The following is a 111,997-nucleotide window of genomic DNA, read 5'->3' on the forward strand; positions in this document are numbered from 1 at the left end:
ATTATAAATTTAAGTATGACTATTAGTTGTATAGATGAAATTGATAAACTAAAACAACTAGAAGTAATTTGTAATAAATTAGTAGAAAAGAATATTATTATTATATCTGCATTTGATAATAGTGGCGCTATGTCGTATCCGGCGGTATTTGATAGCGTAGTAGGTGTTACAACTGGAGAAAGCTGTAAAACAATAAATGATATCGAATATGTAGAGGATAGTGATGTAAATATTTGTGGTTTTGGTAGTCAACAGAGGGTAATTAGTAATGGAGGTAATTATGTTATTCAAGAAGGAAATAGTTTAGCATGTGCACATATATCGGGGATATTATCTAATTTTATAATAACAAATCACTCGCTTAAACAAATAAAAAATATTATGTGCGAATTATCAATAAAAAATCATAATCATAGAAAAAGTAAAAGTGTACAGAAAGAAAATCCAGTAAAAGAGTATAAAAAATGTATATTATTTCCTTTTAATAAAGAAATCCATAGCTTGATTCGTTATTCAAAACTATTAGAATTTGATGTGGAACATGTATTTGATTTGAAGTATTCAGGGTTAGTAGGAACTAAAGTAAGTAAGTTCTTAAATGAAGTATTACCAAAAGATTATATTATAGAAGATATTAATGAGCTAAATATTGACACATTTGATACGCTTATATTAGGTCATGTTACTGATCTGTGTACAAATAAAAAAATAAAGAAAATTATTGAAACACTTATAATGAAATGTGATAAAAATGGAAAAAACATATTTACATTTGATGAATTCCAAGAAATTACAACATATAGTTTAGAAAAAGCAAAATCATATTGCCCTAATTTAGATAGTAATAATAGAATATATGCACCATTTGGTAAATTATATGAAATTAGTAAACCAGTAGTAGGTATATGGGGGACGGATTCAAAGCAAGGTAAATTTACATTACAACTAGCATTAAGAGAGTCTTTATTAGAAAGAGGATATAACGTTGGACAAATTGGTTCAGAGCCTTCAGCATTGCTTTTTGGTATAGATGCTTGTTTTCCATTCGGATATAATACAAAAAATATTATTAATAGATATGATACAATTACATATTTGAATATGAAGTTGCATGAAATTTCAAACAGGGATAAGGATTTAATTATTGTTGGATGTCAATCTAGAAGTGTAACTGAAAATACAGGGAATTTAGATCATTATTCTATTCCACAGATAGAATTTTTACTGGGGACGCAACCTGACATTGTCATTTTAACTGTATTTGCAGATGATGAAATAGAGTATGTACAAAGAACGATTTTGTTTTTAGAAAACTGTGTTAATTGTAAAGTGATTTCAGTCGTCATATTTCCTATTAAGAGAATAAGAGATGAGAATAATATTGTAGAGAAAATGTATCTAGATAAAGTAGAAAGTATTAATAGCAAAAATGAGATGGAAAATATATTAGGTATAAAGGTTTATTGTTTGGGTATACAGTCAGATATAGAAGTTCTTACAGATGAAATTGTAGAATATTTTTCCTAGTAGAGTAGGTGGTTATAAAGTTGCTAGCAAACAAAAGTTAACACTTTTGTAACGGTACCATGTATATGACAATTCAGACACAATTCAAGAGCCCCCACGGATAGCAGTAAATTATCTGTGGGGGGTTATTTTATTTAAGGAAGTACTTCTATCTATCAATCAACTGGGTTATACTTAAAATATAAGATAACGTATAGAAGAGTAGGAGGATGATAGAGTGAGAAAAGGATTATTGGATCCGAAGGTGGATTTTGTTTTTAAGAATATTTTTGGGTCGGAAAAACACCCAGAAATATTAATTTCATTTCTAAATGCCATACTGCAACCAGCAGAACCGATAGTAGAGGTAGAAATTAAGGGGACAGATATTGCGAAACATTTTATAGAGGATAAGTATTCAAGATTAGATATTAAGGCAGTGACGAGTCATCAAGAGATTATCAATATAGAAATACAGCTTAAAAATGAACATAATATGGTGAAAAGAAGTCTCTATTATTTAAGTAAGATGTATGAAGAACAATTGGGAGAAGGAGACGATTATGCTAGCTTAAAAAGAACTATATGCATCAATATCCTTAATTTTAAGTACCTGAAGACAGAAGTATTTCACACAGGGTATCGACTGAAGGAAATACAGAGTAATGAAGAATTAACAGATGTGATAGAAATGCATTTTATAGAAATACCAAAGCTACCGAAAGATAGTGATGAAACAGATATGCTTGTGGCATGGACAGAGTTTCTAAAAGACCCAGAGAGTGAGAAAGTAAGGAATCTAGAACTTACTATTCAAGAAGTAAGAGAAGCTAAGAGTGAACTCATAAGGATGAGTAATAATGAAGAACAAAGAGCAATGTATGAGATGCGTGCAAAGATATTAAAAGATAAAGTAAGTGCTCTAAATAAGGCGAGGGAAGAAGGAGAAGTGATTGGAATAGAGAAAGGAATAGAGAAGGTAGCTAGAGCATTGCTAGATGTGTTGGATGATAAAATGATTGCTACAAAAACAGGTTTATCAGAACAAGAGATAGCTAAGTTAAGACAAGAACAATTAGCAAACAAAAGTTAACACTTTTGTAATTATACCAGGTACATGACAATTTATACAAGGGGCTGTTGCACTAAGGAATTTACATACAATATATGTTGTAGTATTTCTTCTTAATGCGGTAGCCCCCTATTTTATATAATAGGGGAGAAGTAATATAAAATATCTAAACACCTTAATAGGTGTTTTTTTACTAAAAAAATTAAGTAAAATTAACTTTTTAGCTTTTTAAACAATAATAAAAATAGTATAATTTAAGATAGAAGTTTTAGAATATGAAAAGTAATCAAGTGAGAAATGGAGAATAACTTAATGGCAATTCAACAAATGACACGTAGTATCAACTTGAACCACGATTGGAAGTTCTGCTGGGCTGGGGATATCAATCATCCTACAGAGGATAGGAGTAATGCTTATAAAGTGAATTATAATGATTCTAATTGGAGAAAATTAGATTTACCACATGATTGGAGTATAGAGTTTGATTTTAATATTGAACACTCTTTAGTAGGTTCAGAAGCGGGTTACTTAGATGGTGGAATAGGCTGGTATCGTAAAGCATTAATCTTACCAAAGGAAATGGAAGGTAAAAAAGTAGCAATCCACTTTGGTGGAGTCTATATGGATAGCACAGTGTATGTGAATGGCAAACAAGTTGGAAAGTATCCTAATGGTTATATGCCATTTACTTATGACATTGCAGAGTATCTAATAATAGATGGTGTAACGGAAAATAACATTACTGTCAAAGTGGTCAACCAGCAACCTAGTAGTAGATGGTATTCTGGAAGTGGTATTTACCGTGATGTGGAGCTAGTGGTGACTCATCCTATTCATGTAGCAGAATACGGTACGTTTGTAACAACACCAAACATTGAAGCAGAGTATGGAAGTGGAAAAGCAACGGTTTGTGTACAAACAGAGGTTAAGAATGACTTCATGCATGCAAGTGACGTTCAAGTACGCCAAACGGTTTTAGACTATGCAGGTAATAGTGTAGAAACAGAAGGTATAGAATTAGCAAAGGTAAGCTTAGAAGCAGGAGAACTACAGACTGTAGTGCAACAATTACAAGTGGTAGGTCCAAAACTTTGGTCTATTCACACACCACACCTTTATAAAATGTGTACAGAAATCTTAGTAGACAATGAAGTTGTGGATACATATGAAACAAGATGGGGCTTTAGATGGGTAAAATTTGATGCTAATGAAGGATTTTCACTTAACGGTGAGTGGATGAAGCTAAAAGGTGTATGTATGCATCATGACCAAGGCGCACTTGGGGCAGTTGCCAACACACGTGCAATAGAGCGTCAAATGGAAATTATGCAAGAGATGGGTGCAAATGCAATCCGTGTTACCCACAATCCAGCAGCTGATGACTTACTTAGAATCTGTGATGAAAAAGGACTTATGGTCATTGATGAAGCTTTTGATACTTGGTATTATGGCAAGAAGCAATATGATTTAGGTCGTTTCTTTAGTCAAGGTTCTAGTAGTCACCCAAATGGATCTAATACAATAACTTGGGCGGAATTTGATTTAAAAGGTATGGTGAAACGTGGACGCAACTTCCCATGTATTATTAAATGGTCTGTAGGAAACGAAGTAGGTGAAGCATCAGGAGATGAACGTTCTCTTGAAACCATTAAGAATATGAAAAAGTGGGTAGCAGAAGTTGACCCAACAAGAGGCATTACGCAAGGTGCGGATAAATTTAGATTTGGTACAGGTGAAGGTGGGCATGAAGATATAGCTGCGGTACAAGATACAGTGGGCTTTAATTATGCGGAGGGTAACTATGATAGTATTCATGCCAAGCATCCAGAGTGGGCTATCTATGGTTCAGAAACATCTTCAGCAACTAAGTCAAGAGGCGTATATAGCCATCCAGATACTATGGGCGTACATGACTCAGGAGACCATGCAGATTATCAACAGTCTTCTTACGACAACGACCATGTAGGCTGGGGTGCAAGTGCAAGTCACGCATGGATTCAAGATAGAGATCGTAAATATATAGCTGGACAGTTTATTTGGACAGGCTTTGACTATATTGGAGAGCCTACGCCATGGCATAACACAGGTGGTCCAGGGCACAGCTTATCACCCAAGAGTTCTTACTTTGGTATTGTAGATACAGCAGGGTTCCCTAAGGATGATTATTACCTTTATCAAAGTGTGTGGAAAAATGTAGAGGATAGCCCAATGGTTCATATTCTTCCACATTGGAATTGGGAAGAGGAGACTTTAAGAAATAACGTGACAGGTGTAGATGGCAAGATTCCTTTAAGAGTATACTCTAATGCACCACATGTTGAACTCTTTATAGATGGTGTAAGCCAGGGGGTACAATCTTTTGCACAAAAAGAAACAAATTATGGAGTTAAATATCAACAACAATCTGAAATAAGTGAGAAGCTTTACTTAGAGTGGAGGTTGACATACACTTATGCACCTGGTACAACGATTCAGGCAGTAGCTAGAGACAATGCAGGTGAAGTAGTAGCTAAAGACACTATTGTAACATCAGGAAAGGCTTTTGGTGTTAAGTTGCAAGCAGACCGTGTAGTTATTGATGCAAATGGAGAAGACCTTTGTTATATTGCAGTGGATGTAACAGATAATGCAGGTCACTTTGTACCAACAGCAGACAATGAAGTGAAGTTTGAACTTATAGGAGAAGGAAAAATTGTAGGTGTAGATAATGGAAATCCTATTAGTCATGAACGCTATCAAAGTCAAGTAGATGGTACCTGGATAAGAAAAGCATTCAATGGTAAGGCACTTGTTATTGTACAATCTACAACAAGAAGTGGAAGTTTTACAGTGAAGGCAAGTTCTTGTGGCCTAGAAGGTGATGCTCTTACGATTTATACAAAAGACAGTGTGGCAGATAACGAGAAACAGGTGTTAGGCTATACCCCAGTAATAGTAAGAACTCAAGTAGGTGAACAACCAAACTTACCACAGACTGTAGAAATGATTCACACAGATGGTACGAAGTGTCTAGAAGCAGTGAAGTGGGAAAGTATAGATACAGTACAACTTCAACAAGTGGGTACATTCAACGTACTTGGAGAAATGCGCCATACATCGACTCAAGTAATAGCAGAAGTAGCAGTTGCACAGATGAGTGGTGTAGATGGAGTAGGAGCAAAGGTAAATAGTATTATTTTAAACGGTGTACCAGTAGCAGATTTTAATGAGGCAACAACCGTATATCAATTCAAAGTACCATATGGCAAAAAAGTTGTAGATATTCAGGTAGAGACCGATGACGAGGAGTCAGGTTCAGTACGTATTGTACCATCAACTACAGGTGGTCGCGTGATTCGTGTAGAGGCAGCAACAACTTATATGATTCATATAGAAGAAACTCGTCCACAACTTCAAGAAGTATGCCTACAAGTTGCAACAACAAAGTTAAAAGAAGATGAGCAAACAGCTTTTAACTTAGCAATCATTAAAGAAGATGGTACATATGTTCCAAGTAATGCAGCAGAGATTAGTTATGTTATGACCTCAGAGGATGGTGGGCATGTTGAGCTTGTTGAAGGTCATATTTATGCTTATACCAAAGGGACAGTAAGTCTTAGAGCTAAAGTAAGCTATGAAGGCATTACAAGCGTTTCAAATGAAGTAGTTCTACATATCTTAGCCAATGAAGTAGATAAGACAATTACAGCATTTGCACCGATTCAAGTAATAAGCGAAGTAGGTCAGGCACCAGTATTACCAAGTACTATTCAAGCTTACTTTAATGTAGGGTTCCCTCGTTTTGTACCAGTGAAATGGGCAGCGATTGTACCAGAACAGTATAGCCAGTATAATCAGTTTGAAGTAACAGGGACAGTAGAAGGACAAGAACTTGTAGCAAAAGCAATGGTGACAGTTAGAGGTGTTATTGCAACACAGGCAGTATCCTTAGCAACAGCCAAGAATTTCCCAGCTACTTTACCAGAAAAAGTAATGGTTTATTATAGTGATAACACAAAAGAAGAGAAACTAGTAAAATGGGATGAAGCAGGTGTAGATTATACACAAGTAGGATACGCCAAAGTAGTTGGACATGTTGAAGCACCATTTGCGAAGGTAGAAGCAAGTATAAGAATCACAACACAAGAAGAGCAAATCAAAGTAAGTAATAACTATGCTAAGCAATGGACAGGCTCTGAGTTCCCGGCTGCTTTAGCATCCTTTACCAATGATGTAGAAGAGTCAAGAGACCGCATTCATGCAGTGAATGATACTGTTATTGCGTTTGAGCCAGAAAGCCATAATAGATGGAGCAACTGGCAAGTGGTACCACGTGAGAATGAATGGGTAGGAATCCTCTTTGCTGAAGGTGGAAATATTACGAAACGCTATATAGATACAATTAAAGTTGGATTCTTCAGTGACCATGAGACAGGTGCACCAAAAGATTTCACGATTGAATACTATGTACCAAGCAATGAACCACAAGCACCAAGTAACTTTGGACATGTAACAGAAGGTGAACTCGCAAATATAGCCAATTGGCAAGTTGTTGAGGGGCTCACATTAAACACTGTAGGAGTAGAGGCTGGTAGTATGCAAACTTTCAGTTTTGATGCCGTTCATACTTATGCAATTCGTTTGAATATGACAAGACAAGAGCACTTAAAAGGCATTGCGATTACAGAAATTGAAGCATATGGTAAAGAAGCCATTAGTTATGAATCTTATCATGTTGAAGCCATTTTAGTAGATGGTCATAATATTATAGAAAGTTTTGATGAAAGCTTAAATTGTACTGTTAGTGTTGAGGGAGATGATTTGCCAGAAGTAGTAGTAGTAGCTACTCAAAATGCACGGGTAACAATTATTCCAGCAACAAATAATAGTAGAACGACTAAAATAGAAATACTTCCAGAAAATGGAGATGTAACAAAAACTAAGCTTTATCAAATGCACTTCTAATAGATAAAAATAGGCCGATTAGGAATCATATACCTAATCGGCTTATTTTAGTAGCTTAACTTACAAACTATATGAATCAGGAGGAGACAAGGAGGGGGAATAGTATTTTAAAGTTGAAAATACAATGAGTAGATAACAATAGGAAGAAATTAAAATTAATTAATAATTATTATTGATTAATAAACTTGTCTGTGGTATATTAAATGTACAGAAAGCATGTATACAGTATACAAAGTGTAAAACACTTTACATAGACAGGAGAAATGACTTATGAATCAATGGAGAAATTTTAAAACTGGAAAATGGAACGAATCAATCGATGTAAGAGACTTTATTGTTAATAACTATACAGAATATACAGGAGATGCGAGCTTCTTAGCAGGTCCAACAGAAAATACAACAAAGCTTTGGGAACAGCTTAGTGAACTCATGGTTAAAGAAAGAGAAAGAGGTTGTTTTGTAGATACAAAAACTATTTCGACTATCATTTCACACAATGCTGGTTACATCGATAAAGATTTAGAAAAAGTAGTAGGCCTTCAAACAGAAGAACCTCTTGTTCGTTCAGTACAACCTTTTGGTGGTATTAGAACAGTTGAAACGGCATTGAACTCATATGACTATGAAATTGAACCTGAAATGAAAGAGATTTTCACAAAATATAGAAAAACACATAATGAAGGTGTCTTCGATGTATACAATGCTGACATTCGTAAGGCAAGAAAAGTAGGGATTGTAACAGGTCTTCCAGATGCATACGGACGTGGACGTATCATTGGTGATTACAGAAGAGTTGCTTTATACGGTGTAGATCGTTTGATTGAAGAAAAACTTAAAGATAAAGCAGCAAAATCTACTGTCTTTACTTCAGAAACAATGAGAGATTGTGAAGAGATTGCAGAACAAGTCAAAGCATTTAAAGAACTTAAACAACTTGGTGAAATGTACGGATTTGATTTATCAAGACCAGCTGTTAACTTCCAAGAAGCAACACAATGGTTATACCTTGCATATCTTGCAGCTACAAAAGAACAAAATGGTGCAGCGATGTCAATCGGTAGAACAAGTACATTCCTTGATATCTACGCACAAAGAGATATTGAAGAAGGTATTATCACAGAAGAGGAAGCACAAGAAATTATTGACCAATTTATTATGAAACTTCGTATCATCAGATTCCTCAGAACACCAGAGTATAATGATTTATTCTCAGGTGATCCAACATGGGTAACAGAATCACTTGGTGGAATCGTAGAAGATGGCAGTGCATCACTTGTAACTAAAAATAGTTTCCGTTACTTACACACACTTTACAACATTGGACCATCTCCAGAACCAAACTTAACAGTACTTTGGAGTGAAAAGTTCCCACAAGGATACAAGGATTTCTGTGCAAAAGTATCAATTGATACATCAGCTATTCAATATGAGAGTGATGACTTAATGAGACCACAATTTGGCGATGACTATGGTATTGCATGCTGTGTATCACCTATGAGAATTGGTAAACAAATGCAGTTCTTCGGAGCACGTGCAAATCTTGCAAAAGCAGTACTTTATGCAGTCAATGGTGGAGTAGATGAAAAAGCTAGCGTACCAGTTATACCAGGCATTGATCCAATGACGGACGCAGTTTTGGATTATGATAAAGTGATGAAAAACTTTGAAATAGCTACTGATTGGCTTGCAAAAACTTATACAGATGCCTTAAATATCATTCACTATATGCACGACAAATATTGCTATGAAAGAATTGAAATGGCACTTCATGATACAGAAGTATTCCGTACTATGGCTTGTGGTATAGCAGGACTTGCAGTAGCAGCAGATTCACTTTCTGCAATCAAACATACAAAAGTTAGACCAATTAGAAATGAACAAGGTATTGCTATTGACTTTGAAATTGAAGGTGAATACCCAGCATACGGAAATAATGATGACCGTGTGGATGACATTGCTGTTCAACTTACAAAAGACTTCATGGAAAAAATCAGAAGACATACCCCATATAGAAATTCCACTTATACACAGTCTGTACTTACTATTACATCAAATGTTGTATATGGTAAAAAAACAGGTGCGACACCAGATGGACGTAAAGCAGGTGTACCATTCTCACCAGGTGCGAACCCAATGAATGGTAGAGAAACAAAAGGTGTGCTTGCAGCATGTAGCTCAGTCGCAAAAATTCCATTTGAGCATGCACAAGATGGTATTTCTTATACATTCTCATTAGTACCACAAACACTTGGAAAACTTGAACATGAACGTGTCCAAAATATGGTAGGTATTTTAGATGGATACTTTGGGCAAACAGGACAACACATTAATGTAAATGTTCTTCACAAAGACCTTCTATTAGATGCTATGGATCATCCAGAGAAATACCCACAACTTACAATTCGTGTTTCAGGATATGCAGTCAACTTCATTAAGTTAACAAGAGAACAACAATTAGACGTTATTAGTAGAACATTCCACGAAAGAATGTAATTTAAATATCCCTAAGGCTAGAAGAAACTAGCTTTAGGGATATTTGTTTTGTAAAAATAAAAGTAAACTATTTTTAAAATATAGGTTTACTAAAATAAAAAAATAGTTTATGATAAAATTATAAAAATACAGGGGGGATAAGAATGCAAACAAAATTAACAACAAAAGAAATGACGGTTGTAGGATTAGGAGTCGCATTGATGGGTGCATTTTCGCAGTTGGCTATTCCGTTACCAACTGTGCCACTAACACTGCAAATCTTTGGAGCTATTTTACTTGCTATTGTATTAGAATCTAAGTTAGCAACACTAGTCATGATTATATACACATTAGTAGGTGCTATAGGGGTACCGGTATTTGCAAATTTTAGTAGGGGGATAAGTGTTATTATAGGACCTACAGGTGGATATATAACGGGTTTTATTGTGTTGGCGTTTATAATAGGAAAGGCAGCAGAGCAAAAAAATCAGAAGGTACTTTTTGTAGGAGCTTATGTAGCGCTTTTCATGCAGTATGCAATAGGAACACTTCAATTAAAAGGTGTATTGGGTGTGTCTTTTTCAGAAGCAATGGTAGCAGGTGTCTATCCATTTATTGTTAAAGACCTTGTTTTAACAAGTATAGCTGTAGTTGTTGCGCTTCAAATCAAAAAGCAGATTAGAGGAATATTGAATGGAAATATTAAAGCTTAGGCCACATCATATTAACTGTATATTCTTTTATGAGGGAAGGGGCTATAGTCAGAAGTTTGTAGAGAATATGGATCAAGTTGTAGCCTATTTATTGGAGCATTTTGAGCAGAATATTATATTGGAAAAAAGTATTGATCATCTGTGTAAGGATTGTCCAAATCTGGTTGAAGCAGTGTGCAAAAATGACTCGAAAATAGAGTTGTTAGACAAAGAAACGCTTAAACAATATAACTTACAAGAACAGCAAGTATATACATTTAAAGAGATTGTTGAAAATATTTATAGTCATTATAATGAACATACATTTAGCAAGATTTGTAGTAGTTGTGAATGGTATAAGCAGGGTGTGTGCAGCAAAGAAAAAATAGCAAAGCAGAAACACCGATGGAAATGCTAACTCATTTGTTTGCCAAATGTATAGTATGAAATAGCACAGAAGGATTGTCTTGAATAGGAGAATTTAAAGAAAAGAAACACGCTAAAATGAGCGAAAGCTGGTTTTAGCGTGTTTCTTTTTTATACAACAGAAAATGGCTATGACTAGAGTGCCATTAGGTAGTGCTAATAGTTATGCAAAATACTGTAATGTACCTGTGGAATTAATAGGGAAGGTTTCTTCGTGGTTTTCTGTAGACAACATCCCCTTTGTGTGGATATCCTGACCAAGTACATCGCCAAGGAGTACATTATTTTCAATACGTACATCTTGGCAATATTCTAGATTGATCATATGTTTGTGGTCGCCAAATGGTTTATACATATAACTTCTGATGATCTTATTATGACTAAACTCAAGTCCTTTTGTACTAAGGGCGTAGAGTACAGAGTAGTCAAATGCCATAAATGTATTGTCTACGATGCGGATATTTCTATGGAAAGGTTTATTAAGTTCTGGTTTTGGCACTTCAGGACAAATACTGATTATGCCTTCACAGAATTGATACATAGAAGTTACACATTCGTTAAAATGATTGCCACAGATTAAAACATCTGTACAAGCTCCAGATTCATACCACGCGTTGGCATCACCGGCTACAAGGATTGCAGAACCAGCTGAATCGAATACATTGTTTTCAATCACTACCTTTCTTGGTGTAGACACAAGCACACCACGTGCGCGACAACTACCAAAGTAGTTGTGTCTGCAAAGAAGAGAAGGAGAGTTAGTTAAGTTTTCGAGTGCATCGCCAACTTGAATATCTTCAGGAAGTTCACCTTCAAAAGTGAGCACAAATTCAGTTGGGGAAAGAAGTATAAAACTTTTAGCCTGGCGTACGCCACAAGATGCCATGGAAAGACGTTCAATAAAGGAAATGTCATGCCCTTCTTTTGCCCAGCAATCAAAGCCAATAGCTTGGTGATGTGCGAAGATACCTTTTACTGTATGTGCATCTACAAGTTCAGTGATGCGTAAAGATGTGCCATGGACATTGATAGGGTCATCCATAAGACCGTAGAACCAACAGTTTGCTACAGTAATATGTCCTTTGTTGTTAGATAAATGGAGTCCATCATCATGGCCTGTTAAGACACGTCTACCCTTAGCTTGGTTTGGTTCAAAGCGCACGTTGCTAAAGGAAAGAGTATCACAGAACTGAGTTAAGATACCAAGACCACCTGTATTATGCAAAATTACATTGTGAATAGCTAAGTTAGTACTTTGATTTAAGAAGAGGCCAGGATGTAAGCGTTTGTTATGCCTAAGTACTCCGAAGTTGCCTGGTGTAGGAATGGGATCGAAAGAGCCATGGAAACGAATAAGGCCGTCTTCTAGTTGTTCGTGATTTTCACTGTAGAATAAATCCCCTGTGCGATACGCTAATTTTTTTGTTGTTTGATCAAATTGAACGAATGTATTATAAAGAACATTGCTATAAGATTCCCAGTTTTCCCCCTTGAACCAGAGCTGATTGTCTTTAACATAGTGAGGAAATTGCTTTGTATCAATACGCATATCTACCCATTCTTTGCAAGATGCTATAACTTTACCTTCTGCAGAAAGAGGAATATCCCAGTCAATAATAATATTTTGAATAGTGATATTACGTGAAGTATCCACAGCAATAGGACTTGTTTGACCAGCGTAGATAAAAGTACTACCGGCACCGTCTAAAATAATATTTTCCATATCCTTAATGAAGATAGAAAGGTGGCGAGGGTTATCTTGATCGGTATTTGAGAAGTAGTAGTGTGCCTGTGTAGCATAGTCAGAAGAGAATCTGTAAGTACCCTTTTCTAAAATAAAATGAGTATGAGTAGGATGTGCCTCTAACATGGATTTAAAAAGATGTGTCATATCCTTATTTGTATTTGGGAGGATACCAAGATCTTTGGCATAAATGATTTGTATAGGTGTCATGGTGTAAGCTCCTTTTTATAAAATGCATTTAAATAAGTGAAGGGCATAGGTTACTAACTAAAAATATAAGGTTGGTTTGCAACCAATTGAATTTCTTTTGATACATTATGTAGGTGCACTGTCAATGTTTGGGTAATAGGTGTGGTAAAAGTAACTTTTGTAGGCATCATGTTTTCCCAATGCATATCGAGTGTGATATTCCCTTTGAGTTTGAAACCAGTCATTACACCGGTATGCCATTTATCAGGTAGTGCAGGTAATAGATAAACTTGACCTAAGTGACTTTCGGCTAACATATGAGTAATACCAGAAGTTGCTGCAAAGTTTCCATCAATTTGGAAAGGTGGATGAGCATCAAAAAGGTTTGTGTAGGTGCCACCACCGTAATGCATTTCAGTTGCAGTGATATCCACTAGATGGAGTTGACGTTCAATGAGTTTAAGGGCATGGTTGCCATCACGTAATTTAGCCCAGAGATTGATCTTCCAGCCAAGACTCCAACCTGTACCATCATCTCCACGAACAAGAAGGCTTTGCTTACAAGCTTCCATTAGTTGTGGTGTAGAGTGGAAACTGAATTCTTTTCCTGGGAAGAGTGGATAAAGGTGAGATACATGACGATGTGTAATTTCTGTCTCTGTGAAGTCGTGGCACCATTCAAGGAGTGTACCTCGCTCGCTGACTTTATAAGGTAGAAAGTGAGCAAGTTGATGTGAGAGAGTTGCTTGAAGTTCGTCTTCTTCACCTAAGATAGATAAAGCATCTAGGCAGTTTTGGAAAGTTTCTTTAACAATGCCAGAAGTCATTGTGGTTGTTTCGCATACGCTAAGGTGTTGGCCTTCATAGTCAAAAGAGTTTTCAGGAGATGTAGACATTGGTAAGAAGTAATATCCGTTTTCATCTTGTATGAGTAAGTCGCTATAGAAGTGAGCGGCTTCTCTTAATATAGGATAAATTTCTTTTAAGAAAGCAGTATCCAAAGTGTATAGGTAGTGTTGGTAAAGGTGAGTGCTGAGCCAGCCACTGCTTAAGTTCCAAAAACCGTAAGAACTGCTATGTACTCCGTGATTACCAACAGGTGTTGTTTGACGCCACAAGTCAATGTTATGGTGGGCTACAAATCCAGAAGCATTATAGTATTTTTTTGCAGTTTCTTGACCCGATACACTAATATCTTTGATTAAGTCAAAGAGAGGTGTATGCATGTCAGAGAGATTACAAGACTCAGCAGGCCAGTAATTCATCTGGGTATTAATGTTTACAGTATAGTTTGAACTCCATGGTGCACGGAGGTCTTGATTCCAAATGCCTTGTAAGTTAGTAGCTTGTGTACCAGGCCTGGAGCTTGAAAGCATGAGGTAGCGTCCGTAGTGGAAAAGAAGTGATGCAAGACCTGTGTCAGACTTATCTACTAAGAAGGTTTTGAGGCGTAGGTCGGTAGGTAAAGCTTCATTTGTGTGTGTAGGAAGCGTAAGCGTCATACGATTAAAGTAATGTGTATAGTCTTGTACATGTACAGCTTTAGCAGCATCAAAATCTACAGATAGAGCATGTGCTAATGTAGAAGTAAGTAAAGCTTTATAGTCTGTTCCTTCTAAATAAGGGTGTTTGAAAGAACCGTTGAAGCTAGTTTTGGCACTTAGGACTAAGGTGAAACTTGTAGCACCTGTAATGTGTAGTGTATCTTCAGTAGTAGTGATGGTTCCATCTATAGAAGATAGTGTAGCGTAGCTTCCGAAGCGCATGCCACGTTTTTCGGCTTCTTCAAAGTAGAGTACACCTTCTTCAGGTGGGCAGTGAACATAGCTGGGTTCTATATGAGAAGGTGCAAGTCCATCTAAGTGAAGCGTGTTGCCAGTAGCAACAGTGTGAGACTTAAGAGGACTTGTGAGCTTGATATGAGCAGATAAGAAGCCTTTCGTACTACTTGAAACATGAATGTAGAGTGCATCGTGAGGGGCACTTATAAAAGATTCTTGATGAATAAGTGTATCGCCTATACGATAAGTTGTAAGATGTGTAGCTGTTTCTAGATTCAATGTACGTGTGTAATCAGTAGTACATTGGGCTTCAGGATAGTCAAAGCTAAGTGATAAGTCGCCTAGAGGTAAGTAAGCTTGAGTCCAATCACCAAGAAGATTTTCCTCTAGTATTTTTTCAGCTGTAGCATAATCTTGATTTAAAGTAGCCTTTTTAGCTTCTTCATAGATAGAAGCATCTTCAACAATATGAAGGTTACGTGGATAGCCAGACCAAAGGGTATCTTCGTTAAGTAAAAAGTGAGTTTCGGAAATACCGCCGTCTACCATGGCACCTAAGTGTCCATTTCCTAGAGGTAGAGAATGGGTCCAAGTTGGTGAAGGTTGTTTGTACCAAAGTTTAAGTGTATTCATTATAGAGATCCTCCTAAAATTGAAATGATATGATAAAAGTAGTTTCTTCTAAGTTTATTTATAAATAGAGACTACTAGCCAAGGATAGCATGATCTATAAACTCTATGTTTGGTTCTTTAGTATTATGTTGTTCAAAGATGGTAATTTCGTTGGCACCAACTTTAAGTAGACCACTTGGAACAAATAAGGTTTCTTGTGGTCCTATATTCCAATAACGACCAATGTTGAAACCATTAATAGTAATAAAACCTTTTGTTAGATTTTCAAATTTAATAAATGTATCAGCTACTTCATTTACCATAAGTGTAGCTTGATAGAAACAAGGTTTATCTGTGTTAGTAATTTCATTTTTAAAGTCTATTTTGGATAAATCTTTCATATCTAAGTTATAGATATCATAACCGAAAGTGAAGCAACCACCGAGTGTAATGCCTTCAGATACCCCTTTATAATCTTTAAGTCGTGGGCCGTAGTTGACACGTCCTAAGTTTTCTATAAGGACATCAAGCTGAACACCATCTTTTGGAATCGGGAAGGATAGCGCTTGCTTTTCACCACGCATATAAACACCGAGTTCTTTGTTGTCTACAAAGATTTGTGCACGATCACGTACTTCTAGAAGACCAAGATGTAGTTCTTGACGAGGACCTTCAACTTGTTTGCGGTAAAGAATATAACCATAGTCTTGACCAAAGTGTTCCATATTGCGTGCATTAGCAGAGAACTTCTTAGTAGATAGGTTATCTAAGTTGTCAAAGAGTAAGGCTTGTTTTTCAAAGTTTACTTTGCCATAAGCTTTTTTGACTGTATTAGCTGGAATGGCATAAGGGATTTCGCCAAAATGCTTTTCAAGACATTCGCGAACTTTAAGATAAGTTTCTGTGATATCACCTGCTTCAGTAAGAAGTGCGCAGTAGTCATAGCTTGTAGCAGTAGGAAGATATCCACCATCATGATCATAATAGTTAGCACCGTTGTAGAAGCCAAAGTTCGTACCACCGTGGAACATATAGAAGTTAATATGTGCTTGATGACGAATCATTTCTTCTAATACATTTACAACCTCATGACTTGGGCGTGTGTGATGTTCTTTGCCCCAATGGTCAAACCAACCATCCCAGAATTCCATACAAGTTACAGGAAGGTCAGGCTGACGATTTTTTAGTTGAGCAAAGTTCCAGTCAGGGTCTGAACCGAAGTTTACAGTTTTAAATACATCTGGAAGTGTACCACCTGTAAGCATATGGTCTGGACCACCATCAGAAGTGAAAAGAAGTACATCTACACCGCGTGAAATAAGGCCATCTTTAATGTGGTTAAGGTATTGTTTGTCATCACCGTAGCTGCCATATTCATTTTCTACTTGAACAGCAATAATTGGACCACCTTTGGTAGATTGGAATGGGACGATACGTGGAATGAGGGCATCAAACCAGTCATCTACATGTTTTAAATACATTTCATCATAGCAGCGAAGTACCATGTTTCTATCTTGAAGAAGCCATGCAGGAAGGCCACCAAAATCCCATTCAGAACAAATATATGGGCCTGGGCGAAGGATTACAGCAAGATCTAATTCATTAGCAATTTCTAAGAAATACTCTAAGTCAAAATGACCGTCGAATACATACTCATCTTTTTGAGGTTCGTGAAGATTCCAAGGTACATAAGTTTCAACCGTGTTAAAGCCACAGGCTTTAAGTTTAAGTAAACGGTCTTTATAGTCGGATTTAAGTAATCTGAAGTAGTGGATTGCACCACTTATAATAGGTTGTTCTTGGTTCGTTAATGATAACATTCTTGAAGTCCTTTCTAAAAGTCAATATTATAGTTAGTAAAAATATTTAATATTTTTACTAGACAAAAAACAACTTTAGGTATATATTTTTTATCTTGTTATAGTATAATATAAACGAAAGTATATTGTAAATTTTATTTTATAATTATTTTTAATAAGATTATTTAAGACAACATAGAAAAGACATAAAAAGGGCTTGGGTAAAAAAATACTAAAAATATTATAAGGAGAAGCAACATGCTAGAAGGTAGTCTAGAGATTTCACAAAAAGAACTTCAAGATGCTATGGATTGTTGTATTACACAAACAAGGACTGCAGTGGAAGGATTAGGAGAAAAGTTCAAAAAGTGTGTAAGTGAAAATGGAATTTATGTAGGAACAGGTAATTACGATTGGACTGAAGGATTTTATACAGGAGAGTTGTGGTTAGCTTATGAAATGACGGGAAATGAAAAGTTTAAAGACGTAGCCCTTAAACAGGTGGATAGCTTTCTTGCACGTATTCAAAATCGTGTAGTAGTGGACCATCATGATATGGGCTTTTTGTATTCTTTATCTTGTGTAGCGGCCTATAAATTAGTAGGTTCTGAAACGGGTAAAGAAGCTGCGTTACTTGCAGCAGATAATTTGATGAGCAGGTTCCATGAAAAGGGAGAATTTATTCAAGCTTGGGGAGAACTTGGGGCTAGCGATAACTATCGTTTGATTATAGATTGTCTACTCAATTTACCTCTTTTATACTGGGCAACAGAAGTTACAGGAGATGAGAAGTATCAAGAGATTGCAACGAAACATATTAAAACGTGTTTGAAATATGTTGTGAGAGAAGACCATTCTACTTACCATACCTATTATTTTGATAAAGAGACAGGAGAAGGTGTACGAGGTGTAACCGCTCAAGGTTATAAAAATGACTCAGCTTGGGCAAGAGGGCAGGCATGGGGTGTTTACGGTCTTGCCTTAAGCTACAAGTATGTAAAAGATGAATACTATAAAGTACTGTTTAGACAAGTGACAGACTTCTTTATTAAGCATCTTCCAGAAGACTTAGTACCGTACTGGGATTTTGATTTTACAGATGGAAGTACGGAGCCACGAGATTCTTCAGCAGCAGCCATTGCTGTGTGTGGAATGCTAGAGATGAGTAAATACTTAGAAACAGAAGAAGCTGCGTACTATACATCGGTAGCTAAGAAAATACTCAAATCCTTAGTAAACAATTATGCAGTAAAACCCCCAGCTAAGTCTAATGGACAGCTTTTACATAGCACTTATGCCAAACAATCTCCATATAATACTGTTCGAGATAATGGTGTAGATGAATGTAGCGTATGGGGTGACTACTATTATATTGAAGCCATTGTAAGGTTGCTTAAAGATTGGCAACTGTATTGGTAGAAATGGGGGAGAAAAGTTGAAATATTTTTATAAAATGCCTTGGTATGTGGAAGAAGCGTTTGTTCAAAGAGGCATTAAAATAGATAGATTACTCTATTGTGCCAAAGCGGATTTAGATGAGGAAGGCTGCTACATAGATGTCCATATGACTTTTGACGTAGAGCACCTTTATATCTTAAAAGGCTATGAAAAAATAGATGAAGAAAAGTTTGAAGTATGTTCTTATGAGTCTCTTCCAATGAGTGAAATAACGAATGTGAGCATTTATCGTTATAGTACAACAGCAGTACTACTCATGGAGACCAAGAATGAGGAACGCCCTCTTGTTCGATTTTCATTAGGGATGACAGATACCTTTGAGAAGTTCAAAGAGCGTTTGTTGAAGACTAAAAATCATGAAGCAATAGATGATACGCTTTTAGAGGGCTTACATACTCACTGTCCAGTGTGTCATACTAGATACCCTAATCAGGAAAGAAAAGTGTGTCCAAATTGCTTAGATAAGCAAACTACATTTAAACGTCTTCTTAAGAAGTACTTAGACTACAAAAAAGAGTTTGTTACAGTCATGCTGATGATTACGCTGAGTACAGTGTTTAACTTAATTGCACCGTATTTTAGCACGAGACTTCTCTATGATGAGGTACTTACCGATGGTGGAAGCTGGTATGGAAAGATTACACTCATTGTCATTTTGATTGCACTTGTAAAACTAATAGGGGTTATTCTCTCTATGGTTTATGGGTTGATTTTAGCACGTATTACACCGAAGATTACAAGAGATATTAAAGTAGAGATTTTCTCTAAGCTTCAGACACTACCAGTGAGCTTTTTCTCTAGTAAACAAACAGGCTCTTTAATGACCAGAGTAGAAAATGATGCGATGAATATCTATTGGTTCTTTGTAGATGTACTGCCTTATGGCATTGTAAGTTTTGTAACCATAGTAGGCTTACTTGGTATTATGCTATGGATTAGTGTAGAGATTACCCTTGTTATGTTTGGGTCGGTTATTCTTATCACAATTATTTTAAAAGAATTTAGAATGAAGCAAAGAAAACTTTGGCGTAGAAGACATCGTGCAGTAAAGGGTACACAGGCGGTAGTCAGTGAATCTCTAAATGGTCAAAGGGTTGTAAAGGCTTTTGCTAAGGAAGATGAAGAAATTAGAAGATATGATGAGAAGAACAAGGACTTCTATCATGTGAGTTACCAAATTGGTAATCGTACAGCTTATATGATGCCAAAGGTGCGTTTTATAGCTAGATTTTCCAATGTAGCAGTACTTGCTATTGGAGCTTTCTCTATTATTTTTGGAAGCTTAACACTAGGAAGTTTGTATATACTCTTTTCTTATACAGGGATGATAGAAAGCTCTGTTATGTTCTTTGCCAATATTGGAAACAGATGGGCAAACTGTATGGATGCAGCAGCCAGAATGTTTGAAATTATTGATACTGTACCAACCCTTACAGAAAGTGAAAACCCTGTAGCACTAGATGGAATAAGGGATTCCGTAGAGCTTAAAGAAGTAAGCTTTGAATACGAAGTGGGACGTCCTATTATTAAGGAAATTTCTCTTAAAGTAAAAGCAGGGCAAATGTTTGGTATTGTTGGCAAGACAGGTGCGGGGAAATCTACTATTATTCATTTGATTTCAAGACTATATGACCCAACGAATGGAGAAATCTTAATTGATGGAATCAATGTCAAAGAAATTAAAAATCACGATTTACGACGTCATGTAGGAATTGTATCTCAAGAGACTTATTTATTTGTAGGGACAATAGCAGATAATATTCGTTATGCAAACCCAGATGCAACTATGGACCAAATCATAGAGGCGGCTAAAGCAGCCTATGCCCATGAGTTTATTGTGAAACAACCAGATGCGTATGACACGATTATTGGAGCAGGTGGTGTAGGTTTATCTGGAGGAGAAAGACAGCGTCTTTCTATTGCTAGAGCTATTTTGCAAAAACCTTCGGTGCTTATCTTAGATGAGGCAACATCAGCGATGGATACACAGACTGAAAGAAAGATTCAAGAAGCGATTGATGAGCTTAAAGAAGGACGTACAATTATTGCTATTGCTCATAGATTGTCTACCCTTAGAGATGCAGACCAACTTGCAGTTATTGAAGATGGGAAGTTGCTAGAACAAGGAACCCATGAGGAGCTAATAGCCAAAGAAGGCAAGTATTATGATTTATATCAACTTCAAGCAGAAGCAATTAAGTTTATGGAAGAGGGGAGTATAGGCGTATGATTACAATAGAGAAGTTACCAAGTGGTTTTTTAAGAGTCACAAAAGATGGGGAAAGCTATGAAAAGGTCAATGTAGTAAGACTTTTTCCTTATCAATACGAAAGAAATTACATAGCTTTTTTAGATAAGGATAATCAAGAGATTACTATTTTGAAAGATTTAGATGAACTAAGAGAAAAAGAACGTACTTTAGTACTTGAGTACTTAAGTTACAAATACTATATGCCTGAAATCACTAAGGTCAATCAAGTGAAGGAAAAGATGGGCTTCTTATATGTAGATATTGAGACAACGGCAGGACAGAAAGAAGTATGTATTGCAGACTTTGTGAGCAACATTCGTATGATTAAAAATACAATTTTAAGTATTACAGATGTAGAAGGCAATAAATACCGAGTAAGTGACTTTAATACATTAGACCAATTAAGTAAGCAAAAGCTAGATGTATTTTTATAACGAGCGTTTAGAGGGAGAAAAAATATGAGATTGAAATTTGAACTTCCAGTAGAAGTTGAGCGCCAGCTAGAAGAAGAGGCACTCTATGCCTTGCCTTTTGATTTAAGCTTTCAAGGGGAAGGTGTAGAGGGGTATGTGGTTGTATCTGAAACTAAGTTTTATCTTTTTGAGGAGCAACAGTTAAAGACTAGCTTTGCGCTAAAGGATATGAAAGATTATCAAGCCAAACAGCTTGTGGGAAGCGGACTTTTTATAGCTACTGTAGATGAGGAAGAACGGATGATTTGTGGGTTTAAACCTAAGTGGTTTAAACGTTATGTGGAGCTTGCTAAACTTTTAGAATACTACAATAAATCAGGTAAGCATACCCCTTATGAAGAAGACCAAGAAGAATACATGTGTCCAAAGTGTGGCTTCCCACTTTTAAATGGAAGTAAAATGTGCTTTAAGTGTCAGAGTAAAGTGAAAGTACTGATGAAAATTTTTAAGATTGGTAAAGAGTATAAAAAAGTATTTTTATACTCTTTAATAGGAACTTTGATAACAGAAATGTTATGGATTGTGAATCCATATATTATGCGTGTTATTATAGATGATTACATTGTGCCTAAAAATGCTAATATACCCGATCTTGTGATTTTATTATTAGTATATCTTACAGTGTTTGTAACGATTACAATATGCGAGCGCTTCGTTATGAAGTTTACTAATGTGCTTTCTAATAGTATTTCCAGAGATTTGCGTAACCAAGTTTTTATGAAGATTCAAGAACTTTCCTTGAGTACGGTTTCCAAACGTACGCCAGGGGAGTTGATGAATCGTATTAATAGTGATACAGAGAAGATTCAAGAGTTTATTTCAAACTATGGAAGAGATGCGATTAATCGTATTTTCTCATTGATTGTACTTACTATCTTACTCTTTGTTATGGATTATCGATTAGCATTGCTTGTTCTAATACCTTTGCCACCCGTACTTTATGCGGTGACTAAGATGCAAGATAAAATGGGGCTTAGATACTGGAAACAATGGCGTAAGCATGAGAAGGCTAGTAGCGTACTCCATGATATTTTAAGTGGAATACGTGTTGTAAAAGCCTATGGAAATGAGCAGATTGAAATTGATAAGTATACCCAACATGTAGACCAAGTGAAAGAGTCTATGATTAGTGCAGAAACACTATGGTCTAAGTTTTATCCATATATTGGATACTTGATGGGAATGGGTGAATTCTTAGTCTTATGGTTAGGTGGTTATCTTGTATTAGGTGGCAAGATGCAGCTCGGGCAACTTATACAGTACACCACTTATATCACAATGATTTATGTACCACTTAGATGGGCAATTCAATTACCAAGGGTGTTTGCGGATGTCTTTGTCAGTGCAGGTAAGGTTTTTGAATTACTAGAAGAAAATTGTGAAATGGAAGAAATTGATGAGCCAATTAAGAAAGAAATTGTAGGCGATGTTGTTTTTGACAAAGTAAGTTTTGGATATAAAGTATATGAGCCTGTTCTAAAAAATGTATCATTTGAAGTCAAGGCAGGTGAAATGATAGGGATTGTAGGTCACTCTGGAGCGGGTAAATCTACACTTATTAACTTATTGATGAGGTTGTATGACGTAGCAGATGGTCAGATTAAGATAGATGGTATCGACATTAGAGAGTTTTCACAACAAGCCTTAAGGGGACAGATTGGCGTTGTACTCCAAGAGACCTTCCTCTTTGAAGGAACGGTGCTTGATAATATTCGCTATGCTAAGCCAGAAGCAACTTTAGAAGAGATTATAGAAGCGTCTAAAATTGCTAATGCTCATGAATTTATTGTAAAACTTCCTGATGCATATCATACGGTTGTTGGTGAGAAGGGACATACGCTTTCAGGGGGGGAACGTCAGCGTGTGGCCATTGCAAGAGCTGTTCTACATAATCCCAAAATTTTAATTCTAGATGAGGCGACTTCTGCACTTGATACAGAGACAGAGAAGAAAATTCAAGAAGCTTTAGAAAGATTAACAAAAGGAAAGACCACTTTTGCTATAGCCCATAGACTTTCTACATTGCAAAAAGCTAATAGACTTTTAGTGCTTGATAAAGGAACTTTTGCAGAGATGGGAACTCATGAGGAGCTTATTAAAAACCAAGGCATTTACTATAAGTTAGTTATGGCACAAAAGCAAACAACACACATGAAACAGTAATGGGGGTTAAGACATGAGAAGGGTTTTAGACCAAATTGAACAACTTAAATTGGTACCGGTAGTGAAGATTAACAATATAGAAGATGCGGTTCCTCTTGCACAAGCATTGTGCAAGGGAGGCCTACCTGTGGCAGAAGTGACTTTTAGAACAGCTTGTGCTAGAGAGGCTATTGCAAAAATGACAAAAGAAGTACCTGAACTATTAGTAGGTGCAGGTACAGTGCTTACAACAAAACAAGTGGATGACGCTATTGAAGCTGGTGCGGCTTTCGTGGTAGCACCAGGGTTTAATGAAAAAGTGGTGAGGTATTGTCTAGAAAAAGGTATTCCTATTTTACCGGGGTGCTCTCACGCTTCGGATATTGAAAGAGCGATTGAATGTGGATTAGAAGTCGTGAAGTTCTTCCCAGCAAAGGAACTTGGGGGTATTCATACCATTAAAGCGTTAGCTGCGCCTTACCAACAAGTAAGATTTATGCCAACAGGAGGTGTAACAGAAGATTCACTTGATGACTACTTAGAGTGTAAAAGTGTTATAGCTTGTGGTGGTAGTTGGATGGTAAAGGAATCACTAATTAGTGATAAACAGTTTGGTGAGATAGAAGCATTAACAAGGAAAGCAGTTGAACGTATACAAGCAAGCAAACCAACACGAGAAGTAGTGATGCAAGCAAATACTGTTGCTGAAGTAGCAGTGAGTGAGATAGATGTAGTGAATAAAACAGTGGAAAGCTGTGAGAAAGTGGCAAAGGGGGTTGCAAGCTTTGGTGAACTCCTTTTAAGGCTTTCTACACCAGGGTATTTAAGATTCCAACAAGCTAGAGATTTTGCGGCACATTTTGGTGGGGCAGAAGCTAATGTAGCAGTAGCACTTGCAAATTTTGGAATGGAATCTAAGTTTATCACAAAGTTACCAACTAATGAAGTGGCTCAAAGTGCAATAAATGAACTGAGAAAGTTTGGTGTGGATACAAGTTCTATTGCAAGAGGTGGAGAACGTATGGGAATTTACTTCTTGGAAAAAGGTGCTTCTCAAAGATCATCTAAAGTCATTTATGACCGTTCACATTCTTCAATAAGTGAAGCGTGTGAGGAGGACTTTGATTGGGAACAAAGTTTGAAAAATGTGCAGCATTTCTTTATTACAGGCATTACACCAGCACTAGGAGAACATATAGCACGTCTTTGTCTAGAAGTATGCAAAAAGTGTAAGGAAAAGGATATTACAGTGTGGTGTGACTTAAATTATAGAGAAAAGCTTTGGACTAAAACGGAGGCTAGAAAAACCCTTCAAGCACTTATGAAGTATGTAGATGTATGTATTACTAATGAACATCATGCAAGTGATATCTTAGAAGTAACTCCTATTAGTGAAGGGACTAAAGAAGAAAACTTATGTGCATTAGCTAGCCAAATGGCAAATAAATATGGGTTTAAGCAGATAGCACTTACGATTCGTGAGTCTCTTTCAGCTAGTGACAACAACCTTTCAGCCATGTTATATCAAGATGGGCAAAGTTACTTTGCAAAACGTTATCCAATGCATATTGTAGACCGTGTTGGAGGTGGAGATGCTTTTGCGGCAGGACTTATTTATGCAAGGGCTAATGAGTATGGACCACAGGAGGCTGTAGAGTTTGGAGCAGCAGCAGAATGTTTGAAGCATACAATAGAAGGTGATTTCAATTATGTATCAAAAGGAGAGGTAGAAGCACTTGCAACAGGTGATGGCCTAGGGCTTGTACAACGATGAGGTGATGAGATGAAAACATATATAGGAAAAGACATACAACATATTGTAGACTACTGCAAAACAAATATGCAGGAAGATATAGCATTAAATTTAAAAGTAGCAGAAGATGTTCTAAGACATACTTTCTTGTTTGAGAGTAAGTGGGAACTGGAAAGAACGTATGAACCTGTAACGTTTGAAGATGGGCATATTGTGTGGGATCATATTCCTGCTGGAGACCCAGAGTGGGTTTATGCTATGAATCGTCATCATTGCTTTATTACACTAGCACAAGCCTATGCGCTGACACAGGATGAAAAGTATACAGCACAGTTTATTCACTTATTGACTCATTGGATAGAGTATAGTCCACTTACAGAGGCTAGCAAACAGACAACATGGAGAACCATTGAGACAGGTCTAAGGTGTGAAAACTGGGTTAAGGCTTATGAGATTTTTAGCATGAGTCCACTATGGAATGAAAATCTTGAAAAATGTCTTAGAGAGAGCTTGGATCAACAAGCCCAACATATCCTAGCGCATAGTGATGACTTTAGACATTTGAGTAACTGGGGTGTTATTGAAAATCATGGTTTATTTGTAGCCGGTGTATTTTTAGGGAATGCAACATACATAAGTGCAGCTAAAGAGCGTTTGGAAAGTGCTATCAACCTACAAGTATTAGCAGATGGTGTGCATAGGGAGCAATCTCAACTTTATCATAACGAAGTTTTAAGAGCCTTTATAGATGTAGGTATTTGTGCTAAAAACAATAATATTGTATTCAGTGAGAATTTTCATAAGCGTGTGATGAAAATGGTAGAGGCACATATTTATATGACCAAACCCAATCACTATCAACTATCTAATGGAGATAGCGATGATATGGATTTAAGAGATATCTTAGTAAGAGCAGCTTATTTGTATAAAGATATGGCATTTAAAGCGCTTGGCTATAGCCAAGTGGATTTTGAAAGTATATGGGATATAGGCATGGAGGGAGTAGCAGTCTATGATGCTCTAAAAGGTGAATATCCAGCTGAGCGTAGCAAAGCTTTGTCAGCTAGCGGGAACTACTGTATGCGAGAAAGTTGGGATGAGGACAGTTTATACGTTCATTTTAAATGTGGTAACTTAGGTGGTGGACATGGACATGTGGACTTATTGCACGTAGACATTAGCTACTTAGGGGAAGATGTTATAACAGATCAAGGACGCTATACTTATACCAATACTAAGGAACGCTTCCAACTTAAAAATGCTAAAGCACATAATACGGTAGTAATAGATGACACAGAGTTTACACAGATTACAGACACTTGGGGATATAGCAAGGTAGCACCACATGTACAAAGGGATTTTGTAACCCATGCTGAATATGATTATGTGGAAGGTGCTCATCTTGGGTATATGGATTTAGATAGTTCAGTGTTTGTTAATCGTAAGGTGATTGTAATTAAACCTAATATTGTTGTGCTTGTGGATGAATTTATAACAAAAGGCACACATAAGTATCAACAGTATTTCCACTTTGGAGAAGGTAGCTTAGAAATAGGTGAACAAGTGATCTTTAAAGGTGAGAAGGTGCAAGCAACGTTCCATCAACTTCAACCAAACCTTAGAGAAAAATTGGAAATGCAAACTTCTAAAACGTATAATCATATACAAAAACAAGAAGTTTTACGGACTACAACTAAACAAGAAGGCAGTACAATGATTACAACGGTCATAGTCTTAGAGGATAAAGCAGGCATTAGCGCGCACAAAGTAGAGAGTGTGCCTATTTATACGGAAGGACAGCGCCTTCAAGGAGATGAACATGTAGAGGCATTCAAGATTACTTATGGAAACACAGCCTATACATTAGTAGTCAAGCATGATGAGGCGTATAGACACTTAATGGTAGTAGAAGGCCGAGATGTCTATGGACGTGTTGCATTAATTAAAGAACAAGATGGACAACAAAAAATTCATACCATGATATGGTAGCAATAGGAGAGATATAGTATGAAAGAGATAAAAAGCTTAATAAGTAGGGTATTAGATGTAGATACGGCCTCAAAATTTGCCATTCACTTAGAAGATAGAAAGACAGCTCATGACTATTTTGAACTGTCCACTATAGAAAATCAGATACAAGTTAAGGCATCTAATGTGTTAGCTGCGGCATCAGGGGTACATTGGTATATGAAGCACTATCTTAATATGAATATTACATGGTGTGGCAGTCAGAAACAGACAAAAGAGCCTTGGCCTGTTATTGATGGAACAGTGTATAAGGAGACGCCGTATACTTATAAATATTATTTGAATTATTGTACTTATGGGTATTCTATGGTTTTTTGGGACTGGGAAAGATGGGAGCAAGAATTAGATTGGATGGCACTAAATGGCATTAATCTAGTGTTGAGTTTAGTGGGACATGAGGAAGTATGGAGACAGACTTTGTTAGAGCTTGGCTACACTAATGAAGAAGCTAAAGCATTTATTTGTGGGCCAGCCTTTATGCCGTGGCAATGGATGCAAAATATTGAAGGTTGGGGAAGTGAACATACAGACCATTGGTTTAGTGAACGTGTTGCCCTCGCTAAAAAAATTCATGAACGTATGAAAGAACTAGGAATTACACCTGCTATGCAAGGGTACAGCGGTATGATTCCTAAAAACTTTAAAACAAAATATCAAGGTAGTCACACATTAGACCAAGGACTATGGTGTGATTTAGACCGACCAGATCTGCTCATTCCAGGAACAGCTATTTTTGAGCAAGTAGCAGAAATATTTTACCGTAAACAAAAAGAAATTTTTGAGGTGGAAAGTCACTTCTACTGTACAGATCCATTCCATGAAGGGGGCAATAGAGCAGGGCTAGATATAAAAGATTGCATACAGTCCATCCAACAAACTATGCTAGCCCATGATAAGCAGGCTATTTGGGTACTGCAAAGTTGGGGTGAAAATCCTGATGATGTAACTCTTAGTGCTTTAGATAAATCCCATTCCCTTATTTTAGATTTGTGGTGTGAGTCTGCGCCTACTTGGAAAGCTAGAAAAGGCTTCAATGGTATACCTTGGTTATGGTGTGTTTTGGGTAACTTTGGTGGAAAAAACGGAATTTATGGAAACTTACAGGCGACGGCTAATGCTCACTTAGAGGCATGTGGGCATCCAGAGTCTGGGCAAATGTTAGGGATTGGTATGACTATGGAAGGTATAGAAAACAATCCTGTAGTATGGGATTTGCTTTGTGATAGTAGTTGGGACAAAGAAGAAGTTCGACTAGATGAATGGTTAGAGGCATACATTATAAGAAGATATGGACAACCAACAGAAGCTGCGACTCAAGCTTGGCAACTTTTAAAAGAAAGTATTTATAACTGTACAAGAAGACAAGAAGGTGGAATGGAAAGTATCTTTTGTGCGCGACCTCGTTTAGATATAGATAGTGTTTCAACATGGGGACCTAAGAATTACTACTATCCTATTCAAGATGTGGTGCTTGCAAGTGAGTTACTCTTTAAAGGCTATGACATACTAAAGGGTTCAGAAGGTTATTTATATGATATGGTAGATGTCACAAGACAGGCATTATCTGACTTAGGACGTATACAATATGCCAAATGGGTAGAGGCCTTCAAAATGAGAGATCTAGAAGGTTTTAAAAGAGAAAGCAATAAATTTTTAGAAATGATTTTCAAAATGGATGAGCTTCTGAGTGCACACCCAGACTTTTTACTAGGAACTTATCTAGCAAATGCTAGAAGTTTAGGACAAACAGAAGCTGAACAAGACTACTTAGAGTGGAATGGAAGAACAATTATCACCCTTTGGGCTAATGAGGCGGGGTCTAAATCTCTTAGAGATTATGCGCATCGTCAGTGGGGTGGGTTGACACAAGACTTCTACTCTAGAAGGTGGAAGAAATACTTTGAAGTACTCCAAGAAGCTTTAATGACGAATATGCTAGAAGTAGAAATAGATTGGTATGCTATGGAAGAAGAATGGACAAATAGTCATAATGTTTATCCAATTAAACCAAGGGGTGATTTAAAAGGTATTATAGAGAGTATTCAACAAAACTATTTTTATTAAATGTTTTGTTTGAAAGCGGGGTGTTGGATTATATAATCCAATATATTTAGAGTTAGATGGAGGTTAGCTTGTAAGATGATTAACTTAAATGATAATGGTGTTCATATATTGCAAAAATGTATGCATAGCCTATGTAAATGAAGATAGAGGTTTAGTTAAGCGAAAATAGTGCATCAACTGTTTTTGTGAATAGGTAGGACTGCTATAAAAAGAAGATAAGGAAGAGGATGGAAATGAAAAAGCCAAATATTGTTGTTATTATTTCAGATGATCATGGACATTGGGCATTAGGTTGTGCGGGGAACAAAGAACTTCAAACACCTCATTTAGATCGTATTGCACAAGGTGGAATTCGCTTTGAGAACCTATTTTGTGCATCTCCGGTATGTTCTCCGGCAAGGGCATCCTTATTTACAGGTAAAATTCCTTCGCAACATGGAGTGCATGACTGGATTAGCAAAGGACATGCAAATGAATCGGATGCGAGTGAGGCTCTTTTGCAAGAAATGTATAAAGAGAAGGTTGAAACTAAGTTTTCGTGGATTACACAGCAATTAAAAGGGGATCATGCAATTAACTATTTAGAAGGCCACACATGTTTCACAGAGATTTTGACTAAGATAGGCTATACTTGTGGTTTAAGTGGGAAGTGGCACCTAGGTGATAGTGCAACACCACAATTAGGATTTAGTTACTGGCAAACTATTGCCTTAGGTGGGGACCATTATTACAATGCAGCAGTACTTAAAGATGGCAAGTTCGACATTTTGCCAGAAGGTAAATATCTGACAGATCATATTACAGATAAAGCTATGGATTTTTTAGAAACACAAAAGAACAAAGAAGAACCATTTTACTTAAGTGTACATTATACTGCGCCACATGCACCTTGGGATAAGTCTGAGCATCCAGAAGAATTTTATAGTCTCTATGAAAATTGTCCATTTGAATCCGTAGAAGATGAGGAAGGGCATCCATGGGGGCCATATCATTCACATACAAAAGAACAAATGAAACAAGCTAAGGAATATAGTTTAAGAGGGTATTATGCTGCTATTTCAGCTATGGATAAAGGGATTGGGGAAATTCTAGATTATTTAGATGAACAAGGTTTAGCAGAGGATACCATTATCTTCTTTACAGGGGATAATGGTATGAGTGTTGGTCAACACGGCATCATTGGAAAAGGTAATGGAACTTTTCCAATGAATATGTATGATACAGCTGTAAAAGTGCCAGGGCTTTTAAGATATCCAAGGGGTATTAAAGGAGGGCAAGTAAAGGATGAACTTGTCAGTCACTATGATATTATGCCAACCTTATTAGATTACCTTCAAGTGGATCACAACATTGACTTGGCCGAACTACCGGGCAGAAGTTTCTTACCTGTATTAAAAAGTGAAGAGCCCGTAGATCAAGGGGAAATTATCATTATGGATGAATATGGCCCAACACGAATGATTCGTACAAAAGAATGGAAGTATATTCATCGTTATCCCTATGGAGATCATGAACTCTACGACCTTAAAAATGACCCACAAGAAAAGATTAACCTAGTGAAGTCTCCAGAGCATCGAGCTAAGCGAGAAGAGTTGTTGGCAAGACTAGAAACTTGGTACTATAAATATGCAGATCCAAAAGTAGATGGCAAGGGCGAGCCTGTCAAAGGAAATGGACAACTTGAAAAATGTGGTATTTATAAAAAGGGTAAGACTGTGTTTACACAATAATAAAATGGCTAAAGAAGTAAGATAAAAGAGAAATCAAAATAAAAGGTACAAAACCATTTCGGGTTTTGTGCCTTTTGTTTTGATCTATAGGTACTAGGTGTTAATAAAGTTCATCACATACATAACTTAAGCAATATTTACTAGCAGGTTCTTCTTCCCGCACCATCCATCTTCCATTAGTAAAATCAGGGATTGCAATAGGTTGACTGCCAAGGGCAATGGATTGCTCAGATAGAGTGCTGATACACATCCAAGAAGCTATGTCGTATACATCGATAGGTACTTCAGTACCGGCTTTTGCACATTCGAAGAATGCTTTAAGAACAAGCCAGTCCATGCCACCATGTCCACCTTGTACACCTTCTTTAAGAAATTGTTTCCAAAGTGGGTGGTCGTATTGCTCTCTATATTTTTCTACATTGTTCCATTGTTCTTGCCACTTGAAGTCATAGGCATTATGTTCTCCATCTAAGAAGAGAGACATATTGTCTTCCATAAAGATAGCTTTTGTACCTTGTACTTGGAAGCCTCTAGAGTAAGCACGAGGAAGTGTTGTATCTAAAGTAATGACAATGGTTTCACCATGTACACATTTGATCATGGTTGTGATGACGTCACCTTGCTCAAAATGTGTATGCATAAGTTCAGTATCGTCAGATTTATGCTGTTGAATGAAAGCATTCATGCCTCTTGCCTTAGAAGACATAGAAGTAAGAGAAAGCATGCGGTTGCCTCTGTTAATGTCTAAAACTTTGGCAATAGGACCAATTTCGTGAGTTGGATAGTTTTCACAGTTGCGGTTTGCATAGTTGACTAAGCGGTAATGCCTATTTTCTTTTCCATAGCCTATTTCACTTCTAAGATCGTGACGGTAGCCGCCTTGACAGTGAACAACTTCTCCAAAGATACCTTTTTTCACCATGTTAAGTGCCATAAGTTCTTCACGGCCATAACAGCAGTTTTCAAGCATCATACAAGGTACACCTGTTTTTTCGTAAGCTTTAACAAGATCCCAACATTCTTCGATAGAGTAAGCGCCACCTACTTCTAAGCCAACATATTTACCCGCTTCCATGGCTTCGATGGCGATTTGAATATGGCCCATCCAAGCACTTGTAATAACAACGGCATCTACTTCAGGCATTGCTAAAATCTCTTTGTAGTTTGTTGTAGCGACAGGCGTATTACCATGCGTTTCTTGGATTCTATTTGCTGCACCTTCTGCACGGTCAGAATAGGTATCACATACTGCTATGACATTGATATCATTCATGTGTAAAATAACGCCATCGAGAAGGCCACATCCTCTAGCGCCTGCACCAATTAATCCGATATTAAGAGTAGTTTTCATGGTTAAATTCCTTTAATTTGTAAGGTGTTTTGAAATTTCTTTGTTAAGAGTACTTCTAAAGTCTAAAAGATAAGTAGCATCATGAGGGTAGCTTGAGAAAGTAATAGGAGTCTCAAGAGAAGCTTCCATAAGCCTTAACACATGATCTTTAGAAGTGAGTGAAGCAAGGAGCTGCATCGCACGTAAGTCGTAAAGAGCTTCTGTAAACACTTTAAGTCTAATAGACTCTACAGGTCCATTTGCTCCAGGGTAAACTAAGAAAGCATCACCAGAAGGAAAGGCTGAACCTGCATCAGTTACGCAGTAAGGATTAATAGCTTCTTTAGAGAATTGTGAGTTATAGAAGTTATAGCCCCATTGTAAGAAACCTGCGATATCATATTTAAATAGTTGTAAGCCGATGATTCGGTTGCGGAAGCTTGGAAGTGCCATAAAACGATTGCTTACTTGATCTGCTTGCGCACAACAGTAGTATGTCCAAAGAGTTGGTACGCCTGCATCAATAAAGGCATGAACATGGTCGTTGCTTGGAATTGGATGTTTAAGCGCACCTGTTTGGTAGAATTCTAAGTTAGAAAGCGCATCAATAATAGGATAATTTTCTAAATGTTTTTCTACTAGACTACAAGCAAATTTGTAGTTTTCTAATTGATCTAAACCAGGTTCGTCAGAAAGATGGAAGTAACATTTATCTTTGAGGTCATGAGCTTCAAGGTAGGTAGTAAGTTGTGGTAAAAATGTGTCTAAGAATACTTTGTAAGATGGATCTTTAGCTAATGTATCCCAACCAAAGATTTGAGTCATTTGACCCTCTACAGTAGCCATGATTTTAGGAATAGCAAAAGCACCCCATTGAGTGAAAAGATGTGACATTTCAAAGTACTCAATCCCTACACGTTGAGCAATTTCAATCCAGCGACCTAATTTGTCAAAGTTAAAGCTATACTCACCGTTGTTTACAGTTACATCAATAAGTTGAACAGTAAGACGTTCACCGCCTATTTCAGTATCTAAAGGAGGTGTAAATAGAGGAGTTAAGATCATGTTGATACCATGTTTGCTCGCTGTGTGCATAAAGGATTCAACAAGTTCCCAATATCTTTCAGAGAATACATCCACTTGATAGAAGTTAGCTATGCAGTCGGTATGGAACCATTCGGTATGTACAAGTGTTTGTTTTGGAAGTGCGGCATCTATAACTTCTAAGTTGAAAGTTTGGCGGCTTACTTCTGTACCGCTTGCATCTTTAAGTACAATAGTAATAGGATGGTTACCTGCAGGAAGTTCTGTAGAACCGTCTACTTCAAACCATAGACTACGCCATTGGTTAGGTAAAATTTTAATTTTGTTTTCTTTTAATGGTTCAAGTACATCAGGAAGTAGACCTGGCATACTTGTAAGGTAATCTTGGTCAGGGTTTGGTGGACTTGGATAGTTAGAAGGTACAAGACCAACAGATTTAATGGTAATAGCAGTTGCAAGAGGAGAGTCCACGTAAATAGTAACGGGACCTCTCCAGAGCCAAGCGTGTTCTGTGCTTTGATAAGCAATTTGGAAGTTGAAAGACTCATTTTTTAAAATAGATGGTTGTTCTACAAATGTAGAAACAGGTTGTTGGGTAGGTAAAACTTTTTCTAAAGATGAAAGCAAGATTGTAGATAACATATAAAAGTATCTCCTTAATATCTTTTTTAGTTGTACAAAATTTATAATAATAGCTTATCTTGATTATAATCGTATAAAAATTAAGCGTCAATAAAAAAATAGGCAAAAAAATATTAAAAACATAAAAATTTTTACTGTTTTTTTATTGGAATCATAGTAAAATAGAAATAACACACATTCTAGGAGGTAAGAAAATGTTACAAAATACACTATTAGAGCGCTTGGTAAGTACAGTACCTACTCAAAGACACCTTGATTGGCACGAACTAGAATTTTATGCATTTATTCATTTTGGAATTAATAACTTTTATGATCGTGAGTGGGGGAATGGTAAAGAAGATCCAGCTAAGTTTGATCCTTCTGAACTAGATACAGATCAATGGGTACAAACTATTAAAAGTGCTGGAATGAAAGCAGTTATTTTAACTTGTAAACATCATGATGGATTCTGCTTATGGCCAAGTGCATATACCGAGTTTAGTATCAAAAGCAGTCCTTATCAAAAGGGTAAAGGTGACATTGTTAAGGCCTTATCTGAGTCTTGTCAAAAATATGATATGAAATTTGGTGTATATCTTTCACCATGGGATCAAAATAATGAAGCCTATGGAGATTCAGAAAGATATGATGACTATTTCATCAAACAGATGACAGAGCTTTTAACTAATTATGGCCCTATTTTTAGCGTGTGGTTTGATGGAGCATGTGGAGAAGGTCCGAATGGTAAAAAACAAATTTATGATTGGAAAAGATACTATGCATGTATCCGTGAGCTTCAACCCAATGCAGTTATTAACATTTCAGGACCAGACATTAGATGGTGTGGTAATGAGGCAGGACATTGCAGAACATCTGAATGGAATGTTGTGCCAAGTCGTTTGGCAGATACGAGTTATGTGGCAGAAAACTCACAACAAGCAGATGATGAAGCCTTTAGAGAAAGACCTATTACGTCTTTAGACGAAGATCTAGGTAGTCAAGAAGTATTAAAAGATGAGAAAGACTTTATTTGGTATCCTGCTGAAGTGGACACATCTATTCGTCCGGGTTGGTTCTACCATAAACATGAAGATGACCAAGTAAAGAGTTTAGAAAAACTTTTAGAAATTTACTACAACTCTGTAGGTGGCAATGCTTCTTTACTTCTCAATATTCCAGTAGATAATAGAGGGCTTATTCATGAAAATGATGCAAAACGTTTAGCTGAGCTTGGTCAGTATATTCAAGCAGCATTTGCATCAAATGTAGCACCAACAAGTAAAGTAAGTTCAAATTGTGAGACACAAGAAGCTTATGCAGTGGAAAATGTCTTAACACAAGATACCACATATTTCAAGCCAGCAACGAATCAAGCACAAGTTACTTTAAGCTTTGAATTTGATAAAGCTTATGTGATTAATCACGTTGTTTTACAAGAACAACTTACAGAAAGTCAACGTATTGAAAGTTTTGAAGTTTGGGCAGAGCAAAAGGGTCAAATGGAGAAAGTCTATACAAGTACAGTAGTAGGTTCAAGACGTATTTGTAAATTTGATGCTGTTACAACAGAAAAAATTGAAGTGCGTATTACAGATTCAAGAATCTACCCTACACTTAAATTTGTAGGAATCTATGAAGCAAACTAATAATAAGAAGACAGTAAATTAACTAGAAGACAATGACGGGGGAATAATTACAGTGAGTTTAAACAAAGAAAAATTAATCGGATATGTCCACACACAAGATTTAAAGACGGTAACAAATGAGGATGCAAGAAATTTAGACATTATTAACATTGCTTTTGGACACATTCAAAATGACCTTATCGTATGGGGAACTTTTGATGTTGTAGAGCAAATGGAACGTTTAAAAGAACTTAATCCAACACTTAAATTTGTTCTATCTATAGGTGGATGGAGTGCTGGTGGATTTTCTGAAGCAGCAGAGACTGAAGGTAGTAGAAAATCTGTTGCAAACAGTGCATTAAAATGGATTACAGAGTATGGATTAGATGGGATTGACTTAGACTGGGAGTATCCATCTTATACAGTGGCAGGTATTAAAGGCTGTAGAGAAGACAAACAAAACTTTACACTTTTACTGAAAGAAATTAGAGAAACGCTTGATACAGTAGATACTTCCTATATGCTAACGATTGCAGCAGGAGGAGGAAAGTACTATTTAAAAGGTGTAGAAATGGCTGAGGCTATTAAATACTTAGACTATGTACAGTTAATGACTTACGATTTAAGAGGTGGTTTCCAAGTGCTTACTGGACACCATACTAACTTATATCCTTCAGAACTTGATTTGTTTGATTTTAGTACAGCTGAGGCAGTAGATGACTTTATGCAAGCAGGTGTGCCAGCAGATAAGATTGTAATAGGAGTAGCCTTCTATAGTAGAATGTGGAAAGGTGTGCCAGATGTGGATCATGGCTTCTTGCAAATGGCGCAAACAGTAGGGACATATGGACCAAGCTATTGCAAACTTGTAAACGAATATGTTAACAAAAATGGTTTTATAAGATATTGGGATGATGTAGCTAAAGCACCTTATTTATTTAATGGAGATACTTTTATTTCTTATGATGATGCAGAATCTATTCATCATAAAATAGCGTATATGAAAGAAAAGAAATTAGCAGGGATTATGTACTGGGAATACTGCACAGATACAACAAGAACCTTAACAGGTGTAATGAGACACGAAATTGAGCAATAGGTAATAAATGATTTTAATAAGGAGAATAAGACAATGCAACAATGGTTTACAGATGCTAAATTAGGAATTTTCATTCACTATGGAATTTACGCTGTAAAAGGCGTATCAGAATCTTGGTCTTTCTATCACAATAGATTAACACATGAAGAATACTTAGATCAATTAAATGGGTTTACAGCTAAGAACTTTGACGCAGATAAATGGGCAGATCTTATTGAAAAGTCAGGCGCACGTTATGCAGTACTCACTTCAAAACATCATGATGGTGTGGCGATGTTTGATACACAATATAGTGATTTAAGTGTAGTGAAACGTTCTCCAGCAAAACGAGATATTGTAAAAGAGTTTAATGCAGCGATTCAAAAAAGAGGCATTAGAACAGGTGTATACTTCTCACTTATTGACTGGTCACATCCAGACTATGCTAGTGTATACCCAGGTGGACAAGTACCAGAAGACTTAACAAGTATGAATAAGTACACCGGTCCAACAGATGGTATACAAGATGAAGCAAGGTGGGAAAACTTTATTCAATTTAACCGTAACCAACTTGGTGAACTGCTTACTAACTATGGTCAAGTAGATTTACTTTGGTTTGATGGAGACTGGGAAAGAAGTGCGCAGCAATGGGGCTTACCGGAGTTTAAGACCTATTTACAAAGCTTCAACGAAGATATTATCATCAACTCACGTTTTTGCGGACATGGGGACTACAAAACTCCAGAACAAGGTATTCCAATTACACGTCCAGAAGGTGCATGGGAATTCTGTACAACAATCAATAGATCATGGGGTTACCAACCAAGAGATACACACTACAAAACATTAAAACAAATTCTTAGAATGTTTACAGACTGTATTAGTATGGGCGGAAATATGCTTTTAGATATTGGACCAATGGAAGATGGTACGGTTCCACCACAACAAGAAGAAATTTTACTTGGGCTTGGTAAATGGATCCATGAGCATGAAGAAGCTGTATTTGATACAGAAGAAGGCATTATGCCACGTTACTGGGCGGGTGGGAGTACCCTTTCAAAAGATAAGAAAACACTTTATCTTTTCGTACATGATACACCACAAGAAAGCTTATGCTTAAAGGGGCTTTCAACACCTATTAAACGTATTAGTGTAGTACACTCTGGTAAAGAGTTAACCCATGTAATTCATGGTGGTGTGCCTTGGTTCAACATCCCAGGGACAACATGGATTAATATTACACCAGAAGATGCACATGAGCATATTACGGTTGTAAAGGTTGAGCTTGAGGATGAAATTGACATGTATGGTGGTTCGGGAGCAGTTGTGACACATAACTAAATTGTTTATAATAGAAGAGAAATGAACAACTAGAAATGTTGAACTAGAAAGTAGGCGTAGCACATGTTAGTAAATAACGAACACAAACAAATTATTGAAGAACGCTTTGAGGCAGTAAGAGAAGCAGCTAAACATAGAGAAGAGGAGCTCTTTGGTGTACTTAATCAATGTACAGAAGATGAAGCTATTTGTTTAAAATACCTTTATGCCTTCATGCCAGAGCAAGACCTTGCAAACCATGATGGTGAACTTTTCTTGAAATTTGTAAGACATGCTCTAAAAGTACGTCAAATCGTACCTTGGGGAGATAAGCTTACAGGTGGTTTATTCTTAAACTATGTACTACAATACCGTATGAGCAATGAAAATGTTGAGTTTTATAAAGATGACTTCTTTGAGGAGCTTTACCCACGTATAGAAGGGAAAAGTATGAAAGAAGCAGCGCTTATTATCAACTACTGGTGTTTTGAAAAAGCAACTTATCAAACAACAGACTCAAGAACGACTTGTCCACTTACAACACTTCGCAATGCATATGGAAGATGTGGAGAAGAATCTGTGCTTGGCGTAGCAGCTTTTAGAAGTGTAGGCATTCCTGCAAGACAAGCTTATACACCAAGATGGGCACACTGTGATGACAACCATGCATGGGTAGAAGTATGGACAGATGGAGAATGGCACTTCTTAGGTGCGTGTGAACCAGAAGCTACACTTGACTCAGGTTGGTTCCAACTTTCAGCTTCTCGTGGGATGCTTATTCAAAGTAAAGTATTTGCAACTACTGTAGAAAATGAATTAATTACACGTCAAACAGACAGTGCAACAGAAGTTAATACACTAGACCGTTATGCAGCAACAAAAGAGATTACAGTTACTGTACAAGATGCTGAAGGCAATTTAGTTGAAGGTGCACACGTAAGATTTGAAGTTGTAAACTACTCAGAGCTATTCCCACTTACAGAGATTGTAACAGATGCTAAAGGGGAAGCTAAGTTTGTAACAGGATTTGGTGACTTAGTAATCTATGTACATAAAGATGGCGTTGCAACATACGACCAAATTGATGTACGTTTAGATGATATGCTTACAGTGGTATTAGAAGATAAAGCACGTACACATGGTAGGGTAGAAACGATTACACTTGTGCCACCAAAAGGTGCATCTCCAGATGAAAATGCTATTGATGAAGCAACACGCAAAAATCATGAAGCATGTCACCAACATGCGCTTAAAACGAGAAAAGCTTTTGTTGAGACATTCTTTTTAGGTGAAAAAGCAACAGAGTGGGCAAAAGATTTTGCACCTTTTGAAGAAGGTGTAGAAAAACACTTAGAGTCTGCGCGTGGAAACTACGAAGAGATTCAAGCTTTCTTCAAAGATGAGGAAACTTACAATCTTCTTGAATACAAGGTAAAAATGCTTAATACTATGAAGACAAAAGATTTATCAGATACAAGCTGTGAAATCTTGAAAGCACACCTTCAACATGCACTACAATTTGCAGATGACTTTGAAGAAGAGACTTTTGTGAAAGGTATTTTAGCACCTCGTATTGCAACAGAAAAGATTACGCCATACCGTCAAGGATTAGAGGTATTCTTTGATGAAGAGGCAAAAGTTAACTTTAAACAAAATCCAAGAAGTATTTATGACTATGTAGATGAGTATATTGCAACTGCTACAAGTGCACAAAATGTTTACTTATGTGCACAACCAGTAGGTATGATGAAGGTAAGACTTGGACATGTGGCATCTAAAAAGCTTCTCTTTGTAGCTCTTTGTAGAACATTTGGTATTCCAGCTAAATTAAATAAAGAAAATGGGAATATGAGTTACTTCCAAAATGGAACTTGGATAGAGATTGAAGTGGGTGTAGCACAAGAAGAAGTTGTGAAAAATAGTACACTAACTTTAAAAGCAGAAGATGATACTGTGTATGAATATATGAAAAATTACACAGTAGGTCGTTATGTGGGAGATGTTTACCGTACACTTTACTTAGGGACAGGTGAATGGGTAGATGGATCTGTAAGTTATCCAGTAGAAGCTGGGGAGTATCGTATCGTTACGGTAAATAGAGAAGCAAGTGGTACGGTTCATGCAAATCTTTACTATGTTGATGTAAAAGAAAATGAAACAGTAGCGTTAGGCATCAAGCTTGCTGAAGTAAATAATGCACATCAAAAAGAGATTATTGTAAAAGAAGCGACTTTCATGAATGCAAATGGAGATGTATGCGAGCTTTCAGAAGTGACGCAGGATACAAGAAACATTGTAGCCTTCTTAGATGCAGGTGCAGAGCCTACAGAACATCTTCTTAATGAAATGATTGAAGCTAAAGAACAATATTTAGAGCTTGAACCAAGTGTTGTACTTGTTGTAGAAGAAGCTAAAGATTTAGACAATCCAACACTTCAAAAGACAATAGCAGCGTTACCATTTATCAAAGTGTATGTAGGTTACAATAAAGAGGATTTAACATATCTTTATGAGGACTTTGAAATCTTAGACAAAAAGTTACCATTGGCGTACGTTATGAACAAACCAATGATAGCAAGTATGGCTATTGCAGGATACAATGTAGGAATTGGAACAATGCTTCTTAAATATTTAGAAGCAAAATAGGCATTGATAAACAAAGGGCTAAGGGCACAAAATGCCTTTGGCCCTTTGTTTAATTCTAGCATAGATTAAAGGGGGCGTTGCAAATGATGGACTTACACTGTGGATTGGCAAATGAAATGTATAAGTATAGTTATGGGAATTACAACCCGTGGCAAGTACCTTTTGGGGAACAAGAGGATATTCAACTGGTGTGTGGAAAAAATGATAGAGTAGCCACTCAACTTTTGCTTTATAGCAAAGAAGAAATGATGGTAAGTTTAGAAGCTTCACCAGCTTTTTATAAGGTATATCCAGTGCCTACAGTAAGAGTGGAAGTAGAATCATGTATAAAGGGTTTACAAGTCACAACTCAACTGGTGGAGTTGGTAAGGGATGATGATGGAAACTATAAATCAGAAGTTCTTTTAAGCAAGGGAAAGAAGTTCCAAGAACGATTGAAGGTACAGCCGACTTGGATTGAACTTGCGACAGATGATGAAGTAGAGGCAGGAGAATATAGTGTGACAGTGAAGGTTTATGTGAGTCATTTGTTACAAGATGAAACGCTCTATAGGACACTTCGAATCAAGTTACGAGTAATGGATGTAAGGGTGCCAAGTTTGCATGAAGGCAAGTTTTACTTAGATTTATGGCAACACCACACCTCTTTAGCGAGGACTTATGAGGTAGGACTATGGAGTGAAGATCACTTTGCATTGTTGAAGGACCATTTAAAGGTGCTACAAGAACTTGGACAAAAAGCTATTACTATCATTGCTTCAGACATTCCGTGGTCAGGGCAATGGTCTACTTATTATAGAACCAATGCATCAGATACTTTTGAGTACAACATGATAAGTGTGAAGAAGAAAGCTGATGGTACCTTTGGTTATGACTTTAGTGCTATGAACCGTTATGTACAAATGTGTTTGGAGATGGGTATAGATGGAGAGATTGAAATCTTTGGGCTTCTAGGTATTTGGACAATGGAAGATGCAGGCTACACAAAAGTGATAGAAGATAGCCAAGATGCTATTCGTATTAGATATTTAGATGAAGTGACGGGGACATACTGCTATATTCGAAAAAGAAAAGAACTAGAAGCATATATTCGTGCAATAGATGAGAATATAGTAGCTAGTGGCTGGTCTCATTTGGCAAAAGTAGTGTGTGATGAACCTAATGACCCAGCACACTTTAAGCATGTGCTTAGTGATTTACTAGAACTTATGCCACATGTGCAGTTTAAAGTGACTATTTGTAGTATGCAAACAGTATTAGAAGACCTGCCAGGGGTGAATGATTATGTACTTAATTTGCCACTTATTTTGGATAGACCAGACCGTATACAAGTTATTCGTCAAGAAAAGAATGTTAATATGAGTTATTATGTAGCCATTGATCCCAAATGTCCCAATACGTTTTTAAGATGTTATTTGGCAGAGGCAAGATTCTTGCCTTGGCTTTCTATGTTGATGGACATGGATGGTTTTTTAAGATGGGCAATATGGCTTTGGCCAAATGAGCCTTTTGACTTTGAGAGTTATCATTATCAAAAGTTCAAAGCTGGGGGGACACACTTTGTTTACCCAAGTAAAAGAGGCAAGCCACTTTATAGTCTGAGATATAAAAATTTGCAAAAAGGTATTCGAGATTATCTTATTTTCCAGATGTATGCTGAAGCTTTTGAGGGGAAAGAAGAGGTACATCAGGCAATTAAAAGCATTATGAAAGTGAAGCAAATAGAAGAGATGGCAGGAAGGTATAGAAAGAATGCTGATGAAGTATTGTCTTTAAACTATTGGGAGTACGAGAAGGTTGTTAATCAGTTTATGAGTCGATTAGAGACATTAGTAAAATGAGAAAAGCCTATGAAACTTAATCAAAGTTTCATAGGCTTTTCTGTATAGAAATCTATAGTTGATGAGTTCTAAATCTTCAAATCCAATACGATGACCCTCTAAGCGTGTGCAAGAAATTGCACCACTGAAATGAGGATAGAAAATACCACAGTCTCCGGCAGGAAGTTGTGATTGGAAGTCATTGTTGTAGTTGGTATACGCCTCAGTATTCATACAAACACAAGATTGTTCATAAGGATTGAATTTGAAGAAGCTACTGCCCCAATGGAGGAAACCGTCCACTTCATAGAGGGAAGCTACCCAACCAAAGAGTACAGTGCGTAATCTTTCCATATCTAAAAGTCTGTTAAGGTAAGGACCGGTAGGTTCTAAACAAGTATAGACCAATACACGCTCACCTTCAGTGATGCGTGTATTGTAGAAGTCCAGGTCTTGTTCATAATCAGCAACGTTAGGGCACCAAACGGTATTTTGTCTGCCGTAATGGGCTAATTTGAAATAAGAAGTAATGTGTTCTAGCCACTTATCACTCCATGGTAAGCAGCAGTGTAAGTTAGCGACATTATTAAGGTTGATCCAGTTTACATATTTGTGAGAGTCTTTGCCACATTCAGGGACAGATACCGGATAAGCTCCAACTAGAAGTGTGACTTTTCAGGTAGTCTGACCTATTGTAATAAGGATATCCCATTTTTGCTCAGTATAAGTCTTCACATTAACAAGTGTTCTAAAGGCTACAGCTAGTGATGTTCCTTTAGCTTGCAATATATTACGCATAGGTTTTAGTGCTTCGTAAATCATAAAAGGTGCCCTTCAGATAGTGTAAGGGTTGTAACGTTTGTCAAAACATTCTGTACGCGTATGGATGCCTGTGTTTGATTCTACAGGAACAGGTACTAATTCGAAGAATTTGAAATGGTCATAAGGTGTGTGCCAGCGAAGCTGTTTGAGGCGCTATGTACTTGATAAAACTGTTGGACAGATGAAGCATCTGTATCAGGATATAGAGCATCTAATTCATCAAAAATACCGACTTTAAAATATGAAGTTGTCACTGTAATAATCTCCATTAGGTAACGTGAAAGTTTATTTAACTATTAAGTTCTGCTAATGAATCTGTTACAAATTGGTCCACTGTGATTTTCCATTCTTCTACCTTGTGTAGATCACTTTTACGAGCAATTTGTGCAAAGTGTGCAATGCGCTCAAGTTGTTGCTTGGTAGAGCCATATTTGAGGACAATACCAGCATAGTCAATAGGAAGGGCTGCAACTTGTACACGTAAAAGTAAGTCTTCATTTGCTGAGACACTTGCTTTAGCACGTTCAAATAACTGAGTATACTGATTAAAAAGTTTTTTTGTTAAGAAAGTTTTTTTGGCATCTAATGGGCCACCAAAGATATCTAAGCGGTGATTATGTTTTTCTTGTGCATCATGGATAGTCTGAATGTATTCTAAGATATAAGGTGCAGCGTCTTGGTAGTACCCTTGACAGAAATCTTTCATATGTGATTCTATGTCACAATGTGGATCCCAAGCAAGTTTGGCTAAGAGATAGCTACGTAGGTCAGACCATTCACCACCTATTTCTCGGTTGCATTGACTAAAGAGGAGTTTAACCTTATTTTTAACGAAAAACTCCATATTTGGTGCCAGTGTACGTAAGTTAGGGAAGGGGCTGACGAGACTTCTAAATTGGATGTTGTAGTCCCAAAGTGAAACGTTGTCAGAAATACTTGCCCAAAACTCTAGTTCGTCCTTGCTTTCTTTGCAACTTGGGTCTGTAGAAATAGGAAGACCGCGGTTAGCTTCAATATTGCAGGTCATAATATGTACATTTTTTGCTGGGCGGGTATGTTTGGGTGGCTTCCTTGTGTACCAGTAGGCTAGGGTAGATATAACTTTGTCTGGAAATTCTGCTGCTACTTGGTTAACAAAGTTGAGGACAGAGCCCATTGGACTTTCATCATAGGCATCTATCTTTTGGCAATGTTCACAAGTACAGTAGTTGGCATCATCATTTTGACTTACAGACCAGTAGAGACATTCAGGTTTTTCATCCATAAATTTTCTGAGATTTTCTATCATTACTTTTCTAACTTCTGGACTGCTTAGACAAGGCTCGCCTTGGGGATGACGCTCTCCTTTAAGTAGAGCGAAGTATTCAGGATGTTCCTTGAAGTATGTGTCGCTTGGGAGTAAATTTTGGAACGAATGGCACCAAAATCCCCAACCCTCGTGAACTTTACTTTGGGCAGCTTTGTGTTTTTCGGCAAAAGCTTTGTTTTCAAAGTTTTTGTAATACACTTCACGGTATTCGATGGAAGGAATATAAGCATAAGCCTCTATCTCAAGCGTTAAGTTAGGTATATGAGGGATATAGTCTACATCGGGTGTGAAATAACGACAACCTATAACTCTTTCTAGGAAGTCATAGATGGCGTAGACAAAAGCTTGTTCATTTTCAGCAGTAAAGATAAGGGTTGAGTGTCCAAGGTCTTGTTGGACTTCATAAGCGAACCCGTTATGTCCGTATTCGGATGAAACTGCAAAAGCAATCGTGTAAGGTAAAGTGGATGAAGTTTCTAGTGTAAAAGGTGTATTGGTGACTTTTGTGAGGTAGTCTGCAAGGAGTGTGGCTGCACGATTGCTAAGTGCATCGCTTTGAATGGTGCAAAGTGGTTGCTGATCTTTCGTCATTTCAAAAAGCATGATAATGCCTCCATAAGGTTAATTTGTAGTAGGTAAAGTTTTTATACTTGTTTCAAGTGTTCCATCTTGGAAAGTAGTTGCGATGGTAAGGCGTGCACCATCAAAGTCAGAAAGCATACAGTTTTGAACAGATAAGCTTAAAGTGTCAGGTGTAGTTGCTTGGTAGTATACTTCATAGACAAAGTAGTCATCTTCTTTTAATGTAGGAACAAGAGTAAGTGGTAAATCGGAAGTGAGTTCTACTAAGTCTAAGTTGTGGTGTGCATCATCTTGTTGCTTAGCTCTTAAGGTAACAGCGTTATTATGTTCAAATCCAAGTATATGTAGGTTGAGCAAAGCAAAGCTATTAGGTTTAAGTTTCAAGGTTAATAATTTATACCACTCATCTTTGTGAGTTATATTGAGGTAATGTCCCATAGAATAAGTTGGGAAACGGTGAACCTTGCTAATAGCTTGATGGTCATATGATGCAGTATTTTGCATAATGGCTGGTAAATAGCAACTTAGGTTATGACAAACAATATCTCCTTTTTGCTCTGTGAGTAGATAAAGTGCTTGAGCCTGATTGTCGTAAGTAAAGCAAGAATAGCCATCATTACTTGTGTGAAGCACTTCTGCAATGGTATTCCAATGAATATAATCATCTGTCACCATTAAAGTAAGTTTGCTACGTTGCCAAGAAATACCTGTGTGTTGTGGTGTAGCATAGACGCAGTACTCTTTTTGGTTAGGAGCGGTGAATTTAAGTAAAGGTGATTGACAGCCGCCAAGTTCATAGAGTGTGTTATTAGAAGTGTGAGGAGTCCAAGTTGTTCCAAGGTCTGAAGTTGTGTAGAAGCCTCTAGCGTCAGTGAGTGGCGTACGACATGAAATGAGGATTTCGTTTGGCTTATATTCAACAATAGAACTTTCGGAAGAGTAGGTCTCAATACGTGTTTCGCTTTGGTGCCATGTTGCACCATGGTCTGTAGAGTAAATAATGCCTGCTGTAGAGCGAATGTTAGTATGAGGTGGTACCCAGCGTTGAATAGGTATAACAAGCGTTCCATTTTCTAATTGAATACCATTGCCTGGGCCTTGCAAGAACAAATTACACGCATCATCATAGAACTTTTTGAGACTGATTTCTTCAGACCAAGTTTTGCCATCATCGTCAGAATAAGCATAAACCAAATCTTGCATTTTGTTATTTTCAGAATCTAAATGCATATGTAGGTCAAGGGCTAGAGCAAAGAGAAAGATGCGGCCTGTTACATGGTCTACAACAATGCAACCATCCATTTTACGGGAGTGGTCTTTATGAATGCCACGTCTGTGATGAACGACTTGTTTATCTATCCAAGTCTTTCCTCCGTCTTCGCTTCTTGCAATGCCAATATCGATAAGATTGTAATCTGAAGAATCTACATAACGAATATCACTTCCTGCTATAAGAGTCCCCTTTTTTGTAATGGTCATAAAAGGAATACGGAAGTAGTGAGCGTTGAAGTCGTTATCATGTTCAAAAACAAGAGAACTAGGTAAAATATTTTGTGAAAACATTCTGATGCCCCTTTCAAAAATAGCTATAATAATCCTATAATAAAATAAAAACTAAAATTTTACTACAAAAAGTTAAAAAAATATATGAATTACACTAACTTTAATGTAATATAAATCTTATGTATACAAAACTGACAATAAAAAGGAGTTTTTGGCATGAAAAAGCAAGCGTTAGTGAACATTTATCATTTTATTAGAAAATCAACTTACAACGATGGTGTTTTTACGTGGGAAGATTTCGATACTTTAAAAAATGAGATGGATATTCTAAAACAACATCAGCTACCAGCTACTTATGCACTTAAGCATGATGCTGTTATGGATGCACAATATACACGACTTATTAAGTCTATGGTAGACGAGAAAGATGAAATAGGAGCATGGTGGGAAATTACACAGGAGATGGCAGATAAAGCAGGCGTAACATGGAAGGGCTGTGATGTGATCGACCTACATGTAAAAGCGGGATACTCTCTGGCTTATACACCAGAAGAAAGAAAAAAACTTATAGATGTTTATATGAAAGACTTTAAAGAAGTCTATGGATACTATCCAAAAACAATTGGTTCTTGGGTTATGGACATTGTATCCTTTGAGTATGCCAAAGAAAAGTATGGTGTAATTGGTGGGGCACTTTGTAGAGATCAAAAAGGAATTGATGGCTTTACTCTTTGGGGTGGATATGTCAATGGTGCCTACTATCCAAGTAAAGTTAATGAGAACATACCTGCTCAAAGTCATGAGATGCAAGTGGATATGCCAATCTTTAAGTTATTGGGACCGGACCCAATCTATAACTTTGAAGCGGAAGTTAGAGAAGGTGCAGGTGGCATTTATACATTAGAACCAGCTTGGACTTGTGGACAGTCTGAAACATGGGTGAAGTGGCTCTTTGACTGTATTACGAAAGAGGAGCAATTAGGTTATGGTTACACACAAGCAGGGCAAGAAAATAGCTTTATTTGGGGTAATGTAGGTGATGGATTTGAGATGCAAATGCGTCACATTGCCAACTTGAGAAAAGAAAATAAAATCCGAGTAGAAAGTCTTAGAGATTCATCTCTTTGGTTTAAAAAGAAGTACCAACTGACACCACCTGTCACCTATACAGCAACAAATGACTGGAATGAAACGTTTGATTTAAAAACCACTTGGTATAGCAGTCGCTTTTATCGCAGTAGCTTAATGCTAGATAAGGGGGTACTTAGTATAAGAGACTTATACATATTTGATGAGCAATATCCATCTCGTTATTTAAATAGTGCTATTGATAATAATGAAAGTATATTTGATGCATTACCAATTCTGAATGCATGCTACTGGAGTACAAAGGAACAAAGAGCAAGCATTGAGTTTGTAAATCTGACAACAGGAGAAGTGATTGCTGGACAAGAAGTGACATTTGAGGGGCAAGAAGATGATAAAACTTGGATTGCAACATGGACTATTCAAGAAGGTCAAAAACTTGTTATTACCCATACAGAAGCCAAAATACATTTTGAACTTCAACAAGAAGGACAAGCAGGATTAGCGTGGGGAATTAGAATCAATACGCTCCCTGTTCTAAGAGAAATTAGAGATAATCAACTCATTTGTGAGCATGAAAACTTTACTTATAAGATGGAAGTAGAGGGGGCTACATGTATGCAAATAGAGCAGCAAGTATTTATTACACCTGTAAATGATGAATGTAGCTTTATTATGAATGAAAGTGAAAGTGTAAGAAGTTTAGAAGTTTTCCAAACAAGGTACTTAGAAGATTCAATAAGCTTTGATGCAAAGGTGGAGGCAACTGTTGAAATTGATTTAGATAAAATAAGTAAGATTAAACTTATTAAACCAATTCTGTCTCACCGTGCAAAGGTGAAACAATATGATGAGATTGTATATTGCACAATGACAGATATTAATGAGGAAAGTGTTATACATTATACACTAAATGGAGAAGAACCAACTGGGGAGTCTTCTAGATATACAGAACCTATTGAAGTAAAAGATGACTGCGTTATTAAAGCGCGTGCTTTTAAAGAAGGACGTATCCCGAGTGACAGCGTAGAAGCTAAATACTTTAATACGTTACCAATATTAGGAATAACAAGTGAAACACAATTTGATCCACGAAAAGTTTTTAACCGAAATGGCGCAAATGATTTAATAGATGGAGAAAAGGGTAGCTTAAACTATGTAGATAATTGTTGGCTCATTACGACAGACGTATTAGATGTTGTACTAGATTTAGGTGAGGCGCGTAAAATAAAAGGCATTAATGTAGGGTTTATGCAAAGTAAGAGATCGGGTCCATGCTATCCAGAGTACGTGACCTATTACGTATCTAAAGACGGTGAACATTTTGAAGAAGTCTTTACACAAAATGTACATGAAGAAAGTGGAGATCCGGATATAGAAATTAAAGATATAGTGGCTGCGATTAATGTAGAGGCAAGATATGTAAAAGTAAAAGCAAAACCGTATAAGTTCTATTTCATTTTTACAGATGAAATCATTATTCAAGGAGTATAGAGAAGTAAGGTAACAAAAAGGTTAAAGTAAAGTTAAAATAGATAATTATAAATGAAAAGAATGAAGAAAGTAAAATTGAAATAAAATATTAAGTAAATAAGTTGGTAAAATACCAGAAATCAAAAAGGGAGTGATTTCTGGTATTTTTGTAAGTAAATCTAAAAAACAGCAATAAAAATACTAAAAATTTCAGATTTATATTGTAAGTTTCATCTAAATGTTGTAAAATATACTTAAATTACAAAACAAAAAAGTTATTTTTTGTGTAAAAGTGCAGTTTTTATTTTAGAAATATAAAGATTGGATTTACTTAACAATAATAATATTTTACTAAAAAGTTGCAAAGCCATTAGAGTGCATAGTGGTGAAAAGTATGATTTTCTTGATAGAGACAATGGATAAAAGCACTGTAGTTGTCTTATGGAGTATAAAAAGGATCTTAATTGAAATTCAATGAAGATAAATCGAAGCTTATTATGAAAATATACTTGAATAACAAAACATAACGAATCTGGGAAAAGTATATTTTTAGAGATGAGTAAAACATCATGAGGAGGTAGCAGAAGATGCTAAAGAAATTTTCTAAAGTACTTGCGCTAGGATTGGCAGGAACAATAGCTCTAACAGGTTGTTCAGGGGGGAAAGGTGCTGAAGCGGGTAATGATGCAGCAAAGGGAGATAAAAATGAACCAACTGTAATCCGTATTGGATCACATGCGGGGAATGGAATGAATCCAGACTATAAAGACCCTATAACGGGTGAGTATAGCATGAGTGAGATGAACAGAGAAATTACAATCCAAGCAATGCAAAAAGTAAAAGATGAACTTAATGTTCAAATCGAATGGGTGCAATTCCCTGGAGATACAACAGAAGTACTTTTACAAAGTGTAATGGCTGGGGACCCAGTTGCAGATATTGTTAACTTATATGCAAATTCACAAGGGATTATCTTAGGGCAAAATGTCCTTCAACCATTAGATGATTACATGGAATACTTTGCAGAAGGCAGTGAAATTCCAGCACCAATCTATGGCAAACAATATTTCATTGAAGTAGCAGGTGGGAAAACACATCCATTATCACCATTATTTTATAACATTGACTACATTGAACAAGTTGATGCTTTAAAAGAAAATGGCAAAACAATTTATCCAACAGACCTTTACAAAGATGGGAAATGGACATGGAGTGTATTTGAAGATTACTTAGCTAAAATCAATGCACACTATGCAAACAGCCAAGGTCCAGAAAGACCAGAAAAAAGAATTGATGCATACAGAACGGACTACACAGAAACACTTATTCAAGCAATGCATTCAGCAGGTGGAAGTATCTACGGTGATGAAGGTCTTGGTATAGAGTCAGAGGGGACAAAACAAGCTGTAGCATATGTTGAAGGTTTAATCAATAAAGGATTACTTCAATGTGATATTACAGAAGGCACAAGTAATAGAGCATACAATGCCCAAGGTGCACCATTTGACATGGGTGAATCAGTATTTGTAAATATTGAAGACTGGCGTTCATCAGGAGCAGCAGCAAAAGCAACTGAACGTGGACAATCTTTAGGATTTATTCCTTTCCCAAGACCAGATCATATGGCATTTGATGATCCAAATTACAGACAAGTTCGTACAGGTGGAGAATCATGGGCAGTACTTCGTGGTGTAGACGAAGCTAAAATTCCTTTAGCAATTCAAACATACCAAGTATATAATGCTGAAAGAAGTAGATTAGAAAAAGAAATGAATGGAGGTGCAGATGAAAAACCACCAATTAGAATAGGTATTGACTTATTCCATGAAGAAATTGGTGCAGATATGCAAGATATTTACTACTCAAGTATTGAAAGAACAGAAGTAAATGAATTATCCAACATGACAGGAGTTTACTGGGACTTCATGAAACTTGCAGGAGATTCAATCTACGGTGTAGATGGTTCACCAAGTTATGAAGTAGCGGTAGAAGCTAGAAAAGCAACAATCACTGACAAAATTGCTCAAGTAGAAGCAACATTAAATAGTACAGAAGTAAAAGATAATATTGCACCAGCTTTCACACAAGTAGAAGAAGGTAAAACATATGCATTTGCTAAAGGCACAGACCCAGCGTCAATTGATTGGGCAAGTGAATTTACAGTAGCAGACAACATTGATGGTAAACTTGATGCAGCAAATGTTAAATTTGATTCATCAGCAACAGATTTCAATACAGTTGGTCTTTACAGCAAAGGTGTTGTAGGTACAATCTCTGATTCAAATGCTAATGAAGGTAAACAAAATATCAACATTACAATTTTTGATGATAAAAATACAACAGCTCCAACACTTACAATGAAAGAAGAACTTAGAACAATTACTGTTGGTGAAGAATCAGCAAATATTAACTGGGCTAATGACTTCGTAGAAGTTGCTATAGATAAAGATGGCTTAGACCTTAAAGCAATGGTAGTAGCTGATTTATCAGAAATTGATACAACAACAGCAGGTACATACAATGTTACAATCAGTGTAACAGATTATGCAGGGAACGAAACAGCTCAAACAATAGAAGTACAAGTTGTAGCTGAGTAAAAAAGTAATTAGTCATATTAGGAGGCGAGGCAATGAATAAGAAGCTTATAGGAAGCTTAATATTATCATTGGTTGCCCTTGCTGCCATTGGTTATAGCTATAAGAGTGCTAATGACTCAAAGCAAGGTGTGTATACAATAGGCGTGCCAACAGATAGAGAAGTATTCTATGAAAGTACATATGCGTCTTACTTAAGTTCTAACGGGTATCAAGGGAATATGTCAAAAGGTGAAGTTGTAGTCGATGTGAATAACTATGCGGCTACAGATGGCACTCGTGTAACGACGGACCAAGAAGGTGTAACAACACCTGAACAAGGGAAAGTAACATGGCAGTTTGACGTTAAAACACCGGGGTTTTATAACTTAGAAGTAGGGTATTTACCTGTAGAAGGTAAAAACTCTACTATCGAAAGAAAAATGTATTTAGATGATCAAATCTACTTTAAAGGGATGGAGCAATTAAGCTTTAGCCGTGAATGGGTAAATGAGACATCTGAAATTGAAGTTAGAAACAATAATGAAATAAGACCCAATACCATAGAACTTAGAAATGAAAAAAATGTATTCGTAGAAGATGCACAAAGAAGAGGATCAGAACCTTATAAGTTTTACTTATCAGAGGGGACACACACACTTACTTTTGAATCTATCAAAGAGCCTGTAAAAATTACAGAACTTGTGTTTAAAGCAGACGAACCACTCCTTAGCTATGAAGAAACTATTAACCAACTACAAGGAACATACCCTCTTTATGAGGGTAGCCTTCTTGTAGGGCAAGCAGAGCGCAATGAGGGTATTACAAAAAATGTATTAAAATCTTCAAGAGCAATACTCATGAATACTAACTACTCAAGTTCAAGAATAGAACCAGCACATCCGTACAACCTAGTGTTCAACACAGTTGGAGGAGATAGCTGGAAGACACCGGGAGATGGTATTACATGGGAAGTTGAAGTTCCAGAAGCAGGACTCTACCAAGTTTCATTTACGGCAAGACAAAGTGCTAATAGAGGTGGAGTATCCTACAGAAAATTATTAGTAAATGGTGAAGTACCATTTAAAGAAGCAAATAGTATAGGTTTCCCATATAGTACAGGATTTAAGAACTATGTGATAGGAGATGAGAATGGAGCATATTTAATTCCACTTGAAAAAGGTGTTAATTCCATTACGTTAGAGACTGTACTTGGTCAATTTGATAGAGCGACTACAGAGGTTCAAGAAAGTTTATTTATCCTCAATGAAACTTATCGTAAGATCATTCAATTAACAGGTACGGTACCAGATAGTTATATTGATTATGAAATTGAGAAGAAACTTCCAGAAGTTAAAGAGATCTTTATAGAAGAATCAGAAAGACTTGCCAATATACTAGAAGAAGTTATTAGTATTACAGGAGAAAAAGGTGAAGATGCTGTTGTCATTGATAAGCTTGCTATACAACTTGAGCGACTTGCAAAAAAACCAGAACTTGTTGTTAAAGAACTGGGACAACTTAAAAATAACATATCTTCACTAGGTCTATGGAATATGGAAGTAGCAACTATGCCACTTGAAGTAGACTCTCTTACACTAGGGGTTGAAGGTGCAGAACTTAAACAGACAGAAGCAGGGTTTATAGAAAACTTTGGTTATGAAGCACAAAGATTCTTAGCAACATTTATAGTAGATGAAACACAAATGTCTGGAGAGGTAGACAAAAAGCAAGAATCAATTAAAGTGTGGATTGGTACAGGACGTGATCAAGCACAAGTTATGATGAACTTGATTGAGGAACGCTTTACACCACTTACGGGTATTAATGTTGAGTTAGAACTTATTCCTGAAAGTGTTATCATTCCTGCTACACTTGCAGGACGGGGACCAGATGTTGTGACAGGTATCACAGAGCAACAAGCAATGAACTTTGCGGTGCGTAATGCGCTTGTAGATTTAAGTGAGCTTGAAAGCTTTGAAGAGAAGTATGCAGACTATGAACCAAGTGCATTTGAAGGAATTACATTCCAAGAAGGAATATTTGGTTTACCAGAACAACAATCTTTCATGATGTTATTCTATAGACAAGATATCTTAGATGAACTTGGACTTGAAATTCCTCGTACATGGGATGACGTTAAAGCAATCATTCCAATTTTACAAATGAATAACTATGACTTCTATATGCCAGCAGGTACAGCGGATCCAAATGGAACAATGTATGCATCACTTGTATTCCAAGGCGGAGATGATATGTATCTTGGACAGGGGAATAACTATGGTATAGAAACAGGGTTATATGAAAATGGCCCAATGCAGACTTTCCAAGAGTATACTCAGTTCTTTACAAGCTACCATTTACCAGTAGCAGCAGACTTTGCTAACCGATTTAGAACAGGAGAAGTGCCAATGGGTATTTCACCTTATACGACATATAGTCAGCTTCAAGTATCAGCACCTGAAATTCGTGGTCTTTGGTCATTTGCACCGGTACCAGGAAAAGTGCAAGAAGATGGTACAATCAATAATACTTTTGTATCAAGCACAACCCAATGTATTATGCTTGATCAAGCAGATAATAAAGATGCTGCTTGGGAATTTATGAAATGGTGGACAAGCGAAGAAATACAGCTTCAATACGGAACAACTATTGAAGGGATTATGGGACCTGCTGCACGTTATCCAAGTGCAAACGTGGATGTAGTAGAACAACTTCCATGGTCAGTAAAAGATGCTGATTCATTAAAAGAACAATTTAGAGCGACAAAAGGATTGCCAGAAGTACCAGGGGGTTATATGACCGCTCGTATGGTAAGTTACGCATTTAAAAATGTTGTAACAGATGGACAAAATCCAAGAGAAGCACTGTACTTAAATGCTAAATCAATTAATGATGAGCTCACTAAAAAACGTAAAGAATTTAATTTATCAACTGTAGAATCAGAATAAATTTAATAAGGAGGGTAGCATGGAAACAACAACAAATAAAAAAGGGCGCCTACCCTTAAAGGAAACTTGGAAATTACATAAGGAAAAATATTTACTCATTATACCTTTTGCGATTATTTTCGTGATCTTTAACTTAGTGCCTGTACTTGTAGCTATGGGACTTAGTTTTACATCATTCAACATGTTAGAAGCCCCAGATTTTGTTGGACTTGCTAACTATATTGAGCTTTTGGCAAGAGATGAAGTTTTTCTTATAGCCGTTAAAAATACGTTATTACTTGCTTTTATTACAGGGCCTGTAAGTTATCTTATGTGTTTCATCTTTGCGTGGTTAATTAATGAATTACCACCTAAGCCTCGTGCAATCTTAACACTGATTTTTTATGCACCATCAATATCAGGGAACGTATATCTCATTTGGAAGTTAATCTTCTCATCTGATATGTATGGTTTTGCCAATGCATGGCTTATGAAGTTTGGAATTATTGATTCACCAATTTTATGGTTTGAAAATGCAGATTACATTTTACCAATCTTAATCGTTGTTCAACTTTGGTTAAGTCTTGGTGTGAGTTTCCTTGCCTTCATTGCTGGGTTACAAACAGTAGACAAATCACTTTATGAAGCCGGTTCTATGGATGGCATTAAAAACAGATGGCAAGAGTTATGGCATATTACATTACCATCTATGAAACCACAACTTATGTTTGGTGCGGTAATGCAGATTACTAACTCGTTATCCGTATCTGCTATATCCATGGAGCTTGCGGGATTCCCATCAGTAGATTATGCAGGTCATACCATTCTTACTCACTTACATGACTTTGGTAATGTAAGATTTGAAATGGGATATGCAAGTGCTATTGCAACAGTATTATTCTTCATCATGTTAATAGCCAATATCGTCGTTCAAAAAATGCTAAGAAGGGTTGGGGATTAGTATGCACGCACTACAAAAAATTAAACAATCAATTAAAAGCAGGCAATTTACACGTAGAAATAGAAGTGTCGGTGGCGACCTTGGGCTTATGCTTCTTCTTGGAGGATTTGCACTTTTTAGTGCCTATCCTCTCTTATACGCAATCAATAATGCGTTTAAGCCAATGAGTGAGCTCTTCCTATTCCCACCAAAGTTATTTGTTCAAAACCCGACTTTAAGTAACTTTTTCGACTTATCAACGATTATCGGTAACTCTTGGGTACCATTTTCAAGATATATGTTTAATACACTCTTGATTACAGTACTAGGAACTTTTGGCACAGTGCTTTTCGGAACAATGGCAGCTTATCCACTTGCAAAGTATAAGTTCCCAGGTTCACAGGTAATGTCAAATATTATCGTTTATGCCCTTATGTTTAATGGGTCTGTTACAGCTATTCCTAACTACATTATTATGAGTAAACTTGGAATGGTAAATACTTACTGGGCAGTTGTTTTACCAGTTATTGGTTCAACTCTTGGGCTTTACTTAATGAAAAACTTTATTGTACAAATTCCAATGGCACTTATTGAGTCAGCCAAAATAGATGGTGCAAGTGAGATGAAAGTCTTCTGGACTGTTATCATTCCACTTTGTAAGCCAGCTTGGATTACCCTTTGTATTTTATCTTTCCAAACACTTTGGGGAGCAACAGGTGGTAACTTTATTTATTCAGAAAACTTAAAACCAATTAGTTACTCATTATCTCAGATTATTGGAGGAGGTATTGCAAGAACAGGGGTAGCATCAGTTGTTTCATTAATTATGATGGTTGTACCAGTTACTGTCTTTGTAATTTCTCAATCTAATGTTATTGAGACTATGGCAACATCAGGTATGAAAGACTAATGGGGGTGAGTAGAATGCGTAAAAAGAAAAACTTGTTAATCTATCTTTTAATAGCAGTGCTCTGTATTCCGAGTCTAGTATTCGCTAAGAATACCAATGAGATGTCTTATGCATATGACTATTGGGCTAGAGTTATTGAAGATATTCCTTTCTTTGAATTCTATAAAACAATAGATCAAGGAAGTATGGGAGATGTAAAAGTTTCAAGTATGGATGATGTAACTGTTTCTGGGGACAGAATCTATATTGTAGATAGTGTTGAGTCTAGAGTCAATGTATTTAATTCAGATTTTGAGCTTATCACGTCTATTAAGGTAGTGCGTAATGAAGAAGGCAAAATTGCCATTGATCCAAAAACTAAGAATCAAATTGTATTAAATGCACCAGAAGGTGTATTCATCCACGAACAAGAAGAAGAAATTTACATTGCAGATACAGGGAATCAAAGAATTGTTGTATTAAATGAAAAAGACTTCTCTCTTAAAAAGATTATTGAATCACCTAAAAATATAGTTGGACAAACTGTATTCAAACCTTCAAAAATTGTAGTGGATAGAATCAATAGAATCTATGTAGTTGTGCAATCAGGGTTTGAAGGGATTGTTGAGCTTAACCAAGATGGTGAATTCGTAAGATACTTTGGGGTTAATAAACCAAAAGTAAACTTACTTGACCATTTCTGGAGACAACAAGCTTCGGAAGAACAAAAAGCTAAGATGCAAAAAGTTCTAGCACCATCTTTCAATAATATTGAAATAGATGAAGAAGGTTTCATCTATGCAACAACTCAAGATAGTAGTGCACGAGATGCAGTATTTAGATTTAACCCTAAAGGGGAGAATGTACTTCGTGAGAATGGGTTCTGGAAAGTAAGAGGAGATTTAAACCTAGATATGGACTCTTCTGCAACAAGAGTCAGTAAGTTTACAGATATTGCACTTACTGATTATGGTACATATGCAGTATTAGATAAAGAAAAAGGACGTATCTTCATTTATAACTTTGATGGAGAGCTTATGAATATCTTTGGCGGCAAAGGCTATATGAAAGGTGAACTTGCTGATCCTACTTCTATTGCTTGGATTGGAGAGAACTTAATTGTAACAGACAAACAAATGAAAGCAGCTTATATCTATAAACCAACTGAATTTGGGACCTTAGCACTTAGTGCAGCAGAGGCTTACTTTAATGGGGACTGGGATAAAGCAACAGAACTTTTATTAGAGGCAGTTGCAATTAACGGAAACTATGAGATGGCATACTCAACAATTGGTAAATCTTATCTTATGAAGGAAGACTATGAAACAGCAATGTACTACTTCAAACTAGGAGATAACCAAGAGTATTATTCAAAAGCATTTAATGGTTATAGAGGTATTTGGATTCAAGAGCATTTTGGTTGGATTTTTGCTGCAATTGTATTAGTGATATGCGGAGTAATTTTCTCTGAATGGCGCTATTATAAAAAGCAGAAAATGTAAGGAGGGTGTAAAAATGAATAAAGTTGTTGAAGATCTTAAATACCTAAAATATACGCTTTTTCACCCATTCGATGCGTTTTATGAAATTAAATGGCGTGGAAAAGGAAATATATGGATAGCTACATGCTTAATTTTAGCTTATGGAATTGCAATGATTCTAAGTAACCAATATATGGGATTTGTAGTTAATTCATTCCCGGCTTATAAGATTAATAGTATTGCTACATTTGTATTAACAGTAGCACCAATGCTTTTATTTATTGTAAGTAACTGGAGCGTATCGACTTTATGTAATGGTAAGGGTAAAATGAAAGACTTATATGTGGTTATCGGTTATGCAGTTTGTCCAATGCTTTTACTCCAAATTATTACAATTGGAGTAAGTAATATCATTATTATAGAAGAAGCAAGTTTACTCTATTCTTTCAATGCGATAGGGATGTTATGGTTCTACTATTTAGTATTCTGTGGGGTTACAACTGTTCATGAATACACAGCGAAAGAAAGTGTAATTACGTTAGTAGCAACAGCTGTAGCTGCTATCATTATTATCTTTATCAGCGTACTTTATTTCTCTTTAATGGAGCAAGTTGTCAATTTCGTGTTGACATTGGCACAAGAATTTATCAGAAGGTGGTGAGCGAATGAATAAGAAAATACGCAATATTATTCTAGGGTTAGTAGCAGCAGTAGTTTTAGTCACAGGAAGCATCAAGGTCATTCCTCACCTTGCACTCAAAGAATCAAAGATAGAGCATGTTGAAGGCGAGAGTATGGTAGAGGTAAAAGGAGCTATAGATATTCAACAAGGAGAGGTCTTAGTTGCAGAGTCTGCAACTAAGGAGCTTCACCTTGATACAGATACACTCGATATTCGAGTAGTCGATAAAGATACACAAAAAGAGTGGACAAGTAAAGTTGAATTACCAAGTAATAACAAAGAAAAATCTATTGTAAACATCTCTTACTTGAGTGGGGATAATAAAAAACATGAGTGGGATGCTTATGCAAATGTTATTGAACCAGGCAATTATAATATCGATCAGGTTGAAAATGGTGTAAAGCTTAGTTTGTACTTCCAAACTTCATCTAAAAAACCAGATCAGTTGTTACCAAGTTATCTCAGTGCTGAACATCTGGAAAACAGATTTTATGCGGAAATAGATAAACTAGGTAAAGATGGCATTATTAGTGAGAAACAAGTTACTAACTACAAAAATATCTTAAAGAAAGTCTACATTAAGGACTTAGTAAAAGGTGGATTTAAAATTATTGATTCAAATAGTTTGCCACCAAGTGCAGTAAAACAACTTAATGAAATGGTACAACTTATTGGTTATACTGAAGAGATGGTAAAAGCAGATAATGAAGCAGCTGGACTTGATATAGAAATTCCACAAGTTGCAAGCTTTAAAGTAGTAGTGGATGTCCTGCTAGATGGTGAAGATCTTGTTATCAATGTGCCAACAAGTGAGTGTACAAGTGGCAATGACTACTTTGCACTTCAAAACATAGAGGTATATTCAACATTTGGTTATGCATCTTCAGACAAAGTTGAAGAGGGTTATATTATGATTCCTGATGGGGCAGGTGCGCTATTTGAGCTTAATACTTATAATAGTAGCTATCCTCAGTATTCAAGACCTGTATATAACAATACATACTATGATCAAATGTATCAAATGCCAACTTTTAAAGAAAATTTACACATGCCAGTATTTGGTATGACATATGGTAAAGATGCAAATGCTACACATGGATTCATGGGAATTATTGAATCAGGTGCAGAACTTGCAAGTGTAAATGTACGTCTGGGGACTAACGATATTTCTACAGGTGGGAATGTAAATAACAAAGTTTATTCAAGTGTAGATTTATTGCAATATTCAAGGGTAAAACTTATGGGTCCATATAGCGATAATGATAGTAGGTATTTAGCAGCTACAGATAAAATTGATATGGATTACACAGTAAGATACAAACTCTTTGATGAGGCAGTAACTTATTTTAATATGGCAAATGCCTATAAAGAATATCTTGTAGAGAAACATGATCTTACAATGTCTTACACAACTGAACCTAAAATGTACTTAGATGTACTTGGGGCATTGACTATTCCAGCGCGTATTGTGGGGATACCATATGATAAGACGATTTCTATGACAGATTACAAACAAGCACAAGCTATAGTGGAAGAGCTTAGTGATATGAATCTTGTTCTTAACTATGAAGGGGCCTTCTTCGGTGGAGAAAAAACAGGTCTACCAACAAAGGCTAAGCTAGTAAAAGAAAATGGAAGTAATAAAGATCTTGAAGCATTAATGAATATGGTAGCAGAGAAAAATGATGAGATTTTCTTTGGAACAGACTTAATGACTGTTAAAGATACAAGCTATCCATTTGATGCTAAAGTACATGGGCTCTATAACTATGATAGTAAACCAGTAGAAATTTATGACTACGATTATACAACAGGTAAGTTCTCTCCTGAGTTTGACCCAACATATCGTATTCATCCAAAATTCTTTGGAAACATTGTAGATCGTTTCGTAGCAGGAACACAAGAACTTAGTAATATTGCTATTGGTGATGTACCAAATACATATTATGCAAGTTATAAAGAAGAAGAAGTGCTTAATCCTATTGAAGCAAATCAAATGATAGAATCAGGCCTCGCTAAGTTGGATGAAAATAAGGTATTAGCTTTTAATAATCCAAATATGAATACATTACCTTACTGCGATTATGCTGTAAACATTTCAAGAGAGAGCAGTAATTATGGTACAATGTATACAAGCATTCCGTTTAGACAGCTTGTTATGAATGGTCTTGTAGAATATACAACACTTAATGCAAATATGTCTAAAGAAAGTATGGATTACTTCTTATTACAAGCTCTAGAAGTAGGTAGTTATCCTAAATTTACAGTAAGTGCAACAAACCAAGATGTTCTTAAAGATTCACCATATAGAGAGTACTTAAGTGTAGATTACAACACACTTAAACCAGAGATGGAAGCACTTTATACTGAATATGTGGAAGCCTTTAATACAATTGGAACTACAGAAATTAAAAATCATAGACTACTTGATGCAGGTGCCTTTGAGACTGAGTATGCAAATGGAACAAAAGTACTTGTAAACTACAATCCATATCCAGTTCAAGTTGAAGGACGCACACTGGATGCGGTAGGGTATGAGATTATTAAATAATTGAGGGAGGATATAAAATGAGAGCATTAAAATATTCAACAAAGAGAAAAATACATGGCTTTATTTTTATCTTGCCTTGGATAATCGGATTTATTACATTCTTTGCAATACCTATTATAAATACAACGATTTATTCTTTTAACCAGGTATCAGTTGGTCAAGCTGGGGGAATGAATTTAGTATTCTCAGGTATGCAAAACTATGTAGATCTGTTTAAGACAGAGGTTACGACAACGAATGCCCAAGTATTACGATTACTTGTAGAAGAAAATCAAAAAATATTGGTTAATGTACCACTTACTTTAATTTTCTCCTTGTTCTTAGCATTAATTATCAATGCGAAGTTCCCAGGAAGAGCGATTGTACGTATTGTTTTCTTCTTACCAATTATACTTGGTTTAGACGTTGTTGTAGCTATGATGAATATTGATACAGGTATGATGACTCAAACAGCTACAACAGCAGTATTTGCAGAGACTTCCTTTGCAGAATCTATTCTACAGTTTACTGGATTGCCACCAGAGATAGTTATGTTTATCCAACAGACGATTACAGGTATTTTTGCACTGATTACAAAATCAGGGGTACAGACCTTAATCTTCTTAGCAGGACTTCAATCTATTAGTCCAGCTCTTTATGAAGTAGCAAAAATCGAAGGGGCAACTACATATGAAACATTCTGGAAAGTAACAATTCCATCAACAGCAAACATTATATTTTTCGTAGCAATCTACACACTTGTTGAGCTGTTCTTAAGTTCTCCAGTAACAAAAGAAATTCATAACTTTGCGTTTGTGAAGAGTAAGATTGGTGTAGGTTCTGCACTTTCTATTGTCTTTATTCTTAATGCAGTTGTATTACTTGTAGTTATTAGCTGGTTCTTGAAGAAGGTGGTGAAACTAGATTATGGAAAATAAAGGAACTTATAACAATAGATTTGTAAAAGCAAGGGAATTGAAAAGTGCAAAGATACCATGGGATGGCTACCGAATTAAGAAGGAAGCGATGGGTATTGGTTATAAGATTTGTTTCTATTCTCTAATAGCAGGATTATGTTTCGTAATCCTCTATCCTATGTTAAAACTTTTCCCACTAGTTGTTGGGGAGATGTCAGACTTAGGTAACCCAGATGTTATCTGGATTCCAAAAGAGTTTTCACTTCTAAGCTTTAAAGCAGCCTTTAAGATTGCAATGGGTGGAAGTATTATGGGACTTGGTATTTCACTTCTCTATGCTTTAAGTATAGCGCTTATTCAAGTATTTATGAGTGCTATGGCAGGATATTCTCTTGCGAGAATTGACTTTAAAGGAAGAAATATAATCTTTGCTTTAGTAGTACTTACATTCTTAGTACCACCACAAGCGTTATTAATTTCTCAATACCTCCATTTTAAACAATTTGACATATTTGGTCTTATTACATTATTAAATGGTTCTACGATAGATTTGATTAACCAACCATACGTTCTTTATATTTTAGCCTTCTTAGGTTTTGGCGTAAAACAAGGACTCTTTATTTTCATCTTTAGACAGTTCTTCATTACAATGCCAGCTGAGTTCGAAGAAGCAGCTGTAATTGATGGTTGTGGTTTCTACCGTACATACTTCAAAATCATGTTCCCCAATGCAATGCCTCCAATTATGACAGTTGGTGTCCTTTCATTCGTATGGAACTACGGAGATGTTTACTATACAAACTACTTCCATCCAGACGGACCATATTTAAGTGTTGTGCTACAACGTTTATTTGGGCCAGAACAAAGGGAAAAAATTAATAGTATACTGTTTGACCAATTCAATGTGTTCTTAACTAGTCAGCTCACATTTGATGCAACAAGACAAGCAGCACTTCTATTATTCTTAATTCCACTTATCATTGTATACTTTATCGTACAAAGACATTTGGTAGAAAGTCTCGAAAGATCTGGTATTGTTGGATAAAAGATATGCCACAGACTCATTTAGTCTGTGGCTTTTTTTAGTAAAATAAATCTTGTCAGATACTACACAAAAATGTTATGATTGCATATAGCATTGATTCAGGAAGAATAAAAAGGAGGATAAGATGGCCACTATAAAAGAAATTGCTGATAAAGCGGGTGTATCCATTACAACAGTGTCAAGAGTACTTAACTATGATGACACGCTCAATGTATCAGAAACGACTAAGCAAAAAGTATTTGAGACGGCAGAAGAACTTAACTATACTACTTTACGAGTGAGAAAAAGTAAAAATCATAAATATACAATAGGCATATTAAATTGGTATACTCAAGAACAAGAGCTTAATGATCCTTATTACTTAGCGATACGTTTAGCAGCTGAAAAGAAGTGCCAAGAAAAAGGCTGTGCATATAAGACGATTGATAGTATTCAACACATTAGAGAATACAAGGATATCGATGGAATTATTGGCATTGGAAAATTCGGAGAGAATGAAATTAACAAGTTAGAGGCATTGAGTAAAAATATTGTTATCGTTGACTATATTGATGCCTACAATAAATATGATTGTGTGACCACAGACTATGAACATGGAACGGTAGCAGCACTTGAACATTTGAGAGAACTTGGGCATACGCATATTGCTTACATTGGTGGCCAAGAGCGCATTAATAACGGAGAAAAAGTAATTGAAGATGCTAGGGAAAAAACTTATATACAATATATGTTTATCAACCTAGAGTATCATCCGGAGTGGGTAAGCAAAGGGAGTTTTACCCTGCAAGATGGGTATACCCTTATGAAAGAACTGCTTTCAAAAGATGATCGTCCAACCGCTTGTTTTGTTGCAAGTGATAGTATGGCAATAGGTGCGTATCGCGCTATCAATGAAAAGGGACTTAGTATACCTAATGATATGAGCATTGTAGGATTCAATGATATTCAAACAGCTCAATTCCTAAGTCCAGCGCTTACAACAGTAAAAATTTATCCAGAGGCTATGGGTGAAACAGGTATTCAGATGCTTGTAGATCAAATTGAAAAAGGAAGTAGTATTAGTAAAAAAATTATTGTTTCTAATAAGTTGGTTATAAGAGAGAGTACGAAGCGTATAAAATAATAGTAGGTTTTACTTTGTAAGTAATAAAATACAGTAAAATTTAAAAAGTAAGAAGTAAATAGAAGAAGGAAGGGGAGTATCCCCTTCCTTCTTCTATTTGATGCAGAATTTAAATTGAGTAGATGCTTTATAGGGTTCGCCTTTTTTGAGTAGGCTGCCTTCTTTGAAACATTCATTATAGCCAATAGGTAGGTTTTGTGTTTCAAAACAAATGGCTCTACGTGGAGAGGCTAAGGTATCATTTTCTAGTATGAGTGGATCTGCAAAGTTCATAGTATACAGGACTAAAGCAGGTTGATTCGTTGAGACAACCATTAAACGTCCAGTAGCTTCGTGATAGAGGCTAGCACAAGGCTTTATATCAGATGTCAATATCCAAGGGTGGTCATAACCACGTTGAGGTGCCATAAAGGCATCATCAATATGAGTACCAAGACTACGAGGGGTGTTAAAGTCAAAGATTGGATGTGCTTTAATATTTAACAATTGTCCTGTTGGGATATTGGTGTTATCTAGCGCTGCAACTTGGTCGCTACGCACTTGCAAAATATGATTGGCAATATTTTCCTTTTCATAACCAGATAAGTTAAAATAGGAATGGTTTGTTAAGTTAACTAAAGTATCTTGATCGCATTGTGCCTCATAATTGATTTCAAAAATGTTGTTTTCAGTAAGTGTATAGGTAACTTGAACTTTCAAATTACCAGGGTAACCTTCTTCTCCATCAGGACTGAAGGAAGAGAGATGAACACCAGCAGAGTCTGAAGTGTGAAAGGATTCAACATTCCAAAGTTTTTTATCAAAACCTTCAAGACCACCATGCAAAGTATGATCACCTTGAGAAGGGGTAAGTTGATAAGTGTGATTTCCAATAGTAGCGTGACCTTTATAAATGCGACCAGCTGTGCGACCTACTAAAGCACCAAAGAATGCAGGATTAACCAAATAATCTTCAAGATTCTTATAAGCTAATACTACATTTTCTAAGTTGCCACTTCGGTCAGGTACCATAATTTTTGTAATGATACCTCCGAGGTTTAAACATTCAATAACCATTCCAGACTGATTAGAAAAAGTTATTTTTTTGACTTGTTTTGCTCCTAATTGAATAGCTTCTATAGTAATAGACATATGTATACCAGACTTTCTCTTAGAATCCTTTAGAAGTGCGAACACTTGGAAGATAGTTTTTAGCTGTACGTTCTACGAAAATTCTAGTATTGAAGTCGCTAAGGGTAACATTTTCAAAAGTAACAAGTTGTTGCCCATCGGTTGCTTCTTCGGAAATCATATGTGCAGTAGAACCTTCTAAGCTTGTGTAAAGGTTGATGATATCGCCTTTATCTATATTACGGATGACAACTTTGTTATCTGCAGTGATTTCTATCTCAGAAGGTTGAACTTTTCTAGATTGCTCTGGATAACCTTCTTCAAATAGTTCAAATGCATAAATTCTAGTGTGACCACCACCATTAATACTGATTTGAGCTGGTTCAATAATTTGTAGACGAATGAATCTTGCATCTGTTGGTGAAAATAACATTCTATTGATGATATCAGCTGTATTATCTTGAACCTCATCAATAAGAGTGAAGGTTTCGCCATCTGTACTTGCTAAGATTTGTAATTCCTTTGTATTCCAAATTCTTGTTTCACCAGCTTCTGGATGCCCACAGTTAATGATACGGTATTGTTTAATGTTTTTTATCTCTTGTAAATCAAGAGTTAAGTGTGGTCTATAAGCTCTAGAACACCATTTTCCACTCTTAATTGTACCATCAATTGCTTTTGTTGGTTCTTGACCATCATTTGGCTCATCAGATGCAGTTGCAGTTACACCAGAAGAAACAAGAGCAATATTGTTCATAGAGTAGTCTAAGTAAAGTGGTGCTGTTTCAGTGCCAGCTAAGATTGCAGATTTTTTAAGAGTTTCTTGTAAGAATGGTTTCACAAGAAGTGTACCTACATCTACAGTAAAGTATCTTTCAGCACCATCTTTAAGACGAAGAACTTTGCATTCTTCCATGTCTTCAAGCTGTCTGAGTGCTACTTCATTTTTCAATTCCATAAGACGAATGTCATTTGATTTTAAGGCAAGAAGTGCTTCCATAATGTTTACACCAGCTGCACCCATTAAAAGTGTAGCATCTAAGAATGGGCTAAGTTCTGCTAAAAGCTGTGCATTTTTACAGTCAGTATTAATATTTTCTACAGCTTTAGCCATTTTATCAAATGCGTTGGCAAGATTTGTAGCAGGTATAGTAATGTCTGTTCCATTATCTAATGCTGTAGTAAGGGCAGTGATATCATCTCTTAAGTACCAAGATTCATCGAAGAGGAAAGCACCACTTTTTCCACCATCTTCTTTTACGTAACAACAGTTAGAAGCAAAGATTTGAAGATCTTCGGCAACTTCTGGTGCAATGGCTTTGAAAGAGTGAACAAAGCTAAGTTCAGCATTAAAGACATCTGTGTTCCAGTTATGATCTGCAATACAGAAAAGTGCTTGTTTAGAAGCTTGAGCTTGATTCATAGGATTTGAGAAGAATCCATTGATGTTGTCTACATCTGGGTTTAAAACATCGATTTTACCCATAAGAAGTTTTGCATCACAGTAGTCATTTACTGGGTAGTTCCACCAAACAGATAAGTTTTTGTCTGTACCAATTTCACGCTTAGGTGCATCAAACTGTTCTTTGGCAATATTAGACATAGTAGCAGAACCAGTCCACATGATTTCTACGTCATCATGAAGGAGCGCTACAAACGGTTTGAAATATTTCTCCATAGAAGGGCCCCATGCTTCACAGTATCTTGTGCCAACAGTGATAAGTGGGCGGATATCTCCATGGGCTTTAACGAATTCTGTATCCACACGGTTGATATAACGTGCTTGTTGAGCACCATCTGGGTAACCGCCGATATCATCAAAGAGTATACCAAATTGTCGTACACCAAGTGTGTAGAGTTGTTCAAGCTTAGCAATAGTAGATTGGAAGTCGGATTCAGAGTCTAAATCAATAGAGTCTCCGGGATGGATAGTCCATACAAAGTTTAAGTTGTTAGCATGTCCACATGCAGCAAGCTCAGCAATTTCAGCAGCTTTATCTGCTGGGTAAAACTCTCTCCAGTGACTTCTGTGGTAAGGATCATCTTTAGGTGCGTAAATATAAGTATTAAGTTTATGTTCACCACCAAATACCATTAAGTCTTTGCGGTCTTCGTGACTCCAAGGGAAACCGTAGAATCCTTCTATGTAACCTCTATAAAGAATCTCAGGATAGTCAGTAAGGGTTAAAGTTTGCAGGGTATTGCTTTCCATTTGAGTAAGAATTTTGCCAAGTGTCATAACACCATAGTGTAAGCCATCTGCATCACAACCAGCAATAGTAATGGTGCAAGTTGCATCACCAGCAATAGAAAGTGTGTACCCTTCTGTTTTGTTAAGTGCTGCTGCACAAGATGCAGTAGTTTGATCTTTAAAGGTAATAGTTGTTTGACCTAAAGTAGGTGCTGCTGCATAATCAACTTCAAATCCAGCATGAATAAGTATTTCTTCTAACTTGTTTAGCGTTGCAGTTTTTGGTGTCGCATCTTGCACGATGGAAATTGTTTTTGTAAGTGATAATAAGTTGGATCCGTATACCACATTTTGTGGAACTGGAAAAATAGTATAAGTATTACACATACTGTAACCTCGCTTTTATATAATATTTTTATTGAATTACTATTAATATTTTACTATATTTTTTACTTTTTTTCATGTACTTTTTATAATTTATTTATAATAACTATAAATAGAGTAAGTAATTTGTAAAAAGTGTATGAAATATAAGGAGTAAAGACAAATAATAGAACTTCGTACTCTTGATTTAAAAATATTTTTTACTAAATGAGAAATGAAAAAAGTATAAGATTTAGACATAGTTTTTTTAGTAAATATATGATATTATATTAGTAAAAAAATTACTAGGAGATAGAAAAGATGAATTTTGAAGAAATGCATTTAAAATTTAATCAAGTTTTTCAACAGGAGTATGAAACTAAATATTTTGCTCCAGGACGTATCAATATAATAGGCGAACATATTGATTATAATGGTGGTTTAGTATTTCCTTGCCCCATTACACTTGGAACATATGCATTAGTAAGTAAGCGCAATGACAAAATGGTGCAAGCGTATTCTATGAATTTTGAAAACCTTGGTGTAATAGGATTTAGTCTAGATGACTTAACTTATAACAAAGAACATAATTGGGTCAATTATGTTAAAGGGGTAGCAAAAGTTTTATTAGAAGAAGGATATGAACTTAATCACGGTTTCAATATAGTTGTTTATGGAAATATTCCAAATGGTTCAGGTCTATCTTCATCAGCTTCTTTAGAAATGCTCTGTACCACTATTTTTAAGGACTTATTTAGCTTAAGTATTACTCCAGTAGAAGCGGCTTTACTTGGGAAAAAGGTAGAAAATGAATATATTGGTGTAAATAGTGGAATTATGGATCAATTTGCTATTTCACTTGGTAAAAAAAATCAAGTTATTTTACTAGATTGCAACACCTTAGAATATTCATACCATCCTCTACAATTAGAAAAGCATAGTATTGTTATTATGAATACAAACAAACGTCGTGAGTTAGCAGATTCTAAGTACAACGAGCGTCGTAGTGAATGTGAAGCTGCTTTAGCTAAACTTCAAACAGTATGTGATGCAAGCAATTTATGTGAAGTGAGTTTAGAAATATTAGAGGCACATAAAGCCCTTTTAAGCGAAGTAGAGTATCGTCGTGTGCATCACGTTATTACAGAAAATATGAGAGTGAAACAAGCAACTGTAGCACTTCAAGCAGGGGACTTAGTTCAACTTGGAAAGCTTTTAAATGGTTCACATGAGTCTTTATGCAAAGATTATGAAGTAACAGGTACAGAGCTTGATGCTTTAGTAGAAGCAGCTTGGGGAGTAGAAGGTGTACTTGGTGCACGTATGACAGGTGCTGGATTTGGTGGCTGTAGTATTGCTCTTGTAGAAAATGGATGTGTAGACAACTTCATTGAAGTAGTAGGCAAAAAATATGAAGAAGAGATAGGATATGCAGCATCATTTTTTGTAGCAACAATCGGTGATGGTCCTATTCGTATTTAGTAAATAATAAAGGGGGATGTAAAGATGAAAATAAAAACACTTACTTTAAGTGAGCGACTATGTGGACTTATTGATAGGTTAATAGAACTCAACATTAAAAATCATTTGATTGAAGAAATGGACGCTATTTACATCCGTAATAGACTTTTAGCTTTATTTAAAGAAGATTATTATATACTTTCTTGTACATCAAAAAGTGATGCATACGAAGTTTTAGAACAACTTGTAGAAGTTGCACTAGAAAAAAACTTAATAGAGGGCAACGTGCCTGCACGTGACCGCTTTATTAGTGGAATAATGGACTTGTTTTTAGATAAACCATCTGGTGTGAATGCGAAATTCTTTAGTCTTTATAATGAAGACCCAAGAAATGCAACGAAATATTTTTATGAATTGAGTCAACTCTCTACTTACATAAAAGTTAAACAACTTGCTAAAAATAATCAGTTCAATATACAGTCACCTTATGGTGAAATTCAAATTACAATTAATCTCTCTAAGCCAGAAAAAGATCCTAAGCAAATAGCATTAGAAAGATTAGCACCAAGTAGTAACTACCCAATGTGTCTACTTTGTCAGGAAAATGAAGGATACGAAGGGACAATTAAGCATCCAGATCGTGCAAATCATCGTATGATTCGTGTAGAGCTTAATCAAAAGTCTTGGCTTATGCAATATTCTCCATATCTGTATTATAATGAACACTGTATCGTATTATCTGATACGCATACACCAATGCAGATTACAGCCAATACATTTTATAACTTATTAGACTTTACAACTCAGTTTCCACACTACTTTATTGGGTCCAATGCAGATTTACCTATTGTAGGTGGATCTATTCTATCTCATGAGCATTATCAAGGTGGGAATCATGTGTTCCCTATGGATCATGCAACAACATTGTTTGAGTTTACTTTACCAAAGTATGAGCAAATTCAAGGAAAAGTTGTAAACTGGCCACTTTCTACCATTGAATTAGTATCTGATTCAGTAGAAGCGTTAGCTGCATGTAGTCATGAGATATTGGAACTTTGGAGAGATTATAGTGATGAGAGCTGTGATATTTTAGCATACACACAAGACACACCACATAACACGATTACACCAATTTGTAAGCGTGAAGGTGACCACTATGTGATGCGATTAGTACTACGTAATAATCGTACAACTGAAGCACATCCTCTAGGAATATTCCATCCACATGAAGATGTACAACACATTAAAAAAGAAAACATAGGTCTTATTGAAGTAATGGGTCTGGCTATTTTGCCAGGTCGTCTTTTAACAGAACTTGAAGATGTGAAAAAGTATGTAGTAGGTGATGTGGCTGAAGTTGCCGAGAATCACCAAGCATGGGCAGCACAACTTAAAGATACTTACACTGGGCAAGATGTAGAAAGCTATATTAGGCAAGCTCTTGGAGATAAGTTTGTAAGAGTCTTAGAGGATGCAGGTGTCTATAAATTAGATACAGCAGGCCTTATAGGGTTTAAACGATTTATTGAAACCTGCGGGGGCGTACTAGAATCTTAAATAAATAGGTTAGCAAAAGAGGGTTATAGGCTAAAATCAGTTTAGTCTATAACCCTCTTTTACTATATAGTGCATTTGAATATGTTGTTTGGCAAATATGGTCACTCGCATAAACGGTGCTAGATTAAACTTTTGGAAAATACAAACGTAAAGTGCTTGCTGCAGGTGTTCTCAGGTGTAAGCGTTTACCCACAGGAATCTTTGGATGAAAGGGATGCGCAAGGGCATGTATCATGGACAGTACCTGAAGGTGGAATCTATAAGAGGGTATCACTTTGCAGGCTTAGGTGCTTATAAAGTCTCTATTTACATAGGACATTTATGCACCTGTAAGTTGTTGATTAATACGAAGTTGCTTAATACCAAAGAAAATGGCAAAAGTAATAAGTTCTGTAATAGGAAATACAAGCCAAATGCCAGATTCTCCTAAGAAGCGAGGAAGAATAAGGACTAGGATGAAGATGAGGGCAATACCTCGTATAAATGCCATTACAGTAGAATAAAATGAGCATTCTATAGATTGGAAATAGTACATAAGGACTGTATTAAATCCGGTAAAAGCAAAAGCGAAGAAGTATAGACGAATAGCGTGTGCACCTTGTGAGATAACAGCTGGGTCATTAGCAACTAAACTACTAATGATAGGATGAGAGAATACATCTAGGATAATAAAGGAAAGGAGTCCAGCACCTCCTGCAACCCACATGGCATAGGAATGGGCAAGCTTGACAACAGGAAAATTCTTAAGCCCAAAGTTGACACTAATAATAGGTTGACTAGCTTGAGCCATACCACCAAAGAGGCCTTTTGCAATGAATGCGATATTTGAGATGACACTAAAAATGGCAACAGCGGTTGCGCCGCTTACTTCTATCAATGCTAAATTGATTAGGAAAATGGTGACACCTGTGGAAATCTCGAGTAGGCTAGCACCAATTCCATTTTTAATCATACGGATATATAAAGACATGTTGATACAATCTTTGGTTAAATAGATTGAATTTTTTTTGTAAACAAAGTGTAGTAATAAGATACACATACTAATAGTAAAGCCAATAGCTGTAGCAAAAGCAGCGCCAAAGGTACCCCAACCTAAAGGAATAATGAAAATATAATCTAGGATAATGTTAATTACATTACCTACCATACCAGCTAGCATAACAAGTTTAGGATTACCATCTGCACGTACTAGGACAGTTAAAGCACCTGTAAACATATAGAATAAAACACCATAGCAGATAGGTTTTAAATAAGCAATAACACCTTCCATGATAGACGCATCTGCACCGAGGAGGAGGGCTAATTCTTTAGTAAAGAGCACACTAAAAATGGTGAGTAAAATACCTAAAATAAGAATAGTACCCATTGCCATTGTAAAGGCTTTATTGGCATCAGCTTGGTTTCCTTCTCCTTTTAAGACACCTATAGTGATAGAGGCACCTACACCAATTAAAATAGCTAGAGCAGAATAAATCGTAAAAATAGGTAGTGAAATATTAAGTGCTGCAAGTCCGTTACTTCCTTCACCTAGAGAGACAAATAAAACATCAGCCAGGCAATACAGGCTATAGGTGACCATACCAATGACGGTGGGAAGTAAGTAGCTGACATAACTTTTCCATACAGATTGTTTAAGTGAATGTGAAAGATTCATATGAAACTCCTTATGTATATAAATGAAATTGAACTGACCTATCTATTCTAATTCTTCACTATTAAGAATGCAATGACTTTATATACTAAATAATCAATAAAAAAAGATTGACAAAGGGAAACCTTTTAGATAGGATTCAGGTTAGAGATAGACAAGAGAAGGAGCGTATAAAATATGCGATTTGAAAGACTTACCAAAGCCCATTTAGACCAAGTGGCCGCCATATATATGAGGGCATTTAATGCACCACCATGGAATGATCAGTGGACAGTAGAGACAGCTACTAAAAGACTTTCTAGCATGATGAGTCATGAAGCTAGTTATGGCTTAGTAGCCTATGAAAAGGAACAGTTAGTAGGAATGATTTTAGGATATGAAGAGCAGTTTTATGATGGCCTTAAGTTTGAAATCAAAGAGTTCTGTACAGATCCTGCAGTTAGTGGAGGTGGATTAGGTACTCAACTTTTAAATGAATTTGAAGAACACTTAAAGCATAAGGGAATTGATGAAATTGTATTACTCACTTGCAGAGCAGAGGATACACAAGGTTATTATACAAGAAGACAATACAAAGAAATTCAAGAGATGGTTTTGATGGGAAAGAAAATACAAAAATAGGGACTGTTACAATAGTGTAGCAGTCCCTATTTTTATGTAATTTATTCTTTTTCTTCAGAGTGGTGACGGCTAAGTAGGTAAAGTCCACCTATTATAAAGCCAATGCTTAAAATAGCGGTAGGAATGTTGAAGAAGATACTGGTTAAACTTGTGTAATGGCTCCCCAAACGATGTAGGAAAGGTGCAACAAAGTTAGATAAGAGTGCGTAGATGCCTAAAATAAGTGCCACTGTACCACAAGGAATGCGGTATTTAATAAAAAAGTCTTTCCACTCATAATGAAGGACTTGTTTAGTTTTATCTATAAAGTCTTCTTCATCAAGGGCGCGCTCGCTAGGGCCAAAGTGAGAAAGTGTCAAGGTGTCAAAGAAACAGTAAAACCAGATGATTGGTGCAATAAAGCTAAGGAATCCTAAGTGTAGAAAGTCGGCTAGGCTCAGTGCAAGTCCAAAACTTGCCATAAGTAAGACGCCCTTTTTCATAAGCCCTAAATACATATGTCCAGCCCCAGGAATGAATCCAAATGCCAATGTTAGAAATCGATTTTTCTCCATAATTTAAAACCTCCCATAAATAATCAATATCTTATAATTCTATAGTATAGAATATTTCTTAAGTTCAAGCAGTCATTTTCTTAAGGTTTCTTTATAATTGATAAATTTATTCCTGAGAATTAACTCATACTAGAAAAAAGAAGATTAAACAAAATAGATAGGAATAAAGAATGAGAAAAAATTTATTAATGGCTATGGTTGTAATTTCGAGCCTAGTAGGTTGTGAAAGTATACATGAAAATAAAGCATAAGGGTAACAAGTGCTTTCGGAATCCCAAGGCCTTTATATGTATTATCTAGTGGAAGAGGATAATCAAGAGCTTTTTGAACAGGCGCTAAACTTTGTAAAAGAATATTTGATTACGCCAGAAGGGATGTTGGTGTGGAGAAGTCAAAAGAGCCAAGAAATAGTTGCATTACTGGGGCTAAGAAGTGGGACAATGACGAATATGCTATACTTGGCGTGCTGTATAATCAGATAACAAAGCGAAAAGAACAAGAGGAACAAGTAGAATCTAAGTCTATGGATTCTAGCTTGTGGGAGCAAACTTCAAATAGTAATTTCATGATAGGTATAATTGTTGTGATAGCAGGGTTTATTGTTGTGTATTTTGTATATAAAAAAAATAAATAGGTAGTTTTACACAAGGAAGGTCTAGGTATAATGCTTATCTAGACATTTGTTTTGACTATAATAACGAATTTAGATTAATCTGCATATTTACTTTGACAAACAATAAATTCGACAACTACAATTAAAGGAGATAGTCCATTTTTCACCATATAGAGTAGCTTATCTACAACTTAGTATTGAACATATAGGCATGAGGGGAGAACTATGAAAACAAATCAAGAAGTTATGGAAAGAATTGTAGGAAATATTGAGCAAGTGATGTTAGGTAAGCGTGAAGCAATAGAGATGGTTGTATTAACCTTAATGTGCAAAGGGCATATTCTGTTAGAAGATGTCCCAGGGGTAGGAAAGACAACGCTTGTAGGCGCACTGTCAAAAACGATAGAAGGGACATTTAACAGAATTCAATTTACACCAGATGTGTTACCATCTGACCTTGTAGGATTTTCTATGTACAATCCGAAACTCGGCATATTTGAGTATCAAAAAGGCGCGTTGATTAGTCAATTTATTTTGGCAGATGAAATTAACCGGACACCGCCTAAGACTCAATCTAGTTTGTTAGAGGTGATGGAAGAAGGGCAGATTACTGTAGACGGTAAAACATATGAGATGCCAAAACCTTTTATGGTCATGGCAACACAAAATCCAGTAGAACACTTAGGCACATTTCCATTACCAGAGGCCCAATTGGATAGATTTTTTATGAAGCTAAGCATTGGTTATCCAGGCTATGAAAGTGAGGTTGCTATGCTCACTCGCTTTAAAGAGACGAATCCTCTTTATACATTAAAAGCAGTGGCAACTGTAGAGGAAGTGCTTGCAGTTCAAGATGAGATACAAAAGGTTTATGTTCATGAAGGTATTAACCGTTTAATTGTAGATATAGTAAGTAGAACGCGTAAGCAAGACGAAGTGCTTCTAGGTGCAAGCCCCAGAGGGTCTTTAAATATATTAAGAGCAGCTCAAGGATGGGCTTTTTATGAGGGGCGAGATTATGTGATTCCAGATGATGTCATAAAGATGGCACCATATATATTAAAGCATCGACTTACTTTGCGCCATGAAGCCAAACTTAGACAAGTGACCTCAGAAGAAATCATTTTGTATATTTTGAAAAATATAAATTTACCAAGGATCAAAGATTATGATAAAAAGTAGAGTGATTTATGTGGGGGTTTTGGGGCTAAGTCTTGGGATTTGCTATGTTAAACCCAGTACAGCCGCTTCTTTAGTGGCCTATACACTTATTTTTCTAATGTTACTTTCAATTGTCCATGTTTGGTGGATTTACTCTAAGTTTACTTATACTCAGTCTCTTGATAAAAAGTTTTTGACCAAAGGTGATAAGGTAAGATTTGAGTTTAGTACATGGAATGAGACACCTTTTTTCTATCCCAATTTAGAAGTAGAGTTTTATGGCATGCATAGTGTTTTCATGAAGGACTTTAAGACAAAGAAAATATATGTACCTGCTAGAAGTCAAAAAACTTTTGCTTACGAAATAGAGTGTAAATACAGGGGGTATTATGAGATAGGAATCCATAAGGTAAATATTTTAGACTTTTTAGGATTAATACGACTATCTTATAAAGTTATGGAGCCTAAGGTTGTCACAGTGTATCCAAGAGTTGTAGTTCTTGAGAGGTTTCCTGTTTACCCCAATAGAATAGAGGAGTCAGAGGCTATTGCTAATGGTAGATGGGGAATGGGGAATTTGACATCGGATGTACGAGAGTATGTCTATGGGGATAGTATGCGAAAAGTACACTGGAAACTTAGTGCTAAACAGCAATCTATTATGGTTAAAAATGAAGATTCGACAATGCAAGCTAAAGTGTATGTGTTACTAGATTTGATGCAAAGAGGTTCACTTGATATAGAGAATCGCACCGTATTAGAAGATCAGATGATAGAGTGTGTCATAGCTGTATTATACTATTGTTTAGGGCATGATATTCATACTTCTTTTGGGTATTTTCAAGAGCAGATGAGGCTATATGCTGCACACAATAGGTCCCACTTTGAAGAGCTTTATGAGAAATTATTTAAGATAAAGTTTGAGAAATCTATACCGTTTAGTGAGGTAGTAGGCAGGCTGCCTACAATGGAAGAAGGTAAGGGCTATTGTGTAGGCATTACAAGTGAGCTAGATTTTTCATTGTATGATCAAATTAATAAGCTGGTAGAGGTAGGAAATCACGTGATTATCATACTAGTTAGCCTTGGGGAAGAGGAGACAAAAGTATTAGAAACGAGGGAGATTATTCGGAGGGCATTGATTAAACTGGGTGTTGTTTATTATGCAATCGGCGTTGGAGAGGAGCTTAGCCAAATTCTAAATAGCTAGGAGGATAAGGATGAAGCAGAGCTTTTTGAATAAATGTACATATATACTACTTACAACAGGGATGGGTGTAAGTTTGGGGATAGCCATATTTTACTTATTGGGATTACCTATAAAATATATGTTTATAATAGGTGTCGTAGGATGTGTTGAAGTAATTTGCAACCTCTTGTGGTGTCAGTACTATTCATTTTTTACAAGTGTAGGACTAGGGGGCATAGGCATAGGGGTACTCTTTTATTTAAGAGGAGAAGAGAAGTGGGCCTATAAAGTACAACCTATTTTTACATATTTAAAAATAAATCAAAAAGAGTTATTTATTTTAATCTGTATAGCTCTAGTTGTGTATCTATTAACAGCTAAGTTTTTTAAAAGAATGAGTTTGTTACTTATAGGTAGTGTGCTATATGGTTGGATTTTATTTAAGGAGCTTCATTCTATAGAGAGTGGACTTATTCTGTTTATTGTGATGTCACTTCTGTATTTTTTCTATGATTACTACTTACAACTCTCTAAAGAAGAAGAGAAAAGTTATAAGCTGAATCAGAGTTATATGAAAATTACTTTATATTTTTGTAGCATTACAATAGGCATTGCGTTATTGAGCGCAAGCTTAGTACCCCTTCAGTTTACAGCACTACATAGATTGTTAGATAATAAAGAAAATAATATAGGGTATGGATATAGTAAATACTACCCATATACTGGGGTACTTGGTGGAGATAGGGTATTAGGAGATGAAGAAATTTTAGAAGTAACTACGACAAGAGAAACCTACTTGAAGGCGGATACAAAATCTATTTATACAGGGAGTGCTTGGACTAATGTAAATGAGGGGTCTACACTTCAAGATATAGCTAATTATGAGTTTGTAGATACACTCGAAATGCTAAATGGAATAGAGCTTTTGGGAGGGTGGAGACAAGAGCAGTTCTACCTTAATCAACTTTACCGAGTTACATTTAGGAATGTACTTACCCAATCACTTTTTATGCCCACTAAAAGTATTAATTTAGCCTTATCTCAAAATACAGAAGAGCTTTATCAAAAGCATGAAGATACTTTGTTTTTAAGTAGTCCCTATGGAAGTGGATTTTCCTATAGTGTGCATGGCTATACACCTCAATATAATTCAAAAGCATTTAAGGATCTTATGAGAAAAAGTGAAAAAGGTCTGTATACTCAATATAAAGACTTAGGAGGTACTCACCAAGTAAGTTGGGAAATGCTAGAAAAGTTAGAAGATCGTGCAGAACAGATCAATGAAATGTATACAAAGCTTCCCGAAAGTTTGCCTGATAGAGTAAGTGCATTAGCTGATAAGATAACGGAAAACTATGAGTCAGACTATGATAAAGTGAGTGCTATAGAGGCTTATTTGGCACAAAATTATACGTATACATTAACGCCAGGAGACCATAGTAGACGAAAGGATTTTGTAGATACCTTTTTATTTGAAAAAAGAGAAGGTTATTGTACGTATTTTGCTACAGCTATGGCGGTGTTAACAAGGTGTATAGGATTGCCTAGTCGATATGTAGAAGGCTATGTAACACCTGAAGCTTATGAACCAGGCACAAGTACTTATAAGATTACAAGTAAACAGGCCCATGCATGGGTAGAAGTTTATTTTGAAGGGTTTGGGTGGTTGTTGTTTGAGCCTACTGCCACGTACCAAAGTGTACTGCAACAAAATAATATAGGGAATCAAGAGAATCTTTATGGAATGCAAGAAGTAATGACTACGCAAATAGAAGATATGGTTAAAGGAGGAAGTAATGGGGTAAGCTCCAATGGCTATGAAAAGCTTCAGCTTATAGGTATGAGAATAGGTCTACTTATTGGGGGGATTATCCTGAGCATCGTAGGTTATAGGAAATATCGATTGAAGCATATGGCACCTCGTACTTATATAATATATAGATATAAAGCCCATTGTGAAAAACTCAAGAAAAAGGGATTTAAGTTTGAACAAGGTGAGACAGAATTGATGTTTGCAAGAAGAGTGGATGCAACTTTGAAGTTAGAAACAGTAACTTTTGAAGAGATTACAAAGCTCTATTTAGCAGCTAGGTATAGTAACCATGATATAGCAGAATGGCAAAAAAAGAAGATGCATGAATTTCATGCATCCTTAAAAAAGTCTAAATAATATTTTGAGGTGAACCTTCTAAGTAGTGCTTAATATTATCTAACATAATAACAGCACGTTTTTCCAAAGCTTCTACTGTTGCAAAAGCAATATGTGGTGTGACAATCACGTTAGGTGCACCAAAGAGAGGATGGTCAGAAGGAACAGGAGGTTCAACGTCGAATACGTCGATGCCAGCACCAGCAATTTGATGGTTGGAAAGGGCATCTGCAAGTGCCTTTGTATCTACAACTGGACCACGGGCTGTATTAATAAGGACAGCATGAGGTTGTATAAGTGCAAGTTTTTCAGTATTAATTAAGTGAGTCGTGGCAGGTGTAAGGGGAACATGTAAAGAGACGATGTCACAGGTTTTTAGGAGTGTATCTAAATCGGTATAAGTGACATCAGGTGTTTCTTTGACAGTACGGCTATAAGCATAGACTTCACAGCCAAAGGCAGCTGCAACTTTTGCAACACGCATCCCGATAGCACCTGTTCCAACAATGCCAAATTTCTTGCCTTCTAGTTCAAATCCTACTAGGCCATCTTTGGTGCCATGGTTGCGTACTACTTCATTACAAGGAATAAGGTTACGATAAAGGCTGACAATCATACCAAAGACTAAGTCTGTAACAGCAGCATTAGAGTAGCCACAACAGTTGCAAACCGTAATAGCACGTTCTCTACAAGCATCTAGTGCGATATGATCAACCCCTGTAAAAGCAACGGCTAAAAGCTTTAGGTTAGGGCATCCTTCAATGACTACACGAGATAATGGTAAGTTAGAAACGGCAATAATATCAGCATTCTTACCACGAGCAATGAGTTCTTCAGAGTCAGTAGTACGGGTATCATAATACACAACTTCTAAATCTTGTCCTAAAGTAGCTTGTGCTAGCGTCAGGAGCTTATCTTCTTTTACGCCTAATGGTTCAATGATGACTAACTTCATTTTTAACACCCCTTTTATATAGATTAACTTTATATTAAAAAGGATTTGGAAGAAAGTCAAACAAATATGATTATTTTAAACATAATAAGGAATACTAAAGAATGGAAGTGTTTAGTTCTGGTACGACTAAATCTTTTAAGAGTGAAGCACTACAAAGGGGGCTGTTGTATAACAGTCCCCTTTGTACTTTTAGTATTAGTAGGGACAGTATTTATGACAGGTCCAGCAGGATTACTTGCTAGATTAACACCAGAAACTTTAGCGACTAATTTCTGGTTAGTTGTTGTATTAATATACTACTTCTTAGCAACTGTATTATTTTCTATGGTGCTATGGTTGCAGAAGGAATCATTGCCCCTTTTTTTATTGACTTTATTGGATTATCCTATATAGTATAAGAAGAAAATAAATGAGAAACTAAGCTATTTAGTTTTAGTTGGAGGACATATGGCTATTAATTTTAAGAATACACAAAAGCTTAATAAGAACTTTATGTATAATAATTTAAAAAGAAGTAACTGTTTCGACGTAGATTTTTCAGGTTCTAATTTTGACTTTGCAAGTCTTAGAGGGGCACACTTAAAAGGGTGTAACTTCTATAAATGTTCTTTTAAATCAACTGAATTTGTAGGAACAAACTGCAAAAAGGTAAGATTCAAAAATGCTAAATTTGAAGATGCTATCTTTGAAGGGGCTAACTTAAATGGTGCAGACTTTGCAGGAGCTACTTTTAAAAATACTGTATTTTTAAGTACAGATTTAAGCGTAGCTAACAACTTAGACCTTAAAAATTCAGGGATTACAGTTTATGAAACAATGCCAGAACTTGAGATGAGTGAAGAGTTAAAAACTGCTATCTTAGATACTATGGAAAATGAGTTTGTAAAAAATTCACGTGTCTTAGATACTAAAGAAGGAGAAATCAATAATTTAAGCATTATGCGTCTCCTTGAGCATTATGATGAAAAGGCTCTTATCCGTGGCTTTAAAATTATGAAACCACGTTTAGATAAAGAATTTTGTACATTGAGCTATTTGACTAAAGTGCTTCAAACTTATAAAGAAGCAGGATTCTTATAAAACCAAGCGTTTTATAAAGAAAAATTTCTATACGAATAAGAGCTCTAAAACTAAGATGTACATTAGTTTTAGAGCTCTTATTCGTATAGAATGATTTATGACAGAGACTTCCTTTTAGAATTGAGAGATAGCCTCTTAATCATAGGAAATTATAGGTATGAAGTATGTGAGGCCCTTTGCTTAGCGAATGATAAAATATGGAGAAACTATTTAACGTAAATTTAATAAAATTCTAATATTTGTCCAATGGGGATTTAACCTTTCTAATTTATTATTTGAATTGTAGATGAAAAAGATAATAATAAAAGGGGATTAAGTATGAAATTAACTAAAAAATTTGTTATAGCGTTAGTAGGAATGGCTATTATAGGTTCATCAATTGCAGGATTTACAACAATGCAAGCAAGTTCAACACCGCTTGTGAGCGCGGTTGCTGCCAACACCCAACAAGTTAAATACAATAAACCTAAATATATTTTCACTTTTATTGGAGATGGAATGTCTTATGTACAACTTAATGCAGCACAAGTGTACAAAGGTGTTACAGAACAAGGAGGCATTAACCTTGGTAAGCTTGCAGTAAGTAGCTTCCCCGTAGTTGGGTCAGCAACGACTCAAGATTCAACATCTTTTTGTCCAGACTCAGCATCAACAGCTACTGCTATTTCAAGTGGAGTTAAAACGCACAGTGGGGTAATCGGCTACAATGCTGATAAGCAAACAAAACCTGAGAGTATTACAGAAAAACTCAAAAAAGATGGTTATAAAATTGGTGTTGTAAGTAGTGTATCTATTGACCATGCTACACCAGCTGCTTTCTATGCACATGAAGTATCTAGAAGTAATATGTACAACATTGCATTACAACTTGCAGAAAGTGATTTTGACTACTTTGGTGGAGGTTCTTTAGCACAGCCAACAGGTAAAGACAATGACCAAGCAGATGCTTTTAAAATTATAGAAGAGAATGGCTATACAATTGCAGATACAGCAGAAGAAATTAAAGCGCTAAACAAAGATTCTGGGAAAGTCTATGCAATTAGTCCAGAGCTTCAAGACTCACAGTCAATGAATTATGCAGTAGATACTGAAAAAGGTGATTTACAGCTTAAAGATTTTGTGAAAAAAGGAATTGAAGTATTAGACAATGAAGATGGTTTCTTTATGATGGTTGAAGGTGGAAAAATTGACTGGGCAGGTCATGCCAACGATGCAAGAGCAAACATTGGGGATGTTATAGCTCTTGATGAAGCAGTTCAAGTGGCTATAGACTTTGCAAGCAAACATCCAGAAGAAACATTAATCCTTGTAACAGGTGACCATGAAACAGGTGGAATGACTATTGGATACTCTACAACAGGTTACAATACAGCTTTCAATATGTTAGAAAATCAAGAAATGAGTTATGTAGAGTTTGATAAGCTTATTGCAGATTACAAAGCATCAACAAATGCAAAAGATGCAAAAGTTGAAGACCTCCTTCCAACGATTAAAGAAAACTTTGGTCTTATAACTTCTAAGGATAAAGATGCAAGTAAAAATCCGGAGATGGTTATGACAGATTATGAATACAATAAGCTAGAAAAAGCTTTCAATGAAACAATGAAGGCAACAGCGGATCGTTCTAAGGACGAAGAAGCAGGTGTATTATACGGAGGGTATGAGCCACTTAGTGTTACACTTACACATATCTTAAATAACAAAGCAGGTATTGGCTGGACTTCATATTCACATACAGGTGTACCAGTTCCAGTCTATGCTATGGGTCAAGGTCAAGAACTCTTTAATGGAGCTTATGATAATACAGATATCTTCCATAAACTTGTAGAGATCTGTGGGCTTAAATAGTTAGGTTAATAAATACTAGAACAAGATAAAGTTATAGGTTAAGTAAGAGATGAGAGTACTAAGGCAGGAGGCTTAAGTGAAAGTCGTTCCTGCCTTTTATACGAAGTGAAGTATTGATATAGGAGTATAGGTGATCTAATGAAAGCATTATTAAATAATAAAAATGTAATATTTTCTTTAATATGTCTTATAGTAAGTGGCATTTTGCTCATTATGCCGACAGGATTTGAAAAACAAATTTATGTAAATGCAGAAAGTGTACAAGCGAAGGTTTTAGAAACCAACGAAAGTACAGTATACAATAATGGTTTACTTAAACAAGGCAGTCAAGTATGCCAAGTGGAGCTTCTAAGTGGAAGTTTCAAAGGGGAGAGGGTAGAAGCAGTCAATCTTTTAACGGGAAAACTAGAATTTGATAAGTTATTTAAAGTAGGAGATAAGGCACTTGTACTTGTAGAAAAGTCACAAGACGGGGAACTCATATTTGTGAACATGTTAGACCATTATAGAATTTCAGCAGAATGGTTCATTATTTTTGTATTTATGGGTGTACTTATTCTATTTTCAGGATCAACAGGTGTACGTACCATTATATCTTTTGTATTTAGTTTACTTTGCATTTGGAAAGTGCTTATCCCTATGCTATTAAAAGGTTATCCGCCTATGGCACTAGGCCTTATTATTGGACTTACCATGGCAACTACTACGCTAATTTTAGTTGGAGGGTTTACAAAAAAAGCTTATTGTGCTATTGCGGGAACAGGTGTGGCCTCTATTATAACCTGTTTAATGGCAGTAGGATTTGGTACTTTGTTTAAAATAGATGGGACGGTTATGGCATGGTCTGAATCTTTGCTTTATGCAGGATTTGAAGGACTTGATTTAACTCAAATCTATCAAGCAGCTATTTACTTATCTTGTTCGGGAGCATTGGTAGATTTGGCGATGGACTTATCTGCAGCACTTGAAGAAGTAGTAGAGAAGAAACCTGACCTTTCTAGAAGAGAAATTTGGTTATCAGGTATGAGAATTGGAAAATCTGTAGTAGGTTCTCAAACAACGACTTTACTTTTAGCTTATATGGGAAGTTTTATTACAGTTATGATGGTGTACATGGCACAAGGGACACCTATGATTAGTATTCTAAATTCTAAATCTATAGCAAGTGAAGTTTTACATACTTTTGTAGGATGTATAGGTCTTGTTATTGTCTGTCCTTTAACAGCGACTATTTGTAGTTACGCATACAAAAAGAAAAGTAATGTAATATAATTTGAAAACAAAAGCCAAATATAATTTACACCAAGTAAAAGCCCAATGAAACAAGTGTAATACTCGCTTCATTGGGCTTTGATAATACATAGTTATCTTTCTGTACCAAGGAACATGACACCTATTGCACCAGGCCCACCATGAGTACCAATTACAGCACCAATTGGATTAATAACAATATCACCAACTGAAGTTTGTTCTAAAATCATTTGCTTAACAAGTTCAGCATTAGCTAAACAATCCGCATGACAGATATAGATTGTTTGTGATGCTAAGTCTACACCTTTTTCAAGTACTTGATTCACTAAATATTTAAGTGCATTTTTATTTCCTTTTAACTTAGCACCAGGAAGTACTGCACCTTCGTTATCAAATTTGATACTAGGTTTAATGCCGAGCATGCCCCCAATAACAGCAGTAGCTGCAGAGATACGTCCACCTCTTTTGAGGAAGTTTAAGTCATCCACTGTAATAGCATGAATAACTTTTGTGCGATTTGTCTCTACCCAAGAAACAATATCATTTTTAGAGTAACCTTGTTGAATCATTTCACAAGCTTTAGCTACAAGTAAGCCTTCTCCAAGAGAAGCACTTTTTGAGTCGATCACAGAAATATCGGCATCAGGATATTTTTCTAAAAGGTTTATACGTGCTACAGTAGCACTATTTACGGTACCGCTTAAAATACCTGCAAGACCAATGTAGATAATGGTATAACCTTCTTGTATGTAACGCTCAAAGAGCTCTTCAAAAGTATGAATGTTAACTTGTGAAGTACTTGTTTGCTCACCTTGACGAAGGTGAGCATAAAATTTTTCGTAAGGAATAGTTTGCCCAAAGTCGTCTTGAAGAAATTCACCTTGAATGTTAACTTCTAGACAAGCAAAATCAATGCTGTTTTCTTGAATATATGATAAAGGTAAATCGGATGCTGAGTCAGTAATTAATTTGATTTTCATATAGAATATCCCTCCATGTGAATGTTTATGAAAGGAGTATAGCATAATGTAATTTGAAAATCAAACTATTTGAAAAACGAATTAATTTTCGGCTCAAAATAAAGAAAGTATGAGTACTCAATTAATCTTTTTATGTCTAAAGAAAATCAGAAGAAAAGAGAGAAAGTTTAAGTATAGAAAGGCTATAGATATGATATAATAGAAATATTCAAACAATAAATGGTGAGCTGAGCAGTCAGATAAGAACAATTGGAAAAATGATAGGAGTGAATACAATGGAAAAATGGGATTTATATAATGTAGATAGACAGCCTTTAAATCAGACACATAATAGGCTAGAGGCAATGGCGAAAGGAACTTATCATATCGTCGTCAGTATTTGGACAGTTAATAGCCAGAATCAGGTACTTGCTACACTCCGTCACCCGAAAAAAGATAAGTATCCCAACTTTTGGGAAAATACAGCAGGTTCAGTTCTAGCAGGTGAGACAAGTAGGCAAGGTGCAAGACGAGAACTTTTAGAAGAAACGGGTATTAATGTTGAGGAAGAAGCGTTACAATTTTTAGATACCATTAAGGAGCTAACAGCTTTTGTAGACTTGTATATTGTAAGAAAAGATGTAGCTATAGAGGAGCTGGTTATGCAAGAGGGGGAAACAGTGGATGCTAAATGGGTAAGTCTAGAACAGTTAGACGAAATGATTGACAAAGGGTTTATTGCAGAACCTGTAGCACAAAGGTTAGTGCCAGTTAGAAAGGCGATTGAACAATTGATGTATGGTGAATAAGTAGAAGAGTTAGGGGAGAGCATCATGAAAATTTATATTGTAGGGATTGTAGCAAGTGGTAAGACGACACTTGCTAGAAGGTGGTCTCAAGCGTTGAATATACCTTTTTATGAGTTGGATTGTATTGTATATGGGAAGAAAGAGGGAGAACGATATAAAAGAACACCCCAGAAACAGCAGGCTATTATACAGAAAATAGATCAAAAAGGTGAGTGGATTATAGAGGGGACTTATAGAAAAAATTGTCACTATCTTTTGGATTTGGCAGATAAAATAGTTTTTTTAGATACGCCACCTTGGAAACGAAATGTAAGGATTCTAAGCCGGCATATTAAGCAAGTTTGTGGCATGGAAAAATGTCATTATAGACCAAGTTTGTGTATGGTGAAGTCTATGTACAGTTGGTCTAGTGATTTTGAAAAAAAACGAGAAAAGTTTGAAGCCATGCTACTAAAATACGGACATAAATTAGTGTTAGTAAGAACTAATAAAGAAGTTTATACACCCAACAATGAAGCACTTTGTTTTAAGAAAGTAAAAAATTAAAAGTTTTATTTAAACAACTACATAATCACCGTCAAAAAGTAGCTTATTATTTTGATAAGCTACTTTTTGTGTTGACAAGAATACTTGTCAATGATAGAGTAAATGTATGACAAGAATACTTGTCAAGATGGAGGTGAAGCATATGCCCCTTTACAATAATGTAAAGCGATTTAGAGAAGAACTGGGTATAAGTCAGACAGAACTTGGGAAGCAATGTGGTGTTTCAAGACAAACCGTAAGTAGTATTGAAAGAGGAGATTATCATCCTTCAATTGTATTAGCGATTAGGATTGCTCAAATCTTTAATACATCAATTGAAAAATTATTTTGGCTGGAGGAAGAAAATAAATGAAAAGTTATAATTGGAAAAAAGGCATAGTATTTTTTGCAGGGTGTGGATTGATAGGAGCTGTATTAGGTGGCGTACTTAAAAGCCTAGAAGGCAGTGGTGCTATCCATGTATTTGCACAACAAGTGCAGTCTATGGCACCAAGTATGTTTGTCATTGCTTTTATTGTAGGACTTATAGGATTGGGTGGTTATTTTTACTTCAATGCACAACTTAAAAAGGAACAGTATAGTGATGAAGAAGGATCTTTTTATGAAAAGCATGAAAAGGCAATGAGTATTGTCATGATGTGTTCTACATTATGTGCTATCTTTAACTTTACAGCTTTAGGCGTGAATATTTTCAACACAACAGCTTTAGCAAATTTATTTTTCCCTTTATTTTTTGCTAATGTAGTAGTAGCCTTCTTTGGAGAAGTTGCCCATATATCATTAGTTAAAAAGGTAAGACCAGAGTTAGACGCAGATCCTCTTAAAACCAGTTTTACGAGAGATTATTTTGACCAGCTAGATGAGTATGAAAAGAACAAAACAGGAAAAGCATGCTTTAAGACGCTAACAGCCATGGTACCACTTTATGTAAGTTTATTTTTAGCCTGTTATGTATTAAGTATATTTTTTAATGTGAGTGCAGTCATTTGTTTGCCAATCGGTATTATGTGGGGGGCACAGACAATATTAATGACTTACTATGGAAATAAGAAAGATAAGTAATGTAATGAATATATCAGCAGAATCTAAAATAAAATAATAAAATAATTTTTAAAAGGGGAATAAATGATGTTTAAAAAAGTTTTAAGTTTAGGATTAATAGCAGTAATGATGGCAGGAGCTTGCCAAGTTTTTGCACAAGAGAGCGTACAACCAGCAGATTGGGCATTAAGCGAGCTCAACGATGCACAGGCATATGGGGTGGCACCTAACGGATTTGAAAAACAACTTAATGAAGTACTCACAATAGACCAATTAAACTTTATCGCAGAAGGCTTAAGAAAGAAGTGTGAAGAGGCAGGATTAGTCTTAGAACAAGCGAGTGAAATAAAAAGAGGAACAACCAGAGAAGCAGTACTTGACACCTACTATGAAGTGCTTAAAGGCTACCAAGGAAGATTAGATTTAAAATCAGATTATTTAGCTTATATGAGAGATAATCAAATTGTCAAAGGATATGGGCAACAAGAACTTGGATTAGAGCAAGACTGTACATTACAAGAAGCACTTGTATTAGCAACACGTGTTGTAGAAAATGTATATGAACAATTAGGTCTTGGAACTGAAGGGTTCTTGTGGGAAGTAAGTGATGAGGATAGTACTGTTTACTTGTTAGGGACAGTACATATTGGAAAATCCGAAGTTTATCCTCTTAGCAAGGGATTGAATGAAGTACTTGAGAATGCAGACAAAATTGCATTAGAGGTTGACTTTGGAAATCAAGAGGGGCTCAACTATTTAGCACAAAAGCAAATGTATACCGACGGGACAACGTTAGAAGATCACGTAGATGCTGAAACTTACAGACGTACGGTCGAAGCATTAGAGGCATTTGGTATACCAGAAGGTCAAACTAAATTATTCAAACCTTGGGCAATAGCTAACACATTGACTGTACTGACAGCACAAGCTACAGAAAATCTAGAAGAAGTAGGAGCGTACCAACCGATAGATGCTTATGTCTATATGAAAGGATTGTTTGAAGAAAAAGATATTTTAGAGATAGAAGGTTATGCCTTTCAAGCAGATTTGTTTGAAAATATTCCGATAGAGTATCAACTTGAGAGTTTAAATGCTGGATTAGATATGATTGAGACGATTACAACTGATAAAGCTGAAATAAGTGATGAAAAAGTGGCCGAAGAGGCAGCTCTAATGAATGAAATGTTACAGTATCTTAAAACAGGAGATATTGAAGGATTTACAGCAGTCTATCCGAAAGATGAAAGTATTGAAAGTGGTGATATCATGGCACAGGCACTTTTTGAAGGCAGAGATGCACATATGAGTGAAAAAGTAGTAGAGTACTTACAAGATGAGAATAAGGCTACTTATGTTGTAGTAGTAGGTGCAGGACACATGATTGGCAAAGGTGGTATTGTGAGTAGATTAGAAAAATTAGGATACACTGTGAATATAGTACCTAGATAGACTTATTTGGATAAGGTATAAAGTAACAAATAGTTATCCCCCTAAAGTTACAGCTTGTTGTATACAATCAACAACAATAGTCTGTTAATTTATAGGGATAACTATTTGACAAAAAAGTATAAAACAAGATGTATAGTTATTGTAGGAGTTTTAGGGTAAAATAACAAAATAAGATAAGTATCTATAAGTATATAGTAAATATAAAAAGGATGGATTAAATGAAGAATTGGAAAATAAGCGCACAAAATAAAAAATTTATTGCTTCATATAGTGGGGGCAAAGATAGTTCATTAGCACTTTATCAAGCCATGCAAGAAGGAGAAGCTGTAGGAATTATTGCCATGATGGAAGAAGAAGGCGTAAGATCTAGATCACATGGCTTATCAAAAGAATTGCTACAAGCACAAGCAGAAGCTATAGGTGTACCTTTATACATAGGCTGTGCAAGTTGGGAAGGCTATGAAGAAGTCTTTGTAAAGCTTTTGCAAGAAGCAAAAGAGGCAGGGGCACAAGTATTGGTAACAGGTGACATTGATGTGCCAGAACATGAGTGTTGGCATGAACGTGTGACACAGAAAGTGGGGCTGGGCCTTGGTATGCCTCTATGGGAGATGGACCACAAGCAAGTTGTGGAAACTTTTATTGAAGCAGGATTTGTGACAAAGGTGGTGACAGTTAACTTAAACAAGGGTATGCAGGCTGAAGATTTAGGGCGTATGCTTACAAAAGAATATATGCAGGAGCTAGAAGCAAGAGGTGTAGACCCTTGTGGAGAAGCCGGGGAGTTCCATACTACTGTAATAGATGGACCGCTGTTTAAGCATCCTATCCCTGTAGAAGATGGAGAGATTACTAGGAGAGGTGAGTACATGTATCTATCACTTGCCATGAAAAACAGATAGAAATAAATTGAAATAGAAGAGTAGTTTTAAGTTGAAGTCAAAAAGGCTTCAACTTTTTTTGTAATTAAAATTTTGAACTGTGTTGACAATTACGCACAACTGATTATACTGTATATATACACTATGATCAGTTGTGCGGAGGATGAAATATGAAATTGACATTATCAAATAGCTCTCAAACACCTATTTATGAGCAAATAAAGGAACAATTTAAAAATGCTATATTAGGTGGAGAAGTGAGTGAAGGGGAGATGCTTCCGTCTATAAGAACATTGGCGAAGGAACTAAAGATTAGTGTAATTACAACGACAAGAGCGTACCAAGACCTAGAACAAGAGGGGTTTGTTAAAAGTATTCAAGGAAAGGGTGTTTTTGTACTCCCGACTAATACAGAACTTATGCGTGAGCGGTTATTACAAGAAGTGGAAGATTGTATTGTAGAGAGTATACAAAAAGCAAATAGAGTAGGACTGAGTTTAGAAGAGTTTAGAGCACTTATAGACGTACTTATTAAGGAGGAATATCATGAATAATCTATTAGAAATTAAGGGTTTAGGGAAGAAGTTCTCTAATTTTACATTGCAAGATATTCACTTGGAGTTAGAGCCAGGCTATATTATGGGGCTTGTAGGAGGAAATGGTGCAGGAAAAACAACAACCATTAATCTTATTCTTAATAAGATAGGTAGAGACAGTGGAGAAATTAAAGTTTTTGGATTAGATTTACTTGTACATGAAAAGGAAGTTAAGCAAGATATTGGTGTCATTTTTGATGAGGCAGGGATTGCATCAGAATGGACATTGAAAGAAGTAGAAAATGCATATAAACCTTTTTATAAAAGATGGGATAGCCAGAAATATTATGCTTATCTAGAGGAGTTTGGCTTAAATGTCCATACAAAGGTGAAGGATTTATCTCGAGGGATGACGGTTAAATTGATGCTAGCAACCGCATTTGCCCATCATGCTAAGTTACTCATATTAGATGAGCCAACAAGTGGTCTAGACCCAGCCTCTAGGGATGCATTAATGGAAATGTTACAAGCCTATATTGAAGATGGTACAAAAAGTGTCTTGTTTTCTACTCATATTACAAGTGATTTAGAAAAAGTAGCTGATTATATTACTTGTATAGACCATGGTGAACTTTTTTATACAGGGACAAAAGACGACTTACTAGAACAATATAGACGTATAAAAGGTGGGCCTAATACGTATAAAGGCTATGAGCAATGGATTATTGGACTGAGAAGATATACAACAGGTTTTGAAGGGATGGTTCGAGTAAAAGATTTAAGCCATATGAACAATAGTTTTGAGGTTGAAAAATTATCCATTGAAGATATTTTAGTATTTATAAATAGGGAGGGGAAGAGAAATGACAGAAAGCATTAAGCTTATGAAGTTAGATTTGATGATGACCAAAAAATATTGGAAAGAGATGTTGTTTGCAGGGGCAATTATATCAGTATCTATTTTACCCAATGTGCCAATTCTTCTAAATATTATTATGTTCATGTTCGCAAATACCCTTTTAGGTTATCCTTTTATGATTCAAGAAAAAGATAAGATGGATAAGTTTTATAGTATTATTGCAGTGACTAAAAAGGAAATTGTAAGAAGTAAGTACTTACTAACCTTATTTTATATGGTCATTATAGGAACTGCGCTTATTCTCATTAATCTAATCTTGTACTATGTAGTGAAGGTAGAAGTGGATTTGCGAGGTGCCCTTTTGTTAATAGGTATGGGTATGTTGTTGTATAGTGGTGTGGCAGCACTGCAACTACCTTGCTATTTCAAATGGGGTTATTCAAAATCTAGAATGATTACAGCTATCTTACCTATTTTAGTAGGCGTAGGGGTACCAGGAGTTGTTCTAGGTGGAGCGAAGTTGCTAGGGAAAGAGCAGTTACTGGATATAGGGAGAAATATGGCTCGGTTTATAAGTAATCAGTATAATGTATTGCTCATAGGCATGGTTATAGGTATTATTTTATGTTTTTATATTTCCTATAAGGTTAGTGAAAACATTTATTTGAAAAATAGATAAAATCAAGCGATAAATCAATAACTAAAGAAAGAAATCAGCAAATAAATAAAAGAGTAGAGAACTAATGTTTAGTGTGCTCTACTCTTTTTTGAAGCTTATCCTTTAGTTACGCTTGTAGAAACCCATTGATTGTTGCCTGCGGATTTTAAGAGGGACTAACGATATTTATTGATAATTTGATTCATAGTATCAAAATGTTTTTCCATGTCCGATACAAGTTTAAATTGTGTTCTACAGCGGTCTAAGTTATGACCATCTCTATGTACATGGAAGTAAGTATCTCCTTGTAAGTAGTCTGTTAAGAAACGCATGCCACATTCAAGGGTCATGGTCATAGCACCTATTGGAAGCATGTTGATTTCTTCTTCAGTAAGATTGCCACCACAGCCTTCTAAGAAGCCCTTTGTATAACTTTCAAATAAGTTAAGATCGAAGTTTACTTTTGTGAGGTCTGGCTCATCTTCGGCGCCTGTTGTTGCACCAAAACGGATAGAGTCACCGAAGTCGTTGACAGATAAACCAGGCATTACAGTATCTAAGTCGATGATGCAAATAGGTTTATTAGTCGCAGTGTCAAACATACTATTGTTGAGTTTTGTATCATTATGAGTCACACGAAGAGGTAGGTCACCTTTTAATAATTTATCAGTAAGGATGTGGGTAAAAGCTTCTCTTTCCATGACAAAGTTGATTTCTTCTTGTACAAGGTGAGCACGTCCACAAACATCAGCTTTAACAGCTTCTACGAAAGTTTGGAAACGAACAGGTGTATTGTGGAAGTCAGGAATCGTTTCAGAAAGTGTATCTGCAGGGTAATCAGAAAGTAGCTTTTGGAAATTTCCAAAAGCATATGCAGATTGATAGAAAAGTTCAGGATTGTCTAAGATTTCATAACAGATTGTATCTGTAAGGAAAGCATAGCTTCTCCAATAATTTCCTAGACCGTCTTTATAGTAAAAAGCACCTCCTTTTGTAGGAATAACATTCAAGGTTTCACGGTTGACATCGCCACCTCTAAGTGTGATTTTTTCTTTAAGAAATGAGGTAACGGCAACAATATTATGCATCAATGCTTCTGGATTTTTAAAGATTTGATGATTAATTCTTTGTAAAATGTAAGGAATGACAACCTCATCCTTTTGAAAATTGACTAAGTAGGTATCATTGATGTGACCATTGCCGTAAGAAGTATGGTTTAAGTATTGACCTTTAAAGGACATATTTTCAATGGCATCCATAATTTTTTCAGAACATAATGCTCGGCTCATTAGTTTTCCTCCCATAGGCGTACTGGATAAATTTGATTATTTTTGAAAGTTTGGATTGCATTTTCAACAGCTTCTTTATCTTCTCTATAAGTCACACCATACCAACGGTCAGTAGAAGTAAGCACTTTAGCAGTGGCTTTGTTTTCTGTTAATAATTCACCTACTACGGAAGGTAAGAAGTATTCACATTTTAATGGATTATTAGTAAGAGATGTATCTAAGAACTGTGAAAATCTCGCTTTAGTTTCTGTTAAGATGCTTGGAGTGAAGCCCCACATGTTCATAGAAACGATAGAAGCTAAGTCAATGTTTACCCAAGTTTCTCCGTCATTTTCAGTGAAAGCTGCACCTGTTTGAGTTTTTTCAATATGTGTGCGCTCTGTGATATTTGTGAGCATATTATTTTCATCCACCTCACAAACACCTCTTGCTACAGAACCGTTTTCTGTAAGCGTATTTTCTAAAACATATCCAACCATAGCATAACGATATTGAGCATCATCTTTTACTTCTGATAGGTAGTTGTAGATAGAAACAAAAGCATCTTTGCCATAGTAGTCATCTGCATTGATGACTGCAAAAGGTGCATCCACTGCATCTAAGCAACATAAGATAGCATGGGCTGTTCCCCAAGGTTTAACACGTCCTTTCGGTAGAGTATAACCCTCAGGAAGGGTGCCTAGTTGTTGATACACGTATTCAACGTTTACAAATTTACTGATGCGGTCTCCAATAATTTCTTTGAAATCTGATTCGATTTCTTTTTTGATAATAAATACAACTTTTTTAAAGCCTGCTCTTACAGCATCGTAGATGGAAAAGTCAATAATTAAGTGTCCTTCATTATCAATTGGATCTATTTGTTTAAGTCCGCCATATCTACTTCCCATACCAGCAGCCATGATTACAAGAATTGGTTCGTTCATTATTTTCACGTCCTTTAAATTTATTTCAAACTTGATTCTAGTATAAAAAATAAGGTTTATATTTTCTATGTAAAATAGTATAATTATTAGTAATATTGGCCACTTATTTCAAAATTACTAAAGGGAGAATGCCATGCATGAAATCATTTCATTAGAGACTGTACTAAAGGAGCTTCATAACATATCTGGATTTCGAATTTCTGTACATGATATGTACTACAAAGAAATTGCTTCCTACCCTAAGGAACTTACTAAATTTTGTGGGATGATGCAATATGATGAACGTGTTTATAAAAATTGTGTAGAAAATGATAGAACTGCTTTTGAAAAGGTAAAAAAAGATCAGCATCCATATATTTATCGATGTCAGTTTGGACTATATGAAGCTGTAGCACCTCTTTATTATTCTGGAATTTTATCTGGATATCTTATGATGGGACAAGCTTTAGATACTTCAATACATACAAAAGAACAAGTGTATAGATTATCAAGCCGACATGTGTCAAATCAAGCCTGCTTGAAAGAGGCTATTGAGAACATTCCAGCATCTACAAAAGAGAAGATTTCTTCATGCATTAATATTATGAGTATCTGTGCAGAGTATATTACTTTAAGTAATCGATTTAAAGCATCTACTAAGAATCTTGCACAAGATGTAAAAAAATATATACAGGAGAACTACGCAGAGAAAATAACTTTAGAAACATTATGTAACCAGTTCTATTGTAGTAAGACAAATCTTACATATACATTTAAGGAAACATATGGTGAGACTATTAGTCAGTTTATTATATCAACACGGTTAGAAAAGGCTGAAAAACTATTAGCGGTTTCAGATATGAAGATCGGAGAGATTGCTAGCCAATGTGGTTTTGCGGATCAGAATTATTTTTGTAAAGTATTTAGTAAAGCATTTGGTGAAACGCCTACAGCTTATAGACAAAATACATAGAAGCTAATATTTTGTCTAATAAAGTATTTTTATGCAGATATAATATGATATAATTTTAGATAGATAATTAGATTATTAAAGAGGAGAGAATAGGTTTATGTTTAATATAGCAATATGTGATGATGAAGCATTGATTTGCTCACACATTGAATCAATTATTTTAGAATTCCAACAGACTATCGCTATGAAAATAAAAATAGAAAAATTTTATGCCGGAGAGGCATTGTGTAAATATATAGAGGAAGAGCATGACTTTGACCTGATTTTTTTAGATATAGAAATGAAGGGAATGAATGGCATTCAAATTGGGAAAATCATACGTGAAGTTAGGGATGATTATAAGACGAAAATAATATATATATCTGCAAAAAATCATTATGACCGACAGTTGTTTGATGTACAACCACTACATTTTTTAGCTAAACCCTTAATTGCTGAAAAAGTTGTTGATGATATTAAACTGGCTATAAGATTGTCAGATAAAACAGGCGGATTTTTTACCTATAAAAAAGGCTTTGAAAAAAAGCAAGTCTTGATAAAAGATATTTTGTATTTTGAAAGTTTAAATAGAGAAGTAAGAGGGGTGTTTACAAAAGGTGAAGAAACTTTTTATGACTCTACAGAAAATGTGTTACGACAAGTAGATCAGTATCAATTTATTCAGATTCATAGATCTTATATCATTAATTATGCATATGTGTGTCGGTTCAAATATGATGAAGTTATTATGAGTAATGGGGAAGTGCTACCGATTGGTCAATCTAGAAGAAAAGATGTAAGAAAATTTCAGATGAGCTTAGAAAAGGACAATTAGAAGATGACACAATATGAGTTAATTTATTTAATCACTACAGTTTTAGTTACTTATACATTATATAAGTTTATGATGATCTTTTTTCCCTATAAACAAGAGCATAAGGGAAGGGAAAAGTTATCCTATATAGCGTATTTTATTATTATTTCATATATATATTTAGTGATAAGAATTCCTGCGATAAAGGTAGTATCTAGTGGAATAGCCTTTTTTTTGCTGACTTTAAATTATAGGGCTAGTTTTAAAAAGCGTATTACAGCAGTGGCTTTTATCTGTTTTATTAATATATGTATAGAAATTATAGTGGTAAAAGTATTTTTAACTCACCAAGTTTACATGTACAGCGAAAGTGAATATCTTGAAAGTTATATTCTTATTGTAATAGCCCTGGTATATTATAGTGTAGTCATGTGTTTAAGTAAGTTTAAAAGTATAAAGCTTGGAGGAAAAGTTCCAGTGTCTTATTGGATTTGTATTTTACTTATGCCAGTTGGAGCATTGTATATTAGCCTCATCCTTTTTCAAATAAATCCCAGTTCAAATCAAGTTATTATAACAAGCGTGGCTTTTTTGCTATTAATGAATTTTGCAACGTTCTATTTATATGAGATGATTTCTAAAGCTTATACTCAAGAAGTAGAAAAAAAATGGATTGCACAGCAAAATAAGTACTATGAAAAACAGTTTCAGATTATGGAATCAGCCATTAAGACCACAAGAACGGTTAAGCATGATTTGAAAAATCATCTTTATATGGTAGATTCTCTCTTGCAAAGAGGTGAACAAGAGGATGCTATTAGGCATATTGCGCAAGTGATAGATGTGTGTGACCATCAACAAGAATATGCCAAGTCAGGGAATATAGCAATTGATAGTATTTTAAATTTTAAACTACAAGAAGCTGAAGAGCAAAATATAAAGGTTGTAGTAGATTTACATATACCAAGTCAAATAGAAGTATCATCTTATGACATTGCTGTAATCTTAGGCAATTTATTGGATAATGCAATTTATGCGGTAGGAGCGTTATCAGCAAATAGATATATTAATATTACAATTAAATATACAAAAGGCAGGCTTATTATAAAAGTACAGAATTCTTATAAAAATGAAATTCAAGAAATAGATGGCACTATATGTACAACCCATAAAGATAAAGAAAATCATGGGATTGGACTAGAAAGTGTAAAAATGGCGTTGGAAAAATATGAGGGATATTTAGATATAGAATATAAAAATCAGATATTTTTAGTAGTTGTATTTATGTATATAAAAGTATAAAGTTGAGTTCACTACATAAACATATATCATTCACTACAAAAGTGTATACAGGCTTAAAAAAAATGAGTATACTTAGCGACGTACGAAAGTTATTGCTTCTTTGCAAGCATAGGGATGCTAAGGTACTAAAGGTTAGAAGTTATAGGGAAAAGATAGTTTGAGTGTCAAGGGGTTGCTAATGAACGGATTTACTGATAGGGGAAAAGAGGAAAATTGTTCAATAGGGAATAATTTCTAATCGGAGTAAAATGCCAAGATAATGGAATAATTGGTCTTAGGGGGCCTAATTAAGAAAGAGGTAATCAACGGAGATTACCTCTTTTTTGTTGTCTAGAAAAGTTTTGATAATCCATACATACAGTGGAATGAAGGAGAATAAATAGGGGCATAGCCACTTTCTTATGTACCTAATAAGGCAGTTCGACAATGAAGGTACAGCCCTCTCCAAGTGTTGAATTAAGGGAGAGTGTGCCCTTGTGTAAATGAATAATTTCTTTAGCAATGCTAAGGCCTAAGCCATAATGACTTTTATCTTTTCTAGAGGCATCTATACGATAAAAACGATCAAAAATATGATGAGCATGTTCGGGTGGGATACCAGGACCATTATCTATAACTTTTATAACACAACTTATAGCTGTAGGGATTAAATCAATGGTAATATGTCCACCGTTTGGCACATAGTACAGTGCATTATCTAGTAAAATAGCGAGGGTTTGTTCAATACGTTCTTGGTCACAAGAAAGAGGTCTTATAGCAGCATCTGGAAGATTCAGTACAAGCTGCTGAGCCTTCTTATGAGCTAGGGGAAGAAATGTATCGAGTAAATCAATCAACAGCGTATCTAGTTCAACTGATGTTTTATGGATAGACCAAGTATGCGCATCGGCTGTTGCAAGGAGCAGAAGATCATCTATAAGGCGTGCCAACCGTGTACATTCTTTCTCGATTTGAGAAGTGAAACGCGTAGTATCTAGATGCTGCTGATCACGGATAACGGCATTACTACTCCTGATCACGGTAAGGGGAGACTTTAACTCATGGGAAGCAGCGGCTATAAATTGGACCTGCTTGTGTTGGTTTTCTTCGATGGGAACAAGTGCCCGACCTGCAAACCAGTAACTAAAAAGTCCGAGTAGTAGAATACCAGCGAAACTAATGAGGATAAAGAGCACACGGGTTTCAATGATATTCATTTTTTCATCTGATAAATCTTGAAGCAAAGTAAGTGTATAGGTACCCGTAGTAGAAGGAATGCGAGCAATGCCTACACGATAGTATTCACCATGAATCCCCTGAAACTTAAAAAGTTGTTTTGTGATGGTTAAGCTAGAAGTAAGACTTGCATTTTTGTCAAAATGATAAGTTTCTAGAGCGATTTGATGAGCAGAATGAAGCAAGTCTTCCCGAGGAGAAAGTGGTGTCCAGGATCCTTTGAAAAAGAGTGGTTGTCCATTATCTTCAATATCAATAATGAGTTTGTTGTCAACCTCCAGCTGAGCAAGCCAAGTGGTCTTGATTTTTTGTCCAGTTTGAAGCTGATAAGCAATGGTTTGAAATTGATTTTCAAAGGCTAATTGATTACGGCTATTAAGTTGTGTTTCTGAAATTTGTAGAGCAAATAGGCAAATGACGAATAAAATAAGGCTTGTAATAGTGCTATTAATGAACGTGAGGCGCATACGTAAAGTTTTAATCATGAGGAAGCTCCAAACTATAGCCTACTCCTCGCAATGTTTTGATTTCTACATGGGAACCTACTGTACGAAGTCTTCTTCTAAGAAAATGCATGTAATTATCTAAGTTGCCTTCTTCAACTTCCGTAGAGGGCCCCCATACACGTGAAAGTAAGAAAGTACGTGGCAATGCAGTCTGTGGTTGTTTGAAAAAAGCCTCAAATAATAGGGTTTCCTTTTTAGAAAGAGAGCAAGTTGCCTTTGGGCCAGTTAAGGTAAGTGCAGACAAATTAAAAGTTGTATCACCAAAGGTCATTTGATCTGTAGTTGTCCAATCAACAGGACGTCTACTAAGCGCCCTAATACGTGCTAAAAGCTCTTCTATAGCAAAGGGCTTAGCTAAATAGTCATCTGCACCTGCATCTAGGCCGACCACTTTATCTCCAATACTATTTAAAGCAGTCACCATAATAACTGGGACTGAAATATGTAATAAACGCATGGCCTTTAGAATATGGATGCCATCTAAAGAAGGAAGCATTCGGTCTAATATAATAAGGTCATAGACTTGTTCCTTAATAAAATGTAAACCATCAGTACCATCGTAGCAACAGTCTACAGTATAACCTTGATTTTGTAACTGTAAACAAACTGTGTCACAAAGGATTTGGTCATCTTCAATGAGTAAAATACGCATGTTATTGCCTCCTTAAATAAGTTTGATAAAAAGAAGATTATTTGCATTATAAGCATTGTACTCTATTTATCTCTAAATAACCTTTAAGAAAATCATTTCTTTTCATTTTTAAAGGTTATTTAGAGATAAAGGGGATAATATAGGCTTAATCAAATAAAAGCAACAAGGAGAACAGCTATGAAAAAACATATTTATAAATTAGTCGCAAGTATGGTAATCGGCACAATGCTGCTCTCAACAACAGCATGTAGTAGTGGTGAAGCTAAGGATCAAACAAACATTGAACAAAAGGTACCAATGGGCAGATATGTAGAACATGATATTAAATTGCCTGATGGTATAGGGGATGTGCTAGATTATTGGGTGCAAGAAGACGGCATGATTAAACTTTATGGTTATGATAAAAATGATAAATTTGCAACTTATACTCAAAAAGAAGAAGGGAGTTGGGAACAAAAAGAAGCTGAATGGTACAGCACGCTAATGAAGGAGGAAAAACGTTTATTGCAAATAGCTGAAAGTCCTGAAGGAAATATCTATATGCTCTATACAGATAATGCTTATAACAGTTACTTAGGAAAAGTAGTAGGGGAAAAGGAAATAGAAGAAATTCCATTCAATGTAGAAGATGGAGGGCCCATTCTGAGTATGCAAATTGCAACAGACGGGGATATTTTTGTGGGAATGCAATATAGTGGTGTTGCCAGAATTGATGTAAAAAGTGGAGCAGTTGTAGCTGAATATATAAGTACTGGATCAGATGGGGAATTTGCTATAACAAAGGACCAGGCTATGTTGTTAGATGTACAACGTGGTGGTGTCGTAGTATTTGACTTAGTGTCAGGAAATGAAGAAAGCTTTATACCTTATGAGGGCAATTTATGGGGCAGTAAGTTATTAGCTAATGAGGAAGGTATTACATATCTTATGAATGAGGAAGGTGTTAATCGTTTAGCACCTGGTGGAAGTGTTTGGGAAACAGTGATAGAAGGACAAATGAGCGCATTTGGTATGCCATCTTTTTACTTAAGAGAAGGCGCACTTAAAAATAATGAAGAATTTGTAGTACTTTTTACTGATCAAGCTGAAGGGTATGTCTTTGCACGTTATGCCTTTGACCCAAGTACTCCGGCTAAGCCTACAACAGAGATAAATCTCTATATGTTAGAAGATAATATGACTATTAGACAAGCAGTTGCCAAATATCAGCGTCAAAACCGAGAAGTACTTATTAATCTTCAAGTAGGTATCGAAAAAGGTAATGTGATTACTAAGTCAGATGCTATACGTACACTCAATACTCAACTTTTAGCAGGAAAAGGACCAGATCTTCTAGTACTAGATGGCCTACCCATACAATCCTATATAGATAAGGGGGTTCTTCTAGATATGAGCAGATGGGCTAGTGAAAGACTAGAAAATAAGGAATGGCTAGAAAATATTGCAGGTGCCTATAGGCAAGAGGATGGTGCAATTTATGCTCTGCCAACACGTTTCGAAATACCAACAATATGGGGAAATAAAGATATTGTTCAGGGTGTACATTCACTAAAAGAGCTTGCTACATGGGCAGATGAAAATGCAGGCAAACAGGTGTTTTACAATATGACACCAGAACAACTTATTAAAAAGTTATATGGTTTAACTGCACACACTTGGTTAGATGAAAAAGGGCAGATTAAAGAAGAAGCATTTATAAGCTTTTTAGAGGCAATTAACACGCTAGCAGATAAGGATGCACCAGTAGATAAAGAGGAATACATTTTAGATACCTTAGCTGTTGAGTACATGGCACACAAAGATGTAGAAGTATATGTCCAAGACATTAAAGGATTTTCACAACTTCCTTACTATTATTCAGCGATCATGCAACGTGGAGAGGGAGACTTTAGCCTAGCTTTGGACAAAGAGGGGGGGGTATTTAATCCTAAAGGAATAATTGGAATCAACGCAAGTAGTGAGTATACAGAGATTGCCGAGGAGATTGCAAAAATAGCTTTATCTAAGCAAGTTCAAAAAGTAGATTTAAATGATGGGATGCCTGTTGAAAGAGAAGTATTTGAAACACAGGCAAAAATAGATAATAGTAGTATGGGAATGATGGCAATGCCTATGTCTATGGAAAAACCTATACAAATGCAACCGGCTTCCCAAGCTTCCTATACACAGCTTAAGGAACAAGTAGAGAAGCTAGTCGTTCCAGCTATGACGGATGAGGTTTTGATGCATTTAATTATAGAGGAGACGAAAGGATATTTTGATGGTGAAAAGACAGCAGAAGAAGCTGCAACAGCAGTTGCAACACGTACAAGAGCCTACTTGGCAGAATAAAGCAAAGAGTGACTTAAAAGTCGCTCTTTGCTTTATAGCACCAAGCTTAATAGGCGTACTGATTTTTATTCTTATTCCTTTTATAGATGTTATCAGAAGATCTTTTTTTGGAGCTATGAGTGGGAAGTTTGTAGGGCTTAAAAATTATAGTGCTATTTTTCAGAACGAAGCCTTTAAGTTAGCAACTATGAACACTCTAAAATTTACAGTAATTTGTATTCCACTATTAATTTTGTCATCACTAGGTTTGGCACTTCTTATCCATCAATTAGGTAAGAAAGCACAACTTTTTAAGATGACATTTCTTTTGCCCATGGCTATTCCTGTAGCCTCTGTAGTTCTTTTGTGGCAAGTGCTTTTTCATCAAAATGGACTTTTAAGTAAAGGGATTATAGCACTTGGCGGGCAAGGGGTAGATTGGATGAAGACAGATTGGTCTTTTTGGATTTTAATTTTAAGCTATTTATGGCGAAACATAGGATATGATATGGTGTTATGGTTAGCAGGACTAAGTACTATTTCACCTGCGGTTTATGAAGCAGCAAAAGTAGATGGTGCCACTGGATGGCAACAATTTATCAAGATTACGATACCACAGCTCTTGCCTACTTTGTTCACTATAGTGGTGTTATCTTTGCTAAATTCTTTCAAAGTATTTAGAGAAGCTTATTTGATAGCGGGGGATTATCCCCATGATAGCATGTATATGCTACAACATCTTTTTAATAACTGGTTTGTTTCATTAGATATTGATAAGTTATCAGCTGCTGCGACAGTGGTAGCAGGGGTTATCTTTATCCTTGTTTTACTCCTACAAAAGACTTGGGAGGAGGATGCTGAATGATAAAAAAAATAATACCCTTCATATTAGTAAGTTTAATTGCAATGGTGGTGTGGTTACCGCTATGGATGCTCCTTAGTGGTTCCTTTATGCCATTAGATGAAATAAAAAGTGCCTTTGGTCCAGTGCTCGTAGGTAGTAAAGGTATGGCAAGTTGGCCACTTATTCCACAATACCCAACCCTTAGGCCATATATTGAATTGCTACTAGATTCCCCTGAGTTTTTTGCGATGTTTTGGAATTCTGTGAAGCTTGTTGTACCTATTTTAGTTGGGCAAGTATGCTTTGGAATGCCAGCGGCGTGGGGATTTGCAAGATATAAGTTTCCTTTTAAGAAAACACTGTTTACTTTGTATATTGCCCTTATGCTTATGCCATTTCAAGTGACTATGGTACCTAACTATCTTGTACTTGATAAGCTACAGCTTCTAGATACAAGAGCAGCTATTATATGGCCTATGATCTTTTCAACTTTCCCTGTGTTTATTATGTATCGCTTTTTTAAGTCAATTCCTGAAGCGATGATTGAAGCGATTCGAATCGATGGTGCAGGACATTGGAAAACTTTTTGGTACATAGGACTGCCACTTGGGGCACCCGGTATCGTGTCTGCAATGGTACTTGGATTTTTAGAGTATTGGAATATGATTGAGCAACCTCTTACATTTATACAAAATAAATCATTATGGCCCTTATCTTTATATTTGCCAAAGATTACAATAGACCAATTGGGTGTATCTATTGTGGCTTCGGTTGTGATGCTAATCCCTGCACTACTTGTGTTCTTATGGGGACAAAATGACTTGGAGGCAGGTATTCGAGTAGCAGGTCTTAAAGAATAGGGGCAACAAGAGAAAGGTATCATTTATGCATATAGATATTAAAAAACAACTTCAAAAAGAGATCCCCCCACCTAAAGAAAAGAGCGATTACGTCAAACAAATGGCACTCAAAGGCCTGGCTGGATTTTTAATCATTATGGTAGTATTAACAGGATTATCTAGGACGGCAGATACCCTTACTACCCCACAAGTTACAGTAACGCATCCTAAGGGCGGACGTATTGAGCAAAAACTAGAGGTTATAGGTTCTTTAAAGCCTAGACAGGAAGAAAGCATGGAAGCCGGTACTGGACTTATAGTACAAGATATTTTAGTAGAGGCAGGGGACCGTGTTAAAAAAGGTGATACACTCCTTATATTAAATGCGAAAGCCTTAGAAGAAAAATTAAATGTTGCACAAGATGAGCTAAAAAAACTTCAACTAAGACTTGAACAACAAGGCCTTAATAAAGATTTTTCTACAACACAAACATCAGTAGAAGAGGCCCAGCAAGACATTGCAAAACTTGAAGCAGATAAGTTAGACCTTATAGAAAAAGAGCAAGTTAAAGTGGATCGTGTAGAAAAAAAGGTAAGTGAAGCCCAGAGCGATTTGCAACAAACTCAAGCAGATTTAGAGATATTTAAAGGCAGTAGCTTGAAAGAACAACTCCAAAAGGCAAAAGAAGAAGAAACCAAGGAAAAACAAAATTTAAGTGATCAAAAATATGAACAAGAAAAAGCGCTTAAAAGAGCAGAACAAGCTTTAAAAGATGCAAAAGAAAACCTTTGGCTTGTAGCAGGTCAAGGCACAGAATCAACAAGTGCACTACAGGCTGTAGAGCGAGCTGAAATGGAATACGACATGACTAAAAAGGATTGGGAGCGTAAAGTCAAAGAGGCAGAAGAAACACTCAAAAAAGCGAGTGGGAAAGTAAAGAAGTTAGAAAATGGTGAAATAGACGAGTCGCTTCTGAAACAAGAAGAGGAAAAGGTAAAAGTTGCAACACGCCAAGTTGAAGAGCAAAAGCGTGCCATAGAAGATACACTTGTAAGTCAAAAGGAAGCCCTGAGAGAAATGGATAGAAAAATAGATGAAGCTAAAAAAGCATTAGATGTAGCAGTTCGAAAAGATGAATTTAATATTTTAAAGGAAGAGCAAACGGCTCAAAAAGAATCCATTGATAAACAGTTGATGCAACTAGATATAGAGGCTAAGCAAAAGGAAATAGAACATATTCAAAAAAGTATTGCAGAAGGTGGACAAATGCTTGCACCAGCAGATGGTATGATTAAAGAAGTGAAAGTTGAAAAAGGTGTGACTACAACAGGTGGAGACTTAGTCACTTTCATTGGAGATACAAGTGAGTACATATTGGAAGTAGAAGTGAATCAAGAAGAAAGTGAAGGGCTTCAAATAGGTGACTCGGTAGAAGTCACACTTGAAGGGGAAAAACAACCGCTACAAGATACAGTGATTGAGAATATTGTCTATGTACAAGGAGAAAGTAGTGGGAAGAAAAAAATAAGTGTCATTGTACCCAGAGGCGATACGGGTATGAATGCAACACTTAAGGTTTCGAAGGAATCCGAAAAGTATCAGTATGTATTGCCTATTGAAGCAGTAAAGGAAGATAATAATGGAAGTTACGTGTTCGTAGCTAAAAAGAAAACAACAACCCTTGGAGAACAAATGGTTGCAGAGCGTGTAGATGTAATGAAATTAGATAAAAATCAAAGTTCTGTAGCTGTACAAGGTGCTTTTGGGCCACAAGATACCCTTATCGTAAACAGTAATAAGCCTATCTCATCAGGCAATCGAGTCCGCCTGATTGAACAATGATGAGGGCAAATAAGCGCATTCTTTCCTATATATGCCTCGTAGGTGTAATCCTCATGGCATGGAGTGTAGGCTTGTCGAATGCACAAAAGCTACTAAGATTAGAGGAAACGGTAGAACTGCGTTATACTGCAGATAGACTTACTTTAGATCAAGTTAAAGAAGTAGAAAAAGGTGAGACAGAAAGTGAGAATAAACTTATTAAAGGTGTTGTTGCTTGGAAACAAACATCAAAACAAACCTTTAAAAATGAAGAGTTAGAAAAAAGTATAGAGGGAGACTTGCTTGAAGTATATGGTCAACTTACGTTGCTACTCCCACAGGATAAACTAATAGGGCAGAACCTTTATAAAGGAGATAGCGAAGGGGCAATTATAACGAAGGGGGTAGCCGAACAACTCTGGGGAAGTACGGATGTAGTGGGGAAAACATTTAAACATGAAGAGAGAGAATATGTTGTAAGAGGCATATTACAAGATGCCACGAAGAGCATTGTGGTGCAAGTAAATGAAAAGAGCAAGGATGCTCAGTTTAGTGCGCTACGGTTAGTCATGATGGAACAAGGCAATATAGAAGAACACCTGAATACTTTAAGGTCAAAGTATAGCTTGCCAGAAGGCATTGTGAATAATCTTTCTCTAAAAAGTATAGGATTAAGTAATCTTGTTCTTTTGCCAGGAGGTTTATTAGGCACCTATGTCCTTCTTAAACTGTACTATTTTATTTATAAGACCCATAGATATTGGGTATCTGCACTGTTATTAGCTCTAATTGCTATTTGTACAACCTGGATGATGAGTGAACTTGTACCTTTTACATTCCAGTTACCAGCCTATATGATTCCAAATCAGTGGTCAGATATTGAGTTTTGGTCTAATCTTGTAAATAAGATAGGAGAAAATAAAGCAATGCTAGACGCGTTACCTTCTTATTTACCGGATTACTGGTATCAGACGTTACAGACAAACTTAATCATTAGTTTTACTTTAACAATGGTAGGTATTATGCTATTTATCAAAAAGATGAAACTTAATACAGGTAAAGAACTTTTTGTGAGGGTGTTACTTGCCATTGTTATAAGTTTTGTAAGTATACTTGTGATGTATGGAATAGGTGAAGAAGTGGGTGTTATAAGGGCGTTTTGGGTTGTGATACCTATGTACCTAGTAATTGACTTTCTTATTACGAAATGGAAGACATTATTTGAAATACAATAAGATAAGAAATAGAGGCTACCATGAAATAGCACTTTAAGCGTGCATTTCGTGGTAGCCTCTATTAAATTAATAAATTATTTTCCGTAGTAAGCTTGTTTGTAAAGGTCTTCTAACTCTTGGACTTTTGGAAGTCTTGGGTTAGCTGTTGTACATTGATCTTCAAAAGCTTTATATGAAAGGTCTTTGATGGCATCAAGATATACTTTTTCATCAATACCCATTTCTTTTAAGGTATAAGGAATGTTAAGCTCTTTCATTAAGTCACGTACAGCTTTAACAAGTGATTTAACACCTTCTTCTGGAGTAGAAGCTGGAAGTCCTAACATTTTAGCAATGTCAGCATATCTTTCTGGTGCTGTAAACTTACCGTATTTAGGGAATGCCATAAATTTAGTAGGATTTGTTTCACCATTGTATCCAATAACGTGTGGAAGAAGGATTGCATTTGCGCGACCATGTGCAATATGGAATTCGCCACCAAGTTTATGAGCAAGTGAGTGGTTCACACCTAAGAATGCATTTGTAAAGGCCATACCAGCAATACATGATGCATTGTGCATTTTTTCACGGGCTTCAGGGTCATTAGCACCCAATTTATATGAACGTGGTAAGTAGTCAAATACAAGTTGGATAGCTTTCATAGCAAGAGCATCTGTAAAATCTGAAGCAAGTACAGAAACATAAGCTTCAATAGCATGTGTTAAAACATCAAGACCTGTATCAGCTGTAGGACCAGCAGGTACACTCATTACAAATTCTGGATCGATGATTGCTACGTCTGGTGTTAATTCATAGTCAGCAAGAGGGTATTTCATATTCTTAGATTTATCAGAGATAACAGCGAAGGATGTAACTTCTGAACCTGTACCAGATGTAGTTGGGATTGCAACGAATTTAGCATTTTTACCCATATGAGGGAACTTATAAACACGTTTTCTAATATCTAAGAATTTTTGAGCCATACCTACGAAGTCTGCTTCTGGATGTTCATAGAATAACCACATGGCTTTACCAGCATCCATTGCAGAACCACCACCAAGGGCAATAATAACGTCTGGTTGGAAGGAACGCATCACTTCAGCACCTTTTCTTACTGTCTCAAGGTCTGGATCGGGTTCAACTTCGCTGAAGATTTCAATAGAAACTTTGTTTGGGTTTTTGTTAAGTTGGTAGATTACACGGTCTACATACCCAAGTTTAACCATCATTGGGTCAGCTACAATAAGTGCACGAGAGATGTTTGGCATTTTTGATAAATATTGAACAGAACCTGCTTCAAAATAGATTTTTTCTGGGATTTTAAACCATTGCATATTCACGCGTCTTTTTGCCACCCTTTTCTTATTGATTAAGTTCATTGCTGTAACGTTTGAAGAAGTAGAGTTACGTCCGTAAGAGCCACAACCAAGTGTAAGTGATGGCATCATAGAGTTATAAACATCGCCAATGCCACCAAAAGCAGAAGGAGAGTTTACAATAATACGACAAGCTTTAAGTCTTTCACCATATTCAGCAATAAGTGCTTCGTTAGTTGAATGAATAACAGCTGTATGTCCAAGACCACCAAGTTCAACCATAGCTTCAGCAAGTCTTATACCATCTTCTACGTCTTTTGCTTTAACAATAGCAAGAACTGGAGAAAGTTTTTCTCTAGAAAGTGGGTAATCTGCACCGATACCATCAATTTCACAGCAAAGAACTTTAGTTTCTTTTGGAATAGTAATGCCAGCAAGTGCAGCAATTTCATAAGGGAATTTACCTACGATATCTGGATTAACCATTTGTTTTTGAGGATTGATTACAAATGGTTCAAGTTTTTTGATTTCTTCTTTGGTTGCAAAGTAACAACCGAATTTTTTCATAAAGGCTACGGCTTTGTCATATACAGGCGCTTCGATGATAGCAGCTTGTTCAGAAGCACAAATCATACCATTATCAAAAGCTTTTGAAAGCATAAGATCTGTAAGAGATTGTTCTAAGTTAGCAGTTTTTTCGATGAAAGCAGGAACGTTACCAGGGCCTACACCAAGTGCGGGTTTACCAGCTGAGTATGCAGAGCGGACCATTGCAGAACCACCTGTTGCAAGAATCATAGCTACTTTTGGATGATTCATAAGTGCAGTCGTTGCTTCGATAGATGGATAGTCAATCCATTGAACACAGTTTTCAGGAGCACCAGCAGCAATTGCAGCATCTCTAACAATCATAGCTGCTTCACGAGAACAGTTTTGGGCAGATGGGTGGAATCCAAAGATAATAGGATTACGTGTTTTAGCACAAATAATAGCTTTAAACATAGCTGTTGAAGTTGGATTAGTTGTAGGTGTAACCCCACATACGATTCCTACTGGTTCAGCAATTTCTAAGTAACCTTCATCTTCATTATCCTCAATTAAACCAACAGTTTTATCATGTTTAATACTGTGATAGATATATTCTGTTGCAAAAATATTTTTTGTAACTTTATCTTCAAAGACACCACGACCTGTTTCTTCTACTGCCATTTTAGCCAGTTTCATTTGTGCTGAAAGACCAGCAAGTGCCATTGCTTTTGTAATCTCATCAATTTGTGCTTGGTCGAGTTTCATGTATGCTTCGAGTGCTTTGTCTGCTTTTTCTACCAATTCATTTACCATAGCTTGAGCATCTACAACAGGTGCTTCTACTTTAACGTTTTTTTCTGTAGCCATAATAATAGCCTCCCTTATGAAAAAATAATAATTTAATTTATTGAATTATGTTATAGTTTTTTATTACGGTTTAATAATATCATTAGAAAAAAATATTGTCAATTATTTAACAAGTTAGTATGAAGATTATATTTATGTATAAAATATCTAATAAAAAAAGGTTATTTGTTTGAGAAACAACGAAAATGTCATATAATTATGGATTGAATTAAATATAAAATTAATAAATAGACTATTTTATTGTACATTAATGAAAATATCTATTTGTAATGCATAGAAATTTAGAAATATAAAATTTTTTATAAGTTTAGAATGTGAATTAAATAGCAAAGGGGATTGACAATAGGATACAAGAAGAGGAGATAGAATAGTCTATTTGTAAAATATTAAGGGAGGATGTGAGAAATGTTGTTAGGAGTCTAGCGAAAGAAATCAAGTTTTAGAAAGGAAAACTTAGAGCGGCTTGAAATATTAAGTTAGGACCAGTACAATGGAATTGAAAAGAGGGGATAAGTTTTAGAACCAATTTTCACAGAAGTTATAAAATAAAGTATATAAAAGAGAGTATAGAATGAAACAATTTAAAAAAGTATATATAGAAATTACTAATATTTGTAATCTTAGTTGCAATTTTTGCCCTAAAACAAAAAGAAAACTAGAAATCTTATCCGGTGAACAGTTTCAAAAGGTTATAGAAGCAGTTAAGCCTTATACAGATTACATCTATCTACATTTGATGGGCGAACCTACGTTGCATAAAGATTTAAGGCTGTTTTTAGAAATAGCTTACGAGGCAGGACTTGAAGTTAACTTAACTACCAATGGAACGCTCCTTCATGAAGTAGAAGATGTATTGATTGAGGCAAAGAGCTTAAGACAAGTGAATATCTCTTTGCATAGTTTTGAAGCCAATGACCAAGGTGTTGATTTAAGCGCTTATGTAGAGCAGATTGCACGATTTGTAAATAAGGCAGCGCCACGTATTATTTGTTCCATGCGACTTTGGAACAAAGATAGTGAGACACTCAAGGCAAGTAATGCTTTAAATATGCCTATTCTACATTTATTAGAAGAAGCATTTCATTTACAAGGGCAATTGAGTGAAGCACTTCAACATAAACCTAGTTTTAAACTTCAAGACCATGTATACTTAAACATGGCAGAAAAGTTTGATTGGCCAGACATAGATAAAGCAGATGATACGGGTCAAATGTTTTGCTATGGGTTACGTGACCAACTAGGTATTTTAGTAGATGGTACAGTAGTGCCTTGTTGCTTAGATAGTGAAGGTAATATTCCACTGGGCAACATCTATGAAACATCTCTTGAAGAGATTCTAAAAAGTCCGCGTGCTACAAGGATTTATGAAGGTTTTTCCAATCGTCAAGCTGTAGAGGAACTTTGTAAACGCTGTGGCTATGCCAAACGTTACTAAATAAAATAAATGAAGGATTAAAGGTAAGCAAATGCGTAATATTAAACTTGTTATTCAATATGATGGTAGTAGATATAAAGGGTTTCAGGCTCAAAAGGACAATGATTTAACCATACAAGGTAAAATCGAAGCAGTTCTTTCTAAAATGAGTCATGAAAAGATTCAACTTATTGGATGTGAGCGTACAGATGTAGGTGTACATGCAGAAAATTATGTGGCAAACTTCCAAACAGAATGTGAACTTAGTGAGACAATGGTTCTTGATTATCTCTATGAGTTTTTACCAGATGATATTGTGGTTAAATCAGTAGAAGAAGTAGGAGAAAGATTCCACGCAAGATATAATGTGAAGTCTAAAACTTATCGTTACCGTATCAACAACAATCGTGTAAGAAATGTATTTGACAGAAAGTATACGTATCATGAAGACGATGCTTTAAATATAGAAGCTATGAAAGAAGCAGCACAAGTATTAGAATGTAGCCATGATTTCCAAAGCTTTACAAGCTTAAAAGCAAATGGCAAGTCAACAGTGCGCACAATCCATATGATTGAGATTGAAGAAAAAGAAGGTGTAGTGACTATTGATGTGACTGCCAATGATTTCTTATGGCATATGCCAAGACTTATTATAGGTGCGCTTCTTGAAGTTGGACTTGGAGAAAATACTATAGAAGATATGAAAGCAAGCTTTGAGGCTTGTACTAAACCAGAATATGCAACATTGGCTAAGTCTAAAGGACTTTGTCTCCTGGACGTTCAATACTAAGAACACTTAAAGAGACTATAAGCTGATGAAGAGTTATAAATGTCTATAAACAGAAGGTCTATGAAACTAGCAAGTTTACGCTAGGTTTATAGACCTTTTGTTATAAAATGAATTTATAAGTAGAAAAAATTATGAAGAATTTATGAAAAAAATTATTCAAAGTTTTACAGGTGTTTAATCAAAATAGAAATTAGGTTTAAAATACAACAAATTGTGTATCTATTATAAAGAAAAATTGTAAGAAATAAATAATTTAATTTAGAAAATATAAAATAACGATATTAAATAATATTTTACATAAGTTGAAAGTTGAATTAAGAGGTATATAATAGGTAGTTGAAAACAAACTACAAGTTGAATAAGGGTGGGAAATGATATGCTTTCTTATGAATTCTTTTTAGACCTAGCGATTATACTAATT

General features: G+C 35.9%; 79 protein-coding genes. 59 read left to right on the forward strand and 20 right to left on the reverse strand.

From position 1 onward, the window contains the following. From RRY75_RS02165 to RRY75_RS02190, 6 genes are all read left to right on the forward strand, one after another. A partial coding sequence (locus RRY75_RS02165) for a DUF1611 domain-containing protein (RefSeq protein ID WP_332715538.1) occupies positions 1-1,527 on the forward strand: 1,527 nt, incomplete at its 5' end. A 217-nt stretch (positions 1,528-1,744) separates the two neighbouring features. After that, positions 1,745-2,599, forward strand: a complete 855-nt coding sequence (locus RRY75_RS02170; RefSeq protein WP_332527789.1) for an Rpn family recombination-promoting nuclease/putative transposase — start codon at positions 1,745-1,747, stop codon at positions 2,597-2,599. A 291-nt stretch (positions 2,600-2,890) separates the two neighbouring features. Further along, on the forward strand, positions 2,891-7,522 hold the full coding sequence (locus RRY75_RS02175) for an Ig-like domain-containing protein (protein ID WP_332715541.1): 4,632 nt from the start codon (positions 2,891-2,893) through the stop codon (positions 7,520-7,522). A 270-nt stretch (positions 7,523-7,792) separates the two neighbouring features. Then, positions 7,793-10,015, forward strand: a complete 2,223-nt coding sequence (gene pflB / locus RRY75_RS02180; RefSeq protein WP_332527787.1) for a formate C-acetyltransferase — start codon at positions 7,793-7,795, stop codon at positions 10,013-10,015. Positions 10,016-10,158: 143 nt separating this feature from the next. After that, positions 10,159-10,707, forward strand: coding sequence for a biotin transporter BioY (locus RRY75_RS02185; protein ID WP_332492212.1), 549 nt, complete (start codon positions 10,159-10,161; stop codon positions 10,705-10,707). Next, positions 10,688-11,104 carry a DUF1284 domain-containing protein gene (locus RRY75_RS02190; protein WP_332492214.1) on the forward strand — a complete coding sequence of 139 codons (417 nt, stop codon included), beginning with the start codon at positions 10,688-10,690 and terminating at the stop codon, positions 11,102-11,104. The genes RRY75_RS02185 and RRY75_RS02190 overlap by 20 nt, the downstream gene beginning before the upstream one ends. 171 nt (positions 11,105-11,275) lie before the next feature. Here RRY75_RS02190 and RRY75_RS02195 read toward each other — a convergent pair whose 3' ends face one another. From RRY75_RS02195 to RRY75_RS02205, 3 genes are all read right to left on the reverse strand, one after another. After that, the gene (locus RRY75_RS02195; RefSeq protein ID WP_332492216.1) at positions 11,276-13,066 is read right to left on the reverse strand and encodes an alpha-1,3-galactosidase-related protein; all 1,791 of its coding nucleotides are present in this window, start codon (positions 13,064-13,066) and stop codon (positions 11,276-11,278) included. A gap of 53 nt (positions 13,067-13,119) precedes the next feature. Then, complete coding sequence (locus tag RRY75_RS02200) at positions 13,120-15,459, reverse strand: glycoside hydrolase family 95 protein (RefSeq protein ID WP_332492218.1); 2,340 nt, start codon at positions 15,457-15,459, stop codon at positions 13,120-13,122. 74 nt (positions 15,460-15,533) lie between these two features. Further along, a complete protein-coding gene (locus tag RRY75_RS02205; RefSeq protein WP_332492220.1) occupies positions 15,534-17,258 on the reverse strand; it encodes a glycoside hydrolase family 35 protein in 1,725 nt (574 codons plus the stop codon). 237 nt (positions 17,259-17,495) lie between these two features. Between RRY75_RS02205 and RRY75_RS02210 the strand changes: the two genes are divergently transcribed. From RRY75_RS02210 to RRY75_RS02245, 8 genes are all read left to right on the forward strand, one after another. Continuing rightward, positions 17,496-18,656, forward strand: a complete 1,161-nt coding sequence (locus tag RRY75_RS02210; protein WP_332492222.1) for a glycoside hydrolase family 88 protein — start codon at positions 17,496-17,498, stop codon at positions 18,654-18,656. A gap of 16 nt (positions 18,657-18,672) precedes the next feature. Next, the gene (locus tag RRY75_RS02215) at positions 18,673-20,925 is read left to right on the forward strand and encodes an ABC transporter ATP-binding protein (protein ID WP_332528199.1); all 2,253 of its coding nucleotides are present in this window, start codon (positions 18,673-18,675) and stop codon (positions 20,923-20,925) included. Further along, positions 20,922-21,380, forward strand: coding sequence for a DUF1854 domain-containing protein (locus tag RRY75_RS02220; protein WP_332492226.1), 459 nt, complete (start codon positions 20,922-20,924; stop codon positions 21,378-21,380). The genes RRY75_RS02215 and RRY75_RS02220 overlap by 4 nt, the downstream gene beginning before the upstream one ends. Positions 21,381-21,404: 24 nt before the next feature. Next, the gene (locus RRY75_RS02225) at positions 21,405-23,582 is read left to right on the forward strand and encodes an ABC transporter transmembrane domain-containing protein (RefSeq protein ID WP_332492228.1); all 2,178 of its coding nucleotides are present in this window, start codon (positions 21,405-21,407) and stop codon (positions 23,580-23,582) included. A 13-nt stretch (positions 23,583-23,595) separates the two neighbouring features. Beyond that, on the forward strand, positions 23,596-25,335 hold the full coding sequence (locus RRY75_RS02230) for a KHG/KDPG aldolase/sugar kinase fusion protein (protein ID WP_332527751.1): 1,740 nt from the start codon (positions 23,596-23,598) through the stop codon (positions 25,333-25,335). A gap of 9 nt (positions 25,336-25,344) precedes the next feature. Further along, complete coding sequence (locus tag RRY75_RS02235) at positions 25,345-27,303, forward strand: alginate lyase family protein (protein WP_332492232.1); 1,959 nt, start codon at positions 25,345-25,347, stop codon at positions 27,301-27,303. Between the two features lie 18 nt (positions 27,304-27,321). Then, positions 27,322-29,406 (forward strand): alpha-N-acetylglucosaminidase, encoded by a 2,085-nt coding sequence (locus RRY75_RS02240; RefSeq protein ID WP_332492234.1) that lies wholly within the window; start codon positions 27,322-27,324, stop codon positions 29,404-29,406. 233 nt (positions 29,407-29,639) lie between these two features. Continuing rightward, positions 29,640-31,136, forward strand: coding sequence for a sulfatase-like hydrolase/transferase (locus tag RRY75_RS02245; RefSeq protein WP_332492236.1), 1,497 nt, complete (start codon positions 29,640-29,642; stop codon positions 31,134-31,136). 100 nt (positions 31,137-31,236) lie between these two features. On the opposite strand, the gene RRY75_RS02250 is transcribed toward RRY75_RS02245, so the two are convergent. Together RRY75_RS02250 and RRY75_RS02255 are read right to left on the reverse strand one after the other, a co-directional pair. Further along, positions 31,237-32,487 carry a Gfo/Idh/MocA family protein gene (locus RRY75_RS02250; protein ID WP_332492238.1) on the reverse strand — a complete coding sequence of 417 codons (1,251 nt, stop codon included), beginning with the start codon at positions 32,485-32,487 and terminating at the stop codon, positions 31,237-31,239. Between the two features lie 12 nt (positions 32,488-32,499). Next, a complete protein-coding gene (locus RRY75_RS02255) occupies positions 32,500-34,152 on the reverse strand; it encodes a DUF4091 domain-containing protein (RefSeq protein ID WP_332492239.1) in 1,653 nt (550 codons plus the stop codon). A gap of 194 nt (positions 34,153-34,346) precedes the next feature. Between RRY75_RS02255 and RRY75_RS02260 the strand changes: the two genes are divergently transcribed. The 5 genes from RRY75_RS02260 (at position 34,347) to RRY75_RS02280 (ending at position 42,641) form a co-directional block, all read left to right on the forward strand. Further along, on the forward strand, positions 34,347-35,777 hold the full coding sequence (locus RRY75_RS02260) for an alpha-L-fucosidase (RefSeq protein WP_332492240.1): 1,431 nt from the start codon (positions 34,347-34,349) through the stop codon (positions 35,775-35,777). Between the two features lie 52 nt (positions 35,778-35,829). Further along, positions 35,830-36,855, forward strand: a complete 1,026-nt coding sequence (locus tag RRY75_RS02265) for a glycoside hydrolase family 18 protein (RefSeq protein ID WP_332492241.1) — start codon at positions 35,830-35,832, stop codon at positions 36,853-36,855. Positions 36,856-36,858: 3 nt separating this feature from the next. After that, positions 36,859-38,175, forward strand: coding sequence for an alpha-L-fucosidase (locus RRY75_RS02270; RefSeq protein ID WP_332492249.1), 1,317 nt, complete (start codon positions 36,859-36,861; stop codon positions 38,173-38,175). Positions 38,176-38,238: 63 nt separating this feature from the next. Next, positions 38,239-40,800: a transglutaminase domain-containing protein gene (locus RRY75_RS02275; protein ID WP_332527749.1), complete on the forward strand. Its 2,562-nt coding sequence runs from the start codon at positions 38,239-38,241 to the stop codon at positions 40,798-40,800. Between the two features lie 83 nt (positions 40,801-40,883). After that, a complete protein-coding gene (locus RRY75_RS02280) occupies positions 40,884-42,641 on the forward strand; it encodes a DUF4091 domain-containing protein (RefSeq protein ID WP_332527748.1) in 1,758 nt (585 codons plus the stop codon). Here RRY75_RS02280 and RRY75_RS02285 read toward each other — a convergent pair. The 4 genes from RRY75_RS02285 to RRY75_RS02300 form a co-directional block, all read right to left on the reverse strand. Then, positions 42,630-43,217: a DUF4091 domain-containing protein gene (locus RRY75_RS02285; RefSeq protein WP_332715580.1), complete on the reverse strand. Its 588-nt coding sequence runs from the start codon at positions 43,215-43,217 to the stop codon at positions 42,630-42,632. The genes RRY75_RS02280 and RRY75_RS02285 overlap by 12 nt on opposite strands. Before the next feature lie 78 nt (positions 43,218-43,295). Next, a complete protein-coding gene (locus RRY75_RS02290; protein WP_332492246.1) occupies positions 43,296-43,442 on the reverse strand; it encodes a hypothetical protein in 147 nt (48 codons plus the stop codon). A gap of 289 nt (positions 43,443-43,731) precedes the next feature. Continuing rightward, the gene (locus RRY75_RS02295) at positions 43,732-45,354 is read right to left on the reverse strand and encodes a DUF4838 domain-containing protein (protein WP_332494286.1); all 1,623 of its coding nucleotides are present in this window, start codon (positions 45,352-45,354) and stop codon (positions 43,732-43,734) included. A gap of 18 nt (positions 45,355-45,372) precedes the next feature. After that, positions 45,373-46,896 (reverse strand): sialidase family protein, encoded by a 1,524-nt coding sequence (locus tag RRY75_RS02300; protein WP_332494287.1) that lies wholly within the window; start codon positions 46,894-46,896, stop codon positions 45,373-45,375. Between the two features lie 156 nt (positions 46,897-47,052). On the opposite strand from RRY75_RS02300, the gene RRY75_RS02305 reads away from it, so the two are divergent. From RRY75_RS02305 to RRY75_RS02355, 11 genes are all read left to right on the forward strand, one after another. Next, complete coding sequence (locus tag RRY75_RS02305) at positions 47,053-49,416, forward strand: chitobiase/beta-hexosaminidase C-terminal domain-containing protein (RefSeq protein ID WP_332494288.1); 2,364 nt, start codon at positions 47,053-47,055, stop codon at positions 49,414-49,416. 566 nt (positions 49,417-49,982) lie between these two features. Continuing rightward, on the forward strand, positions 49,983-51,992 hold the full coding sequence (locus tag RRY75_RS02310; RefSeq protein ID WP_332494289.1) for a hypothetical protein: 2,010 nt from the start codon (positions 49,983-49,985) through the stop codon (positions 51,990-51,992). Between the two features lie 32 nt (positions 51,993-52,024). Then, on the forward strand, positions 52,025-54,919 hold the full coding sequence (locus tag RRY75_RS02315) for an extracellular solute-binding protein (RefSeq protein ID WP_332527758.1): 2,895 nt from the start codon (positions 52,025-52,027) through the stop codon (positions 54,917-54,919). Positions 54,920-54,938: 19 nt separating this feature from the next. Then, positions 54,939-55,859, forward strand: coding sequence for a carbohydrate ABC transporter permease (locus tag RRY75_RS02320; RefSeq protein ID WP_332492144.1), 921 nt, complete (start codon positions 54,939-54,941; stop codon positions 55,857-55,859). Between the two features lies 1 nt (position 55,860). After that, on the forward strand, positions 55,861-56,748 hold the full coding sequence (locus tag RRY75_RS02325; RefSeq protein ID WP_332492146.1) for a carbohydrate ABC transporter permease: 888 nt from the start codon (positions 55,861-55,863) through the stop codon (positions 56,746-56,748). A 14-nt stretch (positions 56,749-56,762) separates the two neighbouring features. Continuing rightward, entirely contained in the window at positions 56,763-58,229 is a 1,467-nt protein-coding gene (locus tag RRY75_RS02330) for a hypothetical protein (protein WP_332492148.1), read from the forward strand. A gap of 13 nt (positions 58,230-58,242) precedes the next feature. Then, entirely contained in the window at positions 58,243-58,869 is a 627-nt protein-coding gene (locus RRY75_RS02335) for a Yip1 family protein (protein ID WP_332492150.1), read from the forward strand. 4 nt (positions 58,870-58,873) lie between these two features. Next, entirely contained in the window at positions 58,874-61,441 is a 2,568-nt protein-coding gene (locus RRY75_RS02340; protein WP_332527757.1) for a DUF5696 domain-containing protein, read from the forward strand. A gap of 17 nt (positions 61,442-61,458) precedes the next feature. Next, positions 61,459-62,358 (forward strand): carbohydrate ABC transporter permease, encoded by a 900-nt coding sequence (locus RRY75_RS02345; RefSeq protein WP_332492154.1) that lies wholly within the window; start codon positions 61,459-61,461, stop codon positions 62,356-62,358. After that, positions 62,348-63,382 (forward strand): carbohydrate ABC transporter permease, encoded by a 1,035-nt coding sequence (locus RRY75_RS02350; RefSeq protein WP_332492156.1) that lies wholly within the window; start codon positions 62,348-62,350, stop codon positions 63,380-63,382. The genes RRY75_RS02345 and RRY75_RS02350 overlap by 11 nt, the downstream gene beginning before the upstream one ends. Before the next feature lie 124 nt (positions 63,383-63,506). Then, positions 63,507-64,505 carry a LacI family DNA-binding transcriptional regulator gene (locus RRY75_RS02355; RefSeq protein WP_332492158.1) on the forward strand — a complete coding sequence of 333 codons (999 nt, stop codon included), beginning with the start codon at positions 63,507-63,509 and terminating at the stop codon, positions 64,503-64,505. Positions 64,506-64,598: 93 nt separating this feature from the next. On the opposite strand, the gene RRY75_RS02360 is transcribed toward RRY75_RS02355, so the two are convergent. Then, positions 64,599-65,636, reverse strand: coding sequence for an aldose epimerase family protein (locus RRY75_RS02360; RefSeq protein WP_332492160.1), 1,038 nt, complete (start codon positions 65,634-65,636; stop codon positions 64,599-64,601). A 19-nt stretch (positions 65,637-65,655) separates the two neighbouring features. Further along, positions 65,656-68,193: a beta-N-acetylglucosaminidase domain-containing protein gene (locus RRY75_RS02365; protein WP_332492162.1), complete on the reverse strand. Its 2,538-nt coding sequence runs from the start codon at positions 68,191-68,193 to the stop codon at positions 65,656-65,658. A 297-nt stretch (positions 68,194-68,490) separates the two neighbouring features. On the opposite strand from RRY75_RS02365, the gene RRY75_RS02370 reads away from it, so the two are divergent. Beyond that, positions 68,491-69,651, forward strand: coding sequence for a galactokinase (locus RRY75_RS02370; RefSeq protein ID WP_332527739.1), 1,161 nt, complete (start codon positions 68,491-68,493; stop codon positions 69,649-69,651). A 24-nt stretch (positions 69,652-69,675) separates the two neighbouring features. Beyond that, positions 69,676-71,187 (forward strand): UDP-glucose--hexose-1-phosphate uridylyltransferase, encoded by a 1,512-nt coding sequence (locus RRY75_RS02375; protein WP_332492166.1) that lies wholly within the window; start codon positions 69,676-69,678, stop codon positions 71,185-71,187. 319 nt (positions 71,188-71,506) lie between these two features. Here RRY75_RS02375 and RRY75_RS02380 read toward each other — a convergent pair whose 3' ends face one another. Beyond that, on the reverse strand, positions 71,507-72,841 hold the full coding sequence (locus tag RRY75_RS02380; RefSeq protein WP_332492168.1) for an MATE family efflux transporter: 1,335 nt from the start codon (positions 72,839-72,841) through the stop codon (positions 71,507-71,509). Between the two features lie 174 nt (positions 72,842-73,015). Here RRY75_RS02380 and RRY75_RS02385 point away from each other — a divergent pair, with 174 nt between their 5' ends. Further along, positions 73,016-73,459 carry a GNAT family N-acetyltransferase gene (locus tag RRY75_RS02385; RefSeq protein ID WP_332492170.1) on the forward strand — a complete coding sequence of 148 codons (444 nt, stop codon included), beginning with the start codon at positions 73,016-73,018 and terminating at the stop codon, positions 73,457-73,459. A gap of 41 nt (positions 73,460-73,500) precedes the next feature. Here RRY75_RS02385 and RRY75_RS02390 read toward each other — a convergent pair whose 3' ends face one another. Next, on the reverse strand, positions 73,501-74,013 hold the full coding sequence (locus tag RRY75_RS02390) for a hypothetical protein (RefSeq protein ID WP_332492172.1): 513 nt from the start codon (positions 74,011-74,013) through the stop codon (positions 73,501-73,503). A gap of 382 nt (positions 74,014-74,395) precedes the next feature. On the opposite strand from RRY75_RS02390, the gene RRY75_RS02395 reads away from it, so the two are divergent. From RRY75_RS02395 to RRY75_RS02410, 4 genes are all read left to right on the forward strand, one after another. Beyond that, complete coding sequence (locus RRY75_RS02395; RefSeq protein WP_332492173.1) at positions 74,396-74,647, forward strand: hypothetical protein; 252 nt, start codon at positions 74,396-74,398, stop codon at positions 74,645-74,647. A 204-nt stretch (positions 74,648-74,851) separates the two neighbouring features. Beyond that, positions 74,852-75,808: an AAA family ATPase gene (locus RRY75_RS02400; RefSeq protein WP_332492175.1), complete on the forward strand. Its 957-nt coding sequence runs from the start codon at positions 74,852-74,854 to the stop codon at positions 75,806-75,808. Then, the gene (locus RRY75_RS02405) at positions 75,795-76,997 is read left to right on the forward strand and encodes a DUF58 domain-containing protein (protein WP_332527737.1); all 1,203 of its coding nucleotides are present in this window, start codon (positions 75,795-75,797) and stop codon (positions 76,995-76,997) included. The genes RRY75_RS02400 and RRY75_RS02405 overlap by 14 nt, the downstream gene beginning before the upstream one ends. A 10-nt stretch (positions 76,998-77,007) precedes the next feature. Further along, entirely contained in the window at positions 77,008-79,146 is a 2,139-nt protein-coding gene (locus tag RRY75_RS02410; protein ID WP_332527736.1) for a DUF4129 domain-containing transglutaminase family protein, read from the forward strand. Here RRY75_RS02410 and RRY75_RS02415 read toward each other — a convergent pair. Next, positions 79,139-80,080, reverse strand: a complete 942-nt coding sequence (locus RRY75_RS02415; protein ID WP_332527735.1) for a 2-hydroxyacid dehydrogenase — start codon at positions 80,078-80,080, stop codon at positions 79,139-79,141. The two genes, RRY75_RS02410 and RRY75_RS02415, sit on opposite strands and share 8 nt — an antisense overlap. 447 nt (positions 80,081-80,527) lie before the next feature. On the opposite strand from RRY75_RS02415, the gene RRY75_RS02420 reads away from it, so the two are divergent. The 3 genes from RRY75_RS02420 (at position 80,528) to RRY75_RS02430 (ending at position 84,280) form a co-directional block, all read left to right on the forward strand. Then, positions 80,528-81,160, forward strand: coding sequence for a pentapeptide repeat-containing protein (locus tag RRY75_RS02420; protein WP_332492182.1), 633 nt, complete (start codon positions 80,528-80,530; stop codon positions 81,158-81,160). Between the two features lie 318 nt (positions 81,161-81,478). After that, a complete protein-coding gene (locus RRY75_RS02425; protein WP_332492184.1) occupies positions 81,479-83,008 on the forward strand; it encodes an alkaline phosphatase in 1,530 nt (509 codons plus the stop codon). A 138-nt stretch (positions 83,009-83,146) separates the two neighbouring features. Next, complete coding sequence (locus tag RRY75_RS02430) at positions 83,147-84,280, forward strand: YibE/F family protein (protein WP_332492186.1); 1,134 nt, start codon at positions 83,147-83,149, stop codon at positions 84,278-84,280. A gap of 92 nt (positions 84,281-84,372) precedes the next feature. On the opposite strand, the gene RRY75_RS02435 is transcribed toward RRY75_RS02430, so the two are convergent. After that, positions 84,373-85,239: a DegV family protein gene (locus RRY75_RS02435; RefSeq protein ID WP_332492188.1), complete on the reverse strand. Its 867-nt coding sequence runs from the start codon at positions 85,237-85,239 to the stop codon at positions 84,373-84,375. 275 nt (positions 85,240-85,514) lie between these two features. Here RRY75_RS02435 and RRY75_RS02440 point away from each other — a divergent pair, with 275 nt between their 5' ends. The 9 genes from RRY75_RS02440 to RRY75_RS02480 all read left to right on the forward strand — a co-directional run bounded on the left by RRY75_RS02440 (position 85,515) and on the right by RRY75_RS02480 (position 92,018). Continuing rightward, positions 85,515-86,027 carry an NUDIX hydrolase gene (locus tag RRY75_RS02440; protein ID WP_332492190.1) on the forward strand — a complete coding sequence of 171 codons (513 nt, stop codon included), beginning with the start codon at positions 85,515-85,517 and terminating at the stop codon, positions 86,025-86,027. 24 nt (positions 86,028-86,051) lie between these two features. Beyond that, entirely contained in the window at positions 86,052-86,573 is a 522-nt protein-coding gene (locus tag RRY75_RS02445) for a hypothetical protein (RefSeq protein WP_332492192.1), read from the forward strand. A 106-nt stretch (positions 86,574-86,679) separates the two neighbouring features. Next, positions 86,680-86,925, forward strand: coding sequence for a helix-turn-helix transcriptional regulator (locus tag RRY75_RS02450; RefSeq protein ID WP_442935400.1), 246 nt, complete (start codon positions 86,680-86,682; stop codon positions 86,923-86,925). Next, a complete protein-coding gene (locus RRY75_RS02455; RefSeq protein ID WP_332492194.1) occupies positions 86,922-87,635 on the forward strand; it encodes a DUF3169 family protein in 714 nt (237 codons plus the stop codon). The genes RRY75_RS02450 and RRY75_RS02455 overlap by 4 nt, the downstream gene beginning before the upstream one ends. 66 nt (positions 87,636-87,701) lie before the next feature. Beyond that, on the forward strand, positions 87,702-89,063 hold the full coding sequence (locus tag RRY75_RS02460; RefSeq protein ID WP_332492196.1) for a TraB/GumN family protein: 1,362 nt from the start codon (positions 87,702-87,704) through the stop codon (positions 89,061-89,063). A 218-nt stretch (positions 89,064-89,281) separates the two neighbouring features. Next, entirely contained in the window at positions 89,282-89,965 is a 684-nt protein-coding gene (locus RRY75_RS02465; protein ID WP_332492198.1) for a diphthine--ammonia ligase, read from the forward strand. Positions 89,966-90,114: 149 nt separating this feature from the next. Then, a complete protein-coding gene (locus RRY75_RS02470; protein ID WP_332492200.1) occupies positions 90,115-90,498 on the forward strand; it encodes a GntR family transcriptional regulator in 384 nt (127 codons plus the stop codon). Then, a complete protein-coding gene (locus RRY75_RS02475; protein WP_332492202.1) occupies positions 90,491-91,360 on the forward strand; it encodes an ABC transporter ATP-binding protein in 870 nt (289 codons plus the stop codon). Before RRY75_RS02470 ends, RRY75_RS02475 begins: the two co-directional genes overlap by 8 nt. Continuing rightward, positions 91,344-92,018: an ABC-2 transporter permease gene (locus RRY75_RS02480; protein ID WP_332492204.1), complete on the forward strand. Its 675-nt coding sequence runs from the start codon at positions 91,344-91,346 to the stop codon at positions 92,016-92,018. Before RRY75_RS02475 ends, RRY75_RS02480 begins: the two co-directional genes overlap by 17 nt. 155 nt (positions 92,019-92,173) lie before the next feature. Here the strand turns inward: RRY75_RS02480 and RRY75_RS02485 are convergent, their stop codons facing one another. Next, positions 92,174-93,286, reverse strand: coding sequence for a phosphotransferase enzyme family protein (locus tag RRY75_RS02485; protein ID WP_332527991.1), 1,113 nt, complete (start codon positions 93,284-93,286; stop codon positions 92,174-92,176). Further along, entirely contained in the window at positions 93,286-94,212 is a 927-nt protein-coding gene (locus RRY75_RS02490) for a nucleotidyltransferase family protein (RefSeq protein WP_332527990.1), read from the reverse strand. The genes RRY75_RS02485 and RRY75_RS02490 overlap by 1 nt, the downstream gene beginning before the upstream one ends. 133 nt (positions 94,213-94,345) lie before the next feature. Between RRY75_RS02490 and RRY75_RS02495 the strand changes: the two genes are divergently transcribed. From RRY75_RS02495 to RRY75_RS02505, 3 genes are all read left to right on the forward strand, one after another. After that, on the forward strand, positions 94,346-95,164 hold the full coding sequence (locus RRY75_RS02495; protein ID WP_332493339.1) for a PocR ligand-binding domain-containing protein: 819 nt from the start codon (positions 94,346-94,348) through the stop codon (positions 95,162-95,164). Between the two features lie 97 nt (positions 95,165-95,261). After that, a complete protein-coding gene (locus RRY75_RS02500; protein WP_332493340.1) occupies positions 95,262-95,978 on the forward strand; it encodes a LytR/AlgR family response regulator transcription factor in 717 nt (238 codons plus the stop codon). A gap of 3 nt (positions 95,979-95,981) precedes the next feature. Continuing rightward, positions 95,982-97,259 carry a sensor histidine kinase gene (locus RRY75_RS02505; protein WP_332493341.1) on the forward strand — a complete coding sequence of 426 codons (1,278 nt, stop codon included), beginning with the start codon at positions 95,982-95,984 and terminating at the stop codon, positions 97,257-97,259. Positions 97,260-97,666: 407 nt separating this feature from the next. On the opposite strand, the gene RRY75_RS02510 is transcribed toward RRY75_RS02505, so the two are convergent. Further along, on the reverse strand, positions 97,667-98,959 hold the full coding sequence (locus RRY75_RS02510) for a sensor histidine kinase (RefSeq protein WP_332493342.1): 1,293 nt from the start codon (positions 98,957-98,959) through the stop codon (positions 97,667-97,669). Then, a complete protein-coding gene (locus RRY75_RS02515) occupies positions 98,952-99,632 on the reverse strand; it encodes a response regulator transcription factor (RefSeq protein WP_332493343.1) in 681 nt (226 codons plus the stop codon). Before RRY75_RS02515 ends, RRY75_RS02510 begins: the two co-directional genes overlap by 8 nt. Before the next feature lie 177 nt (positions 99,633-99,809). Here RRY75_RS02515 and RRY75_RS02520 point away from each other — a divergent pair, with 177 nt between their 5' ends. Genes RRY75_RS02520 through RRY75_RS02540 form a run of 5 tightly spaced genes read left to right on the forward strand, consistent with a single transcriptional unit; the run spans position 99,810 to position 106,682 of the window. Further along, entirely contained in the window at positions 99,810-101,963 is a 2,154-nt protein-coding gene (locus RRY75_RS02520) for a hypothetical protein (RefSeq protein WP_332715573.1), read from the forward strand. Next, entirely contained in the window at positions 101,887-102,807 is a 921-nt protein-coding gene (locus tag RRY75_RS02525) for a carbohydrate ABC transporter permease (protein ID WP_442935405.1), read from the forward strand. Before RRY75_RS02520 ends, RRY75_RS02525 begins: the two co-directional genes overlap by 77 nt. Next, positions 102,807-103,646 carry a carbohydrate ABC transporter permease gene (locus RRY75_RS02530; RefSeq protein WP_334309729.1) on the forward strand — a complete coding sequence of 280 codons (840 nt, stop codon included), beginning with the start codon at positions 102,807-102,809 and terminating at the stop codon, positions 103,644-103,646. Before RRY75_RS02525 ends, RRY75_RS02530 begins: the two co-directional genes overlap by 1 nt. Before the next feature lie 25 nt (positions 103,647-103,671). Continuing rightward, the gene (locus RRY75_RS02535) at positions 103,672-105,468 is read left to right on the forward strand and encodes an HlyD family efflux transporter periplasmic adaptor subunit (protein WP_332527864.1); all 1,797 of its coding nucleotides are present in this window, start codon (positions 103,672-103,674) and stop codon (positions 105,466-105,468) included. A gap of 53 nt (positions 105,469-105,521) precedes the next feature. Next, entirely contained in the window at positions 105,522-106,682 is a 1,161-nt protein-coding gene (locus tag RRY75_RS02540) for an ABC transporter permease (protein ID WP_332493348.1), read from the forward strand. 74 nt (positions 106,683-106,756) lie between these two features. Here RRY75_RS02540 and adhE read toward each other — a convergent pair whose 3' ends face one another. Continuing rightward, positions 106,757-109,372, reverse strand: coding sequence for a bifunctional acetaldehyde-CoA/alcohol dehydrogenase (gene adhE, locus RRY75_RS02545; RefSeq protein WP_332493349.1), 2,616 nt, complete (start codon positions 109,370-109,372; stop codon positions 106,757-106,759). A 571-nt stretch (positions 109,373-109,943) separates the two neighbouring features. On the opposite strand from adhE, the gene RRY75_RS02550 reads away from it, so the two are divergent. Then, on the forward strand, positions 109,944-110,807 hold the full coding sequence (locus RRY75_RS02550; RefSeq protein WP_332493350.1) for a radical SAM/SPASM domain-containing protein: 864 nt from the start codon (positions 109,944-109,946) through the stop codon (positions 110,805-110,807). Positions 110,808-110,838: 31 nt separating this feature from the next. Beyond that, positions 110,839-111,576: a tRNA pseudouridine(38-40) synthase TruA gene (truA, locus tag RRY75_RS02555; RefSeq protein ID WP_332527863.1), complete on the forward strand. Its 738-nt coding sequence runs from the start codon at positions 110,839-110,841 to the stop codon at positions 111,574-111,576. Positions 111,577-111,997: the final 421 nt, after the last annotated feature.

Origin of the sequence: Niameybacter sp. (genome assembly GCF_036655075.1) — a bacterium.
Taxonomy (GTDB): domain Bacteria; phylum Bacillota; class Clostridia; order Lachnospirales; family Cellulosilyticaceae; genus Holtiella.

Excerpts from the sequence above, each read along its gene's own strand:
- RRY75_RS02175 (WP_332715541.1), top strand. The coding sequence starts at position 2,891 with ATGGCAATTCAACAAATGACACGTAGTATCAACTTGAACCACGATTGG.
- pflB (WP_332527787.1), top strand. The coding sequence starts at position 7,793 with ATGAATCAATGGAGAAATTTTAAAACTGGAAAATGGAACGAATCAATC.
- RRY75_RS02185 (WP_332492212.1), top strand. The coding sequence starts at position 10,159 with ATGCAAACAAAATTAACAACAAAAGAAATGACGGTTGTAGGATTAGGA.
- RRY75_RS02190 (WP_332492214.1), top strand. The coding sequence starts at position 10,688 with ATGGAAATATTAAAGCTTAGGCCACATCATATTAACTGTATATTCTTT.
- RRY75_RS02195 (WP_332492216.1), bottom strand. The coding sequence starts at position 13,066 with ATGACACCTATACAAATCATTTATGCCAAAGATCTTGGTATCCTCCCA.
- RRY75_RS02200 (WP_332492218.1), bottom strand. The coding sequence starts at position 15,459 with ATGAATACACTTAAACTTTGGTACAAACAACCTTCACCAACTTGGACC.
- RRY75_RS02205 (WP_332492220.1), bottom strand. The coding sequence starts at position 17,258 with ATGTTATCATTAACGAACCAAGAACAACCTATTATAAGTGGTGCAATC.
- RRY75_RS02210 (WP_332492222.1), top strand. The coding sequence starts at position 17,496 with ATGCTAGAAGGTAGTCTAGAGATTTCACAAAAAGAACTTCAAGATGCT.
- RRY75_RS02220 (WP_332492226.1), top strand. The coding sequence starts at position 20,922 with ATGATTACAATAGAGAAGTTACCAAGTGGTTTTTTAAGAGTCACAAAA.
- RRY75_RS02225 (WP_332492228.1), top strand. The coding sequence starts at position 21,405 with ATGAGATTGAAATTTGAACTTCCAGTAGAAGTTGAGCGCCAGCTAGAA.
- RRY75_RS02230 (WP_332527751.1), top strand. The coding sequence starts at position 23,596 with ATGAGAAGGGTTTTAGACCAAATTGAACAACTTAAATTGGTACCGGTA.
- RRY75_RS02235 (WP_332492232.1), top strand. The coding sequence starts at position 25,345 with ATGAAAACATATATAGGAAAAGACATACAACATATTGTAGACTACTGC.
- RRY75_RS02240 (WP_332492234.1), top strand. The coding sequence starts at position 27,322 with ATGAAAGAGATAAAAAGCTTAATAAGTAGGGTATTAGATGTAGATACG.
- RRY75_RS02245 (WP_332492236.1), top strand. The coding sequence starts at position 29,640 with ATGAAAAAGCCAAATATTGTTGTTATTATTTCAGATGATCATGGACAT.
- RRY75_RS02250 (WP_332492238.1), bottom strand. The coding sequence starts at position 32,487 with ATGAAAACTACTCTTAATATCGGATTAATTGGTGCAGGCGCTAGAGGA.
- RRY75_RS02255 (WP_332492239.1), bottom strand. The coding sequence starts at position 34,152 with ATGTTATCTACAATCTTGCTTTCATCTTTAGAAAAAGTTTTACCTACC.
- RRY75_RS02260 (WP_332492240.1), top strand. The coding sequence starts at position 34,347 with ATGTTACAAAATACACTATTAGAGCGCTTGGTAAGTACAGTACCTACT.
- RRY75_RS02275 (WP_332527749.1), top strand. The coding sequence starts at position 38,239 with ATGTTAGTAAATAACGAACACAAACAAATTATTGAAGAACGCTTTGAG.
- RRY75_RS02280 (WP_332527748.1), top strand. The coding sequence starts at position 40,884 with ATGATGGACTTACACTGTGGATTGGCAAATGAAATGTATAAGTATAGT.
- RRY75_RS02290 (WP_332492246.1), bottom strand. The coding sequence starts at position 43,442 with ATGATTTACGAAGCACTAAAACCTATGCGTAATATATTGCAAGCTAAA.
- RRY75_RS02295 (WP_332494286.1), bottom strand. The coding sequence starts at position 45,354 with ATGCTTTTTGAAATGACGAAAGATCAGCAACCACTTTGCACCATTCAA.
- RRY75_RS02300 (WP_332494287.1), bottom strand. The coding sequence starts at position 46,896 with ATGTTTTCACAAAATATTTTACCTAGTTCTCTTGTTTTTGAACATGAT.
- RRY75_RS02305 (WP_332494288.1), top strand. The coding sequence starts at position 47,053 with ATGAAAAAGCAAGCGTTAGTGAACATTTATCATTTTATTAGAAAATCA.
- RRY75_RS02310 (WP_332494289.1), top strand. The coding sequence starts at position 49,983 with ATGCTAAAGAAATTTTCTAAAGTACTTGCGCTAGGATTGGCAGGAACA.
- RRY75_RS02315 (WP_332527758.1), top strand. The coding sequence starts at position 52,025 with ATGAATAAGAAGCTTATAGGAAGCTTAATATTATCATTGGTTGCCCTT.
- RRY75_RS02320 (WP_332492144.1), top strand. The coding sequence starts at position 54,939 with ATGGAAACAACAACAAATAAAAAAGGGCGCCTACCCTTAAAGGAAACT.
- RRY75_RS02325 (WP_332492146.1), top strand. The coding sequence starts at position 55,861 with ATGCACGCACTACAAAAAATTAAACAATCAATTAAAAGCAGGCAATTT.
- RRY75_RS02330 (WP_332492148.1), top strand. The coding sequence starts at position 56,763 with ATGCGTAAAAAGAAAAACTTGTTAATCTATCTTTTAATAGCAGTGCTC.
- RRY75_RS02335 (WP_332492150.1), top strand. The coding sequence starts at position 58,243 with ATGAATAAAGTTGTTGAAGATCTTAAATACCTAAAATATACGCTTTTT.
- RRY75_RS02340 (WP_332527757.1), top strand. The coding sequence starts at position 58,874 with ATGAATAAGAAAATACGCAATATTATTCTAGGGTTAGTAGCAGCAGTA.
- RRY75_RS02345 (WP_332492154.1), top strand. The coding sequence starts at position 61,459 with ATGAGAGCATTAAAATATTCAACAAAGAGAAAAATACATGGCTTTATT.
- RRY75_RS02350 (WP_332492156.1), top strand. The coding sequence starts at position 62,348 with ATGGAAAATAAAGGAACTTATAACAATAGATTTGTAAAAGCAAGGGAA.
- RRY75_RS02355 (WP_332492158.1), top strand. The coding sequence starts at position 63,507 with ATGGCCACTATAAAAGAAATTGCTGATAAAGCGGGTGTATCCATTACA.
- RRY75_RS02360 (WP_332492160.1), bottom strand. The coding sequence starts at position 65,636 with ATGTCTATTACTATAGAAGCTATTCAATTAGGAGCAAAACAAGTCAAA.
- RRY75_RS02365 (WP_332492162.1), bottom strand. The coding sequence starts at position 68,193 with ATGTGTAATACTTATACTATTTTTCCAGTTCCACAAAATGTGGTATAC.
- RRY75_RS02370 (WP_332527739.1), top strand. The coding sequence starts at position 68,491 with ATGAATTTTGAAGAAATGCATTTAAAATTTAATCAAGTTTTTCAACAG.
- RRY75_RS02375 (WP_332492166.1), top strand. The coding sequence starts at position 69,676 with ATGAAAATAAAAACACTTACTTTAAGTGAGCGACTATGTGGACTTATT.
- RRY75_RS02380 (WP_332492168.1), bottom strand. The coding sequence starts at position 72,841 with ATGAATCTTTCACATTCACTTAAACAATCTGTATGGAAAAGTTATGTC.
- RRY75_RS02385 (WP_332492170.1), top strand. The coding sequence starts at position 73,016 with ATGCGATTTGAAAGACTTACCAAAGCCCATTTAGACCAAGTGGCCGCC.
- RRY75_RS02390 (WP_332492172.1), bottom strand. The coding sequence starts at position 74,013 with ATGGAGAAAAATCGATTTCTAACATTGGCATTTGGATTCATTCCTGGG.
- RRY75_RS02400 (WP_332492175.1), top strand. The coding sequence starts at position 74,852 with ATGAAAACAAATCAAGAAGTTATGGAAAGAATTGTAGGAAATATTGAG.
- RRY75_RS02405 (WP_332527737.1), top strand. The coding sequence starts at position 75,795 with ATGATAAAAAGTAGAGTGATTTATGTGGGGGTTTTGGGGCTAAGTCTT.
- RRY75_RS02410 (WP_332527736.1), top strand. The coding sequence starts at position 77,008 with ATGAAGCAGAGCTTTTTGAATAAATGTACATATATACTACTTACAACA.
- RRY75_RS02415 (WP_332527735.1), bottom strand. The coding sequence starts at position 80,080 with ATGAAGTTAGTCATCATTGAACCATTAGGCGTAAAAGAAGATAAGCTC.
- RRY75_RS02420 (WP_332492182.1), top strand. The coding sequence starts at position 80,528 with ATGGCTATTAATTTTAAGAATACACAAAAGCTTAATAAGAACTTTATG.
- RRY75_RS02425 (WP_332492184.1), top strand. The coding sequence starts at position 81,479 with ATGAAATTAACTAAAAAATTTGTTATAGCGTTAGTAGGAATGGCTATT.
- RRY75_RS02430 (WP_332492186.1), top strand. The coding sequence starts at position 83,147 with ATGAAAGCATTATTAAATAATAAAAATGTAATATTTTCTTTAATATGT.
- RRY75_RS02435 (WP_332492188.1), bottom strand. The coding sequence starts at position 85,239 with ATGAAAATCAAATTAATTACTGACTCAGCATCCGATTTACCTTTATCA.
- RRY75_RS02440 (WP_332492190.1), top strand. The coding sequence starts at position 85,515 with ATGGAAAAATGGGATTTATATAATGTAGATAGACAGCCTTTAAATCAG.
- RRY75_RS02445 (WP_332492192.1), top strand. The coding sequence starts at position 86,052 with ATGAAAATTTATATTGTAGGGATTGTAGCAAGTGGTAAGACGACACTT.
- RRY75_RS02450 (WP_442935400.1), top strand. The coding sequence starts at position 86,680 with ATGACAAGAATACTTGTCAAGATGGAGGTGAAGCATATGCCCCTTTAC.
- RRY75_RS02455 (WP_332492194.1), top strand. The coding sequence starts at position 86,922 with ATGAAAAGTTATAATTGGAAAAAAGGCATAGTATTTTTTGCAGGGTGT.
- RRY75_RS02460 (WP_332492196.1), top strand. The coding sequence starts at position 87,702 with ATGTTTAAAAAAGTTTTAAGTTTAGGATTAATAGCAGTAATGATGGCA.
- RRY75_RS02465 (WP_332492198.1), top strand. The coding sequence starts at position 89,282 with ATGAAGAATTGGAAAATAAGCGCACAAAATAAAAAATTTATTGCTTCA.
- RRY75_RS02470 (WP_332492200.1), top strand. The coding sequence starts at position 90,115 with ATGAAATTGACATTATCAAATAGCTCTCAAACACCTATTTATGAGCAA.
- RRY75_RS02475 (WP_332492202.1), top strand. The coding sequence starts at position 90,491 with ATGAATAATCTATTAGAAATTAAGGGTTTAGGGAAGAAGTTCTCTAAT.
- RRY75_RS02480 (WP_332492204.1), top strand. The coding sequence starts at position 91,344 with ATGACAGAAAGCATTAAGCTTATGAAGTTAGATTTGATGATGACCAAA.
- RRY75_RS02485 (WP_332527991.1), bottom strand. The coding sequence starts at position 93,286 with ATGAGCCGAGCATTATGTTCTGAAAAAATTATGGATGCCATTGAAAAT.
- RRY75_RS02490 (WP_332527990.1), bottom strand. The coding sequence starts at position 94,212 with ATGAACGAACCAATTCTTGTAATCATGGCTGCTGGTATGGGAAGTAGA.
- RRY75_RS02495 (WP_332493339.1), top strand. The coding sequence starts at position 94,346 with ATGCATGAAATCATTTCATTAGAGACTGTACTAAAGGAGCTTCATAAC.
- RRY75_RS02500 (WP_332493340.1), top strand. The coding sequence starts at position 95,262 with ATGTTTAATATAGCAATATGTGATGATGAAGCATTGATTTGCTCACAC.
- RRY75_RS02505 (WP_332493341.1), top strand. The coding sequence starts at position 95,982 with ATGACACAATATGAGTTAATTTATTTAATCACTACAGTTTTAGTTACT.
- RRY75_RS02510 (WP_332493342.1), bottom strand. The coding sequence starts at position 98,959 with ATGATTAAAACTTTACGTATGCGCCTCACGTTCATTAATAGCACTATT.
- RRY75_RS02515 (WP_332493343.1), bottom strand. The coding sequence starts at position 99,632 with ATGCGTATTTTACTCATTGAAGATGACCAAATCCTTTGTGACACAGTT.
- RRY75_RS02520 (WP_332715573.1), top strand. The coding sequence starts at position 99,810 with ATGAAAAAACATATTTATAAATTAGTCGCAAGTATGGTAATCGGCACA.
- RRY75_RS02535 (WP_332527864.1), top strand. The coding sequence starts at position 103,672 with ATGCATATAGATATTAAAAAACAACTTCAAAAAGAGATCCCCCCACCT.
- RRY75_RS02540 (WP_332493348.1), top strand. The coding sequence starts at position 105,522 with ATGGCATGGAGTGTAGGCTTGTCGAATGCACAAAAGCTACTAAGATTA.
- adhE (WP_332493349.1), bottom strand. The coding sequence starts at position 109,372 with ATGGCTACAGAAAAAAACGTTAAAGTAGAAGCACCTGTTGTAGATGCT.
- RRY75_RS02550 (WP_332493350.1), top strand. The coding sequence starts at position 109,944 with ATGAAACAATTTAAAAAAGTATATATAGAAATTACTAATATTTGTAAT.
- truA (WP_332527863.1), top strand. The coding sequence starts at position 110,839 with ATGCGTAATATTAAACTTGTTATTCAATATGATGGTAGTAGATATAAA.